Below are 115,343 nucleotides of genomic sequence, written 5' to 3'. Positions count from 1 at the left end.
GTTGGACGGGTTCGGCTACTAATGTTTACATTCAACAAGCTGCTAACGTAGGCGATAACGCTATTGAAGCGGATAACTCTGAGTTTGATTCAAGCGCCACGCCATTAACACTGCCTACTATATCTAACGTAACAATCGTCGGTGCAGAAGGTAATAATGGTATTCGTCTACGCGCTGGTACTGCGGGCGCTCTTAAAAATGTATTTGTAACGGGTCCTGCTACTTACGAAAACTGTTTACGTGTAGGGTCTGATTCAGTTCCTCGCGCTGAAGATGGCACACTAACGATTGTAAACTCTATTGTGGCGTGTCAAACAACGGCAAATAATTTTGGTAGTGAAGTAATTAACGGTGGCGATGTACAATCTTGGTTTGAAGGACAAGATGGTAACCAAGTACTTACGCCGGCAGAGCTTATGCTTGCTGATGACGGTTACACGCCACTTGCTGGTTCACCGCTTATCGCAAATGGTCAAATTGGTGCTTTTGATGGATCAACTAACTGGATGGAAGGTTGGACTGTCGGTATTAATGGCGGCTTCCCTACTGATATTGATAACGCGCTCGCACAAGGCTTAGCATTAGATGTTTCTAGTGAATTTCCAGCAATTACAGATAAACCAGTATACCGTTTAACTGAAGATACAACGTTCACAGCAGATGTAACGCTTACTAACGATGCACATTGGATTTTAAATGGTCGTACTGCAGTTGGTAATGACCGTGCAGATGCAACTATATTATATGTTCAAGCGGGTACAACGCTAATTGGTGAAACAGGTGATGACTTTTTAGTTGTACGTCGTGGTTCACAAATTAATGCCAATGGTAATGCAACTGCGCCAATCACTATGACATCTATTCAAGATGTAACAGGTGCTGAAACAACGATTGGTCAATGGGGCGGCTTAGTATTATTAGGTAATGCACCTGCTAACTCGTGTGGCGATCAAACCGGTGAAACGACAGCTGAAGAATTAGCTAACTGTGGTGTATCAGCTGAAGGTGACGCTGGTCAGTTTGGTGGTGATATTAGCGATGATAACTCAGGTGTTCTTCGTTATATTGTTGTTAAACATGCAGGTAAAACGCTGGGTAATGGCGATGAACTTAACGGTATCTCATTTGCAGGTGTTGGCTCACAAACGAAAGTTGAATACATTCAAATTCACCAAAACCTAGATGATGGTGTTGAGTTTTTTGGTGGCACAGTTAATGTTCGTAACATTGTACTAACTGATATTGGCGACGATGCATTCGATTGGTCATTTGGTTGGTCGGGTCGTGCACAAAATATCTATATTCAACAAAGTTCAGTTGTGGGTGATAACGCAATAGAAGCTGATAACTCAGAATTCGATTCAAATGCGACACCATTGACTAAACCGCTTATTTCTAACGTAACAATTGTTGGTGCTGATGGTACTAACGGTGTTCGTTTACGTGCAGGTACAGCGGGCGTTCTACGAAATGTTGTTATAACGGGCCCTGAAGGTTACTCAAACTGTTTACGTGTAGGCTCAGACTCTGCTGCTAATGCAGAATCGGGTGAGTTGTCTATCGAAAACTCAGCTGTTGCATGTAGTGAAGATAATAACTTTGGTTCACAAGCAATTGGTAGTGGCAATGTGCAGTCTTGGTTTGAAGGTCAAACGGGTAACTTAACGCTTACGGCTTCAGCACTTAATTTAGCGACAGACGGCTTTACACCAAAATCGGGTTCACCTTTATTAGGTGCTGGTGGGGATTCATCTGAGCTTGACTCGTTCTTTACCAAAACAGATTACATCGGCGCATTCGATGGCGATAATAATTGGATGGATGGTTGGACAGTTGCTATTACACCAAGCTTTCCTGACGATATAGCTAATGCATTAGCACAAGGACTTGCAACAGATGTTTCTGCTAGCTTCCCTACAATTACAGACAAACCTGTATATCAATTAACCTCTGATGTTGTATTTACATCTGATGTAACACTGACTAACGATGCGCATTGGATTTTAAAAGGACGTACAGCCGTTGGTAATGACCGGGCTGACAACACAACACTTTATGTTCAGTTTGGTACAACGTTAATTGGTGAGTCGGGTGATGACTTCTTAGTTGTTCGCCGTGGTTCTAAAATTGAAGCGGTAGGCAGTGTAAATCAACCAATTACTATGACGTCAATCCAGGATATGACGGGCGGCGAAACTACGATTGGTCAATGGGGCGGTTTAGTATTATTGGGTAATGCACCTGCTAACTCATGTGGCGACCAACAAGGTGAAGCTACCGCAGATGAACTTGCAAACTGTGGTGTGTCTGCTGAAGGTGACGCAGGCCAGTTCGGTGGTAATGACCCTGAAGATAATTCAGGTACGCTAAAGTATGTTGCAGTTAAGCAAGCGGGTAAAACGCTGGGTAATGGCGATGAACTTAACGGTATTACACTTGCGGGTGTTGGTCGTCAGACTGAACTAGATTACATTCACGTTCATGAAAATCTAGACGATGGTGTTGAATTTTTTGGTGGTACTGCAAATATTAGTCACCTTGTTTTAACAAGCATAGGCGATGATTCACTTGATTGGTCATTCGGTTGGACGGGTAAAGCGCAATATGTACTGATTAAACAATCAGACTCTGAGGGCGACAATGCAATTGAAGCTGATAACTCTGAGTTTGATTCAAGTGCAACGCCACTAACAATGCCAACTATCTCTAATGTAACAATTATTGGTAATGTGGGTGTAAATGGTATCCGCTTACGTGCAGGTACTGCGGGTATGCTTAAAAACGTAGTGGTGACAGGCGGGGCAGACTATTCAAACTGTTTACGAGTAGGCTCTGATTCAGCGCCGCGAGCAGAGGACGGTACATTAACTGTTACTCACTCAATCGTTGCGTGTGAAACCGCTAACAACTTTGGTACGCAAGCAATTGGTACAGGTAATGTTGAATCTTGGTTCTTAGGACAAACAGGCAATTCAGTTCAAGTAGCCGCTGACCTTGGGCTAGCAGATAATGGCTATATGCCAACTGCTGAGTCGTTATTACTCGGTAATGGCTTTGATTCATCAAGCTTAGATAGTTACTTTGATTCTGTAGATTACATTGGTGCGATGGATGCACAAACAGACTGGACAGCAGGTTGGGTAAAAGTAGGCCTTTAACCCAAACCACATTATAGCCGAGCGAAAGCTCGGCTAATGTCTTGTTTTGTTTCGGAGTATAAAAATGAAATCTTTTAAACCCTCTACACTTGCTTTATCAAAGTTAAACTACGCTGTAATGGCTGCGTTACTTGGTTTATCAGTAAATACAGCCACGGCTGCTGAGCAGCAAGTAGAAGAGCAAGAAATAGAAGAAGTTGTTGCTGTAGGGCAACGATTAAAGGGCAGTGCGGGTGCTGTACTGCAAGAACGTCAAAACCAAGCGTTTGTTGCTGATATTATGGGTGCAGACCAAATATCACGTACTGGTGATGGCGATGCCGCCTCTGCACTTCGTCGTGTTACTGGTTTAACGTTAGTCGATGGCAAATTTATTTATGTGCGTGGTTTAGGTGAACGCTATTCTAGTACTCAGCTAAATAGCATGTATGTACCAAGTCCTGATCCTACTCGCTCAGTGGTTCCTTTGGATTTATTTCCATCTGAAATTATTGAAAGCTTGAGTGTACAAAAGTCATTTTCACCGGATATGCCAGCGCATTTTGGTGGAGGTAATGTAAATATTCGCACTAAATCAATTCCTTCTGACTTTTTATTAAAAGTACAAGTGGGTACATCGTACAATACTTCTAATAGCGATACCGGTTACTTTTACAGTGGCGGTGATGATGACTGGATGGGTCGAGATGATGGTTCGCGAGCATTATCGGATGTGTTTACTACTGCGCTTACCAGTGATGCTGGTCTTGAGGGCAATATAAACACTACGTTAGCTGAGCGTAAAAACCTGATTCAATCGCTTGATTGGGATGTAGGTATTTCAGAAAAGGATGTTGACCCTGCCATGAACTTCTCTATTGCCTTAGGTGATAGATTTGAAAGTGAGGTCGGTACTTTTGGTGTGCTTGCAGCCGTATCTTACGATAACGAGTGGGAAGTAGTTCAAGAGCAAAGCGGCTCAAGCCTTGGTAGCTTAGGCTGTGAAGACAAATGTTTTGCCCAGTATTACGATGGTACATCGACTGAGCAAAATGTACGTTGGAGCGGCACATTAAATTTAGGATATGAGTTAAATTCAAACCATAAGTTTGAGCTTACTAATATTGCACTTCATGACATGAGTGACCGCGTACGTAACCGCGATTACTTTGATGCAAATGAAACCGAAGAAGGTGTCACCGAATTACGCCGAGTAGATATTACGTACGAAGAGCGCGAAATGTTTTCGACTCAGCTTAAGGGGACGCACAACTTTGCAGAGCTAAATAATTTATTTTTTGATTGGTATGGCGGTTTAAGTCGAGCAAACCGTAATGCACCAGGTGGTTTAGATGTTGTTTATCAGCAAAACTTAGTTGATGGCGTGCTTGAATCTGAACAACTGCAAGATGTAGCTGCAACAAATATCACCCGTGAGTATCAAGTATTACACGACGATGTTGAAACATTTGGTTGGAATATGGGTATGCCTTTTTATGGTGACGGCTATGAGCTTGAGTTAAAAATAGGCGGCGATTTTTCAGAGAAAAAACGTGATGCAAGTAATGTGAAGTTTGGCATTACGCACCGTGGTATAAGCGATGAGTACTCGTTCGGTTCTAACGTAAGCGATATTTTTGCTGATGAAAACACGGCGAATGACGCTTTTTATGCAAGTGTAACTGGCTCAGGTATTTTTGATGACGGCACCACTGATGGTGATAAGTACAGTGCAGCGCATAAATTAGATGCTTATTATTTTATGGCGGATTACTTCTATCAAAACACTTGGCGTTTTACTGGTGGCGTTCGATGGGAAGATTTTTCGCAAGTATCAGTCGGTTATGAAGCGCATACTAATTTCTTTGAAAATACGCTACAAGAAATCCAAGATGTAGCTATTAATGAAGATAACTTTTTTCCTTCTTTAGCTATTACGTACATCATGGATGAAGAAATGCAATTTCGCTTAAATTTAAGTGAAACAACCATTCGCCCTGATCTACGTGATGTAAGCTCTTCTTTCTTTGTTGACCCGTTAACTGAGTTTTTGGTGAGAGGATCTCCTAGTTTACAAAGTTCTAATTTAAAAAATGTTGATTTTAGGTTTGAATGGTATATGCCATCAGGTAATAATCTTTCTGTTGCATTGTTTTATAAAGACATTGAAAACCCAATTGAAATGGTTGAGCTTGCGGGCGTAGGGGGAGCATCTCCACAGTTATTAACAGCAAATGCTCAGTCGGGTAAATTGTCGGGTATTGAAGTTGATTTTTTAACTGACTTTGGCTTTATAAATAAAGATTGGTCTTCAGCATTTTTGTCAGGCAACGTTACGCTATCTGACTCAAGTGTTAATTTGGGAATTAATGATTCAGACGGTGTTGACTCACTGTTTGAAACACAGCTTAAAGAAGCCCTTGAGGCCGATACAGTATCGAATATTGTAACTAACAATGAGCGTCGTTTAGTTGGTCATTCTGAGTGGGTTGCAAACTTACAAATGGGCTATGACTCGGATGATGGATTTCATTCTACTTCATTAATTTATAATGTGTTTGGTCCTCGTATAATTGTACCTGGTACACGTGGTAATGAAGATGCAGAAGAAAAGTCGTTCCACTCAGTTGATTTAGTTTATTCTTACTTCCCTAACTTTAACTCTAAAGTTAATTTTAAGGTTAAGAATATGCTTGGCCAAGAAAAAGAAATTGAACAAGAAGGTCTTACCCTTTGGGGACAAGACACCGGCACTGAGTTTAGTTTAAGTTATAGCTATGAGTTTTAAGCTTTATTTAAAATAAAACTCAAGGAATGAAATAATAAACTTCACTATCTATTAGCTCTGTATTTTAATACAGAGCTTTTTTGTGTTTATGCTCAGTATGAAAAATATTTAAGTTCTGTTTTATTCGCTAGTTTTAGCCGTCTACGAGTGTTAGTTTAGCGTTAATGAAAATTAAATCTCACGCAATGAATTTAATTTTTAATGTATTAAGGCATCTTTTATGAATCAAACAGTGGAACAAACAATGAAAAAAGTAGGATTAGTCGGTTGGCGTGGCATGGTTGGCTCTGTGTTATTAGAACGTATGCAGCAGCAAAGTGATTTTGCACTGATCGACACCACCTTTTTCACCACCTCACAAACGGGTCAACTAGGCCCAGATATAGCAGGCGACGCAAAACCATTACTAGATGCAAGTGACATTAGCGAACTTGCTAAAATGGATATTATTGTTACTTGCCAAGGCGGCAATTACACCAATGCGGTATATCCAAAACTTCGAGAGTCGGGTTGGGATGGTTACTGGATTGATGCAGCTTCAGCTCTGCGTATGAGTGAGGACAGCATAATAGTGCTAGATCCTGTAAACAAAGACGTTATTGAACAAGGTTTAGCGCAAGGCGTAAAAACCTTTGTAGGCGGTAACTGTACTGTATCACTAATGCTACTTGCTTTAGGCGGCTTGTTTGAGCAAGACCTAATTGAATGGGTTAGCCCAATGACTTACCAAGCGGCGTCGGGCGCTGGTGCACGAAATATGAAAGAGCTTATTGCACAAATGGGCGCTATTCATGCAAGTGTTGCCGACAAAATTGATAACCCAAGCTCTGCTATTTTAGAAATTGATAAAATAGTAAGTGAAACAATGGCGTCAAAAGACTTACCACAAGACCAATTTGGTGTGCCATTAGCGGGCAGTTTAATCCCGTGGATTGACGTACCTATGCCAAGCGGTCAGTCTAAAGAAGAATGGAAAGCGCAAGTTGAAGCGAACAAAATTTTAGGTTCTTCAAAGCAACCAGTGCCTATTGACGGTTTATGTGTACGTATTGGCGCTATGCGTTGTCATTCACAAGCGATGACCATTAAATTACGTGAAGATATTAGCGTAGAAAAAATTGAAGAAATTTTAGCGTCTCATAACGAGTGGGTTAAGGTTATTCCTAACGAGCGTGAAATTAGCGCAACAGACTTAACACCCGTTAAAGTAACAGGCACTTTAACAATTCCTGTTGGCCGTATTCGTAAATTAGCGATGGGGCCAAAATACATCAGCGCATTTACAGTAGGCGATCAGCTTTTGTGGGGAGCGGCAGAGCCACTTCGTCGTATGCTACGCATAATTGTTGATGGTGAGTAATACCAATTCGCAATAATACTTAATCAATTTGAGGGGTTAAATCTGACGCTAACTACGTTAAATATTTCTGATATAGAACAACTAAATAACGAAATCTTTGCCTTGTTATCGACACGATTTTTCTTCCCTCAAAATAGATCACTTAATTAAGCGAATTGGTATAATATATAATCAGTATTAACAAAAGGGGTTGGCAATTTGCCAGCCCTTTTTAGTTTAATGGCTTATAAAACCGCTTAAGAGGCTTAAACAATACTTTTTTATGAATGTTCACTGTTGTTTATTATTGAACTTAAGTAAACTGTTTACATTGTGCAACAGCCTATTCAAGTAACATTAATGACCTCTCATATAAATAACTTTGCCAATAAGCGATTAGCATTTGTTAGCTCCTATTTTAGTTCTGCAATTGCTATAAACACGGTTGTTTCTTGTTTTCTTATTTTTAGCAGTATTAACCACAGCGCTTCGCAAGAAAAACTTTACTGGCTTTTTACGTTATCATTTATTTCATTACTTCGAATAGCCAGCCATGTATTTGTTAACAACACCCATGCTTTTAAATATCATCTGTATTTTATAGGTTTATTATTAACAGCCGTAACTTGGGCTGCTTTCCCCATTTTGTTTTATGAAAATATGCCAATGCAGGAGAAGTTTGTATCACTCGTTGTTTTTAGCTCCCTTGCTGGTGGCGGTGTAAATGTTTTAGCTTCTGATATTCGTTCCTCCTTGTCGTATATAACCTGTTTACTGGTTCCTTTTAGTATTTTATTACTTTTACAGCCTATTGAAGATGAGAATGTACTAGGTATTTTAGGGCTCGTTTTATGGTTTATTTTGTGTTTTGTTACCGCTGTACGTTCTGCTAAAGATGTAAAGTCATCAATTAATAATGAACTTAAGTTAGATCAATTTATTGAAAACTTAGAAAACGAAGTGCAACTTCGTACCGAACAAATAATCCTTTTAGAGCAAAAAGATAATTTAACTAAATTGTTTAACAGGGGGAGCTTTGTTTCTAATGTTGAACTTGATTTAGCCAATCAAAATGATGATATTAAAGCCGTTTTATTTTTAGATATGGATGACTTTAAAATCATCAACGATAAATACGGTCACGATTTTGGTGACTTTGTTCTGGCCCAAACAGGTAAACGATTAGTTGAAACACAAACTCAGGGCGATTTTATTGCTTGTCGTTGGGGAGGGGATGAGTTTATTTTTTATTCTCGTAGTAACACCGAAGACGAACTTTTTGACTGTGTTTTTAGATTAGTTAAAACTTTAACGAAAACAGTAAGCATGGATAGCTATCAAGTAAACCCTTCTTTTAAGGTTGGGCTGTATTTTACGCGTGAAAATTTTAACCTTGAAGACGCGATTAAATACGCTGATGTTGCTATGTATGAAGGTAAGAAAAGCCGTAATGAAATATCAGTATTTGACGAGCGAATGCATGAATCGCTTAAAAGAGAAGAAGTACTTCGTAGCTCAATTAAAGAGTGCGTAGAAAAAGGTGACTTTCATCTGTGTTATCAACCTATTGTTGATATAAGTACAAATGAAATAACCACGTTTGAAGTACTACTTCGTTGGCAGTTTAATGATGAATTTATCCCCCCTTCAGAATTTATAGATATTGCAGAGCGATATGGAAAAATTAATATATTAGGTGAATTTGTACTAGAACAAGCCATCGCGAGTTTAAGTAAGTTAAACGCTGTGAATAGTAAGATTGGATTGTCGATTAATGTGTCGGTGCTGCAACTAGAAAACCATAACTTTTTAGATTTTATAGTTGCGCTTTTAAGTAGGTACGCAGTCAAACCATACAATGTGCATTTAGAGATAACAGAAACAGTCATGATCAAAAATTTACCGTATTTGTCAAAAGTGATTACGGCCATAAAAAATACCGGTGTGCGTATCTCTATTGATGACTTTGGTACTGGGTTTTCTTCTATATCGGTTTTAAAAGAGCTATCAGTTGATTACATTAAAATAGACAAATCTTATATTGATAACATTTGTGAATGCTCAAAAGATAAAAGTATTGTATCTGCGGTAACTAACATGTCGCATATGATTGGATGCCAAGTAATAGCTGAGGGCGTAGAAAGTCCAGCTCAGTTAACGTTATTACAAAGCTTACAAATTGATAAGTATCAAGGTTTTATATTCAGTAAACCAGTTAGATTTGATCAAGCATTTTCACTTATAAGTTAAAGGGATACACTCGCTTTATATTCAATTAAGCATTGCTGTATAAATTACATTTTGCAGCAATGTCTTATTTTAAATACTGGATTTACATCATTTTTTCAGAAAAACTTAAAATCTATATTGCATTTTACTACCTTAGAATATTTCCCTACTCGTACTTTTGAATCTTCATATTCATCGTTCACTCTTAAAGTGGTATAACCTTTGCTCTTAATACGTAGATTAGCCTGTTTAGCTACAATGAGGCTACCAACGATGTATTTTAAATGCGATCTACGTAGTGTTATTACAATTTTGCGTAATTCTTACATGTTTAAAATGCTCATTTGAAAGTATTAAGTAAAGGAAATTACAATGAGCTCGGTTTCTAATTTATTTCATAGCAAATGGTTTAACTCATTAGCGGTTACTTTATTAGTCCTTATTATTGCCAGAATAGCCGCGCCTTATGTCGTTCAGTATTACGTAAATTATCAGTTAAAGCATACGCAAGGTGTTACGGGACATATTGGTGATGTAGATTTGTTTTTATATCGCGGTGCCTACGCAATTGACGACGTTGAAATTTACGCTGTTGATGCAACTTCAGCCCCTAAGCCTTTACTGAGTATTCAAACTCTCGATTTTTCACTTGCGTGGTCAGCCCTTTTAAAGGGCAATTTAGTAACAAACATGGCCTTTACGCGTCCTGAAATAGTTATTTACGATAAAGACCCCAATGCTTCTGAGCAAAATAAACAAGTAAAAGACGAAACTACCTGGGTAGGGCTCGCCAATAATTTAGTACTGTTCTCTATTGATACCTTAACAATTGAGCAAGGCAAATTAACTTTAGTTAACTCAACTAATAGTGGTGAAAAACCCACTTTTATATCAAATATTAACGCTCGAATTGAAAATATAACCAACGCGCAAAACCTATCAAAAACACTAGTGACTACTCTAAGCGTAGAAGGTGCATTAATGGGGGAGGCCGGATTAAAGCTTGATGGCAAATTAGATCCCTTTAGCAAACAAGCCAATTTTGATTTTAACGCAGAGGTACAGCGTTTCTCTGTTAAAAACCTCGATACTGTATTTAAGGTATACACGCCTTTTGATATTGAAGCGGGTGGCATTGATGGCGCTATGGAACTTGTAGCTAAAGACAATAACTTAAATGGTTATGTAAAAGCGGGCGTTCAAAACTTGAGTGTGTTCTCGTGGCGCGAAGATATAGAAAAAGATGACGACGGCATATTTACGGCCATATTTGAAGGCAGTGTTGATTTACTGGGCTCTATACTCGAAAACGATGAGTCAAAACTTGTTGCTGCACGTATTCCTATAGAGGGACAACTAGATAATACGGATGTTTCGACTTTTCAAGCTGTGATTTCGGTATTAGAAAACGCATTTTTTGATGCGTTTAAAATGAAAGTAGATAACGTTATTTCTTTTGAAGATACGGATGAAAAACCTGATAACGAGGAAAATTAAAGCTCTTTGGTAATTCTATTTCAATTAGATCTTTAAATTGCACCCACTTTTTAAACTTTAAGTGGGTGCTTTAGTACTCTTATCAGATTAGTTTTTGCGGTTACTCAATAGCTCTTTAAGCTCAGCAATTTGGGATTGTAGTTCGTTTACTTGCCCTTGCGTTGCAGGTAATGAGCTGTCGTCTGCGAGCTCTTCTCGCGCTTTGCGGTGCTCCTCACTCATAACTTCTAAAATGGCACCTACCATCATATTTAAAAATACAAATGCGGTTAAAAATATAAACGTAAGGTAATAAATCCAGCTTAATTCGTACACCGCCATTGTTTCGTACATTATGTCGGTCCAATCTTCAAACGTCGCCACCCTAAACAAGGTAAGCATTGAGATTGATACGTCTTGCCAAAGTACGGGGTTTATTTCCGCAAACATCATGCTGCCCATTGCAGCGTATATATAAAAAATAACAAACATTAATAGGGCTATATAACCCATTTGCGGAATGGCTTTAAGCAATGAGTTAACCAATAAGCGCAGCTCTGGGATCATCGATACCAATCGCAGTACTCTAAATATGCGCAGTAAACGAGCAATTAACATAGTAGAACCAGCAGCAGGATATAAACTGCCCAATACTATGATGGTGTCGAATATATTCCATCCTTTAGAAAAAAAGTGTTTTATGCCTTTACTTGCAATAAAGCGGATTACTAGCTCAATTAAAAAGAATGCGGTAATGCCAACGTCCATCCAATTTAGAGCAAGCTCTACGGTAGGATGTAGTGAGTAAGTGTGCGCACCGACTGTCAGGGCAGAAACAATAATTACAGCTATAACAAATGATTGAAATATCTTGCTTTTGTCTATACGCTGAAACAACTTTTGTAACTGCGACATCATAGAAATAGATCCTTTGGAGATTAAGATTTTATGGCGCTAATATACAATAATATTGTAATAATTTAACGCTTTTTCGATATAGAAAGTGTAAGGAAATTTAATGTTTATCAATAAACTAAAAAGTAGCGCATTACTTATTGTTGGATTATGTGTTTTAGCTGGTTGTAGCTCTGACGCGCGTTTTCATGAAGTTCAATCGGCGCGCCTTGATGAGTGTAACTATAAAGCCGACAAAGAATATTACGAATGCCTAGATAAACAAGACTCTAACTACGAAGAGTTTAAAAAACAGCAACAAGCCCAGACTAAATAAGTAACCTTTATATTTATGACTAAAACTCAAAAGCAGCGCGATAAGCACATTCGACTAGCACTTACTAATGCATGCGAGGCAATAAAAGAAAGCGTAATTGGTTTTGATTATCTAACGCATACCATTGATTTAAATAACGAGGCCAATACGTTAAAAGTACAGTGCTATTTTAATGATGATATAGCCCTTGAAAGTGCAAAACCGCAACTTAACGAATTAACAAATATAATACTCAAAGAGCTTACGAGTATTAAGTTGAACGCAAAACCAGCACATATTTCATTTTCCGCCAATTAACAGAGCTTTTGTTGGTTTGATAGCACATGGACGTTATAATTAGATAAATTATTTTTAGGGTTTAAATTATGGCTGTTCCTACGCGTTCGCAAATATCACCAGGTACCACAGTAAATATTGTATTAAAAGAAGATCAACGCAGCGGCACATTAACTGAGGGTGTTGTTGAGCGCCTTTTAACAAAATCACCAAATCACCCACACGGCATTAAAGTACGTTTAGAAGATGGTCAAGTTGGCCGAGTAAAAGAGATTTTATAATGGCAGCGTTAACAGAACAGGCTTTTTGGGAATTAGTAACAACGCCTGATTTAGGGCTCGATCCGCAAAGTGTGAGCGATAACCTAAAAACTAAACTTAATGATTTAAGCGATCAGCACCTTATTGATTTTGATAAGCATTTTGGCATACATATGCGCAAGTGTTTTACCTGGGATTTGTTTGGTGCCGCCTTTGTGATGGCCGGATGTAACGACGATTACGGCTTTAGCGAATTTAGATGTTGGTTAATTTCGCGCGGTAAAACAGTATTCGAAAACGCCTTAGAAAATGCTGATTCTATAGCGCAGTGTACACCTGTTTATTACTTAAACGAGCAGCCTTATCCGTACATTGATGAGTACGACTTAATAGCCGGTTTATTATTTGAAGAACGTAACGAAGACGAATTGCCGTTTATCCCATCTGGCAGTGATGAACCCAAAGGTAAACGTTTTAAAGACAAACCTAAGTTTTTAAAGCAAAGCTACCCTTTATTATTTGCAAAGTACTGGCAATAAAATAAATACCAATTCGTATAACTAGTTAAACAATCTAATGAGTTCAATTTACCCTTACAATTAAGCGCATTGGTATAAATCGTTTTGTTGTTTAAGTACGTATTAAATAAAGTGCTTAACAACAAAATGGTTCGTAATGAGTATCTAGGGCATGTTTACCTTTGGTGGTTGAATTTGTTCAATCCAAGAAGGATTTAATCGCGGCGCGAAATTTGTAAACTAGTGGGCTCGACAACTGCTCCTGGGTTATTCTAATGGCTTACATCCATGTAAGAATAAGTAAAAACCGAGCAAAGCTTCCGCGTCCTACTCACGCGCTCGCTCCTGTAATACGACTTCTCTCCTTTTATAGTAAATCTCTGTTATAGTTGTTAAAAGTTATAAAAGCTAAGTGATTAGGCATTTTGCTATTATTTAACACGCTGACTCACGAGGATACACCCACGAAATGAAATATTTAACACTCGCTTTATTAACTGTCGCTTTTACAAGTGCAAATGCTTTTTCTGAGCCGAGTAATAAAACACGATTTATACCGTTTTTAAAGTCAAAACTGGGGGCATACGAAGTTGTGTCGACCAATTCAGGGTTATGCGTTAATAGCGATTTGAGTTTGACAGACGAAAGTGATTTAAGTGCAGGTTTTAAACTTGGAGAACAAATTGTATTTGGATCGCTCCACAATGGTACTCGCACTATTAAAAAACCAAACTTTTGTTTTATAACCAGTACGCTTAAATATAAAAGTGATGGCCTTGAAAACGGTTTAAGAATGAGCCGTTGTGAAAACCCTGCAAACGAAAAAACAATCAGTCAAAGTATCAAGTTTTTAGCTGATAACACACTAAAATATACATTAAGCGAACCTAGTGTAGAGTGCACATTTAAAAAAGCAGACGAGAGCAAATAAAGCATCTAGTAAGTAGTAAATCATTCGCAGTATATTTTAGGGATATCGCGCCAACGCGTAGTGTACTGCGGCGATAAAAAATCACGGTTCATGTGCCATCGGTCATTTAATTTACTGCTTGCAAGGCTGAGCATCCCTTTTCCGTATCGATTGTTAATTGTATCTAGGCATTGCATAAGCTTTGGATTATCAGGGCTTTTATTAAATAAGTCATTTTGCTGAAACTGTTCTGATATTAGCTCTACCGCGCCCACACCACACTTATAAAATCGGATCCCCGGTTGGTAAATATTATTAAATACCTCAGATACAGCATTAGCCATCACACAGGTGTCGTTAGTGGGTGAGGGGAACTTATATACAAACGACTTTTTATAATATCTGTTTTCGTGCGCGCCACTGGCTGCAAAAATATAAAGCTGGTGAGTGAGCGAACGTTGCGCCCTTAGTTTATTAGCTACTGTGGTTACATGGTTAATTAGCGCTGTTTTAAGGGCTGTTGGCTCGCATATGCGCTCTCCAAAACTGCGGGTCGAATAAATCTCCCGCTTGTCTTGTCGTACATCATCCCAGTTTAAACATGTTATCCCGTTAAGTTCGCTTACTGTACGTTCAACAACCACACTAAATGCACGGCGCATTGCTTTAGGGTTTTGCTGAGCAAGGTCCCAAGCGGTGTGTATATTCATTATTTTAAGCTTTTTAGCTAGTCGCCGGCCTATTCCCCAGACATCTTCGCAGCTCATTCTTTGTAAAATAGCTTGGCGAGTTTGCTCGCTATTTATTACTGCAACACCATTAAAGCCACTGAGCTTTTTAGCGGCATGGTTAGCGGCTTTTGCTAAAGTAGGGGTCGGGCCAAAACCAACACCTACAGGAAGTTTTGTTTCGCGCCATACTGTGCGCCTTATTGTATGGCCGTATTCATGCCAGTCTTTAATTAATGATGTGTAGCCATCAAAGTGCAAAAACGATTCATCAATACTGTATATGTGCTGTGTATCGCAAAAGCGGCCAATAATATTCATCATCTTGTCGCTTAAATCAGCATAAAGCTCGTAATTGCTAGAGCGAATAACAACGTTGTTTTGCTCAAGTAAATGCTTAACTTTAAAGTACGGGCCAAATTTAGGAATATTTAAGCGCCGAGCAATAGGACAAATAGCGCATACACAGCCATCGTTATTGGTAAGTACAACCACGGGTTTGGAGCGAATAGCAGGGTCGAATACTTTTTCGGCACTGGCATAAAATGACACTGCATCAACTAAGGCATACATTTTAGTAACTCTGGGCTTTGCCTGTGCATTCTTATTGATAGCGTTACTACGCCTTCTAGCTGAAACTCGTCTGCAGAGGTTAGTTGTACAGGCTTATGTAAAGAAGAAGCAGAAAGCAGCCGTGCATTGGTTTTATCAAGTAGTTTGCATACAAAAAGACCATTTAAGTTAGCAACAATAACGTCACCATTTTCTGCAGGCTCTGCACGGTCGATTACTAATAAGTCCCCTTCAAAAATTCCGACTTCTTGCATAGAGTTACCCGATGCAATACCAATAAACGTGGCATCTGGATGCTTTATTAAAAGCTCATCAAGGGTTACACCTAGCTCGGTGTACTGCGCTGCGGGTGATTCGAAACCACACACGCCTGCTTCTATATAAATGGGAATGACAAACATAACACAACCTAAAACGCATATACTGTATAAGTGTACAGTATATGCGTTTTGTGTAAGTTATGCCAAGAAATGTATGGCTGATCAATCCATGTTTTTGATCATTTGTTGTGCGGTATCTAAAAAGTCTTTGATTTGTTGAGGATTTAAGTTTTTACACATTTGATTATTTATTTTCTGCTCTGATGCTAATAACTTATCAAAAAGAACTTTACCTTGCTCTGTGAGCGACAAAATAAAGCAGCGTTTATCGTGCTCACTCGCCTGTTTATTAATTAAATTTAAGCCAATAAGATCTTTAATTAAACGTGCTATTTGCGCTTTATCGCGCTGCGTTTTAGTAACAATATCGTTAGCCGTACAGTTATTTACGTTCGCGATAATATGTATGCAGCGTACGTGCATAGCATTAATACCCAGTTCGCCTGCGTTAATTGCTTCACGAATTGTGACACGGTAATTTTGCATTAGTTCAAACAGCGTATTTGATAAAGGTGTATTCATAGAACTCTCAATATAGTTGACAAAGTCAATTAATTTGCTGTAGTTGATTTTATCAACCAATGGGGCGTTGTGCAATACCTGCTTTTTATAGCAGCCAATTATTATACCAATCTGCTTATATATGGGGTCTATTTAACGTTAAGAAAATTACGCTAGAACTAGGCTAAAATTTTTGTATCTAGTTGTTCTAAATAAAAAATTTTTAACAACGTTATAGTGCAATTTAATTCGTTAAATTGATCAAAGATTTATGCAGGTTGGTATTAAAGTCTAAGTTTTGTAAAACGAGGTAATACATGAGTAAACAAGTTCGTAAAGCCAGCGTATTAAGTACAGAGCAAATCACACCCCACCTACAGCGGATTGTTGTAGGCTCTGAAGATTTTAAAGACTTAACCTCACAGTACATTGGTAACTATGTAAAAGTACTGTTCCCAAAAAATGGTGAAGTAGATTTTAACTTAAAAACAGCCTGTATACGGTCATATACAATAAGGCATGTAGATGCACAAACAGGCGCGCTAACGCTTGATTTTGTTATAAATATGCACCAAGGCCCTGCAACTGACTGGGCTAAAATTGCAAAAGTAGGCGACGAGCTAGGTATTGCAGGACCAGGCCCTAAAAAGCTAGATAATTATGAGCATTCGCATTATGTATTACTAGGCGATTTAACATCGGTAAATGCAATAAAAGGGTATGCGCAGCAATTACCTTTAACTTCAAAAATTGATGCTTTTGTACATGCGCCCACCGAAAAAGACATTATTGATTTAGAAACAAGCCGCAATGTTAATTGGCTTGTTACCGACAACGCTGACGAAGCGCTACTTAGCGCGCTTCAAAATTTGCACATTACATCAGAGCCTCCCATTGTATTTATGGCATTGGAGGCTGGGCTTGTACGTAGGGTAAAAACACTGCTAACAGAGCAATTTAATATACCGCGCAGTAATATTGTTTCCTCAGGTTATTGGAAAAAAGGCGTAGATTCAGAAGGCTATAAAAAGCAGCGCCAACGTGATGCACAGCTTGCCTGAATACCTTAGAGCAAAATAACATATACCTATTTTGCTTTAATACCTCTGCGTAACTTGAATTGACCTAATAGCAGACCCATTTAAGTGTTTTATGCTAATGATGTAATCCATTATTAGCATGCATTTTTAGGAGCTGCTATTTTGTTAAATTCCATTCCTTTTTCGTTATTAGAACTTGCCCCCATGATCAAAGGGGACAGCGTTACTAACACTCTTCATAAAAGTACTAAATACGCCCAACGTGCAGATGAACTTGGCTTTAACCGTTTTTGGCTTGCTGAGCATCATAATATGCCAGGAATAATTTGTGCTGCCACTTCTATTTTGGTTGGACACATTGCAGGTAATACCAAAAAGATACGCGTTGGATCGGGCGGTATTATGCTGCCAAACCACTCCCCATTAGTTGTTGCTGAACAATTTGGTACGTTAGAGAGCTTATATCCAGGGCGAATAGATTTAGGGCTAGGGCGTGCCCCCGGCAGCGACCCTGTAACGAGTCGTGCATTAAACAACGATATGAGCCGTGCAGAAAACTTCCCGGGTGAAGTAACTGAGCTGCAAACATTGTTAGGTCCTTACAACGGTACGCACCCTATACGTGCTATACCGGGTGAGGACACAAACGTTCCTATTTGGTTATTAGGCTCGAGTTTATTTAGCGCGCAACTAGCGGCGCAAAAAGGGTTACCGTATGTATTTGCAGGACATTTTGCACCGCGCTTCGTGCACGACGCAATAGCGTTGTATAAGCGCGAATTTAAAGCATCAAGCGTACTTGATAAGCCATACGTCATGCTTGCACTGCCTTTAGTGGCAGCAGACACCGACGATGAAGCGCAATACTTGTCGACTACTTCTAAGCAACGTGTGCTCGAACTGATACGCGGTAACGAGCTGTGGCTAAAACCACCTGTTGAAAGCATGGATGGGTTGTGGAGCGAACAAGAACGCGCTCATGTAGAGAACTTTTTAAGTCTAAGCGTAGTAGGCGGACATGTAAGTATTAAACACAAGTTAGAGATGATAGCGAAACAGCTAGAAGTTGATGAGTTTATATTTACCAATGATGTATTCGATAGTGAAAAACGCCACCGTGCACTCGAAATTTTAATGGAAATAAAACACTAAAATATAGTTAGTTAAGCAAGCGTACACTCTGGGCTTGTTAACATACAGACATCATCAAAAGTTAAACTTTTTTAACTCATTTTATTAACTTTAAGTGATGTCTGTATTTGTTATTTAAATATTCAAAGTAAATTTGATTGCTATTTTTAGTATATATTTTGCTTTACATACCGTTCTGTTTTTTTCAATCGAACTGATTTAAACAATCAATTTTAAGATATCATTTTTATTTTTTATAATGTGTGTATTAAACCAAACATCATTAAATAAAGGTAGGTTCACCGTGAAGTCTCTAAATAGCGCAACAGCTAATTCAGTTAACAAAACAGCGCAACCAAAAGTTGCACTGATTGCTGAAGGTGGCGGGCAGCGAGGGATCTTTACAGCTGGCGTACTTGATGCGTGGTTAGAGCAAGAATATGACCCATTCGATTTATTCATTGGCACCTCTGCAGGTTCGCAAAACTTAACTAGTTACTTAGCGCGTCAAAAAGGCTATGCAAAACGCCTAATTAGAGGGCTTTCGCGTAACAAACGTTTTTTTCAGCTTGGTCGCGGATTAGTGGGTAAACACATAGTTGATTTAGATTGGTACTTTGACAAAACCACTGAGGTAAAAAGAGCCATAGATTTTAAAACAGCTAAAACGAGTTTAGGCGCGCGTGAGCTACTTATAACAGCCACTAATGCACGAGACAGAAAAGCATATTACCTATCACCTACGGGTGAGAGTGGCCAATGGCGTGATTTGTTAAAGGCTTCTAGCGCACTCCCGTTTTTATACAAACAAGGTGTAAAATTAACACCTTGGTTAAACGCAAAAGCAGCTAACGAAATACACCTTGCTGAAGAGCAAGTACAGAGCGATTTTTATCTAGACGGCGGTTTAGCCGCTCCATTACCAGTGCGTGAAGCTTACAACCGAGGCGCTCGTAAAATTGTTGTAATAAGAACGGTTGACGCTAATTTTCAAGCGCAATCTGCATGGGTACAAAAGCTAAGATCATTTGCTATAGCATCAGGCTATTGTCCAAAAACATTGGACTACTTAATACAGCATGAGAAAGCGTATTTAGATGAGCTTGAGTTTATTGCAAACCCACCAAGTGATGTGGAAATAATACAAATTTTTGCAGACGAAAAACTGCATAGCAAATTATTAGGTAGTTCAAATAACGATTTACGTTTTGATCATAAATTAGGTTTAGATGCCGGTCGCTCATACTTAGCAATGCAAAATTTACAGATTAACAGCAACAACCATTACAGTGCACCTACACAATACAGCTATAACTAAGTAATACAGCGATAGCCAATTAAATATAATTTAAAAAAAAGCGCATAATTTTATGCGCTATTTTTTTGCCATTCTTAATCCTCATTACGCCTAATATAAACCTTACTGCATCAAAATAAAAAATATTGCATCCCGCACCTATGCGCAAAATAAAATACTGAATCTTAAAAAGATATTATTGATTTTTTAACTAATCAATACAAAGTGTAGGTGTGATTTATTATTCACATTTATAGAAATAAAATTCAGTGTTGAATGTGCTTACTTACAGATTATTAAACATCAATACACACTTCACTATGGGGTAAAGCCAAACTTAAACACTATTATGTTTAATGCATAATGAGCTGCCGGAGTTTTTAAGTTAAGTAGCGCCACATGCAGAGTTTAAAGTCGGTGCTAACATAAAGTAAAAGTATAAAATAAAAAGGGATTAGTAATGTTCGATACCGTCGTCAAAAGTGTAAACAACCTTTTATGGGGAGAAGGTCAGGTACTTATTTATATACTTTTGTTTACAGGTATATGGTTTTCAGTACGGCTAAAAGCAATTCAAATACTTAAATTTAAACATATGTTTAGCCTTTTAAAAGGCAGTAGCAAATGTAAAAAAGACGACATTTCCTCATTCCAAGCATTGTGTACAGGGCTTTGCGCACGAGTAGGTACCGGTAATTTAGCCGGTGTGGCAGTGGCAATTTCACTTGGCGGCAGCGGAGCTATATTTTGGATGTGGGTAATAGCCATATTGGGTATGGCTACAGGCTTTGCTGAAAGCGTACTTGGGCAGGTATATAAAGTGCGCGATAGTGGCGGCGAGTTTAGAGGCGGCCCTGCGTATTATATTCAACAAGGTTTGGGTAGCCGGGCGTTTGCAATTGTGTTTGCCGCGTGTTTATTTTTAGGTTACGGCTTTACGTTTAGCGCAATGCAAACGAACACAATTACCGACGCACTTAACTACGCGTTTGAAGTTCCTACATTTTATTCAGGTCTGGTTATTACCGTACTAGCAGGCTCAATTATACTCGGTGGCTTTAAAGCAATTGCCCGATTTGCAGAGCGTGTTGTGCCAATAATGGGCATTGTGTTTGTACTTGCTGCGGTAATTATTACGATTATAAATTTCACGCAAGTACCCGCCATGCTTAAAGATATATTTTTATCAGCATTTGGTTTACAAGAAGCCGGAGCGGGTGCAATGGGCGCTGCAATTAAAAACGGTATTCAACGTGGTTTATATTCTAATGAGGCCGGTGCAGGTAGTGTTCCGCATGCATCAGCAAGTGCCAGCCCAATTCCTAATCACCCAGTAACGCAAGGTTACATACAAATGCTAGGCGTATTTTTCGATACAATAGTACTGTGTAGCTGTACCGCTGTGATCATTTTATTGGCCGATATAGACATAAGCGGCGAAATGGAAGGCATTCGTTTAACACAAAGCGCGATGACCGCTCATTTAGCACAAGGTGGTGTTTACTTTGTAGCAGCCGCTATAACCTTATTTGCTTTTACATCGGTGGTGGCAAACTACGCCTATGCAGAGAGTAACTTGCATTTATTTAAGCTCGACAACAAAGTAGGGCGCGGCATTTACACTTTGCTTTATTTATCAATGATGTTGTGGGGCGCGTCGGCCACCTTAAAAGAAGTCTGGGATTTAGCCGATATTGCCTTAGGGTTAATGACAGTGGTTAACGTTATCGCTATTATACTGTTAACGCCGACTATTTTGTCTGTCACGAGCGATTACCACGCACAAAGAGACAAAGGTCTAGAGCCCGAATTTAAAGTAAAAGATGTAAAAGTACAGGGCAAATGCGAAGACGGTATTTGGGACTAATTCAGCACACTTAACTATAAAAAGCGGTTTTATGGCAACATAAAGCCGATTTTTATTTTGCATAAATATTCACTTTCAGTGTTGTAAAATAACTACAGCAATCAAAATTAAAGGCATAATTTTTTAAATGATCGAGATTCACGCAGGGAAAACAGCGGCTAAAATTATTAACGAGCAGGGCTTTAAACCTGAACTTTTCACCTCATTTTTAGGCGCAAGTGGTGGGCCTAAATGGTTCACTTTATTTGGCTTAGATAAATATATTTTTGGTGATTTTTTTAAAAATCGTACCCAACCACTTAATTTAATTGGCTCATCTGCTGGCGCTTTTCGCTCTGCGTGTTTTGCACAAAACGATCCCGTTGCTGCCATTGAGCGCTTAGCAAAATCGTATTCGCAAACTAGGTACTCAAGTAATAAACCAACACCAAATGAAATAACAATAAAAGCGCGCGCATTACTTGAAGATGTTTTTGGCGATAACGGTGTGGCCGAAATTATAAATAACCCCGTATTTAAAGCGCACTTTATTGTAGCGAAATCGAATGGTTTTATTGCCAGCGAAAATAAATTAATACAGTTAATGGGTTTATCAAAAAGTTACATGCTTAACCGCGTTAACCGAAAATTATTAGGCTCACAGTATGAGCGCTTTATATTTGGCCCAGCAACAAGTGACTTATCAATTACCGACAGCTACAATTTTAAAACGCAAAACATAGCGCTTACTCAAAATAATTTAAAAGATGCATTACTTGCATCGGGTTCAATACCACTTGTTATGCAAGGCATAAAAAATATTGCAGGCTCGCCGCAAGGAATATATCGCGATGGCGGAATAATTGATTACCACTTTGATTTAAAAATTAATAATCCAGGACTTATTTTATATCCGCATTTTAATAGCGAGCCAAAAGCAGGGTGGTTCGATAAAAATTTAAAACGTAAAGTATCACCACTTAATTACGATAACGTAGTGATGATCACCCCATCAAAAGAATTTGTAGCAAGCTTACCGTACGGAAAAATCCCAGACAGAAACGACTTTACCGATCTTGATGCAGATACACGTATTAAATATTGGAATACTGTTTTTAGTGAGACGGAAAAGTTAGCCGAAGCGTTTGAAGAGATATTAATTCAAGCGAAGAAAATGACAATAATGGTATAAGAATAATATTATAGGGAAGTTAAAATATGAATTTATATTCGAAAAGACAAAAGCAATTTAGAGAAGAAATAAACGACGTTTATAGTTACGAAAATATACCAAATAAATTGTTAGTTCAAATTATTCATATTTGGAATCGAGTCTTAGGTAATCAAAATAATTATGAACAATATGGATCCCAAGTTCCTGGATGCTATAAATATATTTATGATATCTTATGTGAAGAATATGGAGTATTTGATTTATTTCCTAATATACAGCGAAGCAGTGGAATTCATTATTATCATGAATTATGTAAATATTTACTGGCATTAGATGATGAAGAAAAAATAATAGATATCATTGAATTAACTTTTACACTTATAGACACGATAACAAGAGAAAATACTTACTTAGGAAAAACTGATCCAAGTAAAGAAGCTGATGAAGCTATAGTACTTTTAAATTCAAGATTTAAGGAAAATGGAATTGGCTTCCAGTTTATTGATGGGCATATAATAAAAGTAGATTCTGAATTTTTACATACAAATACAATAAAGCCAGTTTTAAAGTTATTGAATGATAAAAACTACGGCGGTGCTCAAGATGAATTTTTAAAAGCATATGAACACTATAGACATAATGAAAATAAAGAAGCTCTAAACAACTGTTTAAAATCTTTAGAGAGTACAATGAAAACAATATGTGATAAACATAGTTGGGACTATGGGAAATCGCCGAATGCTAGTCACTTGATTAATATATGCTTCAAAAATAATTTAATACCTGAGTTTTGGCAGCAACAATTTACCTCATTAAGAAGTACACTAGAAAGTGGTGTACCAACAGGTAGGAACAAATTAAGTGGGCATGGTCAAGGAGAAGAAATAATAAAAGTTCCAGAATATATAGTTTCGTACATGCTAAATCTGACTGGAGCTGCCATTATACTCTTAATAAACTCAGAAAAAGAACTAGCTAATAGATAAATATGGTTTCATCAAACAAAATGAGTGACAACCCATAAATTACGTTATGTTAAATTACATGGCTTTTAATAAAGCGAGCGTGATTATACAAACCAGCTCGCTTTTAGGAGAGTAATTTGGTGGTTAATTAAGCTCTGAATCAACCCAAAACTTAGTTCCTTTTAATACAGCTTGTAGTGCAAGGCCGTTTTCGGTTACAGAATATACAGTAACTTGATCTGCAATCGCTTCGGCAACCAGTGCACCGCCTTTATCTTCATATTTTGCTGCTGCATCAGCGTTTCCGCCAAATGCCCAACCATGTTCAATAAATCTGTTTAATGCAGCTTGGTTATGAAAAACCATTACAACGTTAAAATCTTTAACGCCTAAGCCAAGTCCTAAACCGGCTTCGCCCATATTCATGTAAGTCGATTTACCTGTGAGATTATTTCTAACAACACCGTAACCACCGCCAAAGCTAGCAAGCACTACATTTACATTTGCGTTATCGAATACAGCATAACCAGCAGAGTTAGCAATTTGTTTTTTAACATCAGGTTTTTCAGCGTATAATTTATCTAATGTGTTTGCTTTCATACTTTGTACAAGTGAACGTTTTTCGCTTGGTGATGCACTACCTGTAGTAGCACACCCAGTTAACGCAACTGTTAAAGCAAGTACGCTTAGTATAATTAGTTTTTTCATAATGTTTTCCTTAATAAGATATAGCAACCAACAACCATAGAATAATCACGGTATTAAAATAATTAGAGCTTTACTATGTCCAATACTAGACAGTATCGGACTTTAACGTTATTCTGTAAGTCTATTATTTAATTGAATATTTATACATTATGCTTGTTGCTTTGGTTGATACGTTAAAACAATTAAGATATCAAATTGCCCATCTAGATGACGGTACTCTCAATTCAGAATACCCAGAACTTGCATCCTTTATACAGGAAATTGGCTTGACTGTAACTGAATCAAAAGCTGATCTGACATTCTTGTATCAGTTTTTATATGTTTATGGCCGAAAGTCAGAAGCCACTTATAGTCGTTTTCGAAATGAGCTTGAACGCTTTTATTTATGGTCGTGGTTAATAGCAGAAAAATCAGTATTTGATTTAAAACGTGAAGATATTGAAGCTTACGTTGATTTTATGGTTGAACCCGATAAAGCATGGGCTGCAACTTCAGTGCAATGGCGTTATAAAGATGAACAAGGAATTCGTCGATTAAACCAAAATTGGCGCCCTTTTATGCTTAAAGAATCCATTGCTAGTCAGCAAACTTTATCGTCTATGTTTACTGCTCTAAATGTATTTTATAAGTTTGCCTTACTAGAAGAAAAAACATTTGCTAACTTTGTCCCTGTTGTTAAAAAAAATAGTCCGTACTTAGTTGTTCAATCACAAATTCAAATTCCAGACACATTAAGCGATATTCAATGGGAATACGTTTTTGGTGTAACGCGTGATTTATGCGAACATAACCCTGATTTAGAGCGAAACTTATTTACGCTTGCCTGCTTAAAAGGTCTTTATTTACGAATTTCAGAATTATCTGAGCGCCCACAATGGTCGCCGGTGATGTCTCATTTTTGGCAAGATAATGATGGCTTTTGGTTTTTACGTATAATGGGAAAAGGTAATAAATTACGAGATGTAACCTTAAGCGATGATTTTGTTGAATATTTAAAACGTTATAGACTATACAGAGGTTTACCTGCCCTTCCCCGTGTTGATGAATCAGATCCTTTGGTTCATAAAATTCGCGGGCAAGGTGGTATGACCGTAAGGCAAATTAGGCGTTTAGTTCAACAAAGTTTTGATTATGCACAGCAATCATTACTCGATGATGGTTTTAAAGATGATGCTGAACAACTTGGCGCTGCAACTGCGCATTGGCTTCGCCATACTGGTGCAACTCATGATGCGCAAACCAGACCGCTCAAACATTTATCAGAAGATTTAGGTCATTCAAAAATTGCGACTACCGATCAAATTTATATTCAAACAAATATTAAAGAGCGAGCAAAGTCAGGACTTAAAAGGAAAATTTAATGGAGTATTTAGTAATAGCATTCATAGGCGGATTATTTTTAATTTATTCTTTAACACTTCGTCAGTTAGAAAAAACAGAAGTAACAGGCCCAATGTTTTTTGTTGTTGGCGGAATATGTTTAGCTTCAATGCTACCCAACGAAGGGGATAAAATAAAAGAAGGCGTTGATCTTTTATTACCATTTATAGAGCTTACGCTAAGTATTTTTTTATTTTCTGATGCAGCTAAATCAAAGTTGAGTGTATTAAGGCATAGTTTTCAGTATCCTAGTTTACTGTTGTTTGTTGCCCTACCCTTAACTTTGTTACTTGGTATTGCTGTTGCTTTATTTTTCTTTGCTGAGCTTTCACTTATTCAAGCAGCGTTGCTCGCTATTATTTTAACACCTACCGATGCAGCTTTAAGTAAAGGGTTACTAGCAAGTACACAAGTGCCTGAAAAAATACGCGAAGGAATAAATACTGAAAGTGGTTTGAACGATGGATTATGCGTACCTATATTTTTAATATTTATATTACTCGCTAAAAATCCTGATTCAGCTATTACTGCAACACAAACATTAAGTGTGTTTGGCCGAGAGCTTGGCTTGGCTTTATTAATAGCTATTACAAGTATTGTTGTTTTTATACCGAGTTTAAACTTTGCAATGAAACGTCATTACTTTGCACAAAATACCAGTCCGTTTTTATTACTCGGTTTTGCTATGGCTGTGTTTTCTGTGACTCAATATTTTCATGGCAGTGGATTTATTGCGGTGTTTATTGCAGGCTTATTATTTGATAAATTTTCGACCGAAGAAGTTAGAACAGAATTAATTGAAGACTCAGAGCATATCGCAGATTTCACATCGTTAATGATTTGGTGCTTGTTCGGGTTTGTTTGTGCTTACTTAGTTATTCCTAAATTAAATACTGAAATTATAATTTACGCTTTGTTAAGTACAACATTGATTAGAATAATTCCAGTTATGCTGTCTCTGCAGTTTACGGCATTGAGTATTAAAGAGCGTTTTACATTTGCGTGGTTTGGACCAAGAGGATTAGCATCAATTGTTTTTACATTGATGGTGATAGATACGCAAATAGAAAACAAATATCAAATAGCGACGATAGCAATGACGACTATTTTGTTTAGTGTATTTATACATGGTATTAGCACTAAACCTATTGCCGATAGTTTTGTTAAAAAGTAGTTTTTAAAACAGTTATTTAAACTAGGTAAATTAAGAATACGTATTAAAAAAGGCGTAACGGTTATTTTCATCACTGATGAAGTTAATCGTTGCGCCTTTTTGTATTTAATGAATAATTCACTAAATTGGTATTTAGATAAAACTATTTAAGTACTCTTATTTAAGTGAGCTTATTTTATAAAGTTATTTAAGAACCTGTGCTAGTAATTCAATTGGGTGTTTTGGTTTAAATTGTTCAAAACGTTTAACTTGGCTACGACAAGAAAATCCCGTAGATAAAAGTTGCTCAGGTTTATTTTTATCTACAATTGGTTTCCAGCTCATTTCGTAAAGCGCACGTGAGTTATCTTGATTTTGTGCTTCGTGGCCATAAGTTCCCGCCATTCCACAACAACCTGTATTTGTTGTTTTTAATGTTAAACCAATATCATTGAAAATTGTTTGCCATACATTTGCTGCTTTTGGCAGCGCAGTTGTTTCAGTACAATGACTCAGTAATGTAAATTCGGTATCTGTATTTTGCTTTGCGCTTAGTGATTTAAACGATTGTGTTTCTAGCCATTCATGAGCAAGCTGCACATTAAATTCGCCACGGTTATTTTCTAAAATTGTATTATATTCATCGCGATAACACATAACGAGTGACGCATCTAAACCGACTAACGGTGCATTAATATCATTTAATTTATTTAAAAACTCGGCTGCATTTTTAGCTGTAACTTTAAATTCATGCAAAAAACCTTTTACGTGTTGCGGTTTACCATTTGGTTTAAAAGGTAATAGCATTGGTTTTTTGCCAAGTTGGGTTATTAAAGTAATAAAACTTTCTACTAATTCGGCTTCGTAAAAGCTCGTAAATGGGTCTTGTACTATTAATACATATTCACTTTGTTGCTCTGCATTTAATTTATTTAGTAAATCAAAATCGAATTTTTGTATTTTAGTAACACGCTTTGAAAGTGCAGGAATACTTAACTGTGGTGTATCAACATAGCCAACCGTTTTTTTAATAACATTACTAACTAATGATGTTTTAACAATTGGATTTATAACTTTAGCGAACTTTGCCATTAATGGCGCGCTATTTTCTATGTTACCAACAAGGTAATCTTTTAGCGGGCGTGCATAATAACTATGATAATAATTTAAAAAGCGCGAACGAAAAGTGGGTACATCTACTTTAATTGGGCATGCTGTTGTACATGCCTTACATGCTAAACATTCATCCATTGACGCTTTTACTTCGTGAGAAAAGTCGTAAATACCTTTTCGTTTTTCGCGGCTATGAACAAAACGTTCCCACCAGGTAATGACTTCACCTTTGTTAAGCTGTTTTTCTACTTCGAGCAAATCTACATTTTTTGACTCTTGTAGACGAAGCCATTCGCGCATTAAACTTGCGCGTCCTTTTGGTGAATTACGGCGATCGCCAGTTACTTTATACGATGGACACATAGGTGAATTTTCATCGTAATTAAAGCATATGCCATTACCATTACAGGTCATTGCATTGTTAAAACTGGTTTTAACTTCTATTGATATTTGCTTATCGAAGTGCGATCTCTTTTGTCCATCTACACTAACTAGTGAGTCTTCACTATCGATAGGAGTGCATATTTTACCGGGGTTAATACGGTTGTTAGGATCGAAAGCTGTTTTTATTTTACGAAGTTGCGTATATAAATGCTCACCAAAAAACTCAGGGCTATATTCACTACGGTAACCTTTACCGTGCTCGCCCCACATTAAACCGCCGTACTTAGCGGTTAGTTTTACGACCTGATCTGAAATAGTTCTAAGTAGTTTTTCTTGTTCTGGGTCACACATATCAAGTGCTGGGCGTACGTGTAAAACGCCCGCATCAACATGGCCAAACATACCATACTGTAAATTATGACTGTCGAGTAATGCTCTAAATTCGACAATATAATCTGCTAAATTTTCAGGCGGTACAGCGGTGTCTTCTGCAAAGGCGAGAGGTTTTTGGCTGCCTTTTACATTACCTAATAAACCCACTGACTTTTTACGCATTGCGTAAATTTTTAGTATATCGCTTTTATCACTGGTTAACTGATAACCAATAACGCCATTAGTTTGATTTATTACACATTCATCTAGAAGCTTACAAAGCGTGTCTACTTTGTCTTTTATATCATCGTTTGATACTGCATTAAACTCGACCATGTTAAGGCCTTGCATATCTTTATTTGGTACGTCGGTTATTAAGTCCGATACTAAATTCCAAATGATATCTTCACGCGCCAAGTTTAAAACTTTACTATCAACGGTTTCTACCGATGTTGCACGTGCATCGACTAAAAATGGTGAATGACGAAGTGCTGAGTCAAAACTATCATACTTAATATTAATAAGCGTTTTAAATTCAGCAATAGGCGTTAGGTTTAATTTTGCTTCAGTTACTATACCTAATGAGCCTTCTGAACCCGTTATTAGTCGGCTCATGTCAAAGGTAAGTAAGTCATCACTTAGCACATGCTCTAGGTCATAGCCGGTTAAAAAACGATTTAACCGTGGAAACTTAGCTAAAATAGCAGCGCGTTCATTAATTGAAATATCTAAAACTGTTTTATATAAACTGCCAATTAATGAGTCTTGATTAGCTATAATTTGTGCTTTGTCGATGTCTATTGGGGAGGTACACATAGGTGTGCCATCAACTAAATAAGTTGTTAGCCCTAAAACATGATCGCTCGTTTTACCGTAAACTAACGAGCCTTGCCCCGAAGCGTCAGTACTTATCATGCCACCAATAGTTGCCCTGTTACTGGTAGATAAATCAGGTGAGAAGAAAAAACCATAAGGTTTTAAAAAGTCATTAAGTTGATCTTTTATTACGCCGGTTTGAACGCGTACCCAGCCTTCTTCTACATTTATTTCGAGGATTTCGCGCATATAGCGAGACAAATCTACAACAATACCAGGTGTTAACGATTGTCCGTTAGTGCCTGTTCCACCGCCACGAGGACCAAAAGTTAATGATAAAAACGGGTCGCGAGATGCTGTTTGCAATGCGAGCTGAATATCTTTTTCACTTTTTGGAAAAATAACACCTTGCGGTATTTGCTGATACACACTGTTATCGGTTGAAGCGGTAATACGCGTTGCATAACTTGCGTCGGTATCTCCGGTAAAACCTTGGTTTGCTATGGTATTTAGGTAGTTTGCGACAAGTTCTGTCGCGGCATCTTGCTGTGTAATTGTTGCTATCATGACGGCGATATTTTAGGGCATTTGACTAATTATATCATGGTGATGGCGAATAGAAATTGAAGATTTTACAGTTTGTAACACTCTTTTAGTCGATTTTAATGCAGCTTAAATTATACTCATACTAACAAGTAATGAGGTGTGTTATATGAAAAAATTACTATTACAGATCAGTGGCGTGTTATTTATTTTGCTAGGATTATTTTTTGCGATTGTACCTGGTCCATCACTCATATTTTTTATGGCGGGTTTATTATGTTTTTCGCCTTACTATCCTAAAGCACGACATTACTTATCACTGTGCCAAAAGGCATTAACTAAGTCGTGTGCCTATTTGGATAAAAAATTAGCCCGCTAATTTACTTTTAATTTAACAAATAAAAATGCCAGCAATAAATTGCTGGCATTTTTATAGCTTACATACTTGTTACTTTGCTAATTTTTTAGCTAGGTATAACCATGTTTCTATTACTGTATCTGGGTTTAATGAAACAGAGTCAATGCCCTGCTCTACTAACCATGCTGCAAAGTCTTCGTGATCTGAAGGACCTTGTCCACAAATACCAACGTACTTTCCTTTTTCTTTAGCTGTTTTAATAGCCATAGAAAGTAGCTTTTTAATTGCTGGATTACGTTCATCAAATAAATGTGCAATTAAACCAGAGTCACGATCAAGACCAAGCGTTAGCTGTGTTAAATCGTTAGAGCCGATAGAAAAGCCATCAAACATTTCTAAAAATTCATCAGCAAGTAATGCATTTGAAGGTAGCTCACACATCATGATTACTTTAAGACCATTATCGCCGCGTTTAAGGCCATGTTCTTCTAGTAATTCAATTACGCGTTTGCCTTCTTCAAGGGTACGTACGAATGGGATCATGATTTCTATGTTAGCCATATCCATGTCGTTTCTTACGCGTTTTATAGCTTCACATTCTAGTGCAAAACAATCGCGGAAGTCTTCAGAGATATAACGGGCTGCACCACGAAAACCAATCATTGGGTTTTCTTCTTCTGGCTCGTATTGCTGACCGCCAACTAGGTTTGCGTATTCGTTTGATTTAAAATCAGACATACGAACAATTACACGCTCTGGTGCAAATGCACACCCTAGAGTAGAAATACCTTCAACCAGTTTTGTTATGTAAAACTCTACTGGTGATTCGTAACCGGCAATCATGTCAGTAATTTCTGCTTTTAATGCATCTGTTTGAGCATCAAAATTTAATAACGCTTTAGGATGAACGCCAATCATACGGTTGATAATAAATTCAACTCGCGCAAGGCCAACACCTGCATGCGGTAAGCGTGCAAAGTCAAATGCACGATCGGGGTTACCTACGTTCATCATAACTTTCATTGGTAGTTCTGGCATTTTATCAACGCGTGACGTTAGTATTTCAAAATCTAAAATACCTTCGTAAATAAAGCCGGTATCGCCTTCGGCGCACGATACTGTTACTTCTTGGCCCGCTTTAATTAAATCAGTTGCGTTGCCACAGCCTACCACTGCCGGAATACCAAGTTCGCGTGCAATGATTGCCGCGTGACACGTACGTCCACCACGATTTGTAACAATCGCTGCTGCACGTTTCATGATTGGTTCCCAATCAGGGTCGGTCATATCGGTAACTAAAATATCGCCTACTTGTACCTGATCCATTTCTTTGATTGAATCAAGAACACGAACAACACCGCTACCAATTTTATGACCAATTGCACGGCCTTCAACAACAACGTTGCTTGTACCATTTAATTGAAAGCGTTCCATTACGTTAGAGTCTTCGTTTGAGCGTACAGTTTCTGGACGTGCTTGAACTATATATAGTTTGCCGTCGTTACCGTCTTTTGCCCATTCGATGTCCATAGGACGACCGTAATGTTTTTCGATGATTACAGCTTGCTTGGCAAGTTCTTGCACTTCTTCATCTGTAATCGAAAATTTATTTGAAAGCTCAGGGGCAACATCAACGATGTCTACTTGCTTACCGTGTGCTTTATCTTCTGAGTAAATCATTTGAATGGCTTTAGAACCAATGTTACGACGTACTACTGAAGGTTTATTTTTAAGGAGTGTTGGTTTATGAACATAAAACTCATCAGGGTTAACTGCGCCCTGTACAACCATTTCACCTAAGCCGTAGCTTGATGTAATAAATACAACGTCTTCAAAACCAGACTCTGTATCAATGCTAAACATTACGCCAGATGCTGATTTATCTGAACGTACCATGCGCTGAATACCAGCCGATAACGCCACACCACGGTGATCGTAACCTTGGTGAACTCGATATGAGATTGCACGGTCGTTAAATAATGAAGCAAATACGTGTTTAATAGCGACCATGACTGAATCGATACCAACAACGTTAAGGAAAGTTTCTTGCTGGCCTGCGAATGATGCATCTGGCATATCTTCAGCGGTAGCTGATGAACGTACTGCGAATGATACATCTGCTGCAGTATCGCCATGGAGTTGGCTATATGCGTCGCGAATGGCTTGATCTAGGTTTGGTTGGAATGGTGTGTCGATTATCCATTGGCGGATGTCGGCACCGACTTTAGCGAGTGTATTTACATCATCAACATCAAGTGTATCTAGGATGTTGTGAATCTTTGCTGTGAGTCCTGATTGATCTAAAAACTCATTAAAAGCATCTGCGGTAGTTGCGAAACCACCCGGTACTTGTACACCAGCGTTTGCTAGGTTTGAAATCATTTCGCCAAGTGAAGCGTTTTTACCGCCAACTCGAGGAACATCTTGCATACCAAGCTCTTGATACCAGAGAACGTATTCTTGCACGGATCTTTCTCCAAAAAAAACAAATTGTAGGTCTAACTGTGAGAGTTAAGAAAGAAAACCTTTTATAAAGGTCATCATCATTCTACACTGGCAATAGTCCTCACGTAAACCGTGAGAAACCCATTTTAGGGATTTAAACGCAATAAAAAGGTTAATTATGAGAACTGCTTTTTATATATCAGATGGAACCGCTATTACTTCAGAGGTGTTTGGGCATGCGACTTTGTCGTTGTTTCCTATCGATTTTAATCATAAAACAATTCCATTTGTAGAAACTGAAGAAAAAGCGCACGAAATTAAAGCATTAATTAATGCAACCGCTGCAAAAACAGGCGAAAAGCCATTTGTTTTTTTTACTTTTGTTAATCACAATTTAACTGAAATTATAAAATCGGCTGATGCAGTCACGTATGACTTTTTAACTACATATAGCGAAAAAATAGAAAAAGAACTGAATGTAGCCCCAGTTCCTAAAATGCATCGTACGCATTCTATCCACGAAAAAAGTTATGACTTTAGAATTGATGCCGTTAATTATGCTCTTATGAATGATGATGGCGGAAATATTAAAAACTTTTCTGAAGCAGACATCATTTTAATTGGCGTTAGTAGAAGTGGTAAAACACCCACAAGCTTATACTTAGCACTGCAGTACGGCATTAAAGCGGCTAACTACCCTATTACAGAAGAAGATTTAGACAATGAAGGTTTGCCTAAGTGTTTAGTCCCTTATAAACATAAGTTATTTGGACTTACGATTGACCCTGAGAGACTTGCGGCTATTAGGCATCGACGTATGGCGAACTCTAAGTATGCTTCAATTAAACAGTGTCGTATTGAGGTTCGCGAAGTGGAAATGTTGTATAAGCGTCATAAAATTGCTTACTTTAATTCTACGCATCATTCTGTTGAAGAAATATCTGCAAAAATATTGATAGAAACAGACTTGGAGCGACGTAAGTACTAACTTACTCATCAAAGAAATAAAAAAACCGCAACTAAGCGGTTTTTTTGTATCAATAAATATTATTTACGTGCGTCTTTTAGTAAATCAGCTACTAAAAAGCCTAACTCTAATACTTGGTCGGCGTTAAGGCGTGGGTCACACTGCGTTTTGTAACGCTGTGCTAGGTCATCGTCAGATAAACCGTAAGCCCCGCCTGTACACTCTGTAACGTGCTGGCCTGTCATCTCTAGGTGAACACCACCTGCGTATGAACCTTCAGCTTTGTGTACAGCGAAGAACTGACTGATCTCGCGCATAATATTGTCGAAGTTACGTGTTTTGTAACCTGATGTCGCTTTTTCAGTGTTACCGTGCATTGGATCTGAGCTCCAAATTACTTTACGGCCTTCTTGTTGAACTCTTCTTACTAGCGCTGGAAGTTTTTCAGGAAGTATATCTGCACCCATACGCGTAATTAGCGTTAAACGACCAGGAATGTTATCTGGGTTTAATGCATCAATTAAACGAATTAGGTCATCTGGGTCCATACCTGGGCCAACTTTAACACCAATTGGGTTTTTGATGCCTTTGAAAAACTCAATATGTGCATGGTCTAGTTGACGAGTACGTTCACCAATCCAAACAAAGTGAGCAGAACAATCGTACCAATCACCAGATAAGTGGTCGCGACGAGTAAGCGCCTCTTCGTAACCAAGTAATAACGCTTCGTGAGAAGTGTATAAATCGGTTTCTTTTAAGCTTGGCGCAATTGTAGAGTTAATTCCGCACACTTCCATAAACTCTAGTGCGTCTTGAATTTTATCAGCAAGTTGTTGGTATTTTTCTTTAAGTGGATTTGCAGCAACAAAGCCCATGTTCCAACGGTTTACCTGGTGAAGATCGGCAAGGCCACCTTGTGCAAAAGCACGTAATAAGTTTAACGTAGCGGCACTATGATGGTATGCAGTCATTAAGCGTTGTGGATCGGGTATACGTGCTTCTTCTGTAAACTCGATATTATTAATAATGTCGCCACGGTAAGATGGTAAAGACACGCCATTAATTGTTTCTAAGTCTGCTGAACGAGGTTTAGCGTATTGACCAGCCATGCGCGCTATTTTAACTACAGGGCATTTACCGCCGTAAGTTAATACAACAGCCATCTGTAAGATTGTTTTGAATGTATCGCGAATGTTAGCGGCATTAAAATCGCTAAATGATTCTGCACAGTCACCACCTTGAAGTAAAAAAGCACGACCTTCGCACACATCTTCAAGTTGTTTGAATAGGCTTCTTGTTTCTTCAGCAAAAACTAAAGGCGGTGCCGTTTTTAATTGGCTTTCTACTGATTTAAGTATTTCTTGATCCGGGTACTGTGGCTGCTGCAGTATTGGCAGCTCTCTCCAGCTATTTGGGTTCCACGATTGCATAATTTTTCCTCATTCCTACATTACCTGATAAGAAGAAATTAACGTATGCAGGCCCCTATGTTCAAGGACTAAATTCACTATTTTCCAATTATTTAGTTATGAGTTAAGTATAATAGTAATCTTACTTAACCTAGGTGGTTATATAACATACACTTTAGTTTTATTTCGAAGAAACTAAAGTGTTTAAATACATGAGTTTAGAGCTAACTATTTACAATTTTAACGTATTGAGAATAAATAGTACATAAGGGTATGTTATACGTAATTTAGATAGGAACACATCATACTTAAATAGCTGCTTCTGTAATCTTAACTTTACGCGGGCAATTAATTAAAAGCTATCAAGTGCTATGTGCAGAGCTTAATGTATGATATGAGCGTTTGTGGTAATCATTTATCTGCGCTTTAAATCCTAGACGCATAGTCTTGTATAGCACTCGTATGCAGAACTATATTCACAAGTGCCACAACTTAAAGGCGTGGTAGGCCATTAAGTTTTCTCTTCAAAGTGATAGTGCTAATTTACAATTCATCATGATTAAAGCCCCTACTGCTTGAAGTATCCTTAAAGAGGAACTGATATCAAAAAGCATTTGTAGTCATTGTAACCTTTAGCCTGTCACCATACTGCCAACACGGTGTAATATGAGTCAGTAATTATAAATAATAATGAATGCTAAGACGGTTAGATAAATATATGAAATTATATAACTCCGCTTAACTCATTTTTCTAAACTTAGTTTTACCACCTACTACTTAGATAATCTAGCACTTGGCGTATTAGTCTTTTTATATACGACAAAGTAAATACTCCAATGTCATATGAATTAGTAAGGAGTTTCAATCTTTCTTCATTTATATATTCTCATCTTAAAGAACACATCATACTTATTTTAGTTATTATGTTACTATAAGCTCCGAGTACTATTTGTTATTTATTTAGACAAAGCAAAGTGCATGTAATAATATAAGGCTAGTAAGATGTGTTCTTTGAGGTGTGTAATGGTAACTAAGGTACAAATTAGAAGTCAGTTTGATTTAATGAACGAATTAACTTTGAGGTTGATTGAAGAACTAAAAGAGTGTGAATTCTCCAAAGCGGAATATTATCAATTACCAGATGTAAGTAGTCTCGATGAGAGTAAAGTTCCAAAATCTATACTTGTTTCTAAAATCACTGGAGTACCTGCTCAAAAAGCAATCCTAAACTCTTTTTCAGACATGTATAAAAAATCAGGATTAAGCAGTCGTGTTTTAAAAAGGCACCCTGGTTTGCTCGTTATTAAAAATGCAGATAAACACGCTTTAAATAATCGTATAGCTCAAGTAAATAAAGCTAAAGCTACGTTTAAAGAATGTATTTTAGCTATTGATAGCAACGATGCTCGATTTGAAGCAGTTCACAATGCTATACCAAATTTAATAACGCTTGCTGCATATCGTAAAATTCATAGTGAAAGCGAATCGCCATTTTCGGTTAGGTTTACTTGGATGCACAAACACGCAACTAAAACGCTGACTAAAAAAATGGCTCTCGAAATGCTCGACAAATCGGCCAGTTATCGAAATCCAAGAATGATAGATCAACAAAAATGGCAATCACTTGTAGCTCAAGAACAATTACGGGTTGCTAGTTTAGGCGAAAAGGAAAAACTTAGAATTCGCCGCCCTACTCGAGTGAGTCCACAGGTAAATGTGAGATATACGGCGCAAAATCGCTATCATGTGAGTGCTGCATTACCCTTTATTCTGATTAATCCAGAACCAGACGTAAAATTAGGTATATTACCTGATTATCAAAAACCCGAAACTCACCCTCGTAAGCGCGAGTATGATTTTTTGGTTGATAGGTTATATTTAGAACAGGTTGAGCGGTAGTCATTATGTTAAAAAGGCCACATAGTGTGGCCTTTTTAGTTATCCGTACAGTATTTAAAATAACGGTTATTATTTTTCTACTATTTCTTCAATTTTATCTTCATCAATCAGTACGGCATTTTCAACAATGCGTTTACCGCCTTGGATTTCAATGCGTTTATTGTGTTTGTTCAATGTAAGTATTTCATCGCAAAACTGATCAGACGGGTGCATTTCGTATGTGTAATCGATAATGTTACCGGTTTTGTCATCTTTAACATTTGTAATGCTGTATTCTGATATTGCACCTTTTTCAATCAAATCTTTCATTGTGGTGGTCATATCACGACGAAGTGCTTTTAATTTATTTTCGGTAATATCATCAGTTGAATAAATAGATCCGTATTTTTCCATAATTGAAAGTAATCTAAAATGGTACGTTTTACCTGGTGCTGCATAACGCCAAAGGTGATACAAACGAAGCATCATCCAACGCGATAATCCACGTTTTAATTCTTGAGCGCTATTAAAGTAATACCCTTTGTATTCAAGGTTATCAATCATGTTATGAACAAATGCATTTAAACAGGCAACACATTTTACATTGCCACCCTGACCTTTTTTGCCACTAAAATGCAGTGACGATAAAAAGTTCATGTTTGACTCGTAAAACGAATCATCTATATCAGAATTTTTAGTATCTGTTGCCGAATATTTAAATGAAAGTTTAGAACCTTGCAATGCTTCAAGTGACTCTTTTATTGCAGGATATGGCATTGACTGCCCTACCGCTTTGAGTTCTTGTGCTAATTCGTTCATAGAAAAAACAACCGCGTATTGAATACCGGATTTAAAATTAATTTTAACTATTTTGCCTTTAGAAGCTAAACGAATAAGTGCTCGCTCTACTTTTTCTTCTCTATCTGATGGCCAAACAAGGTATTCAACATCTTCGCCATCTTTGCGTGTACTTACAACAGCTGGCGTTATTTTTATTTCGCCATCGTACAAAATACCATCTACTTTTTCAGATATTTTACGCGTAATAATTGTTTTTTTAGGCGCTTCTTCAAGTGGCAATTTTTTATAGCCCGAGCGAACAAAGCGTCCCCACAAATCATAGTGATTAAACGTGTTTGAATATGCACGTAATCCATGTGCTGCATTTTCAATAGAAATTCGCACGTCTTTGTTGTCTGTAAATAGTGCTAAACTTTCGTTATCTATTGCACTTTCCACCCCGTGGATTTGGCCCCTAAGTGTATCGGGCAAGTTATCTACCGAGATGTTGACCTTTCGGCTCATTGTTCTTATTTCCATTTTTATTGCGACAGCTAATAACAACACATTAAGCAACAAAAGTTAAATGTTTAAGTTAGTATAAAAGTGATCTGACTTTAAATAAAACGTTTGGATCACTATTATACTAAGTGATGTACATTACTTACGATTTCAGATCATATTTATACTAACTGGACTATCACAAATCTAATTTTTACTAACTCAGCTGTTATTTTGTCCATTACAATGGCTTAATTTTAAAATTAAGCACGACAAATACACCAAAAAATATATTCCCCTGTGGATAAAGCCTTACCGAGTTAGAATAGATCTGATCTGTACCAAGTACAGATCAGATCTATACTAATTAAAAGCGTATTTTTATGTTACGACTAGTGCATAACTTTATAATTTACTTAGTAAAAAACTGATCTGCAGGGCTTTTTTTGTTCATAACTTCATGCGTAACCTGTGCATAACTCTATATTTAAAATAGACCTTAGTAAAAAGCTGATCCGCAGGTAGATAAAGATCTGATCTTAACCAAGTATAAACCTGATCTGCTTTTTTAAACATTATTCATATAAATCATAATGTTATGTGCTTTTTTTACACCCTTAACCTTTATTACCTATATATTTAACCACCTTTAAACTTCTTTATTTATACTAAGCAATATTAAAGGTGTAAAAATATTTTTAGATGTCTTGTTTTTAAAATGCATGTCGTCTTAAATAGTTGTTTACAGCTATTTGAATGGACATTATACTAACTGCCTAACTTTGAGGAAGAAAGTATGTCTATCAACAATAACGCATTAAGTACCTATCGGCTTTTGAAAGCCACAGCTGAAGTTGCTGAAAAATCATTAGAAGGACGTATTCAGCACTACCGTGCTCATCTTAAATCAGAAGAAAAAGAATTAAGAACGTATACACAAAAAGCAGCTGCTGATTTATTAGGTTGTAATAATCGTACTTTAAAAAGACGTCATGATAATGGCGACTTCGATGATTTAAACATAAAACGCGGTGCTAACGGTCACTATGCTTACACATTAGTAAATATTTTTGCTATGGCCGATATTATGGACATTAAACCAGATCATCGTACTGGTGATGACAAACTGCAAGTTATTGTAATTAATTCTCTCAAAGGCGGCTGCGGTAAAACTACCAGTATGGTTAATATAGCGGCAGCGCTTGCAACTACAAATATTAAACGTTATCGCATTGGTATTATAGATTTAGACCCACAAGGCTCTTCTTCAAGCTTTTTTCCTTCAAGTGAGCACGATCCGATTACTGTTGGTGATTTAATGCGTGATTGCATAGATTTAGACGAGGGTGAAACATGGCCTGAATTTGTGTCTAACTCATTTTTACCAACGCATATCCCAAATATTCGTGTATTACCATCGGGTATGGATGACTTTTACTTTGAGCACGAAACGGCAACATTGCTCAAAGATACCTCAAATTATGAGCAAACTCGCCATTACCACAAGTTACTTGAGAAAGTAATTGATCCCGTTAAAGACGAGTTTGATATTATTTTAATTGACACAGCACCTACCCTTAACTTTATGTTTTATAATGCATTAATGGCCTCTACTGCGATGCTTATTCCTGTTCATCCAGAAGCTGTAGATTTTGATGCTAATAACAAATATTTAAAACGACTAGGTGAGATTTACCATACAGTTGCAGCACTTGGCCATGAGGGCTGGGACTTTATGCAATTTTTAGTGACCAACTATGTGAAAGGTAATCACTCACAGCGCGATATCGTTAAAGATGTTCGTAGTGCATTTGGTCGCCAAGTAATGAGCTACCCAATCAATCACAGCTCCGCGATTACCGCTAGTTCATCGTCTTTCAACACTATTTTTGATCAAAAAGCATCAGACAGCTTAGCAAGTCGTGAGTCATTAATGCGCGCTCAAGAAAATATTAAAGATGTGGTCGATGAGCTAGAAATGCTTATTCGTTCAAATTGGCAGTCAACTCAATCAACACTCAATACCCCTAAGTAAGGATGTTAAATAAAAATGGCTAAAAAACGTAAAAATGACACCCGCTTAGATCCATTTGCAACTGCTGTAGGCAGCAGTAGTCTTGATGCATTACTAGAACAAGCGAATGCTGGCGATGTAATTAGAATGCCTGCACCGAGTGACCCTGCTCGTCAAATTACGCTTGTTTGTAAAGTGATCGCACATGCTGATATTGAATCTACCACTGGTGTATATGGCAAAAATCGTCGTGTACAAGCACTTCTAAACGAAAAGTCAGTATCAGACATTCTTCCTGCAATTCGTGAAGATGGCCGAAATCAACATCCTGCCCTACTTTGGGATCAAGGTGACAAAAGTTTAGTTCTGGCAGGTTCACGTCGTCGTATGGCCTGTATTTTAGGTAACGCAGATTATTTAGTACTTAGTTCAAGCGATTTTACTGATCAAGATGCAAAAATTTTAGCGGTATCTTCAGATCAATACATTGCTCCTAGTTTATGGGAGCTTGGCCAAGCATACCAACAAACTAAAAATGAACTTATTGAGCAAGGTAAAAAAGGATCTTACAGAGAGATTGCCGCGGTAGAAGGTGTATCGCATACTGCAATTGCAGATGCAATTAAAGCTTATGAGCAAATTCCTGCTGATGTCATTGCGCTTTACCCTACTGCTAATCACGTAGGTCGCGAAGTCGCTAAAAAGCTTGTTAACGCAAAGGAGCGAGACGAAGAGGCGTTTAATCAACTTGTTAGTGCCCTTGCTAGTGATGAAGAGTTAAATGCGATTACAAGCGACGACAAGCGTGCAATGGCGATCACTAAATGCCTAACTTCAGAGCCACAAGTAGCTGTTAAGCGCGAAGCTGTACTAGAAAATAACTTTATATCGGTTCAACGCAATTTAAAAAGCGGTGATGTCTCTATCAAAATTGATAATAAAGTAATGACAGACAAGCGCTTAGAGCAATTAACTAAGTTATTAAGTGCCTTTAATTAGTTAGTTAAATAATGATCTGTCAGGCATATTTACTTAGTTAAATAGTGATCTGGCAGATTGTTTTGTTAGTAAAAATCTGATCTTTACTGGCCTATTTCCTCTTTAAATAATCATATTCCTTCTTCAAGATCACTTTTTTACTAACTAATCTCCTCTTTTTAGCTACATTCCTTCATTTATTATTATTGTTAGTAAAATCGTGATCTGTAATGCCTACTTTTATGTTTCTAACTATATGTAACTTCTACCATTGCAGTTGTTTTAAATATTATTTTGTAAAATTGGATGCTTATTTTTACTTACAAACCGATTTTTTACTAAGTTATCAGCTCCAACCAGTTTATATCTTGTTAATAGTGCTTTAGCTCAGAGCACATAAGGCATATACTGGCAGGATTATTTTTAAAATTTAATGCTTAGAGTGACATGTCTGCTAACTTATCAAAAAATGATTTAATGGCTATTTTTGAAGAAATTAAAAATGAGCAGGCTACCCAGTTTCCTCTGTCTGAACGCTTTATTAAAAAACTTTTCCGTGAAAATGTTTTAGATAAAGGAAAAGAATATTACAAGAAAGGTCAAATTACTTGGCTAGAACACACCCCTAATTTTTCTGTAGTCGACTCTACTGTACAAGTGGATAATGGATCATCGTTTAACCAACGTATTGAGATCAGTAAAGTACCAACTGGTTATTCTGTTGATACGCATTGTACGTGTAATGCAAAAACTAAATGCCGACATTTAGCTGCTATTTTATTTAAGCTCAAAATAGAGCACTCTGGTGAGTATGGCGAAGATTACTTTATTAATGACTGGTTTAGCGAATTAAGCGCACTTAAAAGTGGTGATCAAAACACGCCATCGCAAGTATTATTATTTGTATTAGATATTGAAAATAACAAAGTATTCTTAACACCTAAAATAGCGAATGTTGAGACTAAAAAGAATTACACGCTAGGTCGAAACCTGACCGAGCAGCAGTTAAATAGTTTTGTAACGCCGAGTGACTTACTCGAAAGTGATTTTAGATTATTTAGTTGGATACGCTCACAAAATGCAGTGGGAAGTATTGAGCTAAAAGGCCAGTGGGGTTTTAGTGCCTTACAACAGTTGATAGCTACAGAACGCCTGTTTTTCCAGCGTTCTCGAGTGCCAATTAAGGCGCAATCGGGCCAAGCATTAAGTTTTAGTTGGGAGCAAGATAAAGATCTCTCACAATTAGTTATTAAGCTTGAGCAAACACAAAACTGGGCTTTATTAAAAACAACACCACCTACTTACCTCGATTTAGATCATTTAAAAGCGGGCCGTCTTCGCACCCCATTGAGTGCAGACGAAATAGCACATTTACAAACTATGCCTGCTTTGCATGACGCTAACTTTGATAGAATATACAAGCAGCTTGCCGATAACTTTGGTGCAGGTGTAATACCCCACCCTACTAATTTACAGCCAACATTGCCTAAAATCTCTAGTAATGCTGTTTTAAAAGTAACTATGGGCGATCAAGGTTTATCTCTTTCGTTGTTATTTAAGTATAAAAATAAAAACTATTTAGCAGGTGCTGCACCTGCAAGTACGATTAATAGTGCATTTGAAAATACTGTAACTAACGAGCTAATTAACTTAGGATTTGAATTTTGTAAAGGGGGTTTACAAAGTGAACTGGTATTTACAAAGCAGTCTTCAATCCATTTGCATTGGCTAATATACGAAGTATTCCCTGGCTTTAAGCAACGCGGTTGGCAAGTAAGTGTAAGTAAAGTAACAAGTCCTAATCCGCAGTGTGAAGTTAGTTTACATGTACACCGCGCAGCAGGGCATCAAATGCACTGCAAAGTATTGCTATGTGATGCTAAGGCATCGCTGTTGTTTACCAATACTGACCCGCTATATCAGTCATTAAATCGCCAAAGTGAACTATTTTACTACTATCCGCTTGGTCGTGAATTTGGGGTTATTAATAAGTCAGCAATTAACTTATTAAATGAATTTAAAGAGCGTTTTGAATTTGTAAAAACACGAGACGAATTTAATATTCCGCTTTCGTATTTACCTGAATTAGTAAAGCACACTGCTATAAACGTAGAGCTTCACGACGACTCATTAGAGCTATACTTACAAGAGCTAAATAGTCCCGATAAAGCAATTACTAAGGTTTCATTACATGGCTTAAATGACTCAGTAACACTTCGTGAGTACCAACAGCAAGGTGTTGACTGGCTTAGCTTTTTAAAACGTCACCAATTAGGTGGTATTTTAGCTGATGACATGGGCCTGGGTAAAACCTTGCAAGTTATTGCATTTTTAGCCAGTACATTTAACCGCCCGCAAGCGGGCCCTACACTTATAGTGTGTCCAACTAGTTTGGTGAGTAACTGGAAAAACGAAATTATTAAGTTTGCTAAAAGCTTAAAAGTCACCACTATTTTTGGTTCAAACCGTAACGATCCTTTACAGCACCTAGCGCAAGCGCAGTGTATACTTACTACATATCCACTTTTAAAGCGTGATATTGCATATTATTCGCCATTATATTTTGAAAATATAATCCTCGACGAAGCACAATACATTAAAAACGATACCGCACAGGTTTCGCGATTAGTTAAACGCTTAAATGCCGACTTTAAACTTTGTTTAAGTGGTACTCCAATCGAGAATAATTTACTTGAGCTTAAATCGTTACTCGATTTTGCTATGCCATCGTTACTTGGGTCTCAAGCCCACTTTAAGCAGCACTTTCAAACGCCTATTGAGCGTGAAGCTGATATGGAGAGAGCTGAGCAGTTAAAAGCGTTAATTATGCCTTTTATAATGCGCCGCACTAAAGCACAAGTAGCGCAAGAGCTGCCTGAAAAAACAGAGCTAACTAAAGAGTTTGAGTTTGAGCCTAAGCAAAAAGAAATGTATCAAGGTATTACACGTTCATTAGAAGAGAAGCTAATAGACTTATTTGCCGAACAAGGCGCACAAAAAAGTAAACTTGCATTTTTAGAGGCACTTTTAAAGTTAAGGCAAATTTGTTGCCACCCTAAATTAATAGATCCAGACACTCAAGCAGGCTCAGCTAAGCTTGAATGGTTAACAACACACTTACCGCTTATGTTAAGTCTCGGTCGTAAAATTATTATATTTAGTCAGTTCACATCGGCACTTGATTTAATAGCCCAACGCCTTGAAGAAATAAACATTAACTTTAGTATGCTTACGGGCCAAACGCGCCACCGAGATAAAGTAATCGACGAGTTTACCAGTGGTAAAACATCTGTGTTTTTAATTAGCTTAAAAGCCGGCGGTACAGGCCTTAACCTTACACAAGCCGATACAGTTATTCACTTTGATCCATGGTGGAACCCTGCTGTAGAAAAGCAAGCGACTGATAGAGCTTACCGTATTGGCCAAACTAACCCTGTATTTGTGTATAAGCTCATAATGAGTAATTCAATAGAGCAAAAAGTATTTAAAATGCAACAAGATAAACAAGCCCTTGTAGATGCGTTATTTACTGATAAATCAATGAGCTTTACAAAGTTTGATGAACAACAAATGTTATCGCTAATTAAAAACTAAATTGATTTAAAAAGTTTTGATCTTTTTATGAACTTAATTAAAAAGCGGACGTCTACTATTATGCTTGTTGGTTAATTGCAGTTAGCACAAGCATCATGTTGATTCCCCATTTAGTTACTAATTTTAGTAATGATTAAGCCAGCCCATTTTGAGTTGGCTTTTTTTATGCCTAAAATTTAGCGTTCGGCACTTATTTTAAAAGTTTTTACTTTTTTATGAACTTAATTAAAAAACGGACGTCTACTATTATGCTTGTTGATTAATTGCAGTTAATACAAGTTTTCATGTTGATTCCCCCCATTTAGTTACTAATTTTAGTAATGATTAAGCCAGCCCATTTTGAGTTGGCTTTTTTTATGCCCAAAATTTAGCGTGCAGCACTTATTTTAAAAGTTTTTATTTTTTTATGAACTTAATTAAAAAAGTGGCGTCTATTATTATGCTTGTTGATTAATTGCAGTTAATACAAGTTTTCATGTTGATTCCCCCATTTAGTTACTAATTTTAGTAATGATTGAGCCAGCCCATTTTGAGTTGGCTTTTTTTATGCCTAAATTTAGCATTCAATTTTTATTTTAAAAGTTTTGATCTTTTTATGAACTTAATTCAAAGAGCGGCGTCTACTATTATGCTTGTTGATTAATTGCAGTTAATACAGGTTTTATGTTGATTTCCCCCTATTTGATTACTAATTTTAGTAATGATTAAGCCAGTTCATTTTGAACTGGCTTTTTTTATGCCCATAATTTGATTTGTTTAAATCAACCCGAATAAAAATAAATGATCTTTCGTAAATTAATTTGAATTAATTATTTTGTTTTCCGGTCTACTCTAATGCCTGTTGTTATATAGCCTCACCCAGTAATATTAGTTATTTTGGTGATTATGTATTTAAGTTGCAGCTTACTCGGGCACATGTTGATTTTCCCTTTGATTACTTAATTTAGTAATATTTGACCAGCTTATTTTGAGCTGGTTTTTTTATGTCTGTAATTTCTTTGCTCCCCTACTTCTATTGCTTGTTATTGGTTATGATGGCATGTCTCTAAATTTTATAAGTTTATTTTATGCTCACTCAAGTACTCACTAATATTGATTGGCTAAGCGCCGGTGCTGGTGTTGCGTTAGGCGTTGTATTTTACGGCGTTGTATCAACACAGCTTCGCAAAAAGCTACATCTACAAATAAGCGAACAGCAGCAACAGCTTTCCCTATTACAAAATCAATTTGATAATAAAGAGCTGCAATATAGCGCCTTGCAAGAAGATCACGAACTGCTAGAACATACTCACCAAGAACAGCGCGATGAAGCCCAGCATTTTAAAACGCGTTTTAGCGAACAAGAAAAACAAAGCATTCAATACAATCACTTTTGGCGTAAAGCCGAAGGCGAGCTTGCAGCGCTTCGTGAGCAATATAATCAACGCGATGTTGAATATAATAATATGCGCACCACCCTTGAGCAAAAACAACAAAGCTTTACCGAGCAACTCGCGCAAATTGAGCAAAGTAAAAATATGCTCAAAAAAGAATTTGAAAACCTAGCCAATAAGATTCTAGAAGAAAAATCACAAAGCTTTAAAACCTTAAATCAAGAAAGCATTGAACAATTATTAAAACCGGTTCAAGGAGAGCTAAAAGGCTTTAGAGAAAAAATGGAATCAATACATGTTGAAGACATAAAACAACGAACCGCGCTTAAAACCGAGCTATTGCATTTGCAAGCTAAAAGCCAAGCTATAACAGATCAAGCCGACAAGCTCAGCAACGCGCTACAAGGGCAAAAGAAAACCCAAGGTAATTGGGGCGAACTCATGCTCGAAAACGTCTTAGATAGCGCTGGCTTACGTGCTGGCGTTGATTATAAGCGCGAAGTGTCGTTTAACACTGAAGATGGCCGCTTACGCCCTGATGTAGTTGTTTACTTACCACAAGGCCGCCACTTAGTCATTGATGCTAAAACATCATTAAATGCTTATACACGCTATGTGAACGCTGAAAATGAGTTAGATGCTAATCAAGCAATTAAAGAGCATGTAAACGCCGTTACAGCACGTATTAATGAGCTTGCGAGTAAATCGTACGACCGTTTACCAGGGCTTAATTCGCCTGAAGTTGTGGTTATGTTTGTACCAATAGAATCAGCTTTTGTAGAAGCACTTAAATATCAAAGTGATATTTACCAACAAGCAATCGAAAAAAATATACTGGTAGCTACACCTACTACCCTGCTTACTAGTTTAAATATTGTTAAACAGCTTTGGCGTTTTGAAGAGCAAACCAAATACTCAAAAGAGCTGGCAAATCGGGCTGAGCGTTTTTATAACAAGCTCAATGGTTTTTTATTAAGTATGGAAGGCGTAGGTAAGCAGCTTGATAAAGCGAAAGAAAGTTACGACAAAGCGTTCTCGCAATTATACCGTGGTAAAGGTAATTTAATTAAACAAGCATCAGAGTTTAAAGAGCTTGGTGTATCGGTACAAAAAGAGTTACCTAGTGAGAGCGTTGAACGTGCGCAGCTAGAGCTTGATTAGATTTATTAAGTGTTTTCAATTAAGTATGTTAAATAATGTACGTTAGAAACCAGAGGTGTTTATGAATAATAAGATTATAGGTATTGTTTTAATCGTTATAGGTATCGCTTTAATTATGTGGGGATATGACGTGTATGATGCGGCGGCTTCGCAGCTAAGCCGTGCATTTAGTGGTGATACACCAATAGAAGCATGGGCGGGTATTATTGGCGGTGCCATCTGTGTGTTAATTGGCATTAAAAAGCTTAAGTAACATAAATAAAATACAGCTTACTGGGGCTTGTTGACCTTTCAGGATAAAATTTGTTCAATCTAGGGGCTATTTAATCGCGGCGCGAGGTTTGTAATTTAGTGGGCTCGATAACTGCTCCTGCGTTACTCTAATGGCTTACATCCATGTAATAATAAGTAAAAATCGAGCAAAGCTTCCGCGTCCTGCTCTCGCCCCTTACCTACATCCATGTAGGCAACAAAGAGTAAATTGCCCCTAGGGAGAACCCTTCGGGCAGCGCATGTTTGGCATTTATACTACGTTATCGTCTGTTTATGGGGAATAACCACACTACATAGACTCTGCCTTGCCTAAATACCAAACATACTGCTGCAAATTTAACCTCAAAAGATAAACAGGCCCTGAATAAGCTGTATTAGTTTATTTGTAATCAATTACTTCTAGTAATTCATTTAATTTACTTTCTGGCAGGCATTCGCCTTTATCCCAATAAGAGTTTAGTAACGCAGTTAAACTGCCAATACGCTGTGACTTTTTCTGCATTTGCTCAATCAAAATGTCAGCTTCTTTTTGTTTTTTTTCTAAACGCTCGATTATTATTGTGTGGTTTAGCTCGCCGTTTTCGTTACGTAATAAAGGTATTTCGTTGAGTGAAAAACCCAAGCTTTGTGAAAATTTAATTAATTGCAGTTTTTCTAAGTTTTGTTGGGTGTACAGCCTATAACCATTAGCACTGCGAGTGGTTGGTGTTAATAACCCTTTGCTTTCGTAAAAACGAATAGTGCTGGCAGGTATGTTGGTAAGTTTTGCAAGTTCGCCTATTTTCATAACTAATAATAACTCCACTTTACATAAACTTAGTAGGTTGACCTTCAAGCTAACTTTAAGGTTATAGTTGTTTTAATGTCAATTTAATTAGCCAATAATTATGCGCAACCCTGTGTTTACCTCCTTTACCTTGCCAAGTGGTTTAGTATTAAAAAATCGTATTGCCAAAGCCGCTATGGAAGAAAACCTAGCACAAGAGGACCAAACGCCCTCCCAAGCACTTAAAAACGTTTATAGCGCATGGGCTAAAGGCGGTACAGGGCTAATTATTACTGGCAATGTAATGGTTGATCATTTAGCGATGACAGGCCCTGGTGGCCTTGTGCTTGAGCAAAGTACCGATATTACTGCCTTTGCAGAGCTTGCTCGTTTATCAAAGCAAAATAATTGCAAAGTGGTGATGCAAATTAATCACCCTGGTAGGCAAGTATTTAAAAAAATGGGTGGAAAGGCTCTATCAGCGTCAAGTGTTGCACTTAATATGGGTAAGCACTCGCACTTATTTGGCGTACCAAAGGCAATGACGCAAACCGACATTGACGATGTTATTACCCGCTTTACACAAACTGCACTACAAGCCGAAAAAGCCGGTTTTAATGGCGTACAAATACATGCAGCGCATGGCTATTTACTTGCCCAGTTTTTATCGCCACTTACCAATAAGCGCAACGATAAATGGGGGGGAAGTTTACAAAATAGAGCCCGTTTACTTCTCGAAATAACCCGCAGTATTAAAGCGGTTTGTTCCCCCACCCTTTCGGTTTCGGTAAAGTTAAACTCTGCTGATTTTCAGCGAGGTGGGTTTGAACCCAGTGACGCGCAAGTTGTAGTGGATTTATTGAATGAACTCAATGTTGATTTTGTGGAGTTATCGGGTGGTAGCTACGAAGCACCTGCAATGCAAGGTAAAACAGGTGACGAACGCACACTTGCCCGCGAAGCATACTTTTTAGAGTTTGCAAAAGCGATTAGCCACCGCTCATCAATCCCAATAATGACCACCGGCGGCATTAGTCGCTTATCTATAGCCAACAACGTGATTGAAAGTGGAGTGGCCCTCGTGGGTATTGCCACTGCGCTTGCATACCAACCAAATTTAGTAAACAAATGGCAAAACGAGCCACTGCAACTAGCCGTATTACCCAGTGTTACTTGGCAAGATAAAACCTTAGCAGGGCTTGCCACTATGGCACTGGTAAAAAGGCAAATACGCCGTGTAGGCCAAGGCAAACCTGTAAAAACAAATGCTTCACCAATATTTACTTTAATCAGCGACCAACTACGTTCGGTTAAATTAACTAAGCGTTACCGCAATCGCTTTGCTAGTGAGATTAACTAAGCTTTGGTATTCACTCTTTTTATGTATTCCGGTTTTGTTTACTAATTTTTACACTTGAATAAATGTAACCATTTTTATGTTGTGTAAATGAGTATTAAGGCGTGCACCAATTTGGAAGTTTGCTTTTTTATCAAGCTATTAAAGTGCACTATTTTGTGCATATTAAAGTACTGTACGAGTAAAGAAAATAATCATTCTAAAATGTTAATTAAAGTGCGCGTTCAGCGTTTGTTAATTTAACCATCTTATTGATAGTATTGGTATTTATTGTTTTCCTCCCGCTTGAGTTTGGTTGGTATTTATACTAGTTTATAGCGTAGATATTTAACCTTACTCAAGGAGAATAGTTACATGGTATCTCGCAGAAATTTTATTAAAGCAGGCGCTGCTTTAAGTTTAGGCTCTATTTTTAGTGCTTCAGCTTTGGCTGAACAATTAAAAGTAAAAATGTCTAACGGCAGTGTTATGCAAACTAAAGGATCAATAGATAAAAGCGCTGCTCTGCCCACAAACGATGTTACTAACGCTAAGCATTACCGGCCTGAATCAAGAATGGGCTTAGGCGGTCTTGCCGCAGGGAATGGCTTTAATACTATATCAAGCGATGCAGAAATTTTAACAATGCTAAATGCAGCATGGGATTCTGGTATTCGTCATTTTGATACGTCACCTTTTTACGGTTTGAGTTTAAGTGAAAGGCGCTTCGGTGATTTACTTCGAAACAAAAAGCGTGAAGATTATGTTTTATCCTCAAAAGTAGGTCGCCTTCTTACCCCTTCAGCAGAGCCTCTAGAAAATAGCTGGCATTGGGCTGATCACTCACCTTTTCATTATAAATATGATTACTCTGCATCAGGTACGCGTCGTTCAATAGAAGACACGTTGCATCGTATTGGAGTAGCTTCACTCGATATTGTTTATATTCACGATTTATCACCGCAAAATAGTGATATGGGAGATGATTGGCTTAAGTATTTTGATCAGGCAGCAAAAGGGGCTATTCCTGAGTTAACTAAAATGCGTGATGAAGGAATAATTAAAGGCTGGGGTTTTGGAATAAATACACCTCATGCTGTTTATAAAGCGCTTGATATGTCAGACCCAGATATTTGCTTACTAGCGCTGCAGTATTCAATTTTAGATCACAAGCAGGCACTTGATAAAACCTTTCCTATGCTTGATAAACGAGGTATTTCAGCAGTCATTGGTGCGCCGCTTAATGGTGGTTTTTTAGCCGGTCGTAACCGCTTTAATTACTCGCCTAAAATTCCTGGGCCTATGCAGCAAAAGTTTAATGCAATAAGCGACATTGCATCTAAACATGGGATTGATATTAAAACAGCTGCACTGCAATTCGCAGAGGCGCCTTCAACGGTATCCTCAATTATTCCTGGCGCACGCACGGCAGATCAAATTAAAGCTAATGTAGCCTCAATGAAAGTTACCATACCAAGCGAATTTTGGAGTGAGTTGAAATCTAAACAGCTTATTGCAGAAAACGCCCCCATACCTGCATAACAAAATAGGTGTGCCATTTGCTTGGTACACCTCGTTATAGCTAGTGAGGTTGATTTTTAAGCAGCGCTTAGTAGTAAGTGCATTGATTGTTGGGCATTTGTATAAGCGCAGCTTGTTGGCGTTTAAAAACGTAGTTTTTAAAATTAGTGATTAGGCAGTCAAAAGCTCGGTTTCTCGCGTGAGCAAGCTCTACATGCTGTGTCTCGATAAATTATAGACACAAGGCGCAGAGCTAATAGGTAGGAAAAATCTACCGATTACACTACCTCAAGCAGTAAAATATTTTATATAACAGCTCGTAACCTTATAAACCAAATGAACATCTCAGTGAGTATGTTAAAAGAGGATTGTTTAGTTGTGGTTGGCCAAAAGCATTATTACGTGCCTATTACATATTACGCATATCGGTATCATGCTGCGTTTCACCCTGGCGGCCAGAGCGTCTGGAATAAATTAAAAGAGCTAAATGTATAACGCAAAAAGTTACTGTAAACCCCCATTACAGTTAGCCGGTAAATAGTACAAATAGTAAATTAGCACTACTTAGTCAATTGAGCAGTGCTAATTGGTTTAATTAAAAGCCACATTTACCGTTATTTATTGCCATTGCGCTTTTGCCAAAACGATCTCAATACCCCACAACGTTGCTTTTATAAACTTAAAAATATCAAGCACATTGCGATTTATTAACCCATCTTTTGTAAGGTTGGTACTTATCGTACAACACATTAAAAATATACGTGTATATGAGTATAAAAACTAAAAAGCCAGCTTCTAATGCTGTAGCGGCTAGCCATGTAATATTTAAATACCAAGCAAGTATTGGCAGCGTTATTACTAACATACCCAGCTCAAAGCCACATGCATGCGTAATGCGAGTTACTAAACCTCGCTCGATTCGGTTATGCCCAACTATTTTATCAAACACTATGTTGTAAATGTAATTCCAAAGCATGGCGAAGATTGATAAACCAACACCTACTATTGCCATTTTTCCTGTTGTAAACCCACCAAAATAAGATGATGCAGGTACAACAAAAGATAATGCTATCATCTCAAATATTAGTGCCTGAAAAATACGTTCTGCTGTGTTCATATATAAATAACTTCTTAAGTTGATGACGATGGCTGTATTTTCATTCATTATAAAGATATGTGTTAGTTACTTAGTATCGGGAAAAGCGATATGTTTAGTATTGAACAGCTTCAAGCATTTGTGGCTACCGTTGAAGCTGGATCGTTTTCAGCTGCTGCGCGCGGTTTAAGTAAAGCGCAGTCGGTAATAAGCCAGCATATTATTAATTTAGAAATAGACTGTAATGCGACATTATTTGAGCGCACAGGGCGCTATCCACAATTAACCGAAGCCGGTAAACAGTTACTACCCCAGGCTAAGGCCGTGCTTAATCAACACCAGCGATTAACAAACTCTGCATTAGCACTAAACGAAAAAACACCAACCGAAATCACTATCGCACTTGACGAAGGGATCCCGTTTAAAACTATCGCGAGTATTATTAGCAAGCTGCAAAGTAAGTATCCTTACGTATCGCTTGAGTTTTTAAGTGCATCCAGCCATGACATAATTGACATGCTAAACAGCGAAAAGCCTATAACGGGTATTATTTTTAGTGAATTAAATATACCGAGTTACTTAGACTATGAATGTATTGGATCAGTAAAATTTGATTTATATGTTGCTAAATCGCACCCTTTAGCGGGGATCAGATGTGAAAATATGGATGGCCTTCGGCTACATCGACAACTTCTTCTTCGTTCTCGCAATACGCAAACAAGTAGCTTTCAGCTAAAAATTAGCCCAGAGATTTGGTATGCCGATAATTACTTTGTATTACTCGAGCTAGCAATACAAGGTAACGGGTGGTGCTTATTACCAAACCATGTAGCTGTAGATGCAGTACAAAGTGGGGAGCTGGTTAAACTTCCTCTTGAGTTTGAAGAAATGGGTTGGTTGGCTAATGTTGATGTATTACAGCATCAGCAACACAGTAATCAAGAGGTGTTTAAAGTACTAAGAAATTTACTACGGAATTTTTTAAAAATTTAGCTTTTATATAATGCCTGTTAGGCGGTTTACTTTTTATTACGCTAAATCCCAGTAAGGTGTATCGCCATAATATCCACTAGTAAAATCAACAAATGCACGTACTTTACTGGGTAAAAACTGTCTGTTAGCGTACACCATATACAGTCCCATTGGGTCGGGTTCGTAGTCATTTAAAATGCGCACTACTTTACCTTGAGCCAGCGCTTCGCCAGCAATAAATGTGGGCTGCATAGCAATACCACCTCCCGCAATGGCTGTATTTAGTAGTAAGTCACCATTGTTAGCCACAAAGTTACTTTCAAGCTTTAGCTCGCTTTTTAACTCATTAACCCCAAATAATCGCTTTGTGGGCTCACTGTGGGAATAGCGTAAATAATTATGTGATTGTAAATCTAGCAGTGTTTGTGGCGTGCCATGGCGTTTTAAATAGTCGGGTGACGCAAATACAGCTAAACGTATAGGGGCAATTTTTTTAGCTATGAGCGTTGAGTTTTTTAATACGCCAATGCGCAGAGCAATATCAATACCCTGCTCTACTATATCTACATATTGGTCTGTGAGCCGTAAATCTAACTTTAAATTTGGATACTGCTTTTGAAAATCAACCAACAAACCTGCTAAATGCTTAGTACCAAACGACATAGGCGCACTAATACTAAGCACACCCGATACATTTTCGCTTAAGTTGTTTAGTGAGTTTTCCATGTCTTCAATATCAATAACCACCTGCTGACAACGCTGATAATACTGATTTCCAGCCTCTGTAACACTTACTTTTCGCGTTGTACGATGTAATAAACGCGTGCGTAGATTATCTTCCAATGCAGAAATATATTTGCTGACTAACTGCGGCGAAATATCGAGTTTATCGGCCGCTTTTGAAAACGATCCTTCTTGCACAACGGCTAAAAAGGTCTTCATGGTGGTGAGCTTATCCATTTTTTAACAATGCTTTGTTGATAATGTATAAATAAGTATCATATTTATCGTCAAAGTAGAAACTTATATAGTGTTTATAACGCATCTACTTGTTTAAGGTTTTAGTATGACTCAGCCTGCTTTATTTATATCTCACGGCTCGCCAATGATGGCTGTTCAGCAATCGGCTACGTCAGATTTTCTTGCATCATTAGGTCAAACGCTTAGTAAGCCTCGTGCTATTGTGGTGTTTTCTGCCCACTTTGATTAAGCGCACGATATAGTTATTACATCCGGAGATGCGCCGCATACTATTCACGACTTTTATAACTTCCCCAAGCCCCTGTATGAAATTCAATACCCAGCACCAGGAGACCCTAAGCTTGCTAATACTATTAGTGAGTACTTTTACAAAGCGGGTATTAAAACGGTGAAAAGTGCAGATCAAGGGTGGGATCATGGTGTGTGGATCCCGCTGCGCTTAATGTACCCAGCAGCTAATATTCCCATTGTTCAGGTGTCTATTAACACGCGTTTAGGCGCTCAGGCGATGTATAAATACGGGCAGTTACTTGCACCACTGCGCAGCGATAACGTATTAATTATTGGCTCCGGCGGTATTAGTCACAATCTACGTGAAATATTTAAAAGCCCTGCTACACCTAATCGTGTTCAAATGGTTAATGAGTTTACTCATTGGGTTGAGCAAAAATTAATAGCGCAAAACACCCAAGCGTTACTTAACTATTTAAATGAAGCACCCCATGCTTTATTTAATCACCCTACCCAGGAGCACTTTTTACCTCTTTTTGCAGCGCTTGGAAGTAGTGACGGTAAAGCCAAAAAAATACATGAAGATATAGAAATGGATATTTTAGCACTCGATGCTTATAAGTTTTATTAATTTGAGCGTTCGTTCAAATTAAGTTAAGCTGTAAGCAAGTACTCTAAAACCAACTTAATTTATTTTATTGCGGAGCAAACATGGCAACTACACTTGCATTTGACGTATACGGTACGCTAATAAACACTCACGGCGTACTGTCCTTACTCGACGACATGATTGGCGATAACGCCCAAGCATTTTCAAATACATGGCGCGAAAAGCAATTAGAGTATTCATTTAGACGTGGATTAATGCAAAATTATATTCCTTTCTCGCTATGTACAAAACACGCACTCGATTACGCCTGCTTAGCGCACAAAACCGAGCTAAGTGAAGATCAAAAGGGGCAACTGCTAGAGCTTTATAAAACGCTTCCTGCGTTCGATGATGTAAAAGCAGGCCTTGAGCAATTAAAAGCGAAGGATTACCGTTTGTTTGCATTTTCAAACGGAGCTGCCGACGCAGTTCATACCTTATTAGAAACCGCTGGCATTAGTGAGCTTTTTGAAGGGGTAGTAAGTGCCGACGACGTTAAAACCTTTAAACCAAACCCTGGGGTTTATAGCCACTTTTTACGCGAAACCAATTCAACAGGCGCAAACACATGGCTTGTATCAAGTAACCCGTTTGATGTAACCGGTGCTATATCGCACGGCATGCGCGCAGCGTGGATTCAACGATCTAAAGAATCAATTTTCGATCCGTGGGAAATACAGCCAAATACTATTGCAACCGATTTACTCGATTTAAAAGCAAAATTAGAAAGCGTTAACTAATTTTCTGTTCCCCCTTTTGCCTATGGTATTAAGTGCCGTGGGTGTAAAGGGGGTTTACGTTTTAACTATTTACCCCCGCCTTTATTAGCTCAATTACTGTATTCATACGTTTTGCCAACGGCCTATTTCGGTGATGGCACACATAAATAGATTCACTAACCGGACATTCTAAATGATGTGTTTTTATAAGTTGTGGTTTATTGAATGCGCCAACAGCATGAGCAGGTAATACCGTAAAACCCAGCCCTAAGCTTACAGGTTCTAGTATCAAACTAATTTGGTTAGAAAATCCCGTACGTGTTATTTGGTCAATATGCTCAAACTCACTGTAGTTTTCGCTTAGTAGTAGCTGCGCATGATGGCTTGCATCAGGATGAGCAATAAACCCTAGCTCACACAGGGTTTGCCAATTAGGCATGTTTATACCTGCAGGCGTTACAAGTAGTAGTGGCTCTTGGCTTATTTTATGGCTGGTTAGTTCGCTAAATGTTGGAGCTTGAGTTAAAAACCCGATGTCGGCACTATGGTTTGCTACAGCTTGTTCAACACTTACATTGGGCGCAAAGCGGTAATCAATAATCAGCTCTTTATGCTCAGATTGCAGTGCTAATAATTGATTATAAAACTTTAAACCACAACTGCCCGGAGATTGAATCTTTACCGCTCCGCTGTACGGCGAATCATCTTTTAATTGTTGTTCTAAAAACTGCCAATCTTTAAGAAGTAGGCTGCCCTGCTGATATAAGTTTTGGCCCTGAGGAGTAAGCGAAAACTGCTTACCATAGCGCTCAAGCAAAGCGCAGTTAACTTGTTGCTCTAGCTTTTTAATGTGCTGACTTACACCAGATTGGGTCATATAAAGGCGCTCAGCTGTTTGGGTAAAATGATTTACCTCAACCAAAGTACAAAACGTATTTAACCATGTTGGATTTATCATTACAAAACGTACTCAAAATGATGATTAATGATAATTTTACTTAATGTTGGTCGATTCGTAAACTAACTCCATCAACTAGTCACAAGATAAGTCACAAGTTAAAGAGGAAGCATTATGAGTCATACATATCCACGTAGTTTTTCGCACATTGGTATTTCGGTTCCCGACGTTGAAAAAGCAGTCGAGTTTTACACTAAGGTTATGGGTTGGTACACAATAATGGAACCCACTTTAATTACCGAAGACAAAAGCCCGATTGGTGAAATGTGTACAGAAGTATTTGGCGAAAAGTGGGAAAAATTCAAAATAGCGCACCTATCTACAGGGGATCGTATTGGTGTCGAAATTTTCGAATTTAAAAACCAAGAAAACCCAAAAGACAATTTTGAATACTGGAAAACAGGCATCTTTCATTTTTGTGTTCAAGACCCTGATGTAGAAGGTTTAGCTGAACGTATTGTAGAAGCTGGCGGTAAAAAACGTATGCAAGCCCCTCGTTATTACTACCCGGGTGAAAAGCCGTACCGCATGATCTACATGGAAGACCCGTTTGGTAATATCCTTGAAATTTACAGCCACAGCTACGAGCTTATTTACAGCGCAGGCGCTTACTAAATAGCACTTAGCTAAAAACAAAGACCGCAGTATTTATTACTGCGGCCTTTTTGTTTCAGTTGTAGAGTTTTAAATACACTTCACCGTCTTCTTATTCTCTATAACTTGTTTTTGCTTAGCTTGTGCAGCATGTTTTGCCCTGAGTTGAAAATATTATCAACCTCCAGAAAAGCACTACCAATCGAACTGTGTCCTGAATTGGTTTTCTTTTTAAACCAATCTAAATCGAGGGTTTTTAAACAATTACTGCGCCAATAGCAGGTATAAACTACACACAAAAAAAATAAAACGCTTTATAAGCAACATACATATCGCGCTATTTTTGATAGTTTACCTGGGGCGGGGCCACAATTAGCACCTCGATTATTAGCCGCTATGGGGTCAAGTCGTGACCGTTATAAATGCGCTGCTGACATACAAAAATACGCAGGCATTGCCCCTGTTACCGAACGCAGTGGGAAGAAGGAATGGATATACTGGCGATACTCGTGCACTAAATTTTTAAGGCAAACATTTGTGGAATGGGCTGGATTATCTGTGCGTTATTCATTTTGGGCTAAAGAATATTATCGGCAGCAAGAAGCCAAAGGAAAACCTCATAATACCATCATCAGATCATTGGCATTTAAGTGGATACGAATCCTATTTAGGTGCTGGAAAACACATACGCCCTACGATGAATCAACTTACTTAACCGCATTGAAAAGTAAGGGATCACCGCTGTTAAAATTTGCGGTGGAAAGTGAGCTTTAGCGCTTGCTGTCCACCTCAGGGCGTGTTGTTAAGTTTTAGTATTCATCAATATTAATTAATTTATTACAGTAATCAGACGCACCTGTTAAATCAGGAAATAAAGTTGAGTCATTGATATTCATTCTATTTAGGTATTTTAGGCAATCTTCTAGCCCTTTAGTGGGTATAGTAATCTTTATCAGGGTCATTTCATTACCTTTATAGATATTAAATTTTTGAACCCATTTCTCCATATCTAAATTATTAGGCCCTCGCGTAAATAAACCTCTCTGACTAACAAGTCTGCTATTTTCATCGCTCAAAGGTCTAATTATTTTTAAAGTTGGCTTGTGACCGTTTACTAAATCTATTTTGTTGTTCTGTTTTATTTTTTCACTGAAACGAACAGCTGAACTTTGGAAAAAGGCATAAACCGCAAAAGACTTTGTTTTTTCTTTAAATGCCTGCGATGCTGCAAAATATAAAGCAACAAAAGGCGACTCTGTCCAATCTAGTAAAGGTGTATATAAACCATGGTGTTGACCTAGAGCCCACCAATCATTTTCACTTTTCATTTCAGATGGGTTTGAGCCTCTGCGCCCTCTCGTTTCATATTTAAAGGCATTTAAAACTTGCTCTCTTTTAGGTGACTTGGGGTCTTTTACCAACCTATCAAGAGTAGGTTCAAGTTTCCAATTACTATCGGCCTGTCCTCGAAAAACATAATTTGAGTAGTTTAATAATTGTTGGCTTATGAAATCAGAAAAATATTTCCATGAACTTAATTCAAACACGGTAACGCCTTTTATTACCGCATTACTTTTCCATCTAGGAGTCCTAGCCATAATCAATCCTTAAAAAAGCTTAACGCCCCAATAAGGAGCTAAAATGTGTAGTAAAGCGAAACCCAATAAACTGCTTTTAGTCCCGCTTAATTGACTTGTAGATTTACCCTAGCAAGTTATCAAGAATGCCACCTATATTTGATGCATTGTCACGAGCAGCATCAAATAAGTTTATTAGGGCTGATGACTTTTCAGTGAAATTCCAAAGGACACTTTCACCATCAATGACACACATGCCAATACTTTCTCCCCAATGAAATTTAAACTCATCATAGAAGTGTTTATATCTTCGCTGATACAAACCTATTTTTGAGCCTTTAAATTCTGCTTGGAGAAATAAAGGATAAAAGTCATCAGTACCTTTTGATAGACCAAGAGGGGGAGCTTCATTATTCCAACTCACATGACCTGAATATGTCTCTCTTGTAAGAAGGATTATCAGCTGTTCTGTTTTGTCATCATTATTCATAAAATTAATCCCACTTTGAATCTTTTTGCAGTTGCTGTAATGCTGTAATTATACCCGATAAACCATTATATAACTCCCAAGCTTTGTTTGTTTCGGCTGTAGTTAAGACAGAAGAAAAAAATATTAGCTTTTTAACTTTTAATTTAGATAAGTAAGTTAAAGCTTTTTGTTTTTCATTATTTGGTAGTTTAGAAATTAAATTATCAAGTAGCTCATAAGCTATTGTAAACTGATGGATTCCTTCTTTCTCTTCTTTTCCCCAATCTTTTAATGATTTAGATATTTTATTGTTAGCTGTAGCAAGCTCCTTTATAACTTCAGGTAATCTCGCCCGACGAAGAAAGGACTGCCTAATTTTTCTGGCTTCATATAAAAGAATACCAGATACAATTAAGCTAATAATGGAACTTAATACTCCAATATCAGCTAACCAAATGGGTAAATAGCTACTCATTGTTTAATGAACTCTCCGGTAAATCTAGCAATTTTATAGGCCGCGAATCGCGCATACTTCTGCCGATGTCACGCTCATTTTTTCTTTATACAGTTTTAACAAATTACCTAAGGCATTGCTATCAAAAGCTATTTAATATTTACAAGCAAAGTTAAGGCATATAAATGCGCGTTTCGCTCATTTCCTTGATTATGTAAGTAAGCAGCAGTTTGGCTGGCTTAATAGGTATTACAAGTATATGATATTGATAATTATTTGCATTAAAGTGTTTTAAAGGTGTGTATGAAAAAGTCTATGTTAACTCTGGCGTTAGTTACGGGTTTGAGTGGTTGTAGCACAACAGTCACGGTGCCTAATAAAAGCCCATCGCTTTATTACACTGCGCTTTATAATGCACAGGCAAAGCCTGTTAGCTCTGTATTATTAGAGCCCAAGTTATTAAATGCCGATGTGATTTTAGTGGGTGAATTGCATACACATCCGGGCGTGCATTTATTTCAGGCTGAGTTATTTGAGCAATTAAGCAAAAGTAATAAACGCTCAGCCCTGTCGCTTGAGCAATTTAGCCGCGCGGATCAGCATACTTTAAACCAGTACGTTAAGAGTGAAATTGGTGAGCAATACTTAATTGATAACACCCAAGCGTGGCCTAACTACAAAAGTGATTACCGTGCGCTGGTAGAGCTGGCAAAAACGAACAATAGCGATGTAATAGCTGCAAATGCCCCTAAAAATATAGTCACCTGTATTGGCAGGCAAGGCATAAGTTATGTAAATAAACTTGATGAAACACAGCAGAGCTATATTGCAGCCACTATTGATACGTCTCCCAGTGATTATAAACAACGTTTTATGACCTCAATGCACCATGGCACGCCAAGTCAAAACGAAAATTATTATGCTGCGCAAGTTACCTGGGATGAAACCATGGGGGAGTCTATCGTTAACTATTTAAATAATCATAAAGATGCGCAGGTAATGCATATAGCGGGCGATTTTCATGTGAAAAATGGCGAAGGTATAGCGCGCGTTATTAAGCGTTTAGCGCCAGAGCTAAATGTTGTGTGGGTATCGCCGGTTACAAGTGTGCAAGCTAATCAAAATGGGTATCAGTTGCAGGTTAACCCTTTGCCACCTCGTTATGTGCAAACACAGCATCAACAAGCGGCTTTTAAAGCGTTAGCCAAACGCGGCGAGCAAACAGTTTGCTTATAAAATGACGACATAGTTGGTGAATTTCTTAACCAGAGCTCAGGTTAACTATGTCGTCATGTATTTAGTTTAGTTATTTCGGGCTTGATTGGTTAGCGCAACCAGCGCTTTACGTACCTCTAACGGGCTGTTGCACTGGGTTTTAAAGTTAATAAAGTAGTTACGCTTTTGGCTTTGTATATAAAAGCCAGTGGGTAATAGGCCGCTCATTATTGGGGTGTTATCAGCAACGTTATAGTGCTGCATTAATATGAGCGACATAGCATCTTGATGATCGTCGTTCATGTGGTTAATCATGCTTTGCTGCTGGCCTTCGTCCCAGTTTTTTGCCTCGCCTTGCCATTCGTTTTGTTCAAGCCAAAATATTTTGCCAAACCCGCCAATGTAACGTACTCGTACTACGTCTAATTGCCATAATTGAAAGTCGTGCGCATTGCGATAGCTAGCAGCTTCGGGGTATAGGGCAATATAGTTATCTAGTAAAGTGTGTGCTTGCTCACTTGGCACAACAGAGCCATCACCTACGAGCGTTACGCGGCCGTGCTCGTTTTGATCGCCACTGTCGGTGGCATCAAACACAGTTAGGCTCATACGAGAGTCGTGCTTTAGATTTTTAGTGTGCTGGGCTATATCGCTAATAAAAAAGTAAACACGGCCTTGTTCGTCGCACATATAGGGGGTTACTGAGCCAAACGGGTAGCCGCGTAAATTATTAGAAATAGTCGACATGACACCGGCATTGGTTTTGTAAACCAAGGTGCGTGCATCGTTTAATGCTTGCTCTCTCATAAAAACTCCTGACGTTGAGAAAAAACCATGGGTGCATCGTTATAAGGATGAGGATTTACGTGCAGTTTCATGGCGTACATTTGTTGTAAGTTTTGTTCTGTTAATACGGTGTTTATAGGCCCACTTTGCAACACTTTTTTGTTGTGCAGTAAAATAGCATCGGTTGCATAAAGGCTGGCTAAATTTAGATCGTGTATTGCAATAATGGCGCTGTTGCCCTGCTCTACAAAGGTTTTAACGCAGCTGAGCAAAGCATGTTGGTGGCGCATATCAAGTGCTGATGTAGGCTCGTCGAGCAGCATTAGTTTTGGCTCGGCCGATTGTGTAAAGGCATCGAGCTGCGCTAAAGTACGCGCCATATGAACACGTTGTTGCTCTCCGCCCGAAAGCGCACTTACGCGGCGAGTTAAATACTGGTTTAAATCCATAATAGCGGCGTATTTATGTACTTTTTCGCTTTGCATTTTTAATGACTCTACATACGGATAGCGACCCATTGCAATAAGCTCAAATACATTAAAATCAAACCCTACGTGGTTAGCTTGCATCATGACTGCGCGCTGTGTTGCAAGGCGTTTTTTAGCGTGAGAGGCCAGCGGCTTAGCATTAAAAAGTACACTGCCTGTAAAGGAGTGCATACCTGCTAAGGTATGCAACAAGGTAGATTTACCTGCGCCATTTTCACCAAGTAGTGCTACAAGTTGCCCTTGTTTAGCGCTGCCATTAATAGCGTTTAAAATGCTATGATTATCAAAGCCAACGCTTAGATTGTTAAACGTGATCATGACCAACCTCGCTTATTTTTCACTATTAAATAAATAAACAATGGCGCACCCAATAACGCAGTAATAATGCCAATGGGTAGCTCTGATGGCATGATCACAATGCGTGCTAGCCAGTCAGAAAGTAGCAATACCACTACGCCAATTAGCATACAAAGCGGCAGCATATTACGTAAATGCGGCCCCACCATTAAGCGGGCAATATGCGGGACTACCAAGCCAACAAACCCTATTAAACCGGTAAGCGCTACAACCGCACCTACCCCTAATGCAACGAGTATAATGACATACAATTTAAGCTTATTGGTGTCTACTCCTAGGTACTGAGCTTGTGACTCGCCAATAAGGAGTAAGTTCATGGGATTTTTTAACCGCCACAGGCCAATTAGGCTGATAAACAGTAACGGCGCAGCTTGAATAATCGTGCTCCAGCTTGCTCCGCCTAATGAGCCCATGGTCCAATAATTTATTAATCGTAGCGCGCTATCGTCGGCAAAAAAACTCAGTAGCCCAATAACAGCGAATGCTAACGCGTTAATAGCGACTCCTACCAATATAAGTGTGGTGATATTAATTTGCCCCTGCTGCTTGGCAATAAAATATACCAGCGAGGTAACACCAAGCGCCCCTAAAAACGACGCATAAGGTAAATACAACTGAGCGTTAAAATTAAACTGCGCGCTAAGTGCAATAAACGCCACTGCAACCATTGCCGCACCTGCACTAATGCCAATAATAGATGGGTCTGCCAGCGGGTTACGGCAAAGCGCTTGGGTTGCCGCCCCTGTTTGGGCAAGTACCAACCCTACTAATACAGCAAGCACAAAACGCGGCAAACGTATTTGCATTACGACATTTATTTGCAGTGCATCAAACTGATTAAAGTACTCGGGCGCAAGCCAAGCAATAGCTAAACGCCAATCCCATCCTGCAGGGCCGTATCCTATGCTTAGTAGCGCCAAAGCAAAAATACAAACAGAGGCTAATAGCATCCATTTATGAGTTTGGCTAAGTATTATGGGCACAAAGCGGCTCAATGCTAGGGTATTCATAAGCGGGTTTTATACTCGTTAAGCTCATTAATTGCTGTGGCAATACGTGGCGACATACCAAGCGAAAGCAGGCTATCCATAACAAGTAAGTTACAGCTTTGCGCAGCTTTTAATAAGCGTAGGTTCGGTTGCTTACAAAAAGCCTGCTTGCCGCCAATGCTTTGTACAACATGCTTTGGCGCAACTAAAAAGTCAGGCTGATTTACAGCAAGTACTTCGGTATTAATTACTTTAAAGCCTGAATGTGTAGCGCCTATATTAGTAATGCCCGCATAGCTAAATAATAAATTAGGGACGGTTTCTTGCCCTGCGGCAACAAGCCCGCGCTCATTAGCTGAGAGTAAAAATAGCGCGCTGTGTGTCTGCGCTTTTGCTTTTTCAGGTAATGAGTTTGTAATGTGCGTAATAAGCGATTGCGCTTTTTGCTTGGCGTTTAAATCGGTACCAAGGCGTTTAATTAGCTCAAGTAGCTCATTAACTGAGGTGGGCTTTTTATAATGAATTAGCTTAACCCCTGTTGCCTTAATTTGTTTAAGTGCTTGGCTTCGCCCTGCGCCTTCAAGCGCTAATAAGGTGGTTGGGCGCATAGAAAGCACGCCTTCTGCCGCTAAATCGCGGTAATAACCCACTTGTGGTAATTGCGTAGCTTGCTGCGGGTACATACTAGATTGATCAACTGCTACAAGGGTACTTTGTTTGCCCAGTGCATAAATTATTTCTGTAAGGGTGCCGCCTGCACTAATAACGCGCTCCTGTGCAAGTACAGGTTGAGCGACTAAAGCAAACAATATAAATAGGTATTTCATTACAAACTCCGGCTTTTATTTTTCGGCTATTATAACCGGTTAAATCTAAATGAAAATGATTATCATAATTAATTGATCTTAATTTGACTTAGTTGTAACATCCTCGCCATAAATAATAACTATTATCATTTGGAGTTAAAGTGAACCCCTCTACATTTAAATTTACTGCTATAGCAACCTTATTACTCGGATCGGGCACTGCATTTGCCGAAAACATAATTGACGATCATATTGTTGTGAGTGGCTCGCGGTTTGAGCAAAAGCTTAAAGATGTAACAGGCTCAGTTACTGTTATTACCGAGCAAGATATAGAGCGCCAGCTAGCTGTAGATTTACAAACCATGTTTAAATACGATTCAAGCATTGCAACCACAGGCAGTGGTGCAGGCGCGCAAACACTTACTGTACGTGGTGTTGGTGGTAACCGTGTTGTATTTATAAAAGATGGCCGACGCACCAACGATGGTTATGCAGGCGGAGGGGGCTATTTAGTTGGCCGCAATTACTTTGATGTAGCAGGCGTAAAACAAGTAGAAGTAGCCAAAGGTGCTGCATCGTCTTTATATGGCTCTGACGCACTCGGTGGCATTGTGGTTATAACCACTAAAGATCCAAGCGATTATCTAAAAGATAACAGCAGCTATGTAAAAATGGCACTGGGGTATCAAGGTCAAAGTAACCAAATTGCTGCTGATATTACCGGTGCAAAAGACTTAGGCGACTTTGCAGTAAGCGCAGTTTATAGCCATCGCGACAGCGAAGAAGTACAAAATTACGACGAAAACTTACCCGGTTATGATGCAAAGTCGGACGCTTTATTAGTTAAATTTGAACAACAGCTTGATGAAAAACGCACACTTAAATACACCCTTGATTATTTTAATCAAACAATTGAGCAAGTAATAACCCCCACGGTTCAAGAAACCGAGGAAGACGACACTAGTTGGTCACTGGCGCTAGATTATCATTCAGAAGTAGCTACAGCTGCGTTTGATAAATGGTACGGGCAAGTGTCTTATAGTAGTTACGAGCAACAAAGCGATGCAATTAGTGGCGCAAGCACCTACACCGATTATAACGACTATCGTTTTGAGCAAAATATTTTAGGTTTAAAAGCAGTATTTAATAAAGGGCTTAAAGGAGAAACCACCGATCACGAAGTGGTATACGGAGTTGATATCGATTTATACGATACCACCCGCCCACGTTTAAAAACACGTGTTTTAGCCGATGGCATGGTTGATTTTACAGACCAAAAACAAAAAGCGTTTCCGGGGGCTGACACCTCTTTAATTGGCGCTTATGTGCAAGACAGTATTTCGTTTAAAAACAGCGCATGGTCGGTTATTGCAGGCGTGCGATATGATTACTACACCCTAGAAGCTAAAAGTGATGAGCTATATGCCGATGCGCAGCTTGATGATATTACCGAATCTGCTTTTTCGCCTAAGCTAGGTGTTATATATCAAGTGGATGATAACTTATCGTGGTATGGGCAATACGTACGAGGCTTTAAAATACCACCACACGACCAAGCCTATCAAAGCCACGGCGTTGAACCGTTTTATCAAATACTACCAAATGCCGATTTAGACCCAGAAAGCAGCGACTCATTTGAGCTTGGGCTTAGGTACGCAAGCAGCGATATTAGCGTAAATTTAAGTGCTTTTTATGCAGCATTCGATGATTTTATTGAAACCGCCGTAGTAGGTGTTGAGCCAACGTACATTCCTGGCGTAAACAAAACTCTGTATCAGTATCAAAATATTAGCGAAACACAAATAAGCGGTGTAGAAGCCGGAATTGCCGTGTATGTTGCTGAAAATATTCTGCTTGAGGCAAATGTGGCCTACGTTGATGGTGAAAATAAAGAAACCGATCAGCCACTTACCAGCATTAGCCCGTTAAATGGCTCAATATTGTTAAGTACAGAGCTGGGTAATATTAACTGGACCGCTGCGTTGCGTTTAGCTAAATCGCAATCGGATGTAGTACTTGATGCAAACGATGATAAAACTACGCAAGGGCATGGTTACGGCGTTGTTGATTTATACGCAAATTACGAATGGCAAGCGTGGCAGTTAAATGTAGGGATACTTAACTTGCTCGATAAAGAATATGTACCTTTTGAGTTGATTGCAGGTCAATCGCAAAGTGCTGATTTTAGCCAATACACCCAACCTGGGCGTAACTTTTCAGCAAGGGTAAGCTATCAGTTTTAATTAGGGCTAAACAAATGGCAATAAACGCTGCATGGGTATGCAGCGTTTGCCTGCCACATATTTACTCAAGTCAAATTACATAATGGTGAGTATATTCAGGTAAAGGGTTTTTAAATAGCTGGGGGCGTTTTTAAAACATGCCGTTAGTTTACTTGCAAGCGTTGTATTTATTGCGCTGTCGCACTCTAATTCCCCGTTATACTTCCCCCTAGTAAGCGGTACTAAGCTTAACGATTACTTTGTATTTTATGAATTACCAAGCCTTATTGCTGCGTTATTTTAACTAATGAAAATGCATTTTTTGTGTTTTATTTGTCGTTAGCTTTTCAACATATAACGGGTTTTAAAAAGTTAGTTTGGTAGTGAAACTGCTTTGGCATTAGCGTATTTACCAAATTTTGTGATTGATGACTTAGCGCTTACAAAAATAACTGTAAAGGGGGTTAACAGTCACTATAGCAAAGGCATAGTAATGATTTACAAGCCATCAAAAGCAGATGGCTGGCTTAATAAACTCATGCACTCTGTGTAAAGTATTTATCAATTTAAGGTAATACAGAGTATTACTTAACAAAGCTGTGGTTAGCTAATATCGGCCACTACGCATCGGTTACGACCATGCTCTTTAGCATGGTATAGCGCCTTATCGGCACATTTATATACTTGGGCAATATCAGTACTATGCTCAGGCCAGGTTGCAATACCTATAGAAATAGTGATTGTTCCAATGGTGTTTATTTCTGTCGATTCTACTGTTTTACGTAAACGCTCTGCTATTTTATAGGCACTTTGGCTGTTTTCATTTGGTAGCACAAGAACAAATTCTTCACCGCCGATTCTTGATACTATGTCGTCTCTTCTTGATAGTTTTTTAATTATATTTGTTAGCGAAACTAAAGTTTCGTCGCCTTTATCATGTCCAAAAGTATCGTTAACACGTTTAAAAAAGTCGATATCAATTTCTAATATAGCGAATGGGGTTTGCTTTAGCATAAGCTGGTTAAGTAGGCCGTTTAAGCTTCTTCTGTTGTGCGTATCTGTTAAGGGATCTGTTTGTGAGTCATGGCGTAGCACACCTATTTGTGCTTGTAATAAAGTAACCTCTCTTAACATCGCTAACTTCAGTTTTTGACTTTCAAAATACCACGACTTCACGCTTTTAAGTTTTTCTAAGCTTTTTGGATCATCGAGTGTATTTGCGTTATCGGCTAATCGCTTTAGCGGCCTTGCTATAAAATGTGCAAATAAACCAATAAAAATAAATGTGACTAATGCCATAGGTATTGTTTGTTCAATGACTTCAATAGTTAATGTATCTAGCGAAGAGAGCGTTGATTCTAATGGTCTTTGCGCCACTATTCCCCATTTAGATAAAGTAATGGGTGCGTAGCCTGCGAGCATCGGCTTATTTAAGCTATTAATAACCGTTGAGGTGCCTATTTCGCCATCTATAACAGCGTCAATCACAGCATTGTTAGCAATAACGTTGCCGATTCTGGCAGGTTCTGGGTGATATAAAATGCGCTTATTTGAGCTAACAACATAAAGGTACGAACCACCTTTGTAGTAATGTTGTTCTAAAAGCTCATTTAAAATATTTTTCTCTTTTAAATAAAGAGAGCCACCAATATAACCTAAATACTTACCTTCAAAATCAAACAAAGGGTGCGATATAAAAACAATTAAATTATCAGCTGCTGACAAATAAGGCTCACTAATTAATGGGCGTTTTTCTTTTAGTGCTTCTATTGCTCCTGGAGACTGTATTTGTTGGCCTATTAAACTTTCAAAGTGAGGCGACGTCGCTGCAACTACGCCATGTAAATTAATCACAACAGAGTTAAAGCTATCCGTTTGATGATTTAAACGAATGGCTTCATCGTTTAATAATTTGGAGTTATTTGGTGATTGCTCAATAATTTTAGCTGAGTATTCAAGCTGCTGAAGCGCAGACTTTAAAAAGTTATCAGTTGCGGAGGCTAATTTTTGTGCATAGGCTAAATTACTTTTTAGCGTATATGATGTTAACTGCTCTTTTTGAACCTGATAGGTAGAATAAAAACTCCCTATCAATGTGCTCAATGCTGCAGAGAATGCGAGTAGCAATATAAGAAATCTTAAATTTAAAGCGGGTAGTAATTTATATAGCAAAGCTGCATTCCAAAGCACTCAAATTCAGCGCGTATTATACGAAGTTAGGTATTATACCCGTTTAAGTGTTTTTAATTAAGTTGGTTTGTTCAATTTAGCGACTATGCGTTAGGGTATGGCGTGATAAATAATATATTCCAGCATTGCCATTTTTTATCCTTTAATCAGTAAAACTCTAGCCAACTAAGTGAACGCCCCGAGGTTATTTATTAAGCTTTAAGATATAAGTTGTTGATGTCGTATAAAAAGGCAATATGACTAATATATAAGTCAAAGTGTATGGCCATGAAAAAGTTAATATGAGGTCAGGACTAAAAACATCACACTAAGTTTATAAAAAAGGCCAGAAGCAAAAGCTACTGGCCTTTCATTAAAGCCGTCATGTGTTTAGAGACGACGGGATGTTATTTAAACTTATTTACTAACGTTTTTACGACGTCTATTAAACCATACTAATGGAGTAAGTAATAAAGCTATAAAGCTAAAACTACCACCACCGCTAGATTTTGCTTCTGTTACAGGCACTGTTGCTACCGCTTCATTTTTTACCATTACAGTACTTTGTTGAGTCACAGTTGTTACACCATCACTTACGGCAACTTCAAAAACAAGCTCTTCATCTGCAGTAATAGCTGCAGGTGTGAAGCTCAAAGTTGCTGTATCAGTACCAGTGAGCGTAGCATCACTACCGCTAACCTGAGTCCAAGCATAAGTTAGTGTTTGACCATTGCGATCTGACGCTGTTGCTGTAATTGTTCCTGTAGCAGATTCAGTAATTTCCGCTGATGCGCTTTCGACTAAAACAAGTGGAGCTGCGTTATCACATGCTAGTGAATCACCCGCTACAAGTTCTGAAAATACAGGAGATAAAACGTTAGACATAGTTAGGTTATCAATCCACCAACCTAAATCACTTACTGCGCCATCTGATGAAATTCTAAAGCGTACTTTTACTAAGTTGCCGTTTAGAGCATCACCAAAGTTGATAGTTTCATAATTACCATACGCGCCACTATCTTGTACGTTATTACCTGTGTATGTTTCACGTTCTTGAAGCTCTTGAGAATCGTTTTCGATTAGAACAGCGTCATAGCCAACATCAAATGTGCCGCCAATTTCAGTAGCATCAACCCAGTCACCACCATTAACACTAACTTCTACAACACCACCATCCCAGTTTTCCTCGATACTATAGAAATGCCAGAATGAAATTTCAAAGTCGCCAGAGTAACCGACTTCGAATGACTTACTCTCTACTGCTACATCCGATTGGAAGCCATTATTTACAAGGCGCATTGCTTGTGTGCCTAGCCCAAAGCCACCTTGTTCAAAGAATGCAATATTACTACTATTATCCATTACTTGAGTGCCAGCAGCTAAATCACCACCAAACATTACGTTTTCTTTTAAATCTAATAGTGATGAACTTGCTACTTCCATATCATCTGAAACTACAGCTCCAACAGGCGTTTCTGATTTAAAGCCCATATTTACTTCAAACGTAAGTGTTTGATCAAGCGCTTCAACGATATCATCATCCGTTTCAATTTCAGGGAATGTGACTTCAATTTCTAGTGTTTCAGCTGTACCCGCTTCGTTCAAAGTAACTTTAATATCGTTACTTGTTATTGCTTCGTACGGTTGAACTTCACCAAAAGTAAGTAGGCCATCATTTTCAAATGTTACATCATGATCGCTTATAACTGTCAGTTGTGCTGTTGTACCACTAAGTACTTCACTACCACGGTTAGTAATTGTTACGCTAACCGTACTCGTTTCGCCTTTATCTAAAATATTGTCGTTAGTACAAAAACCAAGCTCTGTACCATTGTACATGTTGTTTAAGTCAGCACTTGCAAATGCATAGCTAGAAAGCTGTGTTTTATCTGATTCAACTACACCAGTAAGGTCTTCACTGAAACGATCTGGCGATACTGCGCCAAGACCCATACCACGTTTAGCAAATGCGCCTACCATTAATTTGTAATCAGCAGGGTCTACTGCATAGGCAGCAGCTAAAATAGCATCACGTGCTTCAGTGTAGGTTGGTGCTATAGGTGTTAATTTGTAACCTGCAACTAAGTAATCTGCCATTCGAGTTTGTGCTTCATTAAAGCCATGCTCGTTAATAAGCGTTACGTAGTTTTCCCATAATACAGTTGCCCAAATTTCGCCGGCAGCATGAGGAGAAGCCACGCTTGTTGGTGAAATACCAATATCAGCACCAGCATTTTCAGTAATATGTCGGAACGACAATGCATTTACATCTGTATCAGTTGAATAAGGAAGACGACGAATACCGAAGTAGAAGTCTTCTACAAATGTGCCGCTACCATATGCTTTTTGGAACTTATCGTTACCTGTAATATTTATATCGCTTTCTTTAGCGATAAACATTAATGAGTGGAAATCGCCCCAGCCTTCGCCCATTGCGCGGCCTTGGAAGTTAATAAGGCCTGATGAATTACCGACTAAGCGGTTACTAATGTAGTGACCCCATTCATGAGCAATAATACCATTATCAAACGTACCATCTTTTAATGTTGCTTTGGTAAACATGTTTACAGTAACAACTTCACGAGCATCAATTAGGTCATACATTGCATGACCATCAGCGTAATTTAAACCCATATTTGGAATGGTTACAGTATCGTCTTCACCGCCCATTGGTGCCGGTTCTGCCGTATCTGGGTCATTATTAACAACGATAGTTGCTATTGCACCTGCATCTTGTGCATTTTTTACTTTAATCGTAAAAGCACATGAGCCACGATCTACAATTGCAATTTTCCCTGCTAGTTCAGCAGCATTTATAGCAGGCTCACAACCATCATTAATACTTGTTGAATCTACTGTATTTCCATCATCTAAACGAACAACTTCTGCAGCCACATCACTGAATTGGTATTTACCAAAGCCAGATTCTTTTGTTGAAGCTAAAAGGCCTAAAGAGTCATGTGAAGTTACTGTAATACCAAAATCTACACCAACAACGGCATCTTTACTGTTGTACAAGTACATTTGCATACGTGGGCTAGCACCATCAGCTGGCGTAGACATATTTGCGTTATTACGACCTGAGTTATCTTGAGCCTGTGCTTCAATCGGGTCACCTTCTACGCCGCCACGACCAAAGTTAGATACTTGAGCTACATTTGACGTTTCATCAAAACCATGATCATAGAAAAAATCATGTAAAAAGTTATTCATATAAAACAAGTTAACAATAGCCGCTTTACGGTTTGCGTAGCTATTTGCAACTTCATCTACTTGATAAGGGTAGTCAAATGTGAAGTCTGCTGTTGTTTCAGCGGTAAAGTCACCTTCACTAAAGTCTTGAGGTGCAACCACATCTGCGTAAGCAAATACGTTATTACCTGATGTTGTCGTTGCATCATCAGCTAACCATGGGTCCATTGTGCTTAGTTTACTGTAGTAAGATAGAGATACCATTGGCGCGTCTAAAATCTCAGTCTCGTCTACTTGCCCTGGGCCATCTGCAGGAATTACGTCACCGTGCGGGCTTTCCATTGGGTAGCCATCTTGGTTAGCGTAAACACGGTAATTAAAGTCAGCTGCATGAGATTTCAAATCTTTCGCAAAATATACTTTGCTGTTATTTGAATCTACTACATAACTAAAGTAGTCACTTTCTAAAGAGCCAACTTCTGCTACTTCTACTTCAATGTAGTAAGCAGATTTAAGCTCGCCTGCAACTTCAAAAAACACTTCTTTTGCACGTGGCGTACCTAAAACAATCTTAGAGTCATCTAATGATTTAGCCTCATATTTTGCATATCCACCTTCGTTACCAATTTTACGAAGTGAGACATCAATATTAGCTAATTCACTAAATGCTTTTTTTATACTTTGCTCAGAGCTTACAAAACCCGTTAATGCAGCAAGTTTATTTTTAGATGATGACGTATCAGCAAAATAACCCGAGCTTGCTACTAGGTTGTACTCTTTATCCATTAACAAGTTGTATTCGCGGTTAAAAACTTCTACACCGTTTACTTGTTGTTTATATTTAGCACTAATAGAACCACGTTTTTGCTCTGATAAATCAACCATAACAGCAGAAGATGCTGTTGCTTTACGATTACTAATGCCTGTTAAAGTTTCAATATAAAAGTCAGCAGCATATTGATTACGGTTATCAGCTGCGATTAAAGCCATGTCAGGCTTACGCTGACCTATTGCTTGCCATAAAAATGTTGCTTTACCCATTTGTGCATCGTAAATAGATTTTTGACCCGATACAGTGGCGCGTTCGGCTAAGGTTCTCTGCTGAACAGCAGCTAAAGAAGTACCCTGAGTAACTGCATTTGTAGCACTTACATCATAAAATCGAGTTTGTTCAGCGGCCGTTAGCTCACCTGCTGCTAATGTTGATGCTACAACTATGGCAATAGTTGTTAATTTAAATTGAGACATGTATCCACCTGTTCGTATTTATTATATTAAAACACTTAATGTTTTTTAATTGATTATTTTATGTAAACGCATAGTTAAGTTGTTAATATACATACTTGAATGAAGCTGAATAGCTTTAAATTTAGAGAAAAGTAAACAAAGGTAAACGAATGCAAAAAATAATTTTTACAAGTTCAGTGCCAATAATTGCAGCTTTATTACTATCTGCATGTAATAACAGTGAAAAAACAGAGGTTAACAACTCTCAGGCGCTACCTAAAACAGCAGAAATCATTATAAAAGAACCATCTAAGAACCAGAAAACTGACACTATTTTCCCTAAAAAAGAAAGCAGTCAAGGTATTATGAAAAAAGCATCTAAAAGCATAAATTCATCTGGTGATAAGCTTATTTTTAACTCTGAGCAGTTATTTAAAGGCGACGTTATTTATAATCAGAACTTAAAGCAAAAAGGTGTAGTAACAGGTACTCTTACCATTACATTAAATACCGATTCTTTGCCTGATGAGTTAAAAAATAATTATGAGTTAGTTAAGTCGACAGCTCACAATTACACATTACTTGTTGAAAAGGATGTTGATATTGCAGGATTATCTAAAGATCTAAACAATTATAGCTCAGTGAGCAATGTAGAAGTTGCAATTGATTACTCACCTATCGAAACACATTTTTAATCAGCAACAATGCACTTATCACTACCATATTATTAACATGGTAAAGTACTTTGTCAGCACATTTGTAAACTTGGTCTATTTCGTTACTATGCTCAGACCAAGTTGCAATGCCAATAGGAATTATTATAAATCCAATAGTTTACGTATTTATAGACTCAACGGTTTGACGCAATCGCTCTGCTATGTTTGCGCGCACTTTGCTGTTATTAGGTAAAAAATACAAACTCTTCTCTACCTAAACGCGCCACAATATTGTCTTTTCAAGATGATTTTTAGTTGAATAGGCAGGTTATTGCATTGCTGATTCTAAAGAGTATAAGTTGTTGATGCTAGTTTATTAGCGCAGGCATAGTTATTTTTAGTGTACGTTTTTAACTGCTCCTTTTGTGCTTGGTAGGTAGAATAAAAGCTACTTACTAAAGTACTAATAAAGGCTGTAATCGTTAAATGAAAAATAAGAAATCGAAGATTAAGGCTATTAATAATTCTTTCGAAAATGAATGCCATCCTAAGAATGAGGCATTCAATACTTGCACCTATAATTGAGCATAAAGCCTGCAATTACACCCTATTAAAAATTTATTATCTAATATCAATAAAGCCAGAAAAAATATAACTTTTCACTAAGTTCAAAACTATAATTTATCTTCAATTTTTACAATACGTTAATGGTTTTTGTAAAGAAAACCTTCTTTTGCAGTTACTTTAAAAAGTAGTTAAGCTGCATACATTTATCTACTTTTTAGCCTTGGAGTGTGTTTTGCTAAATAAGTGTATTGTACCGTCTATCGTTTTTTTATCTGGGTGTTTAATGCCATTACAATCCTCGTTTGCTAAACCCGTGCTTTCTCTTGAACAACAACTTGGGCAAAAGTTAATACTCGACTTTCGCTACTTTTGCCAGCAAGGAGCAAGTAATAAATGCCGAACTCCAATGACCGAGTTACCTAATGAGCTTGCTACCGCTATTGCTAAATACGATATTGGTGGAGTTATTTTATTTTCTGAAAATACCCAATCAATAGAACAAACCATTACGCTTAATAGCCAATTGCAAACAGCTGCAAGTAGGTCCAGTAGTAAGCTGCCGCTATTTATATCAATAGATCAAGAAGGCGGACGTGTAGCACGGTTACCACGCGATGTTGCTACATCATTTACCGGTAATATGTCGATTGGCGCAACCTACAAAAAACACGGTACGAGCTTTGCGACAAAAACAGCAACTGTTATAGCTAAAGAACTAAACTCGCTGGGTATCAATGTAAACTACGCGCCCACGGTTGATGTAAACATGAACCCCGATAACCCTGTTATTAACGTACGCTCGTTTGGTGAAAACCCAGCATTAGTGAGTAAATTGGGCGCCGCACAGGTTGCAGGATTTGAGAACAACGGTGTTATTACCTCGTTAAAGCACTTCCCGGGCCACGGCGATACAAACGTAGATAGCCATACAGGTTTGCCTAAAGTAAACCATGCAAAAGAAGTTATTTACGAGCAAGACCTAGCACCGTTTAAACACATTATCGCCAAGCAAAACCCAGGCATGATAATGACGGCGCATATTCAATACCCTGCCCTCGATAGTACGACGTTTGTAAGCGTTAATGGCAAAACTATGATAAAACCGGCAACAATGTCGCGTGCAATCATTACTGATATTTTACGTGGTGAGCTTAATTACCAAGGTGTTGTAGTAACTGATGCGCTTGATATGGCTGGTATTAGTAACTTCTTCACACCAACTCAAGCGGTAATAAATACATTTGCCGCTGGAGCTGACATTGCCCTAATGCCCGTTGAAATTAGAACACCGGATGATTTAAACAAGCTCGATGACCTTATTAAAGAGCTTGTTGCAGCGGTTAAATCAAACCAACTTGATGAGCAAGAAATAGCACAATCAGCGATGCGTATAATTACGCTTAAAAATAAATTTAGGTTAAGCACTAATTTTGACCCTATTACCGCGCTCATAAATGCAAAGCAAACAATCGGCAGTGCAGCACATCGCGAAATAGAAGCGCAGCTTGCTGTAGAGGCAATAACGCAGGTTAAAAATAATAACAGTACTTTGCCGCTTAATTTAAAAGCAGGAAGTAATGTTCATATTATTATGCCCGACACGCGTAAATGTATGGCAATGCAGCAAGCGATTAAAGCTATCAGCCAGCAAAAATTCACTTATAGCTGTAGTAGCTTACAAGGGTTCGACCCTGCACTCGCAAAAGCACAAATACACGCTGCTGATGTAGTTATAGCCGGCAATGCAACACCTAATCAAAGTGCGGTAGAAATTGGCGGTATGGATGATTTAAAAGACGATCCTAATTTTGCACTTAATAATGCAGAGCAACCAAAAGCATTTGAGTCATTATTAAATATGGCAAAAGAAGAAAACAAAAGCACTGTTTTTATAAGCCTAAGAGCGCCTTACGACATTGCTAAATTTGGCAATTATGCAAATGCTGTACTTGCATCTTACGCATATAATATTGATGTAGATAAAAACGATATTGTGTCTGGTCCCGCTTTTACCGCACTTGCAAAAGTGTTACTAGGAGAAGCACCGGCTAACGGCGTATTACCTGTCACAATAAAACCGCAAAAGGCGCACTAATATGAAACTCAATTGTGATTTAGGCGAAAGCTTTGGCGTGTGGAAAATGGGGCTAGACGATGACGTTATGCCACATATTGATATGGCTAATATTGCGTGTGGGTTCCATGCAGGTGATGCCGACGTAATGACAAACACTCTTGTACTTGCCAAGCAACATAACGTACAAATTGGTGCTCACCCAAGCTACCCAGATAAGCAAGGCTTTGGTAGGCGCTCAATGGTACTTAGCGAAAAAGAGCTTACAAATTGCCTGCATTATCAAATAGCCGCTATTGAGGGCATGGCAAAAGTACAAGGTTTAACACTTAGCTATGTTAAACCGCATGGCGCACTTTATAACGACATGATGGCTGATGAGCAAATATTACAAACCGTTATAAATGCAATTGCCAGCTACCCAATAGATTTGAAACTAATGGTCTTAGCGACTAAAAATGCCAATAAGCACATTCAAATAGCTAAAGGCTCAGGAGTTGATCTAGTACTCGAGGCATTTGCCGATAGACAGTACACCGACGACGGGCATTTAGTATCACGAACACTTGAGGGTAGTGTTCACAATAAAGCTGCATTACTAAAACAAGTAACTCAGCTTTTATCCGATGGCAGCGTGACAACACGAACTGGAAAAAAACTAACGCTCAACGCCCATAGCTTATGCGTACATGGCGACAACGCTGATGGCATAGCGCTTATAAAAGATATAAAAGCCCTTTGTAACTCAGCTAACTAAACTTTTACACAACCTCAAATAGAAGCTGTAAACCCCCTTTACAGCTTTAACTCATAGAGTTAAATAAGAGCTTCATCGCATCCTACTGTTAATTTAATAATCCCTAACATATAACTACTTAGCAAATTAAAAAAAGTAACAACAGGGATTAAAATGAAAAAGCTTTTAACACTTAGTCTCATTTTAGGCTGTAGCAATTTAGCCTACGCTGAAAAAAATACACTACAACTGCAAGACGTGTTTAATTTAGAATATGCCAATCAAATAGATATAACCGAAGACGGTAAAACTGTTTATTTTGTGCGTAACCGCATGGATATAAAAACAGATCGCAAAGTTGGTAATATTTGGTCTGTTGATTACAAAACCAAACAAATGCAGCCGCTTACCTCTGGCGTGCATATGGATTATTCGCCAGTACTTTCTCCTGATGGTCAACGCCTTGCGTTTATATCAACTCGCGATGGCAGCAGCCAAATATATATAAAATGGCTTAAAACAGGTGCTATGGCAAAATTAGTAACTTAACGAGTAGTCCACGTTCGATTACATGGAGCCCTGATTCTAACCAATTAATATTTAGCATGTTTGTTCCAAGCGCTACTTCAGCGCCAGTGAGCTTACCAGGCAAACCAAAAGGTGCAACGTGGGCAGAACCCGCAAAATTTATTGATGATGTGTATTACCGTTCAGATGGTGGCGGTTACACGCAAAAAGGTTTTAGCCAATTATTTTCCATAGATGCTAACGGTGGTAATGCCAAACAACTCACTCATGATGAGTTTGATAACGCGGGCGATGTAAGTTTTAGCAACGATGGCAAATCGCTTTATTTTTCTGCGAACAGGCACACAAACAACCAGCTAAAACCCACAAACAGTGAAATCTATCAACTCGAGTTAGCCACACAAAATATAACTAAAATTACTGACCGAAACGGACCTGACGAGCAGCCTAAAGTATCGCCCGATGGTCGTTATTTAGCGTACACAGGTTACGATGATAAACGCACTAACTACGAAAACGCTCAGCTTTATATTCGTGATTTAAAAACAGGTAACACAACAAGCTTAACGCCAGATTTTGATCGTAGCGTAGGTCAAATAAAATGGAGTGCAAACTCCAAAGGCATATACTTTAGCTATGCAGATAAAGGTCAAACCGCCCTCGCCTATCAACCACGCAGCGGCAAGCGTAAAATAATAACAACTCAAATTGGCAGTGTTGCCTTTGGTCGCCCATATTCTGGTGGTGACTTTGATGTAAGCGAAGATGGCGAAGTAGCCTTTACCCTTGCCGATACTCAGCGCCCTGCTGATATAGCAACAATTAAACGCGGTAAAGCGCAGCGTTTAACTACCCTTAATGCAGATGCACTGGGCGACAAAGCTTTGGCTAAAGTGGAAGAAATTTGGATTAAATCAAGTCACGATGAGTTACCTATTCAAGGATGGATTGCTTACCCACCAGAATTTGACAGCAGCAAAAAATATCCGCTAATACTAGAAATACATGGCGGTCCAGTAGCTAATTACGGTCCACACTTTAGCGCTGAAATTCAGCTGTTTGCAGCCAAAGGAAATGTGGTTTTATACATGAACCCACGTGGCAGTGATTCATACGGTAAAGAGTTTGCACAAACTATTCATCATAATTATCCAAGTAACGATTTTGATGACTTAATGACTGGCGTTGATGCGCTAATAGCGAAAGGCTTTATTGACGAGTCTAAATTGTTTGTAACCGGTGGTTCTGGCGGTGGTGTATTAACAGCTTGGATTGTAGGTCATACCGATCGCTTTGCTGCGGCTGTAGTTGCTAAGCCTGTTATTAATTGGATCAGCTTTGTACTAACTGCCGATTTTTACCCGTTTTTTGCTGATTACTGGTTTCCGGGTAAACCGTGGGATCACATCGAGCATTACATGAAGCGCTCGCCTATTAGTTATGTTGGAAACGTTAAAACTCCTACTATGTTGCTCACTGGCGAATCTGACTACCGTACACCAATATCAGAAACTGAGCAGTTTTATCAGGCATTAAAACTACAAGGCGTTGATACTGCAATGGTGCGCATTCCTAATGCATCGCATGGTATTACAGCTCGCCCATCAAACTTAATGACTAAAGTAGCTTATATTCAATGGTGGTTTGATAAACACACTAAATAAACTCTGGGTAATAAATTTATAGCTCAAATAAAAGCCACTTCAAATAAGTGGCTTTTGTATTTACCGCCTTAGTATTCAAACTGTAAACCCCCTTTACACTTCTGTGACAGTTAAATATCGGACTTAGCTAAAACTTCAGTTAGTAAAATTTCGGTTTATAGCATTTTTTGTAACTTGAGTTGGTAAAAAATCGGTTTGAGTCACTGTTTATAGCCTATCAGTTAGTAAAATTTTGTTTTATAGCACAGAGAAGTTAGTAAAAAATCGGTTTATAAATTCGCTAAGTTTGCCTATTAAAGCAAAAATCAGTCACTTACCTGCCTTTTAAAGTTGTTGTAAACGCTTTTTACAGCAAAATCACCCCAAATATGCCGTTTTATGAAAGGTTAGTTAAACTCTGATCTGTAAATCCACTCAGGTAGTTAAATAGTGATCCAACATGATTTGGCAAGGGCGTGTTGAACTTTGGTGGGTTAATTTGCAGCAGTATGTTTGGTTTTTAGGCAAGGCGGAGCTTATGTAGTGTGGTTATTCCCCATGAATAGGCGATAACGTAGCATAAATACCAAACATGCGCTGCCCTTTGGGTTCTTTCTAGGGGCGATAAACTCTTTGTTGCTCGGTTTTTACTTAGCCCACTAGGTTACAAACCTCGCGCCGCGATTTAATCGCCCCTAGATTGAATAAATTTCAATCCACAAAGATCAACACGCCCTAGTTAAAGTCTGATCTGTAATTATGCTTCAATGTTCTAACTTTACTTAAAGCAATAAAAAAGGGCCTATTGGCCCTTGAGTAACACTATCTAGTTAGGAATTAAAACTGGTTCATGGTGTTATCTTCACCACCGGCTTTTAGCGCGTTATCACCAGAGAAGTATTCTTTGTGTGTATCGCCCATGTTAGACCCTGCTAGGTCTTGGTGCTTAACAGAAGCTTGCTCACGGCGAATTTCTTGGCGTTGTACATCACGTACATAAGCCAGCATACCCATATCGCCAAAATAACCTTCAGACAAAATATCAGTGCTCAACGCAGCTGTATGGTACGTAGGCAGAGTAATTAAGTGATGGAAAATACCTGCTTCACGTGCGCCATCGCGCTGGAAGTTTTGCACTAGTAAATCGGCTGCTTGCGCAAGTTCTGTTGCATCCATTTCTGGTGCCATAAGGCCTTTATTGTCGCCAAGGCTTGGGTAAGCACTAAGGTCACGGCCTGCTTCTTCCCACTCTTGATATACTTGCTCACGAAACTTAAGCGTCCAGTTAAACGAAGGCGAGTTGTTGTATACCAGTTTTGCATTTGGCACGTGTTCTTTAACACGATTTACCAGTTCTGCAATTTGCTTAACATGAGGTTTTTCTGTTTCAATCCACAGTAAATCAGCGCCCGACTGCAAGCTCGTAATACAATCTAGTACTACGCGGTCTTTTTCAGTGCCTTCGCGGAATTGAAATAAACCGTTATCTAGGCGAGTTGGTTTACATAACTGGCCATTAATTTTCATTGCTGTGTCGCCTTCATTTAAGTCATCAACACCGTTAATTGGCGTCGTTTCTAAAAATGCATTGTATTGGCTTGCTAAGTCACCTGGTGTTTGCGACACAGGTACTTTTTGAGTAAGGCTTGCACCTAATGAATCTGTACGTGCCACAATAATACCGTTATCAATACCAAGTTCTAAAAAGGCGTAACGTACTGCGTTAATCTTTGCTAAAAAGTCTTCGTGTGGAACGGTCACTTTACCCGCTTGGTGACCACATTGTTTGGCGTCAGATACTTGGTTTTCTATTTGAATGGCACACGCACCGGCTTCAATCATTTTTTTAGCCAGTAAGTAAGTTGCTTCTTCGTTACCAAAACCTGCGTCAATATCAGCAATAATTGGCACAACATGAGTTTCAAAGTTGTCTATTTTATCAATAACAGCTTGAACATCGCCGCCATTCGCTTTTGCTGCATCTAGGTCGTTAAACAAGTGGTCTAGTTCACGTGCATCAGCTTGCTTTAAAAATGTGTAAATTTCTTCAATTAATGCAGGTACCGATGTTTTTTCGTGCATGCTTTGATCTGGCAGCGGACCAAATGCAGAGCGAAGTGCTGCAACCATCCAGCCACTTAAGTATACATAGCTGCGTTTAGTTGTTTTTTGATGGCGCTTAATAGCCATCATCATTTGTTGGGCAGTAAAGCCATGCCAACACCCTAAAGATTGGGTGTACAGGCTTGTGTCGGCGTCATATGCAGCCATATCTTCACGCATAACGTCTGCTGTGTATTGCGCAATTTCAATCCCTGTACGAAAACGGTTTTGTAAACGCATACGGCTTGCGTATTCAGGGTTAATAGCTTTCCATGCGCTGCCTTGTGATTGGCAAAGAGTAGAGAGTGTGTCTGTTTCGCGTTGATATGTTGTCATAATAAAATCCTTCGAACGAGTGTGTAATACCAACCTGCATAAATCTTTGATCAATTTAACGAATTAAATTGCACTATAACGTCGTTAAAAATTTTTTATTTAGAATAACTAGATACAAAAATTTTTGCCTAGCTCTAGCGTAATTTTCTTAACGTTAAATAGACCCCATATATAAGCAGATTGGTATAAATTATTTTAATGTTGTGAGAGTGGCTAGGAGTGTGTGCTCCGTTTCGCTTGATTCAACATTAGGCTCCTTTTCTAGATTTAGTAAATTTATAGTTGTTATTGTGGCTATATATTTTGTGAATGGCTAAAAAGCACTCAACATTGCCTTTTTGAGTTATTGTTGCCTTAACGCACAAGCACACAACAACATCGCGACCGTTTAAGGAAGGCAATTATGTCCCACACTCTCACACATTCAGGACTCAGCGTAGACACACAACTCGCTGATTTTGTTAAAAATCAATTACTACCAGGCACTCACTTAAGTGAGCATCAATTTTGGCAAAGCTTTGCACATATAGTTCAAACACTTACCCCTACAAATAAGGCACTGCTTGAAAAGCGAGAATTGCTTCAACAGCAAATAGATGACTACCATCTTGCTAATAAAACGTGGGATAGCGTTAAGTACCATGCCTTTTTGCAAGATATTGGCTATTTAGTTAAAGAGCCTACCAACTTTGAAATTGAAACCCAAAATGTAGAACCCGAAGTAGCCCTTACAGCAGGTCCTCAGTTGGTTGTGCCCGTCAGTAACGCACGCTTTGCACTTAATGCCGCTAACGCACGTTGGGGTTCGTTATACGACGCTTTATACGGTACAGATGTGTTAAGCGAAGACGATGGAGCCGAAAAAGGCAATACCTACAATCCTGTTCGTGGTTTTAAGGTAATGGCCTACGCTCGCCAGTTTTTAGATAAAGCATTGCCGCTCACTAATGGCTCGCATATAGAAAGTACTAATTATTCAGTAGTAGATGGCGCACTTTTAATTACGTTACGTGATAGCTCTCAAACCACATTAGCTAACCCATCTCAGCTTATTGGCTATCAAGGTGAAGCACAAAACCCAACCGTAGTGTTATTAAAAAACAATGATTTACACATAGAGCTACATATCGATCACCACCACATTATTGGCCAAGCAGATAAAGCAGGCTTAAAAGATGTCGTGTTAGAGGCCGCGCTTACAACCATTATGGATTGTGAAGATTCTGTAGCTGCGGTAGATGCAGAAGATAAAGTACAAGTTTATAAAAATTGGCTTGGTTTGATGCAAGGTAACCTAGTTGAATCGTTTAAAAAAGGCGATAAAACTGTAGAGCGCACTCTGCAAAGTGATAAAACATACACAGCACTCGATGGCGGCACCGTTACTTTAAAAGGCCGTAGCATGATGTTTGTTAGAAACGTTGGTCATTTAATGACGAACCCTGCTATTACCGATGTGTACAATCAACCGGTATTTGAAGGCATTATGGATGCGATGTTTACTGCCACCGCTGCCCTGCACGACCTAAATAAAAAAACAGGTATTAAAAATACCAGCGCGCAAAGTATTAATATAGTAAAACCAAAAATGCATGGCCCTGAAGAGGTAGCGTTTACTAACACTTTATTTAGCTTAGTAGAGGAAGCGCTAAGCTTACCTAAAAACACGCTTAAAATGGGTATTATGGATGAAGAACGCCGTACTTCTGTAAACCTAAAAGCCTGTATTTATGCAGCTAAAGAGCGTGTTGTATTTATAAATACTGGATTTTTAGACCGCACAGGCGATGAAATTCATACCTCTATGCAAGCGGGTGTTGTGCTTCCAAAAGCACAGATTAAGCAGCAACCATGGATAAGCGCATATGAAGATCGCAACGTTAATATAGGTCTTGCTTGTGGCTTAAGTCATAAAGCACAAATAGGTAAAGGCATGTGGCCAATGCCAGATAAAATGGCATTAATGATGGAGCAAAAACAAGCTCACCCTAAATCAGGCGCTAATACAGCATGGGTGCCCTCCCCTACTGCGGCTACGCTTCATGCAATGCATTATCACGATGTAAACGTATTTACTGAGCAGCAAAGTATTGCTAAACGTACTATTGCTAGCCTTAATGACCTGCTTACACCGCCGCTAATGGCAGACCCTAAAAGGCTTTCAAAAGAAGATATTCAAAGCGAGCTTGAAAACAACGCACAAGGCATTTTAGGTTACGTTGTACGTTGGATTGATCAAGGCGTTGGCTGCTCAAAAGTACCCGACATTAACCATATCGGGCTAATGGAAGACAGAGCAACACTGCGTATTTCAAGCCAGCATATGGCTAATTGGTTGCTAAATGGCGTGTGTTCACAGGCGCAAATAAAATCAACAATGGCTAAAATGGCCAAAGTAGTTGATGGTCAAAACGAGCACGACACTGCGTATACACCCATGGCAATAAACGAAGAAACCCTTAATAACAGCATTGCGTTTCAAGCTGCACTTGCACTGGTTTTGGAGGGGGTAACACAACCTAGTGGTTACACTGAACCACTGCTACATAGCTACCGTATAAAATATAAAGCACAAAAAACGAATACGCTTTAACCGCTTAAGCAAAGTTCAGATTAAGTGCTAAACCAGCTTTTAAGCTGGTTTTTTATCGCCTAAAATTAGAATAACATCACTTTTAAGGCATTTTAAAGGTATATAGATAATACACATGAATATCTAACATTTATTCAAACGTAAAAAAACGTGTTTTGCATACACAAAACACGCTTTTTAAAGCTTTAGCTAATTAAATCTAATTTTTTACAATGGCATTGTGATAAATATTTTGTACATCGTCACAATCTTCAAGCATATTTATAAACTTATCAAAGTTAGCAATAACTTCTTCGTCTTCAATTTCAATATTAACTTGAGGAATAAACGTAATTTCGTCTACTTCAAAGTTAATGCCTTCAAATGCGTCTTCAAGGGCAGTTTTAGCTTTAAAATATTCTGTTGGTGGTGCAAATACCGATATTTTACCGTCCTCGGCTTCAACATCGCTAACATCAACATCAGCCATCATTAATGCTTCTAATACTATTTCGTCGTCATCACCCGCAAAGCCAAGTACCGCATAATGATCAAACATATGTGCTACGCAGCCAGGAGTACCAATTTTTGAGTCTGTTTTAGTAAACGGTAAGCGTACATCTTTAATTGTACGGTTCGGATTGTCAGTTAAACAGTCAACTATAACCATGCAATTACCAGGACCATAGCCTTCGTAACGGGCAACAGAGTAATCTTCCCCTGCGCCACCGGCTGCTTTTTCAATTGCTTTTTCAATAACGTGTGCGGGTACTTGGTCTTTTTTAGCTTTTTCGATTAGACGGCGTAGTGTTTGATTTACTTCGGGATCGGGATCGCCACTTTTTGCTGCAACGTAAATCTCTTTACCATACTTTGAGTTTACTTTTGTTTTTGCATTGGCTGTTTTGATCATAGAACTTTGACGAACTACAAATGCTCTGCCCATTTTGTGCCCCTAATGAATACGTTACGTTTTGCGGTATTTTACCAATTCAAAACGTATTGGGCTAGGAACAAACGTTATTTTGTAATTTAAATAACGTAGCACTTATTCTTAAATAAATTTAATAGTACGCTATTTAACATAACTCTATTTTTTCAGAATAACTCTCAACTAATGTCACTAATTCAACAAAGTCATGTAAAACGTAATCTGCCTGATCGGCATAAGCAGGCGTTGACTCTGGAGCGTATAAACACGCGCGCATATTTGCATTGTGCGCAGCTTGAATGTCGTAAAGGTAATCGCCTACATAAAGTAAATTTCTGGCGTTAATGTTCCAAAGTGTAGCAATGGCATTTAAAGCGCTGGGATCTGGCTTTGCTGGGGCATCGCTTCGCGTTAAAACTGTGCTGATAGGGAGTGGATTATTTTGTAATTTAATTGCCGCTGCTTTATCAAAATTGCGAGTAACAATCGCCATCGGAATATTTTTAGACTTTAAAGCATGAATAGCTTCACTCACACCAGGTAATATACTGGCATGTTGTGCATCTATTAATTCGTGTTGGTGAACTATATTCATTGCCTCTTCACGCATATACGGTGAGGGCAACTGAGCAATGTAATCAAGTAAGTCTTGCTCGCAAGGGCAACCTATTTGGGCCTTTATTAATGCAAAATCTAATTCTGATGAAACCAATGTTCCATCTAAATCAAAAATCACTCCAAAAATAGCCTCAACCTGAGTAGTCATATCATTCCCTGAATTTAGTTATTACTAAATGAAATTTAAACATAAAATTCTCTACTGCTTATGCCCTAGGCCGGTAAATACAAAGGGATAAATGAAACTAACTATATTTAAATATTAATACGCACCATTATCAATCTATTGATAACAAAGTAATTTAAGTGCTTGATATATCATGCGCAAAAAAAGGTAAATATACAAATTGAACTCACAAATTTTACGTAAATTTACAAATAACAGATCAAACATGAACGCAGTTTAAACGTATGAAGAAAACGCGCACATAAACTGCTGTGCGCGTCGGTTGGGGAAGTTTTAAATATTAATTTTGCTCAAAGCGGGCTTCGAGCCAAGTATCATCTTGAGCAAAGTTTAAAGTTTTAATCTTACCTTTGCCCTCAACGTTTACCATATTTACCTGAGATGGCCATAAATCACGAAGTGCGCCATTACTCATTTTAATTCCTTCAATATTTTCAGGAATTGGTGCTTCTTGGTAAACCCAAAAAAACTTACCATCAACTTGTGCCCCTACAAAGCTAAGTGGTAAAGGTTCGCCACTTAACGTTTGTAGAGCAACATGCGATTCAACATACTTAGCAAAACGTTGTTGGTCGGCTTTATTACTAATAATATCAATTTTGCCTTTAAACAATGTTCCTACGGCGTGTTCGGTATCATGTAAATAAAAGCGATGCATTAATTCAACATTATGCGTTCGTTTATTAAAAAGCACGGTTGTAACTGACGACTTTAGTTGATGCGCCATACTTGGCGCAGCAACTAAAAGGCAAACAATAATAAGCAAAAAGCGCATTATTGCTGCTCCTCACCGTCATCCTTTTCGTCTTTCTTCTCATCAGTTTTAAGCTCAGTTTTAATATCTTGCATGATATCGCGACTAACTTTAGCTTTACTCTTTTCCTTTTTAAACACTTCAATACGTGAAGGAATAATACGACGAGGGTAGTTATTGTTTTCAACATCTACGTCAGCTGTTTCCCAGCCTGGGTCAACAGTAACTGATACAAGCGGTTTGTTTTTATCGGTAACAATCAGCTTTTGAACGTTTTTATAATTACGACGCCAAATTTCAGCAGGAATATAGCGCTCTTCTTTAGTGCCATCTTCATATGTTAGCTCTAATAAAATAGGCATTACCAAACCACCAAGGTTTGAAAATTCCATAACGTAATAGTTTTTATCTTCTTCTAAAGCACGCTCAAGCGTTTTACGCTCCCACGGCTCTAAGCCTTTTAAAAACTTATTGTACGAGTTACGTTCTTTATTGGTTACAGTAAAACGGTCGTTTTCGTCATAAAAATCGGTAACATCAGAGTTTTTCTCAACCCATGTTTTTTTACCTTGTGCGCGGTTACGCTCAACAAATAATGAAGTAGGTTTGTCTGCTTCAATATCACGTAAACGGCTGTAATCAATATCAGGGTTTTTAGTGTCTAAACGTAGTTGATATACTTTATCTAAAGAGATATCTACATGGTCTGTGGTGTAAAACCAGCCACGCCAAAACCAATCTAAATCAACACCAGAGGCTTCTTCCATTGTACGGAAAAAATCAGCTGGAGTAGGGCGCTTGTATTTCCAGCGCTGAGCATACTCTTTAAATGCGAAGTCGAATAAGTCACGGCCTAAAATTACTTCACGTAAAATATTAAGGGCTGCTGCAGGTTTAGTATAAGCATTAGGACCTAAGCGTAATACACTGTCTGACTGAGTCATAACAGGTACTTGGTTTTCAGACTTCATGTAGCTCACTATATCGCGAGGCTCAACACCCCAAGGAATAGTAGGATCCCATTCACGACCAGCAACGCCATCTAAAAAGCTATTTAAGCCTTCATCCATCCACGTCCATTGGCGCTCATCTGAGTTAACAATCATTGGAAAGTAAATATGACCCACTTCATGAATAACTACGCCAAGTAAAAAGCGCTTTTCAGCTTGAGAATAAGTACGTGTACCATCATCTTGTAACTTAGTACGCGGGCCGTTAAAGGTAATCATTGGGTATTCCATGCCGCCAACAGGGCCATTTACCGATTGCGCAGTTGGGTATGGGTAGTCAAAAGAATACTTAGAGTACACTTCCATTGTGTGTACTACAGCTTCAGTTGAGTACTTCTCCCATAAGTCACCACCTTCTTTAGGGAAGAACGACATTGCCATAACTAAAGGCTGAACGTCACCACTTTGTTGATAACCCTTTGCATCCCACATAAACTTACGAGACGACGCCCAAGCAAAGTCACGTACGTTTTGCGCTTTAAAGTGCCACGTTTTAGTTTTGTCAGTGCCTTCTTTTTCGTTTTCTAGCGCTTCTTCTGCGTTAACAATAAACACAGGACGCTTAGATGTTTCAGCTTGCTTTAAACGTTTGCGCTGAGTACTTGTAAGTACTTTGCTCGCGTTATCAAGTTTACCTGTTGCCGATACAATGTGATCTGCCGGAACAGTAATCTCAACATCGTAATCACCAAACTCAAGCGTAAACTCACCAGAGCCTAAAAACGGCTTGTTTGTCCATGCTTCGTAATCGGTATAAGCGGCTAAACGAGGAAACCACTGAGCAATTAAGAATATGTCGTTGCCGTCTTCTTCAAAGTGCTCGTAACCAGAACGTGCACCCACTGCATCTTCTTCAACAATGTTGAAGGCAAAGTTCATGCTAAATTCGACTTCTTTACCTGGTTTTAATGGCTCGTTTAAATCGATGCGCATTAAGGTATCAACTACAGTTACGCGTAGCTCTTTACCATCGTCATCTTTTACGCCACTGATTGTATAACCCAGTTCGTTGTCGCTCATAAATTGCTGACGACGTAATTCACCTAAACTTAATTTAGCGGGCTTTTGAGCTGGTAAGCTTTCTAAAGTGCTTTTAAATGTTTTTGTTGTTTCGGCAATAGAGTCACTCTTAAAAATATTTTGATCTAACTGTAACCATAAATATTTAAGCGTATGTGGTGAGTTATTTTTATATTCAATGCTTTGACTACCAGTGATGCGGTGCTTTTTTTCATCTAGCTTCACATCAATATCGTAGTTTACACGTTGCTGCCAGTATTTTTCACCTGGTTCGCCAGCGGCACTACGATAAACATTGGGTGTAGGAAGTGCTTCGTCTAATTGACGAAATTTATCAACAAAAGAACCTTTTGTTTGCTCAACCGAAGACGCCATAGCTGCACTCGATATTGCGAATGGCAATACAAAAGCACTTAGCGTAAGACCTATTTTTTTCATTGTTAGTCCTAATATAATTTTGTGAGCGTACTTTGACAAATATACCAGTTAGCTTCAATAAATTAGCGACCAAGTACCGTATTTTTAGGGTGATGTTCACTTAGTTTTTTAGATTGAAAAATACAATTATTTTGTAACAAAATACGAATAGATAAAAACTGTAAAGGGGGTTTACAAAATTGGGTTTTAATAATGGTTTTGATCGGTTAAATACTAAGTCCCAGAACTTAAAAAAATATCATTCATTTTATATATATTGCTAAAAAAGTATTGCTTTGGCATTACCAGGTAGACCATTAATCCTACGTATAAGTATTACTAATTCGCAACAAGTAAAATGGCCTAAAAGCCCTTTCTACTGAACAAAAACACAGTGAAACGAGTAAATAATTGGCTCAAATATTGCCGAACTTCATTAATATTCGCTATTTGTACGATAAATGACAAATAGTGTAATTTTAGGTTGATCTTTAGTGCTGTTTATATTTAAAATCGCCAACCTTTTTATTTGAGGCAAATAAATTCGTCACATTTATCCTCAAATTAATATCGATTACTAGCAAGAAATGCGGTGGGCTTATGGATTTTTACATCCTAAAAAAACAACAAGAACTAATTGCGATTCCAGCAAGTGAGAATAACTGTAAGCAGTATCTCGATTCGGGTTATTTTTATATCGATAAAGTAGCAGCGTGCAACGAAACTAATGCACTAAAGGCGCTACACGCAAAACAAACTAAAACGTTAAAAATTCCATTATTAATGGCACTTTTAGCATTACCGGTTGTTTTTTCAGCTTGGTACAGTTTAACCTAACGTAATGCATGCCTTAGGCTTGCATCTTTAACAGCCTTGGGTATATTGGCGCTCTTACGGTTTTATTAAGAGCGCGACATGAAAGTCCTCCACACCTCAGATTGGCACCTTGGCCAACAATTTTACGAACACGATCGCCGTGTTGAACATCAAGCTTTTTTTACATGGTTATTAGCCACTCTTGTTGAACAACAAATAGACTTACTTTTAGTTGCGGGCGATATTTATCATACAGCAACACCAAGTGCTAGCGCCGAAAATCAGCTTTATCAATTTATTAAAGACGCCAAAAAAGCATGCCCACTATTACACGTAGTGATTATTGCGGGTAACCACGACTCTGCAAATCGTATTTTGGCAGCTCAGCCATTACTTGCACAGTTTGATACTCACGTAGTAGGGCGCTTTGATGTCGCCACACCCGACGAAACTGTTATCACCGTAAATACCAATGGTAAACGCGCTGTAATCGTCGCTATGCCATTTTTGCGTGCAAGCGATGTAAGTTTGCTTAGCCAAACCGAAAGCGGCCCTAGTTATGCTCAAGGCGTTTCAAAAGCTTACGAACTTGCCCTAGAGCAAGCTACTAATATAAACGAGCAAAACTCACCATTAATTGTAATGGGGCATTTGCACGCAAAGGGCGGTGACATTTCAAGTGATTCTGAGCGTAACTTAGTAATAGGTGGTGAAGAGTCTATTTCAGCCAATGTATTTGGTAAACAAGCCAACTACGTCGCTCTTGGGCACTTACACAAAGCGCAACAAGTCGCTAAAAGTGATGTTATTCGCTACAGCGGCACACCTATCCCTATGTCGTTTTCAGAACGTAACTACACGCACCAAGTAAATGTTGTTGAGTTTATTACTGATGAAAAACAACATATTAGTACAACTGTAAACCCCCTTTACATTCCGCGCTCTGCCGATGTAATTATTTTACCAAAAGGGGAGTGTGTACCATTAAGCGAACTATGCGAGCAAATTAAAGCGCTCGACACCGCACAAAATACAATAGCGCCTTATTTACGTGTAAAGCTTAAATCAAGCGATACCGACACCACCTTCAGAGAACAAATAGAGCAAGCAATTGAAGGCAAGCATATTAAATTTTGTGGTATTGAACGTGTACGTGAGCAATCGACTCAAAATGACGACAACACCGTATTTGAAGATTTAAGCGAAGTTGAAATGCTCAATCCACTAAACCTATTAGAACAAGCGTTCGCAAACGATAAAGATATGGCAGGGCAAAGCGTACCCGATGAGCTAAAAGCACTTTTAAGTGACGTGATAAACGAGCTTACGGAGCAAGAACAACTATGAAAATAACCGCAGTTCGTATTCATAATTTAGCCTCGATAGTTGACGCTGAAATAGATTTTACTAAAGCCCCATTAAAAGACGCAGGCTTATTTGCGATAACAGGCGATACCGGTGCTGGTAAAAGTACCTTTTTAGATGCCATTTGTTTAGCCCTTTATACAAAAACAGCGAGGCTACGCGGTGATAAAGGTAACTTAATTGAGTTTAACGGCGACAGCATTAAGCTTAATGATGCGCGAAATTTACTACGCAGAGGTACATGGGAAGGCTACGCCGAGGTCGACTTTTTAGGGCAAGATAAACAGCTTTATCGTGCGCGCTATACAATTGCACGGACCCATAAAAAAGTAACAGGCAAACTTAAAGTAGCAGAGCACACTTTAGTAACCCTGCCAGACGAAACCCTTATAGCTGACAAAAGCCACACAATAAAAGAAGTCGAGAGTAAAATAGGGCTTAACTTTGAGCAGTTCTCCCGTGCTGTACTTTTAGCGCAACATGAGTTTGCTGCGTTTTTAAAAGCCACTGGCGATGAGCGAGCGCAACTTTTGGAGTGCTTAACGGGCACCGATAAATTTAGCCGTATTGGCGTGCGTATTTTTGAGCGCCATAAAGAGCAAGTAGCAAAGCTTGAAGCGCTCAAAGCAGGTCTTCAAAGCTATACCTTATTAACGAGCGATGAACTTGAGCTACAACAAACCAAATTAGACGATTTAAAAGCGCAAACCGAACACACTAAAAAAGAGCTAACCAAAACCGAAAAAGCACTTAACTGGTATCAGCAAGCTACAGTGCTTGAGCAAAACTTACTGCAAGCACAGCAAACCCAGCAACAAGCAAGCTCAGCGCTTGAAAGTATTACCTCACAAAGCGAGCAGGCAAAACAAGCTAAACAAGCGCTTGAAATAAAAGATAACCGCAGCCGTTTTACTTTGTTAACCGATCAAAATACGGCGTTGGATCAGCAAATAACATCGCTTAAAAGTGTTGATCATTTAGCGGTAATTAACGAGCGTAATACCGCGCTTACTAAGCATACCGAGCTGCTTAATAACGCCAATGAGCAAAAACAAAATGCAGCGCCCGTTATAGCTAAAGCGAGAGAGCTCGACAGCAACATTGCCTTGCAAACTCAAGCTGTAAAAGGTACTGAGTCGCAAATAACCAAAGAGCAATCTCAGTTTGATGAGCTCACACAGCAGCTCAAACAAAGCAATAACGAGTTAGAAACTGCTAATACCGACTCAACTAAAAGCCAGCAATGGCTTAATGAGCATGCACAGTTGCACGTTTTAGCAAAAGACTGGAGCTACTATCAGCAAAGCTTTAATACCTACTTAAATGCACAGCAGCAATTAACTGCAAACGCTGCGCAAAGCCAAACTCTTAATAGCGAGCTTGCAAGTCAGAGCGAATTTTTAAATGCGCAAAATAATAAAGTGCAGCAGTGCGAGGCGGCACTTAGTGGTGAGCAATCAACTTTACAGGCATTAAATACTCAGCTTAATGAATTTAATGCAGAGCACTGCGACGCACAGCTAAAAAGTATTGATTACTTAAAAGAGCAGCGAGAGCGCTACGGGCAATTTAACGCAGAACTAAAACAAAGTACTCAACGCCAACAAGTACTTAATCAGCAGTTAAATGAAAGCCAGCAAGCCCATGCTTTACTTAATCAGCATTTAATAACCAGCGAGCAAGCTCTTAAAGGTAGCGAGTACGCACTTAACCAAGCGCGCTTCAGAGCCAGCGAAAACGTAGAACATTTACGCACAGAGCTTCGCCCTAATGAGCCTTGTTTAGTGTGCGGCGCAACTGAGCACCCGTATGCGGTAAATCAAAATCAGCAATTAAATAACTTAATTACTGATTTTGAAAATGCTTTTAATGCCGCTAAAAAGCAATTTGACCATGCACAAAGCGAGCTGCATAAGCACCAAACTCAACATGCCGTATTAACTGCTGAACACGGGCAACTTGAGCAAGTAATACAAACGACACTCACCAAGCGGCTTGAAATTTTTAACACTATGCAAGCAGCCCGCACAGAATTTTTTAGTTTGCCCCCTGATCAGCTTGAAGTCACTTATAAGCAGTTAACGGATCAAAAGGCGCAGTATTTTGAACAACAAAAACGCCAACGTACACTGCAAACTAAAGTAAATGACCTACAAGCAGTACTAAAAGCGGATCAGCAAGTACAGCAGCAACTTAGTAATAAACACCTTGAGCTTACACATCAGCAAAACCAGTTAACGAGTAAGCATAGCGAACTAAGTGCGCAAATTAACGAGCTCGGTACAACGCTCAATAGCCAATTTGAAAACAGTGATTTTTGGCAGCAACTACAAGCCAATACGCTTGAGCTTACCCAGCTGCACGAGCAGGTTACGCAGTACCAGCAAACTCAAACGCAACTTGAGCAAAGCCAAAAACGTCAAGACACAGCTAATGAGCAAATAAAGCAGCTCACACCGCTTATAAGTAACAACGAGCAATCGTTAAAAGCACTCAAAGAAGAGTTTGTAAAAGCTAAAGATCTATTAAACGCTACGCAAAGTGAGCGCTTAGCTTTATTTAATAACGAGCAAATAAGTGCAGACGACTACCAAGCAAAACTCACAAGTGCGCAAGAGCAACTGCAATCGCAGGTTCAAGCGAGTCAAAAAGCCTATGACGACGCGATAAAACAACGAGATGAGCACGCTATAACGCTTAAAAATATTGAGCAACGCTTGCTTGAAAACAGCCAAGAGCTAGCAACGCTTGAGGCACGTTATAACCAGTGGTTTAGGGACTTTAAAGCGCAATTTAGCAATGCGACGCACGAACAGGTCAATATTTTACTAACACTTAGTAGCGAGACGATTAAAGCGCATTTAAATCAGCACGAGCAGTTAACTCAAGCGCTAACCGATGCAAACGCCGCATTAAAACAGCAGCAACTTACGCTTGAAAAACACAACAGTAGCGATAAACCAACGCAAAGTGCAGAGGCTTTAAGTACGCAACTAAGTAGCTTAAACGAGCAACAAACGCAGCTGCAAAGTTCATTATTGGCAACCAATACAGCCATTGAGCAACATAACCAAAATGCAAAAGCGCTTGAAGGCAAACAAGCTGAACTTACAACGCTTAAAATGCAGGTTGAGCAGTGGCACTTACTTAATAAGGTAATTGGAGATAAAGAAGGTAAAAAAATGCGTAACTTAGCGCAAACACAAACGCTAAGAATATTACTGCACTATGCCAACAGCCATTTAAAAACGCTCAACAAACGCTACGAATTAACGGCAATAGCGCAAACGCTCGACATTGCGATTATTGACCGCGACATGGCCGACGAGCAACGCTCTGTTAATACACTCTCAGGCGGGGAGTCATTTTTAGTATCGCTCGCACTTGCACTTGGTTTAGCATCGCTTTCGTCAAACAAAGTACAAATCAATTCTTTGTTTATTGACGAAGGGTTTGGTACGTTAGACAGCGAAACCCTAAGCATTGCAATGGACGCTTTGGATTCTTTGCAAGCACAAGGTAGAAAAGTAGGCGTTATATCGCACGTAACACAAATGAGCGAGCGTGTAGCCACTCAAGTGCATGTAGCCAAAAAGCCAGGTGGATATTCCACAGTTGAAGTTTTATAAGCAACATTACTGAAAACAAGGAGATACAATGCCAACGTTTACAGGCGAGCAAGCAACACAATACGATAGCCGTATAACCCGTTTAGTTCCTGGTTATGAATTATTACATCAGCTCACTAACGCACAGCTAAAAGCAACGCTAAGCGATAATGCGCATATTTTAGTAGTAGGGGCAGGCACAGGCAAAGAAGTACTTGCACTGGCTGCATTAAACCCTACATGGCAATTTACCGCGCAAGATACATCAGCCGATATGCTTGCTATCGCGAAGCAGCAATTTGATGAGCAAGGCATAGCAAGCCGCGTCAATATTCACAACGGACCTGTTAATAAATTATCGGTTAAAGCCGATGCCGTTTTATGTTTATTGGTAATGCATTTTGTACAAGATAATGGCGATAAAAAAGAGTTATTAAAAGCGATTAAAGGAAGCCTTAAAAAAGACGCCAACCTTTATATTGCAGATTTAATGCGCCCTGAAACTTCATTTGAGCGCGAAGCTCAGCTTACAACGTGCGCGCAATTGGGTTTAACCGAAACAGGTAAAACACAAACAGGGCACGACTTAGAAAATGAGTTTTACCCGCTAGATAGAATGCGCTTTAGCGAACTGCTAAATGAGTGCAAATTTGGCATTCCGAAGCTGTATTTTAAAGCGCTAGGTTTTAGTGGGTATGTAGTTTAAGTTTTACAAGCTGAACAAGCACCCGCGATTCAGCACCAATAAAAACACCGAGTGAACAAACTCGGTGTTTTTATGTAAACCTCTCTACACCACGCTTTTATTTTATACGTAGGTCGGTTAAGCGAAGCGCCACCCGACGCTCTAATATTAACATCACTCAGATCATTGCTGTGCCAGCAATCCTAACCAATCTCTCCAAGCGCTTTCATTGCAGCTTGTGCTTTATCTGTTTGTACAAAAATATGGTCGTGATAAAACGCAGCAACCACATTAGCGCTAATGCCATGCTCAGTTAGCTTTGCAGATACCGCAGCAGTTAGCCCAACGGCCTCTAAACTTGAATGTACGTTAAGAGTGATTAAATTATATTTACCCTCGTAAGTAATACCTGCTTTATCGGCGGTTTCAGCTTTTAAAATAAGGGTTAGCCCTTCTTCTTCAACATAAGTGGCAAGTGGCTCTAAATGAACATAATCAGCCAATTTTCCTGCTAAGCAACAAAAAATATACTCGCCTTGCTTAAGCGCAGGCTGCATTGATTTTAATAATTCGTTTAACTCTAAAATTCCGGCCATGGTCGTTCCTTACAATGTGTTATTTTTTTAGCTGCGCGACTAGCTCGCTTAATCTCGCAATTTTTATATTACTTAACTGTCTATAATCAAAATATGGGCACACAATAATGTTGTTACTGGTGTCTATTGCAAACTCGTCGTCGAGCCAATCAAATTGTGCATGTAACTTACCTTGTTGTAATAAGTTTTTAGCGTGCGTACGACCGGCAATTATGTGCAACTGGTTTTTATTGCTAGTAGCTTTATTTGCACACGTAATAGTAGTGTTAGGCGCGCTAAATAGCAGGGCAGTTTTACTGTTTTTTTGCAGTAAATACTCATCGCGATATTGTTGCCAAGTAGAGGCTTGTTTAGCAAATGAATAATGCTCACTTGGCAGGGCAAATAGCACTTTTGCGTACACGTTAAACACTTTGCGCCAACCATTACCACAGTGCTGGTTTATGGTATTTATTTGCTCATTTATAACCGGCTCAAGGCATTCAAGTGTTTCAAAAAACGGCATTGGCGGCGCTTTTGCTACGTATACCGCCACGCTAAATTGCGTATCACCTAAGCCAACTAATTGGGTATTCAAGTTAGTTAGCCTTGTTTTGCGCTAAAATACGGTCGAGGTTATTTGCAAAGTTTTGGCGATCGGTTTGGCTAAGTGGCGGCGGCCCACCACTCATTTCTACGCCACTTGAGCGCATGGTATCCATAAAGTCTCGCACGTTAAGTATTGAGCGGATATTCTCGGTGGTATAAAGCTCGCCACGCGGGTTGAGTGCTTGCCCGCCGTTATCAATTACTTCACTTGCTAGCGGAATATCGCCCGTAATAACTAAATCGCCTTTTTCAATACGTTTTACTATTTCGTCGTCGGCTACATCAAACCCCGACGATACTTGAACGCGGCTTATGTATTTTGACGGCGGAATACGCATTGCGTGATTAGCCACTAAAATAGTCTCGATTTTCATACGCTCTGCAGCTCTAAAAAGTATTTCTTTTATAACAACAGGACACGCGTCTGCATCTACCCAAATTTTCATGCTATGGTCATTTTTATTGCTTTAGAATTAATATGATCCTATAGCAAAATTTTTTAATCGGCTAGCAAACTTTATATCCATCTATATTTAGATAATACGTACTATTTATGTAATTTAAAAAGGAGCTTACATGAAGGCTATTAAATACGGTTTACTTATTACAGGGCTATTTTTTCTTAGTGCTTGCACCAGCCCTCCTGAGGGAATAACACCCGTTAAAAACTTTGATATACAAAAATATAAAGGCAAATGGTTTGAAATAGCGCGGCTCAACCACTCATTTGAAGAAGGTATGGAGCAAGTTACCGCGACTTATTCAATTAACGACGACGGCACAGTAAAGGTCCTTAACAAAGGGTATTTAACGGATGATAAAAAATGGGATGACGCCGAAGGTTTGGCCAAGTTTGTTGAGGGCACTGACACCGGACATTTTAAAGTCTCGTTTTTTGGTCCATTTTATGGCGCTTACGTGATTTTTGAACTTGACCAACCCGATTATCAATATGCATTTATAACCAGTTACAACAAAGATTACTTGTGGTTTTTATCGCGTACACCAACGGTTAGCAAAGAGCTTAAAGAACACTTTTTAACTAAAGCTAAAGAGTTGGGCTTTGCTACTGATGAAATAATTTGGGTTGAGCAATAAACAATGTAAAGCCCCTTTACAGTAGTAATAAAAGAGTCACCTAACTGTAAAGTAACTTAAATATATTATGGTTATATTGTGTGTACTTGCCGTGAGACAGTAAGTATTGGAAACACTGAATATCCCCTATTGTTGGCAAGCTATATAGCTTGCCATTTTTTTTGCCTAATATATGAGAAAATAACGGATCACGTTTTTACTAACTAAGGCTAGTTTAACGCTAAAAACAACCCACTTAGTACAACTAACACGCTATTTAAAACACTAAACCACTTTACGTAGCCTACTAAAAAATTATAAAAAACCATTATAATTAAGACACTTAGGCTCATAAACCCGCAAAATAGTAATGTTCCATATCCACCTTGAGTAACTATACAAAGCACCAAGCTTAGTAAAATACTGATCCAAGCAGCTAATAGCAGCTTTTTACGTTGGGATTCTGTAGGGCGTTTTTTAAATACATCTTTAAAATGATTATACTTAGCCAGCGCAAAACAGTTAAAACTGAGCAGGCATAGGCTAAACCCAAGTAAATCAATCATGGTTTTTGCCTTTTAAGGTTATTAGATTGACTAGGGCTGATTATTTTTGAGTTGTTTTTAGCAGTACGTAATTTTTCGGTTTGTATAAAAAATAATATACTAAATAACAAAAACAGTGCATCAAAAGTAAATAAAGCCCACTGTTTGTGCATCAAATAGCTAACTATATTACCGTTAGTTGTAAGTGCATTAATAACCGGTACGCTTAAACATGCAACAGCATTTATAGCTGCCAGAACTCGCCATTGCAGTGTGTCGCGCTTTATAAGTGCTAAAAGAGCAACTGCTAGCCATGTTAAAAAGAACGCGAGTATTTCTTTATCGGCGCGCTCTGCGGTAGTTGGGCTAAGTAGTCTGTTAGCAATAAAAAATGCACACGTTGCCAGTGGAAGTCCCATAATAGTGGCTAGGTTTAACCCTTCAACTAGTTTTAAACCAAACGAAGGTTTAACGTTATTTTTAGTTCGCTCGCGAATTCGCTTAGCCCACATAATACAGCCAGAGCCAATCATTACACAGCCTGCAATACCGCCTAATACGTATAACCAACGCAGTAACCACGTAGCTAAACGCCCCGTATGCATTGAATTAAGCGACTCGTAAAGCGCTTTGCTGCTAGTTAGCTCGTCATCAGTTTTAGCAACCATTTGCCCTGTAGCACCACTAAATATTAAGCGTGGTGCTTGGTCACGCAGTGTTTTACCTGCGCTTACCAATACGGTAATTGTTGAAGCTGCCATATTTGGTTGGTTAACTTGTACGCGAGTAATATCTGCATGAGGCCACTTAGTATAAACCTGATCCAAAATACGCTGAATCGGCACCATTGGCGATTCGCCTTGGGCTTTATCGGTCATGGTGTTGCGAGGGGTTACATCGTTAAAAAAACCACGCATGCCGTTATCGTAAGACGTTTGCGCAGGGTAGGGAAACAACATAAATATGAGCGTAATCATGCCCGTGTAAGTAATCATTAAATGAAAAGGCAGGGCAAGCACAGAGCTTAAATTGTGGGCATCTAACCACGTACGGCTGCCTTTATTACGTCTAAAACTAAACATATCTTTAAAAATACGCTTATGAATAACTACCCCCGATATAATGGCAATCAGCATAAAAAAGCTAGCAAAGCACACAATCCAGCGTGCGGTTATTGCATCCATGTAATGTAAATCATAGTGCAGCCGATAAAAAAAGTTACCACCTTTAGTATCTACAAAGGGCTCAAGCTCTTTCATGGTATTAGGGTTTAACTGTGTGTTTTTAAACTGGCTGCGGCGCTGGCCTGGCTCTTTTGGCTTTGCATAACCATAAATTAAATAAGGAATGCGTGGCTCAGGTAATGTAATACGCCAGCTTGATGAGTTAGCTCCATGGTTAGCTAAGTAATCGAACCCTGTAATTATTTGTTGTTTTTGCGCTTCTATACGCTGTGTTTGGGCTTGTACATTATGTATGGCAGGTTGATTCCACAGCGTTATTTCGTCTCTAAAAAAGCTAAGTGTTCCTGCAAAAAATATTAAATATAATAACCAACAAACGAGTAACCCTACCCAAGTGTGTAACCAAGTCATCGATCTGAAAAAGCTGTCTTTCATACCCAACCCTTTAGTAATACAAGCAATCCGATAAACGCACCTGTGCTTAGTAAAATACTGATCCAAACTTTTCTTAATGATTTAACGCTAAAGGCATAAATAAATACTACGGCATAAATTAAAATGCTGATTGAAACACTAAACAGTACAGCGTCTTGCTTAGCTATTGGCAATACAAAACTTAATAACGCAGTACTTGCAGAGGTAAAGGCATAGCCACCAATTATGGCAATAAAAAAACGTAAAAATACCAAAACTCGATAACTGCTTACGCTTTTTACTATAAGCGCAATTACGTTAACCTTATCGAATGGCGCACTGTGCAAAGGTGCCTGCATAGTTAATTAATCCCTTTATTTAAAGCTGAGGATAAAACAAAGGCGCTATTATATATGTTACAAATACAAAAGATAGCTATTCTCATTTACGGCGACTAACTTTTAGTAAATTATCCTTCTTACTTAACCTGAACCTTGGTTAACAGGTTTTATACGTATTGAATTATGGTGATATTTAAATTTATTTTCTCTAGCGCTGAAAATAGCTGCTCGAGATAGATTTATTATCCAGAGTTCAGATTACTTAGTAAAATACTGATCTGTTATTGTTTAATGATATTGCACAGGCTGCATGTAAAGCTTAAGGTTAATAAACTGAGTAAAAATAAAGAGTGAAATAACGATGAGCGATCACGAAAAACTAAATTACGTAGAGTTTCCTGCATGCGACTTACCCGCAACTAAGGCCTTTTTTAGTCATGTATTTAATTGGCAGTTTACTGACTACGGCCCAGAATACACGGCGTTTAGTGGGCAGGGGTTAGATGGTGGGATTTTTCAGGCTCCATTAAAATCACTAACTCAGCATGGGGCAGCATTACTTATTTTTTATAGCGACGACATACACGCAACCTTTAAAAAAGTAGAGACATTTGGCGGAGTAATATTAAAACCTATTTTTGAGTTTCCTGGCGGTTGTCGGTTTCACTTTACAGAACCAAGTGGTAACGAATTTGCGGTATGGGCGAAAGAACACTAGGTACTATAAGGGCTGTAGGGCATTTAAGCTTAAAGATCAGGATTTTACTAACTAATCGCCATTTTAGATAAAATAAACCGATTTTTTACCAACTCATTTATCCTAAATGGCCATTTAGTATAAAAATTAAGCATTTAAGGCCAAATAAACATGAATAATCACCAATTAATAGACCAAGTTAGTAAATGCGTGATCTGTGATCCTCATTTACCTTTAGGGGCTCGACCTGTAATACAATTTAACCCAAACGCACGTATTTTAATCGCGGGCCAAGCACCGGGTATAAAAGTTCACGAAACAGGCGTGCCGTTTAACGATGCAAGCGGAAACCGCCTACGAGAATGGCTTGGGCTAACAAGGGACGAATTTTACGATGCTAATAATATAGCCATTTTACCTATGGGCTTTTGCTACCCGGGTAGGGGGAAGTCGGGTGATTTACCACCGAGAAAAGAATGTGCCCCAGCATGGCGCGAGCAATTATTAGCTGCACTACCAAATATTGAGCTGACAATAGTATTAGGTAAATACGCGCAGGCGTATCATTTACCGGAGACTAAAAAAATGCCACTTACGGAGTTAGTAAAATCGTGGCGTGAGTATTGGCCAAATTATTTAGTGCTCCCACACCCCAGTCCGCGTAATAATATATGGCTTAAAAAGAATCCATGGTTTGAACAAGATGTACTTCCGGAACTGGGTAAACGCATTGCTACTATTTTAAATAAGTAATACTTCTAGCATTAGGATTTATTGTAAAGGGGCGTTATACCAATCCGCAATAATACTTAATCATTTTGCGGGGCTAAACGTGTCGCTACCTGTGTTAAAAAATTCTCATTTAGAACAACTAAATAGCGAATTTTTTGCCTAGCTATCAACACGTTTTTCCATCCTCAAAATAGATCACTTAATTAAGCGAATTGGTATACAGTTAACTTAAAAATTAACACTCCAATTAAAAACAATAACAAACGAGGCTGTCTGATTTGAATGCATCTATATTAACTGAAGTAATACTTCCGCTCGCTCTTGCACTTATTATGTTTGGTATGGGTCTTGGGCTCACAACAAACGATTTTACTCGTCTATTTAAAAGCCCGCTTGCCATTGTTATGGGTTTAATAGGCCAACTTGTAGCAATGCCTTTATTAGCATTAGGGCTGTGTTATTTACTTAACCTACCAACGCCTATCGCTATTGGTTTAATGATATTAGCTGCCTGCCCAGGCGGTACTATGTCAAATGTAGTAAGCCAGCTTGCTAAAGCTAATTTAGCGCTTTCGGTAAGTTTAACCGCTGCCTCTACCGCAATTAGTATAATAACCACACCGTTTATTATTGGCTTTGCTATGAGTCAGTTTGCCCCAGCAGACGATGCTACTTTTTCTATTTTAACTACTTCATTAGGGCTATTTTTTATTACCTTAGCGCCAGTTGCTATAGGCATTTGGTTACGTCACTTTAAAAGTGATTTTGCCATTAAAGCAGAGTCGTTTTTTAGACGCTTCTCGTTGTTTTTTATGCTTATGATGATTGCCGCACTAGTAATAAAAGAGCGCGATTTATTAGTTAGCTCATTTAACGATGTATTTTGGGCGTGCATAGCACTTAATATTGGTTCAATGGTTGTTGGTTGGTTAATTGCTAAGTGTTCAAAATTAAATTTAACTGATTCGCTGACGCTTTCAATTGAGGTTGGAATTCAAAATGCATCGTTAGCTATTTTAATTGCTATTAGCTTTTTGAATAAACCAGAATACGCGGTTACCGGTGGCGTGTATGGCCTTGCTATGTTTATAGGGCCACTGCTATTAATTGGCGGGTTAAAGCTTAAAAATAAACGTACCGCTAGGGCTGTTAACTAGGACTTTTAATTAGGGCATGTTGACCAAGTTACTTTAATTTAAGGCTACGTATAACGTAGCCGTAAACTCCAGTCTAAAAATACTACCTGTTAAATGTATGCTCTGCACCCATCGGGTCAACAAGTTGTAGGCTTACAAAAGACTCTCAAGCTTGAATATTGCACTAGGCGCTGAGCTTGTTTGCGCGAGAGTGAAGCTTCTAATTACTAGGGCGCATTTTAGGATGGGATAAGAGTGTAAGTAATATGGGGTAAAAAAGCAGTTAATTATTTGGTTACTAAAACTGCGCCTCAAATATGAGGCGCTACTTTAAAACTTACTACTTGGTTTGCATGTTTTTAGCGCGTTCTTCTGCATCTATTAATGCTTGCGATTTTGGCGCGCGTTTTTTCTCTTCTATTTTGGGCTTTTCAGCCGAGTCAGGATCCCAGCTTGAGTCTAACGATAAGTTTGCAAATGGATTGTTACTGTCTGCTTTTTTAGGCTCAATTACTGGCTCATCAACTAGCGGTGTTGTTTGTGCTTGCTCAGGTATCGCGTCTTCTTTTTTAGGCATCGGCTTTTCACCAGGTAATGGTGCATCTGGGTTAAATGTACGCACCTCTGGTTCTTTAAAGTCTTGCTCGGTTGTATACGTAGTCGATTGAGCGTCAGATATTTGCTCTGGAGCGTGTAAATCTATAACCGGCTCACTCGCTGTTACTGGCTCAGGAATAGTAATAACCGGCTCTACAGTGTTATGTTCGGCTTCTATTGGCGCAGATTCCGTTACTTGCGCTGTATAGTGCTTACGTTGTTTTTTTACTGGCTTTGCATCTGGGTCAAAGTCGCGTACCTCTGGCTCATTAAAGCTGCTGGCATTTTTAATGCGCTCTAAGGTTGTTTTAGCGGCGGCTTCAAACTCGGCGGTATTAGGTTCAGGTTTTTGTTTTACTTCGTTAAACGTAGCGGTACTTGTTTGCTCTAAAGTATCTGCTGGCTCCATTTGTGCAGACTCAATTTCACTTGTTTTCACTTGTGTAGCTACGTTGTTTTGCTCATCTGAGATCTGCGTTGTTGTATGTTCAATATCAGTATTTTGCGCTGTGTTAGTAGGTTCCACTGACTCTTCATTTGTCGCTACGCTGCTCTCAACTGCTTTATTATTTTGAGTTGCTTCGTTAATGACGACAGGCTCAATCTCTGGCTCTTTTGTTGTTTGTACTGGCTTTGTTGTTTTAGTTTCAGGCTTAGCTGGTGTAGCAATTTTTTCTGATTTAACTTCAGGTGGAGCCGCTATAGTCGGTTCTGCCATCGCTTTACTTTGTTTTGCACGGCGCAGGCGCACGACTACCATAGCGCCAATAAGTACCACTATAACAAGTATTAAAGTGGGTAAAAGTAACGAGCTTGGGCTTTGTGCTACAGGTTGCGGCGCAATTACTGGCGCTGGTTTAGTTAACACCGGTGCTGGTTTTACAAGTACAGACTTTTCAGGCGTAGGTTGAACGTTTTGCTCTGGCGTCGCCGGTTTTACTTGCTCTATCACAGCTTCGTTTTTTTGCTCTGTAACTACTTGCTCGGGTGCTGCTTTTGTTGGCTCTGCATCAATTACTATTTCGTTACTGTTGGTATTTAGCTGATCGTTTATTTGTTGTTTTTGATCATTAGTTAAATTAAGGGTTTGCTCGTTGATGCTTTCTTTAACAGCTTCTTCAGTGGGTTTAATTACAGGGGCAGGTTCAACAATTTTAGGTTGTGGCTGAGTAATAATAGTCGGCTTAGGCTCTATTATTTGGGGCTTGGGTTGTGCTTGAATTTCTTTTGGCTTATTACAGTTATTTTTGTAATCACGCGCAGCTTTACGATATTTTTGACTCGCTTTATTATTACTATTTTGCTGCATTTCTTGTTTAATTAAAATGCACATAGCTTCGTTGTATGCAGCACTTTGCGCACTATAAAATAAGGCAAAGCAAAGGGTAAATCTAATTAGTTTTGATATCATGAAGTTATGCGCGCTTAAATATTAATAGTTTGATTTTAAGCGCAAAATTAAAAATTATCCAGAGTAATACAACTAATCAATAACCATAAGGCTACGATATTCATCGTAAGCAAATTGGTCGGTCATACCGCTTATATAATCTTGGATTAATCTACAACGATAATAAAACTCGTATGCCGCAAAGTGATCGGGCTCTTCTTGCATCGCATCTATTGCGTGTTGGTAACTATTTAAGTGCTTTTTAGAGAGCTTTTTAACAAGTCGCGACTCTATTAATAAACGTGAATCGCCATTTAGTGCACGCTTAAAGTCATCCTTGTTTAGTAGCAGTAATGGTTTATAGCAATCGAGCAAACCATTAATTATGCGATACCCTTGTAGCTCTAATTTTTCGACTTCTTTGTTTGAAAATACATGCTCAAGCGCTACCTGCTTTAGTGTTTTAGTTACTGCATGTAGATGGCTTCTATCTTCTAAAAGCGCTTGGTTAAAATCGCCATGATAAATAGGTTCTATATTTTCGATAAAGCGTTTTGCGGCGTGATTTACTAGCGGATGTAGCAATGCAACCCGCAAGTATATAAAAAATTCACTATTAAAATTATAGGGTTGTGCTTGTGCACGCTCTAGTGCGTAGTCTACGGCTTTGTCTACAAAATTTTGATGTTGAGCGTCGTCGATTAACAGATTTATTAATACTTTTTTGTAACTACTTTTAAGTTTTTCGCACAGCAACTCAGTGCTTATTATGTCTTTTTCTACGGCGTCTTCTATGTCGGCTAGGCAATACGAAATGTCGTCGGCGGCTTCCATTATGTAACTTGCAGGATGGCGGCAGTAAGGCTCAATAGTGAGCTCTTTTTGTAGCGCTTCAACAAAGTTTTTTTCGCTGTAGTAGTAACCTACTTTTTTCATTAAATAGTTTTTATTTTGCGGAATGTCTTTTACATCAAGCCCAGCAGGGCGAGTGTATTTTAAAATACCAGCACTTTGGCTGTAGGTTAAATTAAGCGTTTGCAAAGAATGAATTATACGTATGCCTTGGGCGTTGCCCTCAAAGTTACAAATATCAAGCGCAAGGTGTTTAAAAACAACACCTATACCGGTGTTTGGTTCTTTACAGCGCTCGGGTGTTACGCTTGCTAGGTTGTTATTAAACCAGTGGTTAATAGCAGCTTCGCCAAAATGCCCAAACGGTGGGTTGCCTATGTCGTGCATTAGGCAGGCCATTTCTACTAGGCTTTCTAGCGGGCGCTCTAGCTCGGTTAAGCCATAATCTTTTTGTTGTTGATAGCTTAAATTAGCAAAAATACGTTGCACTATAAAACGACCAACCTGTTGTACCTCAAGCGAGTGGGTAAGGCGAGATCGTACAGCTGCGTTGCGCTCAAGCGGAAACACTTGGGTTTTTTGCTGCAGCCTGCGAATAGCGGCACTGTTAATAATACGGCCACGGTCGCTTTCTAGCGCCATCTGTAAGTTAGAGGTTGTGCGGTACATTCGTGCTGGCGTTATTTTTTTACTAAAATCTATGGTCATCTTTATACTTGTCCTTTTTTACAATTGATGACTGGCATAGTTTTTAGCACATAGTCATTTGTCTTTAATATACAGGGTTTAATCTATCAGTTTGTATCATAAAGTAACAACTTGCTTTAAAATAATTTTTTGAGTAATTGTTGTGCATTTATAGGTGTTTATAATGAAACAGTGGATTTTAAAGGCAGTATCAATTTGCCTAATGTTAGGAATGAACAGCGCATTTGCTGCAAAAGAGCAAACTGTGGTGCTTGTATCAATTGATGGCCTGCGTTGGGATTATATTGAAAAACACGGCGCGCCAAATTTAAAAGCAATGGCCGAGCGCGGTGTTCGCGCACAAAAGCTAATACCTGTTTATCCAACTAAAACGTTTCCTAATCATATTTCTATTATTACGGGCTTACTGCCGGTAAACCATGGCATTGTTGATAATAGCTTTTGTGATAAAGCGCGTAAAAACGACTGTTACAGCATGGGCAAAGCATTAGGCGATAGCACATGGGTAAAGGGTATTCCGCTTTGGAATTTAGCAAAAATGCAGGGGCTTAAATCGGCTACTTATTTTTGGCCTGAGTCAGATGCATTATTTAACGGCATGACACCAGATTACTTTTATCACTATTCTAAATACAGCGATTACCAAAGCCGTGTTGATCAAATTATTCAGTGGTTAAGCTTACCAAAAGCACAGCGCCCACGCTTTATTGCGAGTTACTTTTCGCTAGTTGATAGCATGGGCCATGAATTTGGGCCAGACGCACCACAAACGCGTGATGCAGTTAAACAGCTTGATGAATTAATGGGGCAATTACAAACTCGCTTAAGTAAATTAGAGCAAGAGGTAAACTTAGTTATTGTGTCGGATCACGGTATGACGAGTATAGATCCAGATAAAAGCATTGATGTAACCACACTACCTCAAGATGAAAACTTTTTAGTTAAAAATACTGGCCCACGTTTACTTATTTATACTCAGCCTGATGCTAAAAACGCTGATATTGAAGGTTACAAAGCACGTTTACGAGATGCGTCAAACGGTCGTTATACAGTATTAACTGACGAACAATTAGCAGCGTATCATTACAATAAAGGCACTCGCGTAGGCGATATTGTGGTGCAAACTACAGCGCCAGCGGTATTTACCAATGGTAAAAAACCAACCTATTTAGGGACTCACGGTTATGCATATACCGAGGATATGGCAGCATCATTTATTGCTGTAGGCCCTGCATTTAAACAAGGTGTAAGCCTTAAAGAAGTAAATAACCTTGATATTTACCCAGTACTTGCAAAAGTGATGGGACTTAAATTGTTAAACAAAGTAGACGGCAATGGTAAAACATTAATGCCAGCAATTAAGCAAAAAATCGTTGTGCATTAGCTTAATCTAAAAGAGCGCGTAAGCGCTCTGCAGGGAAGAACATGTTAAAACTTTAAAGTGGGCTATTTAGCCCACTTTTTTATTGGGCAGCTTATTTAAAGTTAGCAATACTTGTTTTTGTAGCAGTAACTGTGCGAATTGCATGCGCTTGGTTTGTAATACCAAATGCAATACCGTTTACGCTCCAGCCAGGGTTAGAGAAGTAATCGTACTGAGTAGCGCTACCGTAAACGTGCGGGTAAGCCATTATACTTGCAAACTCGTTTTGTACGCCGTGACCCATGCCATCTACATATACACCGCCAGACGTATCACCTTGTTTGCGTGAATGCGCTAAACCTTGGTTATGACCAAGTTCGTGTACAAATGTAGTTGCACCACAATCAATTGCAGTGATTGAGTACATACGGCTGCTCATTGAGCTGTATAGATTGCCATTAGTGCCTTGGCCAACCCATGCTAAACCGCATGAAATAAGCCCATTGCCAGCACTTTGACCAGTACCTAATACGGCAATCATGTCGGCTTTCCAATCGCTGCGTAAACCATCTACGTAGCTGCTATTTGTAACCGAATCTAACCAATCCTCAGACGGCGTTACTGCATAGTCACCTAAGTTTTGTTTGCCAGCTAAGCGTAGTGTTATATCAACGCCATTTTGGCTATATACCTGATTACTAAAAGCAATTAGTTGATTTATTTTAGTGTCAATATTGCTAGTTGCAGCAGCTGATTGGTCGGTATATAAAATACCGATATCGATTGTTTCTGCTTGTGCAACACTTGCTGCACATAATGCCGCAGCCAGTGCGGTTGTTGTGATTACTTTTTTCATTATTGTATTTCCTTACTCTTGTTGTGGTTGGAACTTGTTTTTAACTTGGTTGAGCTCATAAAAAGCAGACACACTAAAGCTGCCTTATAGTGCGGCTTTAGTTGTTTTTTTATATTTTGATTATTGGTTAGCCATCAATTTTTGGTGCAAATATATCGATGCTTTTATCTGATTTGGGTTTTGGTGCGGTTACATCATGCTCTATGTGGCTTTTATATAAATCGCGTTTTGCTGCAATCCATCCGTACTTACCTTTACTTTCGAATACATAATTGCCAGAAGGCGCAGTAAATTGACCATATACGGCATCTTTACCTACCGTTAAAACGGTATTATGCATGCGGCCATCAACACCCACTATTTTGCCAAATATGCTCTTATCGCCATTTTCAGACTCAACCACATTAGTCACTTCTGCGGTGAATGTTTCGGCTGTTTGCGGAATAGCTAAATCAAAATTTTCGCCAGTTTCTAAAGCCTGTAAAGAATTTAAATCAAACTCAATGTAGGCTTCGTTATGTAAGTCGGTAGGTAAAACTTTTGCGTTTATAAGCACTTGCTTTGCTTTGTCGGATAGGCGATTTACGGCATCAAATTCTTCAAACGGTAAGCTGTTGTCAGGGGCAACAATAGGTTTAACGGTAATTGGATCTTTACTCATATCAATAGGTGCAGGGGGATGTGTATTGCGCGTTTTTTGTAAATCAATAGGAACAAAATCAATAGCAACAGGCGCGATAGGTTCGCCCGTTTCATCTGCATTAAAAAATAGCCCATAAACTGCAAATGCCGATAATGGTATAGCAATTAGTAAGACGACAGATCTCTTCATTTGTTTCTCTTTTAGTGTTTTTGGTTAACTGTTTGTTACGTTTTATATTATTAAATGGATTAGATCAAGATAATAAATGTAACCGAAAAGAATTAATTCTAAATTTCATAATTCCTTATAAAATATAAGGATATTTATTTTTGGTATGTTTTTCACTCTTTTTAGTATTGGTTTTTTGTAGGGTTTATGCGGCCTTTGGCGCGTTTGTGGGTACTTGTTTGTTTAGTTAAATACAATGGTTAAAAGTGACTTTTTGACGTTAATTACAATGAAAAATAAAAAGTGAATTTTTTTCACTCTTTGTAAACTAATCGCTAATTGCAATGCATTTATCGGGCACGTATGTTGTGTGCTGCATAAATGGCATTACGAGGGATTTATGAAGGTGTCTGATCAGTTGCTTAACCGAATTACAGCAGGGCTTGTGGCTGTAATTATTGGTTTTTCGAGTTCTATTGCATTGATTTATCAGGTGGTGATAACCCTTGGAGGCACACCCGATTTAGTAGCTAGTTGGATTTTAATGCTTGGTTTAGTGATGGGCACAACGTCAATAGGTTTGTCGTACTATTACAAAGTGCCTGTTTTAATTGCGTGGTCTACCACGGGGGCTGCATTACTGATTTCAAGTGCACAAGGGTATAACTTAAACGAGGCTATTGGCGCGTTTATGCTCAGTGCATTGCTCGTTTTTTTGTCGGGGGTGACGGGCTGGTTTGAAAAAATAATGAACCGTATTCCAAGTGAGCTTGCGTGCGCCATGTTGGCCGGCGTACTTGTTACCTTTGGTATTGATGTTTTTAATTTTATGAACGACATGCCTTTAGTGATTGGCTTAATGGTTGTTATGTACTTTATTGGTAAACGCTTTTTTGCCCGCTTTGCTATGTTAAGTGTGCTTATTATAGGTGTACTACTCGCTTGGCAAATGGGCCATATTGATACCAGCGCACTGCACTGGAAAATGAGCGAATTTGCTTATATTGAACCCGTTTTTCACTTGCAAGCATGCATTAGCATAGGTTTACCACTTTATATAGTTACCATGACCTCGCAAAATTTACCGGGTATTGCTGTTTTAAAAGCGCATAAATATAAAGCGCCTATATCTGCGTCTCTTAATGTGACTGGTTTTGTAAATATGCTTAGTGCCCCGTTTGGAGCTTATTCTATTAATTTAGCCGCTATTACTGCTGCTATTTGTATGAGTGATGAAGCGGATGAAAATCCTGACAAACGTTATTGGGCAAGTATTGCCGGTGGTGTGTTTTATATTTTAATGGCGCTGTGCGCAGCTACATTAGTTGGCTTGGTAGCAAGTTTACCGCAGGCACTTATTTTAGCTTTGGCGGGCATTGCGCTATTTGGCACCATTGCTAATAGTTTGCAGCAAGCCCTTAGTAGTACTAAATATACGGAGGCCGCAATTGTTACTTTTTTAGTAACAGCATCTAACTTAACATTACTCTCAGTGGGGTCTGCTTTTTGGGGAATTATAGCGGGTGTGCTTACGCTCCTTATCACCCAAAAAGACTAAAAACTTTATTGTGTACAAAGAGCTGCTGGTGAGTATTTAAAACAAAATTATAGTTTATTTATATTATAAAAATAGCTTAACTAAGCTTATAAAAAAGGCTGCAATTGCAGCCTTTAGTTTTATAAAACAAGATTTACCTAATCAAAAGTATGATGGCGAGTTACACTAAACCGATTAAGTATATGGTGCATAATATACACAACGCACAGACTTAATATTATAGCCACCGATACCGAGCTAAACCGGTACATTGCGCTATAAACAAGATCTTGGCCTGGCCCGAGTGAGTTCCCAAATAAAATACCAAACGTAGTCAACACACCAAAACCAATACCAGGTATGCCTCCGCCTAAAATATGAAAACGCGCAAAAAGAAACGAAAGTATCCATAAAATAGCCATCGGAAAAAGTAAAAAATCAGAGTGACTATACAAAAATAGTTGCGATAGTAACGCTGCATTACACCCTATAAGCGTTCCAATTGCTCGCTGCCAACCAGCCATACCTGCGGCTTTCCAGCACAATGAAAACAAAATAAGCACAGAAGCTGCCTGCGCAGATATTGAGTCTTGTAAATCAAGAACCTGAAAAACCACAAAAGAGAGCGTAGCCACGGTTGAGCATAACAATACCTCATGGCGAATACTTTCTTTTGCTTTAGCTGGCATTACTCGCCCGGGCCTTGCGGTTACATCAGGAAATAGGCCATGCATTAATGCTCCAATAACAACGGTTAAAAATATAGCCAAACCATTAGTTAAAATTAACGGATAAATACTACTTCCTTCATCAACATAGCTCGAAAAATGTAGCTGAATAGAAAGGCTTATCACGCCTAAAGCGCCAAATAAAAAGGCACTACCGCTACTCATTTGGTAAAATAAAAAGCAAAAAACACCAAACACTAATAATGTCATAACGACTGGTAAGTGAGAAAACAATCCCTGCATTATCAGCACTATAAGCGCGCTAAATGCAGCAGATGCTATAAATTGATTTATAAGCCCACGACTTAACGTAGGTACCATGCCCAATATCAACATAGGATAAACGGTAAAAAATATACCATTAGGCCAGTTCATTAATTTACTAATAGTAAAGCCAAGGGTGCATCCACCTGCAATGCGTAGTGCTTGGCGAAGGCCATTAGAGTCTAATTGTGGGCCTTGGCTAACAATTTGAGTCATAAAGCCTCCATTAATAAATGTAGTGTAACCAGCTAATAAATCTAATTTGTGCAGAGCCAAACCATTGCCCAATTGTCGATTCGGGTAATAATTGTACTGTTGCACGTGACCCGCTTGGCATGTTCGCTATTAAGTTTTGATGATTTACGAGCTTTAAATGAATACGTTGACGCTGTGCATCGCGTACCCAACGATTGCTGGTTTCTGTTGTACTTAGTAAACCATTTGCACTAAGTTGACCGTTGCTAACACCTGCTTCAAATGTTTCTAGTATTGCGTCGTAAACTTCACCTGGGCGGCTATCAAATACGACGCGCGCTTGAGTGCCTTGCTTCATATTTGAGAGTGACTTTTCTCTAAAGTCGGCAACTAAATCGGCTTTTTTAGCGACAATAGCTAATAACGGGCTACCTGCAACTGCGTATGCGCCGTCTAATAATTGTAAGTTAGCAACTACGCCGTCACTTAGTGCACGTACTTGCGTGTAGGATAAATTTAACTCAGCCTGCGCTAACTGGTTAGCAGCATGACGCATAGCTAAGTTTTTATTACCTGAGTCACCTCTAGCTAAAACTGCTTCAGCTAACTGCGCTTCTAGGGCCGCAACATTTGCTTTACTGGCTTCAAAATTAGCACGAATGCTTTCAAGCTCTTGCTCCGATATAGACTTTTGAGTATAGAGTTTTTCGCCTCTGCTTTTTAATAGCTTTTGCTCATGCTGCTTAGCATTTGCGGCACTAATTTGTGCTTCAAGGGCTTTAACATTGGTATCAAGACGCTTGTTTTGTAATTTGGCATCATCAAGCGCGAGTTGAGCTTGCTCTTTGGCTAAATTATATGGGCCTTCATCGATACTAAATAATATATCGCCCGCTTTAACTGATTGGTTATTATTAACTTGCACACTAGTGACTCGGCCACTAATTTGCGGTGATATTTGCACAACAGGGTGGTATACACGTGCCTGTGGTGTTACAGGCAAAACCATATCGGCCACTAAATAGTAAATAAATACTAAGATAAACCCTATGAGAGAAAACCTTACATAGCGTGCAAACTTTTGATCCGGTGTCATTTTTAGCCTTACTTATTAACTTGAATACATTTAAGGGCGTTTTGCTCTATTTTGATCAAACCAAATGCAATGGCATCTAGCTGCTCAACAGATAAACCGCTGTATAACTGATTTTTTATATCGGAAATAGTCTCTTGCAATAAATGTAAAATGGCATCACTTTGCTCAGTAAAATAGAGTCTTTTACTGCGCTTATCATGTTTGTCTACACGGCGAACGATTAACGATTGCTCCTCTAATTGCTTAAGCGTGCGAGTCAGTGAAGGCATTTCTATCCCTAAGCTATTAGCAAGTTCAAGTTGTGTTAGTCCCTCACCACGCATATTTATATGCATTAGTGCAGTCCAGCGCGACTGAGTAAGTCCCAAAGGCTCAACAGCAATGGTTACTGCTTCGCGGCATAAGCGATGAACTCGGCCCATATTACCGATAACTGTTAAATCGAGCGTCTCGTGAAAAGGTTTTTGTGTAGGCATAGCCATCCCAACATAGTTAGCAAGCTAACTATTTTATCATTACTTAGCTTGCTAAGTAAATATGCGTAGGTGCGGGAATTGGCAAAATATTTGCTAAACCTCACCTGTAAAAAATGGTGAGGTTTAGGGGATTTTAAAAGTTAAGTAAATTAGCTGGGGAGTATTGATCGGTAAGTACTTTTGTATCTGCAGGCCAATCTTGGCCGTCTTTAGTAAAGTGCATAAGCTGGCTAATCGCTTTTATATCTACACCGTATTTTACTAATTTAGGGGCGAGAGCATTAACACGCGTGTTAATTTGCGCTTCGCTCGGTATTGATTTAAGCCCCGCTAAAATAATACGGTTGCTGCGATTTTCGCGGCTTACATTTATAAAGTCGCCAAATACAGCGTGGTAAGTTGCCGACTCATGCTCATAAAGTTTACTACTTGAAAACGTATTTGCGGCAATAACGCCACCATCGGCTAATACGCTTTGTACTTCTTCAAAAAACTCTTTAGTGAGCAAATGCTCCGGAATATAGTCGCCGTTAAACGCATCCAAAATAATCCAATCGTACTTTTGCTTTTTAATAGCGGCGCGCTTTATAAAAATACGGCCATCTTGCACGCTTGATGTCACTAAGTCGTTTTCTATAAAGTTAAAGTAATCGCGTGCAACTTTAGTTACTGCAGGATCTATTTCAACATTATGAATATTTGCAGTGGGGTATAGCTCATGAATAACGTTAGAAAGTGTACCGCCACCCAATCCTATAATA

General features: G+C 38.7%; 90 protein-coding genes and 2 pseudogenes (2 of these 92 running past the window's edge). 51 read left to right on the top strand and 41 right to left on the bottom strand.

Going from position 1 to position 115,343, the window contains the following annotated elements:
* The 5 genes from I6F47_RS14790 to I6F47_RS14770 form a co-directional block, all read left to right on the top strand.
* Positions 1-3,158: the 3' portion of a hypothetical protein gene (locus tag I6F47_RS14790; protein WP_197184115.1), read on the top strand. The gene continues 931 nt to the left of window position 1, outside the view; only the last 3,158 of its 4,089 coding nucleotides appear in the window; its start codon lies off the left edge, out of view; its stop codon occupies positions 3,156-3,158.
* 64 nt (positions 3,159-3,222) lie between these two features.
* Positions 3,223-5,925 carry a TonB-dependent receptor domain-containing protein gene (locus I6F47_RS14785; protein ID WP_197111897.1) on the top strand — a complete coding sequence of 901 codons (2,703 nt, stop codon included), beginning with the start codon at positions 3,223-3,225 and terminating at the stop codon, positions 5,923-5,925.
* 220 nt (positions 5,926-6,145) lie between these two features.
* Positions 6,146-7,285, top strand: coding sequence for an aspartate-semialdehyde dehydrogenase (gene asd / locus I6F47_RS14780; RefSeq protein WP_197184114.1), 1,140 nt, complete (start codon positions 6,146-6,148; stop codon positions 7,283-7,285).
* A gap of 339 nt (positions 7,286-7,624) precedes the next feature.
* On the top strand, positions 7,625-9,514 hold the full coding sequence (locus tag I6F47_RS14775) for a putative bifunctional diguanylate cyclase/phosphodiesterase (protein WP_231609232.1): 1,890 nt from the start codon (positions 7,625-7,627) through the stop codon (positions 9,512-9,514).
* 351 nt (positions 9,515-9,865) lie between these two features.
* A complete protein-coding gene (locus I6F47_RS14770; protein ID WP_197100443.1) occupies positions 9,866-10,990 on the top strand; it encodes a DUF748 domain-containing protein in 1,125 nt (374 codons plus the stop codon).
* An 87-nt stretch (positions 10,991-11,077) separates the two neighbouring features.
* On the opposite strand, the gene I6F47_RS14765 is transcribed toward I6F47_RS14770, so the two are convergent.
* Positions 11,078-11,887, bottom strand: coding sequence for an ion transporter (locus I6F47_RS14765; RefSeq protein WP_007583228.1), 810 nt, complete (start codon positions 11,885-11,887; stop codon positions 11,078-11,080).
* Between the two features lie 100 nt (positions 11,888-11,987).
* Here I6F47_RS14765 and I6F47_RS14760 point away from each other — a divergent pair, with 100 nt between their 5' ends.
* The 5 genes from I6F47_RS14760 to I6F47_RS14740 all read left to right on the top strand — a co-directional run bounded on the left by I6F47_RS14760 (position 11,988) and on the right by I6F47_RS14740 (position 14,185).
* Positions 11,988-12,200: a hypothetical protein gene (locus tag I6F47_RS14760; RefSeq protein ID WP_121954678.1), complete on the top strand. Its 213-nt coding sequence runs from the start codon at positions 11,988-11,990 to the stop codon at positions 12,198-12,200.
* A 15-nt stretch (positions 12,201-12,215) separates the two neighbouring features.
* A complete protein-coding gene (locus I6F47_RS14755; RefSeq protein ID WP_007583225.1) occupies positions 12,216-12,497 on the top strand; it encodes a hypothetical protein in 282 nt (93 codons plus the stop codon).
* Between the two features lie 68 nt (positions 12,498-12,565).
* A complete protein-coding gene (locus I6F47_RS14750) occupies positions 12,566-12,757 on the top strand; it encodes a YwbE family protein (RefSeq protein ID WP_007583223.1) in 192 nt (63 codons plus the stop codon).
* Positions 12,757-13,275 (top strand): DUF4240 domain-containing protein, encoded by a 519-nt coding sequence (locus tag I6F47_RS14745; RefSeq protein ID WP_007583221.1) that lies wholly within the window; start codon positions 12,757-12,759, stop codon positions 13,273-13,275. The genes I6F47_RS14750 and I6F47_RS14745 overlap by 1 nt, the downstream gene beginning before the upstream one ends.
* Before the next feature lie 448 nt (positions 13,276-13,723).
* The gene (locus I6F47_RS14740) at positions 13,724-14,185 is read left to right on the top strand and encodes a hypothetical protein (RefSeq protein WP_010552920.1); all 462 of its coding nucleotides are present in this window, start codon (positions 13,724-13,726) and stop codon (positions 14,183-14,185) included.
* Positions 14,186-14,205: 20 nt separating this feature from the next.
* Here I6F47_RS14740 and I6F47_RS14735 read toward each other — a convergent pair whose 3' ends face one another.
* The 3 genes from I6F47_RS14735 to I6F47_RS14725 form a co-directional block, all read right to left on the bottom strand.
* A complete protein-coding gene (locus I6F47_RS14735; RefSeq protein ID WP_197184112.1) occupies positions 14,206-15,465 on the bottom strand; it encodes a Y-family DNA polymerase in 1,260 nt (419 codons plus the stop codon).
* Entirely contained in the window at positions 15,453-15,866 is a 414-nt protein-coding gene (locus I6F47_RS14730) for a S24 family peptidase (RefSeq protein ID WP_010552918.1), read from the bottom strand. Before I6F47_RS14730 ends, I6F47_RS14735 begins: the two co-directional genes overlap by 13 nt.
* Positions 15,867-15,947: 81 nt before the next feature.
* Positions 15,948-16,367 (bottom strand): MarR family winged helix-turn-helix transcriptional regulator, encoded by a 420-nt coding sequence (locus I6F47_RS14725; RefSeq protein WP_007583213.1) that lies wholly within the window; start codon positions 16,365-16,367, stop codon positions 15,948-15,950.
* A 296-nt stretch (positions 16,368-16,663) separates the two neighbouring features.
* Between I6F47_RS14725 and I6F47_RS14720 the strand changes: the two genes are divergently transcribed.
* The 6 genes from I6F47_RS14720 (at position 16,664) to I6F47_RS14695 (ending at position 23,820) form a co-directional block, all read left to right on the top strand.
* A complete protein-coding gene (locus I6F47_RS14720; RefSeq protein ID WP_197184111.1) occupies positions 16,664-17,407 on the top strand; it encodes a siderophore-interacting protein in 744 nt (247 codons plus the stop codon).
* A 141-nt stretch (positions 17,408-17,548) separates the two neighbouring features.
* Complete coding sequence (locus I6F47_RS14715; protein ID WP_007583209.1) at positions 17,549-18,538, top strand: LLM class flavin-dependent oxidoreductase; 990 nt, start codon at positions 17,549-17,551, stop codon at positions 18,536-18,538.
* 283 nt (positions 18,539-18,821) lie between these two features.
* On the top strand, positions 18,822-19,835 hold the full coding sequence (locus I6F47_RS14710) for a patatin-like phospholipase family protein (RefSeq protein WP_165725541.1): 1,014 nt from the start codon (positions 18,822-18,824) through the stop codon (positions 19,833-19,835).
* Between the two features lie 439 nt (positions 19,836-20,274).
* On the top strand, positions 20,275-21,681 hold the full coding sequence (locus I6F47_RS14705) for an alanine/glycine:cation symporter family protein (protein WP_076924661.1): 1,407 nt from the start codon (positions 20,275-20,277) through the stop codon (positions 21,679-21,681).
* Between the two features lie 127 nt (positions 21,682-21,808).
* Positions 21,809-22,852, top strand: a complete 1,044-nt coding sequence (locus I6F47_RS14700) for a patatin-like phospholipase family protein (RefSeq protein WP_197184110.1) — start codon at positions 21,809-21,811, stop codon at positions 22,850-22,852.
* A 26-nt stretch (positions 22,853-22,878) separates the two neighbouring features.
* On the top strand, positions 22,879-23,820 hold the full coding sequence (locus I6F47_RS14695) for an STM4504/CBY_0614 family protein (RefSeq protein ID WP_182736501.1): 942 nt from the start codon (positions 22,879-22,881) through the stop codon (positions 23,818-23,820).
* A gap of 123 nt (positions 23,821-23,943) precedes the next feature.
* Here the strand turns inward: I6F47_RS14695 and I6F47_RS14690 are convergent, their stop codons facing one another.
* Complete coding sequence (locus tag I6F47_RS14690; protein WP_007583197.1) at positions 23,944-24,507, bottom strand: YSC84-related protein; 564 nt, start codon at positions 24,505-24,507, stop codon at positions 23,944-23,946.
* A gap of 149 nt (positions 24,508-24,656) precedes the next feature.
* On the opposite strand from I6F47_RS14690, the gene I6F47_RS14685 reads away from it, so the two are divergent.
* Positions 24,657-25,868, top strand: a complete 1,212-nt coding sequence (locus I6F47_RS14685) for a tyrosine-type recombinase/integrase (protein ID WP_007583195.1) — start codon at positions 24,657-24,659, stop codon at positions 25,866-25,868.
* Complete coding sequence (locus tag I6F47_RS14680) at positions 25,868-27,061, top strand: cation:proton antiporter (protein WP_165736076.1); 1,194 nt, start codon at positions 25,868-25,870, stop codon at positions 27,059-27,061. Before I6F47_RS14685 ends, I6F47_RS14680 begins: the two co-directional genes overlap by 1 nt.
* A gap of 183 nt (positions 27,062-27,244) precedes the next feature.
* On the opposite strand, the gene ydiJ is transcribed toward I6F47_RS14680, so the two are convergent.
* Positions 27,245-30,292 carry a D-2-hydroxyglutarate dehydrogenase YdiJ gene (gene ydiJ, locus I6F47_RS14675; RefSeq protein WP_197111877.1) on the bottom strand — a complete coding sequence of 1,016 codons (3,048 nt, stop codon included), beginning with the start codon at positions 30,290-30,292 and terminating at the stop codon, positions 27,245-27,247.
* 145 nt (positions 30,293-30,437) lie between these two features.
* Here ydiJ and I6F47_RS14670 point away from each other — a divergent pair, with 145 nt between their 5' ends.
* Positions 30,438-30,647 (top strand): hypothetical protein, encoded by a 210-nt coding sequence (locus I6F47_RS14670; protein WP_197184109.1) that lies wholly within the window; start codon positions 30,438-30,440, stop codon positions 30,645-30,647.
* A 69-nt stretch (positions 30,648-30,716) separates the two neighbouring features.
* Here the strand turns inward: I6F47_RS14670 and ppsA are convergent, their stop codons facing one another.
* Positions 30,717-33,092, bottom strand: a complete 2,376-nt coding sequence (ppsA, locus tag I6F47_RS14665) for a phosphoenolpyruvate synthase (protein ID WP_197184108.1) — start codon at positions 33,090-33,092, stop codon at positions 30,717-30,719.
* Positions 33,093-33,249: 157 nt separating this feature from the next.
* Between ppsA and ppsR the strand changes: the two genes are divergently transcribed.
* Complete coding sequence (gene ppsR / locus I6F47_RS14660; RefSeq protein WP_197184107.1) at positions 33,250-34,059, top strand: posphoenolpyruvate synthetase regulatory kinase/phosphorylase PpsR; 810 nt, start codon at positions 33,250-33,252, stop codon at positions 34,057-34,059.
* 59 nt (positions 34,060-34,118) lie between these two features.
* Here ppsR and I6F47_RS14655 read toward each other — a convergent pair whose 3' ends face one another.
* Positions 34,119-35,468, bottom strand: a complete 1,350-nt coding sequence (locus I6F47_RS14655; protein WP_008167282.1) for a class II 3-deoxy-7-phosphoheptulonate synthase — start codon at positions 35,466-35,468, stop codon at positions 34,119-34,121.
* A 1,002-nt stretch (positions 35,469-36,470) separates the two neighbouring features.
* On the opposite strand from I6F47_RS14655, the gene I6F47_RS14650 reads away from it, so the two are divergent.
* A complete protein-coding gene (locus I6F47_RS14650; protein WP_197184106.1) occupies positions 36,471-37,346 on the top strand; it encodes a DNA replication terminus site-binding protein in 876 nt (291 codons plus the stop codon).
* A gap of 69 nt (positions 37,347-37,415) precedes the next feature.
* Here I6F47_RS14650 and I6F47_RS14645 read toward each other — a convergent pair whose 3' ends face one another.
* Positions 37,416-38,630: a hypothetical protein gene (locus I6F47_RS14645; RefSeq protein ID WP_024591590.1), complete on the bottom strand. Its 1,215-nt coding sequence runs from the start codon at positions 38,628-38,630 to the stop codon at positions 37,416-37,418.
* Between the two features lie 772 nt (positions 38,631-39,402).
* On the opposite strand from I6F47_RS14645, the gene I6F47_RS14640 reads away from it, so the two are divergent.
* The 5 genes from I6F47_RS14640 to I6F47_RS14620 all read left to right on the top strand — a co-directional run bounded on the left by I6F47_RS14640 (position 39,403) and on the right by I6F47_RS14620 (position 47,979).
* Positions 39,403-40,641 carry an AAA family ATPase gene (locus I6F47_RS14640; protein WP_007583176.1) on the top strand — a complete coding sequence of 413 codons (1,239 nt, stop codon included), beginning with the start codon at positions 39,403-39,405 and terminating at the stop codon, positions 40,639-40,641.
* Between the two features lie 15 nt (positions 40,642-40,656).
* Positions 40,657-41,619 carry a transcriptional regulator gene (locus I6F47_RS14635; protein WP_165722004.1) on the top strand — a complete coding sequence of 321 codons (963 nt, stop codon included), beginning with the start codon at positions 40,657-40,659 and terminating at the stop codon, positions 41,617-41,619.
* Between the two features lie 426 nt (positions 41,620-42,045).
* A complete protein-coding gene (locus I6F47_RS14630; RefSeq protein ID WP_010552907.1) occupies positions 42,046-45,192 on the top strand; it encodes a DEAD/DEAH box helicase in 3,147 nt (1,048 codons plus the stop codon).
* A gap of 1,067 nt (positions 45,193-46,259) precedes the next feature.
* On the top strand, positions 46,260-47,726 hold the full coding sequence (rmuC, locus tag I6F47_RS14625; protein ID WP_007583680.1) for a DNA recombination protein RmuC: 1,467 nt from the start codon (positions 46,260-46,262) through the stop codon (positions 47,724-47,726).
* A gap of 61 nt (positions 47,727-47,787) precedes the next feature.
* Complete coding sequence (locus tag I6F47_RS14620; RefSeq protein WP_007583678.1) at positions 47,788-47,979, top strand: DUF3185 family protein; 192 nt, start codon at positions 47,788-47,790, stop codon at positions 47,977-47,979.
* 399 nt (positions 47,980-48,378) lie between these two features.
* On the opposite strand, the gene I6F47_RS14615 is transcribed toward I6F47_RS14620, so the two are convergent.
* Positions 48,379-48,786 (bottom strand): MerR family transcriptional regulator, encoded by a 408-nt coding sequence (locus I6F47_RS14615; protein ID WP_165722002.1) that lies wholly within the window; start codon positions 48,784-48,786, stop codon positions 48,379-48,381.
* Between the two features lie 100 nt (positions 48,787-48,886).
* Between I6F47_RS14615 and I6F47_RS14610 the strand changes: the two genes are divergently transcribed.
* On the top strand, positions 48,887-50,125 hold the full coding sequence (locus I6F47_RS14610) for an NADH:flavin oxidoreductase/NADH oxidase family protein (RefSeq protein WP_165722001.1): 1,239 nt from the start codon (positions 48,887-48,889) through the stop codon (positions 50,123-50,125).
* 351 nt (positions 50,126-50,476) lie between these two features.
* Positions 50,477-51,643, top strand: coding sequence for an aldo/keto reductase (locus tag I6F47_RS14605; RefSeq protein WP_197184105.1), 1,167 nt, complete (start codon positions 50,477-50,479; stop codon positions 51,641-51,643).
* Positions 51,644-52,310: 667 nt separating this feature from the next.
* Here I6F47_RS14605 and I6F47_RS14600 read toward each other — a convergent pair.
* Positions 52,311-52,739, bottom strand: coding sequence for a PACE efflux transporter (locus I6F47_RS14600; RefSeq protein ID WP_197184104.1), 429 nt, complete (start codon positions 52,737-52,739; stop codon positions 52,311-52,313).
* Between the two features lie 90 nt (positions 52,740-52,829).
* On the opposite strand from I6F47_RS14600, the gene I6F47_RS14595 reads away from it, so the two are divergent.
* Positions 52,830-53,711 carry a LysR family transcriptional regulator gene (locus I6F47_RS14595; RefSeq protein ID WP_007583664.1) on the top strand — a complete coding sequence of 294 codons (882 nt, stop codon included), beginning with the start codon at positions 52,830-52,832 and terminating at the stop codon, positions 53,709-53,711.
* 36 nt (positions 53,712-53,747) lie between these two features.
* On the opposite strand, the gene I6F47_RS14590 is transcribed toward I6F47_RS14595, so the two are convergent.
* Positions 53,748-54,650, bottom strand: a complete 903-nt coding sequence (locus tag I6F47_RS14590) for a LysR family transcriptional regulator (RefSeq protein WP_024592724.1) — start codon at positions 54,648-54,650, stop codon at positions 53,748-53,750.
* 106 nt (positions 54,651-54,756) lie between these two features.
* Between I6F47_RS14590 and I6F47_RS20615 the strand changes: the two genes are divergently transcribed.
* The 3 genes from I6F47_RS20615 (at position 54,757) to I6F47_RS14580 (ending at position 56,291) form a co-directional block, all read left to right on the top strand.
* Positions 54,757-54,900 (top strand): hypothetical protein, encoded by a 144-nt coding sequence (locus tag I6F47_RS20615; RefSeq protein WP_231609231.1) that lies wholly within the window; start codon positions 54,757-54,759, stop codon positions 54,898-54,900.
* A 9-nt stretch (positions 54,901-54,909) separates the two neighbouring features.
* Positions 54,910-55,533 carry a DODA-type extradiol aromatic ring-opening family dioxygenase gene (locus I6F47_RS14585; RefSeq protein WP_331458560.1) on the top strand — a complete coding sequence of 208 codons (624 nt, stop codon included), beginning with the start codon at positions 54,910-54,912 and terminating at the stop codon, positions 55,531-55,533.
* An 80-nt stretch (positions 55,534-55,613) separates the two neighbouring features.
* Positions 55,614-56,291, top strand: a complete 678-nt coding sequence (locus I6F47_RS14580) for a haloacid dehalogenase type II (protein ID WP_002959247.1) — start codon at positions 55,614-55,616, stop codon at positions 56,289-56,291.
* Between the two features lie 61 nt (positions 56,292-56,352).
* Here I6F47_RS14580 and I6F47_RS14575 read toward each other — a convergent pair whose 3' ends face one another.
* Positions 56,353-57,228 carry a LysR family transcriptional regulator gene (locus I6F47_RS14575; RefSeq protein WP_197184103.1) on the bottom strand — a complete coding sequence of 292 codons (876 nt, stop codon included), beginning with the start codon at positions 57,226-57,228 and terminating at the stop codon, positions 56,353-56,355.
* 114 nt (positions 57,229-57,342) lie between these two features.
* On the opposite strand from I6F47_RS14575, the gene I6F47_RS14570 reads away from it, so the two are divergent.
* Together I6F47_RS14570 and I6F47_RS14565 are read left to right on the top strand one after the other, a co-directional pair.
* A complete protein-coding gene (locus I6F47_RS14570) occupies positions 57,343-57,843 on the top strand; it encodes a lactoylglutathione lyase family protein (RefSeq protein ID WP_007583656.1) in 501 nt (166 codons plus the stop codon).
* A 318-nt stretch (positions 57,844-58,161) separates the two neighbouring features.
* Positions 58,162-58,596 (top strand): annotated as a pseudogene (locus I6F47_RS14565) (transposase); the annotation flags it as partial.
* Positions 58,597-58,631: 35 nt separating this feature from the next.
* Here the strand turns inward: I6F47_RS14565 and I6F47_RS14560 are convergent.
* From I6F47_RS14560 to I6F47_RS14550, 3 genes are all read right to left on the bottom strand, one after another.
* Positions 58,632-59,420, bottom strand: a complete 789-nt coding sequence (locus I6F47_RS14560) for an FRG domain-containing protein (protein WP_197184102.1) — start codon at positions 59,418-59,420, stop codon at positions 58,632-58,634.
* A gap of 103 nt (positions 59,421-59,523) precedes the next feature.
* Entirely contained in the window at positions 59,524-59,889 is a 366-nt protein-coding gene (locus tag I6F47_RS14555) for a hypothetical protein (protein ID WP_197184101.1), read from the bottom strand.
* Positions 59,890-59,893: 4 nt separating this feature from the next.
* Positions 59,894-60,343, bottom strand: a complete 450-nt coding sequence (locus tag I6F47_RS14550) for a hypothetical protein (protein ID WP_197184100.1) — start codon at positions 60,341-60,343, stop codon at positions 59,894-59,896.
* Between the two features lie 282 nt (positions 60,344-60,625).
* On the opposite strand from I6F47_RS14550, the gene I6F47_RS14545 reads away from it, so the two are divergent.
* A complete protein-coding gene (locus I6F47_RS14545; protein ID WP_197184099.1) occupies positions 60,626-61,558 on the top strand; it encodes a ChaN family lipoprotein in 933 nt (310 codons plus the stop codon).
* A gap of 66 nt (positions 61,559-61,624) precedes the next feature.
* On the opposite strand, the gene I6F47_RS14540 is transcribed toward I6F47_RS14545, so the two are convergent.
* The 4 genes from I6F47_RS14540 to I6F47_RS14525 are packed head-to-tail and all read right to left on the bottom strand — an operon-like array spanning position 61,625 to position 64,984.
* Positions 61,625-62,344 (bottom strand): HugZ family pyridoxamine 5'-phosphate oxidase, encoded by a 720-nt coding sequence (locus I6F47_RS14540; RefSeq protein ID WP_197184098.1) that lies wholly within the window; start codon positions 62,342-62,344, stop codon positions 61,625-61,627.
* The gene (locus I6F47_RS14535) at positions 62,341-63,129 is read right to left on the bottom strand and encodes a heme ABC transporter ATP-binding protein (RefSeq protein ID WP_197184097.1); all 789 of its coding nucleotides are present in this window, start codon (positions 63,127-63,129) and stop codon (positions 62,341-62,343) included. The genes I6F47_RS14540 and I6F47_RS14535 overlap by 4 nt, the downstream gene beginning before the upstream one ends.
* Positions 63,126-64,178, bottom strand: coding sequence for a FecCD family ABC transporter permease (locus tag I6F47_RS14530; RefSeq protein WP_197184096.1), 1,053 nt, complete (start codon positions 64,176-64,178; stop codon positions 63,126-63,128). Before I6F47_RS14530 ends, I6F47_RS14535 begins: the two co-directional genes overlap by 4 nt.
* Positions 64,175-64,984, bottom strand: a complete 810-nt coding sequence (locus tag I6F47_RS14525) for a heme/hemin ABC transporter substrate-binding protein (RefSeq protein WP_197184095.1) — start codon at positions 64,982-64,984, stop codon at positions 64,175-64,177. The genes I6F47_RS14530 and I6F47_RS14525 overlap by 4 nt, the downstream gene beginning before the upstream one ends.
* A gap of 140 nt (positions 64,985-65,124) precedes the next feature.
* On the opposite strand from I6F47_RS14525, the gene I6F47_RS14520 reads away from it, so the two are divergent.
* The gene (locus tag I6F47_RS14520; RefSeq protein ID WP_197184094.1) at positions 65,125-67,206 is read left to right on the top strand and encodes a TonB-dependent hemoglobin/transferrin/lactoferrin family receptor; all 2,082 of its coding nucleotides are present in this window, start codon (positions 65,125-65,127) and stop codon (positions 67,204-67,206) included.
* Between the two features lie 582 nt (positions 67,207-67,788).
* Here I6F47_RS14520 and I6F47_RS14515 read toward each other — a convergent pair.
* Both I6F47_RS14515 and I6F47_RS14510 read right to left on the bottom strand, forming a co-directional pair.
* Positions 67,789-69,312, bottom strand: coding sequence for a sensor domain-containing diguanylate cyclase (locus I6F47_RS14515; RefSeq protein ID WP_197184093.1), 1,524 nt, complete (start codon positions 69,310-69,312; stop codon positions 67,789-67,791).
* A gap of 459 nt (positions 69,313-69,771) precedes the next feature.
* On the bottom strand, positions 69,772-73,794 hold the full coding sequence (locus tag I6F47_RS14510; protein WP_197116914.1) for a rhombosortase-dependent M36 family metallopeptidase: 4,023 nt from the start codon (positions 73,792-73,794) through the stop codon (positions 69,772-69,774).
* 149 nt (positions 73,795-73,943) lie between these two features.
* Between I6F47_RS14510 and I6F47_RS14505 the strand changes: the two genes are divergently transcribed.
* From I6F47_RS14505 to I6F47_RS14490, 4 genes and pseudogenes are all read left to right on the top strand, one after another.
* Positions 73,944-74,468: a hypothetical protein gene (locus I6F47_RS14505; protein ID WP_007583632.1), complete on the top strand. Its 525-nt coding sequence runs from the start codon at positions 73,944-73,946 to the stop codon at positions 74,466-74,468.
* A gap of 811 nt (positions 74,469-75,279) precedes the next feature.
* The gene (locus I6F47_RS14500) at positions 75,280-77,091 is read left to right on the top strand and encodes a glycoside hydrolase family 3 protein (RefSeq protein ID WP_197116912.1); all 1,812 of its coding nucleotides are present in this window, start codon (positions 75,280-75,282) and stop codon (positions 77,089-77,091) included.
* A 1-nt stretch (position 77,092) separates the two neighbouring features.
* A complete protein-coding gene (locus tag I6F47_RS14495) occupies positions 77,093-77,827 on the top strand; it encodes a 5-oxoprolinase subunit PxpA (protein WP_197111837.1) in 735 nt (244 codons plus the stop codon).
* 153 nt (positions 77,828-77,980) lie between these two features.
* Positions 77,981-79,998: pseudogene (locus I6F47_RS14490) on the top strand (prolyl oligopeptidase family serine peptidase).
* 816 nt (positions 79,999-80,814) lie between these two features.
* On the opposite strand, the gene I6F47_RS14485 reads toward I6F47_RS14490, so the two are convergent.
* Complete coding sequence (locus I6F47_RS14485) at positions 80,815-82,416, bottom strand: isocitrate lyase (RefSeq protein ID WP_007583624.1); 1,602 nt, start codon at positions 82,414-82,416, stop codon at positions 80,815-80,817.
* A gap of 403 nt (positions 82,417-82,819) precedes the next feature.
* On the opposite strand from I6F47_RS14485, the gene I6F47_RS14480 reads away from it, so the two are divergent.
* Complete coding sequence (locus I6F47_RS14480) at positions 82,820-85,009, top strand: malate synthase G (RefSeq protein ID WP_197184092.1); 2,190 nt, start codon at positions 82,820-82,822, stop codon at positions 85,007-85,009.
* A 199-nt stretch (positions 85,010-85,208) separates the two neighbouring features.
* Here the strand turns inward: I6F47_RS14480 and I6F47_RS14475 are convergent, their stop codons facing one another.
* From I6F47_RS14475 to I6F47_RS14460, 4 genes are all read right to left on the bottom strand, one after another.
* Entirely contained in the window at positions 85,209-85,934 is a 726-nt protein-coding gene (locus tag I6F47_RS14475; RefSeq protein ID WP_007583619.1) for a YebC/PmpR family DNA-binding transcriptional regulator, read from the bottom strand.
* A gap of 133 nt (positions 85,935-86,067) precedes the next feature.
* Entirely contained in the window at positions 86,068-86,685 is a 618-nt protein-coding gene (locus tag I6F47_RS14470; protein ID WP_007583617.1) for an HAD family hydrolase, read from the bottom strand.
* A 319-nt stretch (positions 86,686-87,004) separates the two neighbouring features.
* Positions 87,005-87,499 carry a DUF6702 family protein gene (locus I6F47_RS14465; protein WP_024609288.1) on the bottom strand — a complete coding sequence of 165 codons (495 nt, stop codon included), beginning with the start codon at positions 87,497-87,499 and terminating at the stop codon, positions 87,005-87,007.
* Entirely contained in the window at positions 87,499-89,946 is a 2,448-nt protein-coding gene (locus I6F47_RS14460; protein WP_197184091.1) for a M1 family metallopeptidase, read from the bottom strand. Before I6F47_RS14460 ends, I6F47_RS14465 begins: the two co-directional genes overlap by 1 nt.
* Before the next feature lie 579 nt (positions 89,947-90,525).
* On the opposite strand from I6F47_RS14460, the gene I6F47_RS14455 reads away from it, so the two are divergent.
* The 4 genes from I6F47_RS14455 (at position 90,526) to I6F47_RS14440 (ending at position 96,420) form a co-directional block, all read left to right on the top strand.
* Complete coding sequence (locus I6F47_RS14455; RefSeq protein ID WP_002959190.1) at positions 90,526-90,762, top strand: hypothetical protein; 237 nt, start codon at positions 90,526-90,528, stop codon at positions 90,760-90,762.
* A 78-nt stretch (positions 90,763-90,840) separates the two neighbouring features.
* Positions 90,841-92,088 carry an exonuclease SbcCD subunit D C-terminal domain-containing protein gene (locus tag I6F47_RS14450; RefSeq protein WP_197184090.1) on the top strand — a complete coding sequence of 416 codons (1,248 nt, stop codon included), beginning with the start codon at positions 90,841-90,843 and terminating at the stop codon, positions 92,086-92,088.
* The gene (locus tag I6F47_RS14445) at positions 92,085-95,735 is read left to right on the top strand and encodes an AAA family ATPase (RefSeq protein WP_197184089.1); all 3,651 of its coding nucleotides are present in this window, start codon (positions 92,085-92,087) and stop codon (positions 95,733-95,735) included. Before I6F47_RS14450 ends, I6F47_RS14445 begins: the two co-directional genes overlap by 4 nt.
* Positions 95,736-95,763: 28 nt before the next feature.
* Complete coding sequence (locus I6F47_RS14440; RefSeq protein WP_010552879.1) at positions 95,764-96,420, top strand: class I SAM-dependent methyltransferase; 657 nt, start codon at positions 95,764-95,766, stop codon at positions 96,418-96,420.
* Between the two features lie 182 nt (positions 96,421-96,602).
* Here I6F47_RS14440 and I6F47_RS14435 read toward each other — a convergent pair whose 3' ends face one another.
* The 3 genes from I6F47_RS14435 to I6F47_RS14425 are packed head-to-tail and all read right to left on the bottom strand — an operon-like array spanning position 96,603 to position 98,029.
* A complete protein-coding gene (locus tag I6F47_RS14435) occupies positions 96,603-96,995 on the bottom strand; it encodes an ACT domain-containing protein (RefSeq protein WP_002959178.1) in 393 nt (130 codons plus the stop codon).
* 19 nt (positions 96,996-97,014) lie between these two features.
* Positions 97,015-97,572, bottom strand: a complete 558-nt coding sequence (locus I6F47_RS14430; RefSeq protein ID WP_197184088.1) for a DUF6942 family protein — start codon at positions 97,570-97,572, stop codon at positions 97,015-97,017.
* A gap of 1 nt (position 97,573) precedes the next feature.
* A complete protein-coding gene (locus I6F47_RS14425; RefSeq protein ID WP_007376692.1) occupies positions 97,574-98,029 on the bottom strand; it encodes a YaiI/YqxD family protein in 456 nt (151 codons plus the stop codon).
* A gap of 130 nt (positions 98,030-98,159) precedes the next feature.
* Between I6F47_RS14425 and I6F47_RS14420 the strand changes: the two genes are divergently transcribed.
* Entirely contained in the window at positions 98,160-98,681 is a 522-nt protein-coding gene (locus I6F47_RS14420) for a lipocalin family protein (protein WP_007376693.1), read from the top strand.
* Between the two features lie 209 nt (positions 98,682-98,890).
* Here I6F47_RS14420 and I6F47_RS14415 read toward each other — a convergent pair whose 3' ends face one another.
* The 3 genes from I6F47_RS14415 to I6F47_RS14405 are packed head-to-tail and all read right to left on the bottom strand — an operon-like array spanning position 98,891 to position 101,162.
* Complete coding sequence (locus I6F47_RS14415; protein WP_007583595.1) at positions 98,891-99,226, bottom strand: DUF3325 domain-containing protein; 336 nt, start codon at positions 99,224-99,226, stop codon at positions 98,891-98,893.
* A complete protein-coding gene (locus I6F47_RS14410; RefSeq protein WP_197184087.1) occupies positions 99,223-100,824 on the bottom strand; it encodes a PepSY-associated TM helix domain-containing protein in 1,602 nt (533 codons plus the stop codon). Before I6F47_RS14410 ends, I6F47_RS14415 begins: the two co-directional genes overlap by 4 nt.
* Entirely contained in the window at positions 100,821-101,162 is a 342-nt protein-coding gene (locus I6F47_RS14405) for a hypothetical protein (RefSeq protein WP_007583591.1), read from the bottom strand. Before I6F47_RS14405 ends, I6F47_RS14410 begins: the two co-directional genes overlap by 4 nt.
* A 343-nt stretch (positions 101,163-101,505) precedes the next feature.
* On the opposite strand from I6F47_RS14405, the gene I6F47_RS14400 reads away from it, so the two are divergent.
* The 3 genes from I6F47_RS14400 (at position 101,506) to I6F47_RS14390 (ending at position 103,730) form a co-directional block, all read left to right on the top strand.
* On the top strand, positions 101,506-101,862 hold the full coding sequence (locus I6F47_RS14400) for a VOC family protein (RefSeq protein WP_007583589.1): 357 nt from the start codon (positions 101,506-101,508) through the stop codon (positions 101,860-101,862).
* A gap of 150 nt (positions 101,863-102,012) precedes the next feature.
* Positions 102,013-102,594, top strand: a complete 582-nt coding sequence (locus I6F47_RS14395; protein WP_197184086.1) for a uracil-DNA glycosylase family protein — start codon at positions 102,013-102,015, stop codon at positions 102,592-102,594.
* 257 nt (positions 102,595-102,851) lie between these two features.
* Entirely contained in the window at positions 102,852-103,730 is an 879-nt protein-coding gene (locus I6F47_RS14390) for a bile acid:sodium symporter family protein (RefSeq protein WP_197184085.1), read from the top strand.
* Positions 103,731-104,049: 319 nt separating this feature from the next.
* Here the strand turns inward: I6F47_RS14390 and I6F47_RS14385 are convergent, their stop codons facing one another.
* Both I6F47_RS14385 and dgt read right to left on the bottom strand, forming a co-directional pair.
* Entirely contained in the window at positions 104,050-105,717 is a 1,668-nt protein-coding gene (locus tag I6F47_RS14385) for a cell surface protein (protein WP_197184084.1), read from the bottom strand.
* 72 nt (positions 105,718-105,789) lie between these two features.
* Complete coding sequence (dgt, locus tag I6F47_RS14380; RefSeq protein WP_101216034.1) at positions 105,790-107,256, bottom strand: dGTPase; 1,467 nt, start codon at positions 107,254-107,256, stop codon at positions 105,790-105,792.
* Between the two features lie 163 nt (positions 107,257-107,419).
* Between dgt and I6F47_RS14375 the strand changes: the two genes are divergently transcribed.
* Positions 107,420-108,640 carry an alkaline phosphatase family protein gene (locus I6F47_RS14375; RefSeq protein WP_024591549.1) on the top strand — a complete coding sequence of 407 codons (1,221 nt, stop codon included), beginning with the start codon at positions 107,420-107,422 and terminating at the stop codon, positions 108,638-108,640.
* Between the two features lie 91 nt (positions 108,641-108,731).
* Here the strand turns inward: I6F47_RS14375 and I6F47_RS14370 are convergent, their stop codons facing one another.
* Positions 108,732-109,475: a zinc-dependent metalloprotease family protein gene (locus I6F47_RS14370; protein WP_007583576.1), complete on the bottom strand. Its 744-nt coding sequence runs from the start codon at positions 109,473-109,475 to the stop codon at positions 108,732-108,734.
* Positions 109,476-109,602: 127 nt separating this feature from the next.
* Positions 109,603-110,307, bottom strand: coding sequence for a hypothetical protein (locus tag I6F47_RS14365; protein WP_010555212.1), 705 nt, complete (start codon positions 110,305-110,307; stop codon positions 109,603-109,605).
* A 379-nt stretch (positions 110,308-110,686) separates the two neighbouring features.
* On the opposite strand from I6F47_RS14365, the gene I6F47_RS14360 reads away from it, so the two are divergent.
* Positions 110,687-111,844 carry a benzoate/H(+) symporter BenE family transporter gene (locus I6F47_RS14360; RefSeq protein ID WP_197184083.1) on the top strand — a complete coding sequence of 386 codons (1,158 nt, stop codon included), beginning with the start codon at positions 110,687-110,689 and terminating at the stop codon, positions 111,842-111,844.
* A 137-nt stretch (positions 111,845-111,981) separates the two neighbouring features.
* Here I6F47_RS14360 and I6F47_RS14355 read toward each other — a convergent pair whose 3' ends face one another.
* From I6F47_RS14355 to I6F47_RS14340, 4 genes are all read right to left on the bottom strand, one after another.
* Complete coding sequence (locus I6F47_RS14355; protein WP_007583570.1) at positions 111,982-113,031, bottom strand: DUF2955 domain-containing protein; 1,050 nt, start codon at positions 113,029-113,031, stop codon at positions 111,982-111,984.
* A gap of 10 nt (positions 113,032-113,041) precedes the next feature.
* Entirely contained in the window at positions 113,042-114,106 is a 1,065-nt protein-coding gene (locus I6F47_RS14350; protein ID WP_197184082.1) for an HlyD family secretion protein, read from the bottom strand.
* Between the two features lie 8 nt (positions 114,107-114,114).
* Positions 114,115-114,582: a MarR family transcriptional regulator gene (locus I6F47_RS14345; RefSeq protein ID WP_197184081.1), complete on the bottom strand. Its 468-nt coding sequence runs from the start codon at positions 114,580-114,582 to the stop codon at positions 114,115-114,117.
* A 133-nt stretch (positions 114,583-114,715) separates the two neighbouring features.
* Positions 114,716-115,343, bottom strand: partial view of a spermidine synthase gene (locus I6F47_RS14340; RefSeq protein WP_007583565.1) — the 3' portion only. It continues 257 nt past the right edge of the window; only the last 628 of its 885 coding nucleotides appear in the window; the start codon falls outside the window, past its right edge — the gene reads right to left on this strand; the stop codon is at positions 114,716-114,718.

The sequence above is a fragment of the Pseudoalteromonas sp. NZS37 genome (genome assembly GCF_015864265.1).
Taxonomy (GTDB): Bacteria; Pseudomonadota; Gammaproteobacteria; order Enterobacterales; family Alteromonadaceae; genus Pseudoalteromonas; species Pseudoalteromonas arctica.
This window is presented reverse-complemented; position numbering and strand designations above follow the sequence as displayed.

Bases quoted from the DNA above. Each gene is read 5' to 3' on its own strand.
- I6F47_RS14690 (WP_007583197.1), bottom strand. From the start codon at position 24,507: ATGAAAAAACTAATTATACTAAGCGTACTTGCTTTAACAGTTGCGTTA.
- I6F47_RS14775 (WP_231609232.1), top strand. From the start codon at position 7,625: ATGACCTCTCATATAAATAACTTTGCCAATAAGCGATTAGCATTTGTT.
- I6F47_RS14630 (WP_010552907.1), top strand. From the start codon at position 42,046: ATGTCTGCTAACTTATCAAAAAATGATTTAATGGCTATTTTTGAAGAA.
- I6F47_RS14750 (WP_007583223.1), top strand. From the start codon at position 12,566: ATGGCTGTTCCTACGCGTTCGCAAATATCACCAGGTACCACAGTAAAT.
- I6F47_RS14615 (WP_165722002.1), bottom strand. From the start codon at position 48,786: ATGAAAATAGGCGAACTTGCAAAACTTACCAACATACCTGCCAGCACT.
- I6F47_RS14480 (WP_197184092.1), top strand. From the start codon at position 82,820: ATGTCCCACACTCTCACACATTCAGGACTCAGCGTAGACACACAACTC.
- I6F47_RS14575 (WP_197184103.1), bottom strand. From the start codon at position 57,228: ATGATAAATCCAACATGGTTAAATACGTTTTGTACTTTGGTTGAGGTA.
- I6F47_RS14735 (WP_197184112.1), bottom strand. From the start codon at position 15,465: ATGTATGCCTTAGTTGATGCAGTGTCATTTTATGCCAGTGCCGAAAAA.
- I6F47_RS14475 (WP_007583619.1), bottom strand. From the start codon at position 85,934: ATGGGCAGAGCATTTGTAGTTCGTCAAAGTTCTATGATCAAAACAGCC.
- I6F47_RS14600 (WP_197184104.1), bottom strand. From the start codon at position 52,739: ATGAACACAGCAGAACGTATTTTTCAGGCACTAATATTTGAGATGATA.
- I6F47_RS14530 (WP_197184096.1), bottom strand. From the start codon at position 64,178: ATGAATACCCTAGCATTGAGCCGCTTTGTGCCCATAATACTTAGCCAA.
- I6F47_RS14465 (WP_024609288.1), bottom strand. From the start codon at position 87,499: ATGCGCTTTTTGCTTATTATTGTTTGCCTTTTAGTTGCTGCGCCAAGT.
- I6F47_RS14605 (WP_197184105.1), top strand. From the start codon at position 50,477: ATGGTATCTCGCAGAAATTTTATTAAAGCAGGCGCTGCTTTAAGTTTA.
- I6F47_RS14500 (WP_197116912.1), top strand. From the start codon at position 75,280: ATGCCATTACAATCCTCGTTTGCTAAACCCGTGCTTTCTCTTGAACAA.
- I6F47_RS14720 (WP_197184111.1), top strand. From the start codon at position 16,664: ATGAGTAAACAAGTTCGTAAAGCCAGCGTATTAAGTACAGAGCAAATC.
- I6F47_RS14590 (WP_024592724.1), bottom strand. From the start codon at position 54,650: ATGGATAAGCTCACCACCATGAAGACCTTTTTAGCCGTTGTGCAAGAA.
- I6F47_RS14405 (WP_007583591.1), bottom strand. From the start codon at position 101,162: ATGCAGGCACCTTTGCACAGTGCGCCATTCGATAAGGTTAACGTAATT.
- I6F47_RS14535 (WP_197184097.1), bottom strand. From the start codon at position 63,129: ATGATCACGTTTAACAATCTAAGCGTTGGCTTTGATAATCATAGCATT.
- rmuC (WP_007583680.1), top strand. From the start codon at position 46,260: ATGCTCACTCAAGTACTCACTAATATTGATTGGCTAAGCGCCGGTGCT.
- I6F47_RS14440 (WP_010552879.1), top strand. From the start codon at position 95,764: ATGCCAACGTTTACAGGCGAGCAAGCAACACAATACGATAGCCGTATA.
- I6F47_RS14350 (WP_197184082.1), bottom strand. From the start codon at position 114,106: ATGACACCGGATCAAAAGTTTGCACGCTATGTAAGGTTTTCTCTCATA.
- I6F47_RS14410 (WP_197184087.1), bottom strand. From the start codon at position 100,824: ATGAAAGACAGCTTTTTCAGATCGATGACTTGGTTACACACTTGGGTA.
- I6F47_RS14455 (WP_002959190.1), top strand. From the start codon at position 90,526: ATGGATTTTTACATCCTAAAAAAACAACAAGAACTAATTGCGATTCCA.
- ppsR (WP_197184107.1), top strand. From the start codon at position 33,250: ATGAGAACTGCTTTTTATATATCAGATGGAACCGCTATTACTTCAGAG.
- I6F47_RS14680 (WP_165736076.1), top strand. From the start codon at position 25,868: ATGGAGTATTTAGTAATAGCATTCATAGGCGGATTATTTTTAATTTAT.
- I6F47_RS14545 (WP_197184099.1), top strand. From the start codon at position 60,626: ATGAAAAAGTCTATGTTAACTCTGGCGTTAGTTACGGGTTTGAGTGGT.
- I6F47_RS14435 (WP_002959178.1), bottom strand. From the start codon at position 96,995: ATGGCCGGAATTTTAGAGTTAAACGAATTATTAAAATCAATGCAGCCT.
- I6F47_RS14510 (WP_197116914.1), bottom strand. From the start codon at position 73,794: ATGTCTCAATTTAAATTAACAACTATTGCCATAGTTGTAGCATCAACA.
- I6F47_RS14400 (WP_007583589.1), top strand. From the start codon at position 101,506: ATGAGCGATCACGAAAAACTAAATTACGTAGAGTTTCCTGCATGCGAC.
- I6F47_RS14505 (WP_007583632.1), top strand. From the start codon at position 73,944: ATGCAAAAAATAATTTTTACAAGTTCAGTGCCAATAATTGCAGCTTTA.
- I6F47_RS14525 (WP_197184095.1), bottom strand. From the start codon at position 64,984: ATGAAATACCTATTTATATTGTTTGCTTTAGTCGCTCAACCTGTACTT.
- I6F47_RS14705 (WP_076924661.1), top strand. From the start codon at position 20,275: ATGTTCGATACCGTCGTCAAAAGTGTAAACAACCTTTTATGGGGAGAA.
- I6F47_RS14420 (WP_007376693.1), top strand. From the start codon at position 98,160: ATGAAGGCTATTAAATACGGTTTACTTATTACAGGGCTATTTTTTCTT.
- I6F47_RS14555 (WP_197184101.1), bottom strand. From the start codon at position 59,889: ATGAATAATGATGACAAAACAGAACAGCTGATAATCCTTCTTACAAGA.
- I6F47_RS14570 (WP_007583656.1), top strand. From the start codon at position 57,343: ATGAGTCATACATATCCACGTAGTTTTTCGCACATTGGTATTTCGGTT.
- I6F47_RS14770 (WP_197100443.1), top strand. From the start codon at position 9,866: ATGAGCTCGGTTTCTAATTTATTTCATAGCAAATGGTTTAACTCATTA.
- I6F47_RS14650 (WP_197184106.1), top strand. From the start codon at position 36,471: ATGGTAACTAAGGTACAAATTAGAAGTCAGTTTGATTTAATGAACGAA.
- I6F47_RS14485 (WP_007583624.1), bottom strand. From the start codon at position 82,416: ATGACAACATATCAACGCGAAACAGACACACTCTCTACTCTTTGCCAA.
- I6F47_RS14460 (WP_197184091.1), bottom strand. From the start codon at position 89,946: ATGAAAAAAATAGGTCTTACGCTAAGTGCTTTTGTATTGCCATTCGCA.
- I6F47_RS14610 (WP_165722001.1), top strand. From the start codon at position 48,887: ATGCGCAACCCTGTGTTTACCTCCTTTACCTTGCCAAGTGGTTTAGTA.
- I6F47_RS14425 (WP_007376692.1), bottom strand. From the start codon at position 98,029: ATGAAAATTTGGGTAGATGCAGACGCGTGTCCTGTTGTTATAAAAGAA.
- I6F47_RS14365 (WP_010555212.1), bottom strand. From the start codon at position 110,307: ATGAAGAGATCTGTCGTCTTACTAATTGCTATACCATTATCGGCATTT.
- I6F47_RS14695 (WP_182736501.1), top strand. From the start codon at position 22,879: ATGAATTTATATTCGAAAAGACAAAAGCAATTTAGAGAAGAAATAAAC.
- I6F47_RS14450 (WP_197184090.1), top strand. From the start codon at position 90,841: ATGAAAGTCCTCCACACCTCAGATTGGCACCTTGGCCAACAATTTTAC.
- I6F47_RS14370 (WP_007583576.1), bottom strand. From the start codon at position 109,475: ATGAAAAAAGTAATCACAACAACCGCACTGGCTGCGGCATTATGTGCA.
- I6F47_RS14745 (WP_007583221.1), top strand. From the start codon at position 12,757: ATGGCAGCGTTAACAGAACAGGCTTTTTGGGAATTAGTAACAACGCCT.
- I6F47_RS14360 (WP_197184083.1), top strand. From the start codon at position 110,687: ATGAAGGTGTCTGATCAGTTGCTTAACCGAATTACAGCAGGGCTTGTG.
- I6F47_RS14470 (WP_007583617.1), bottom strand. From the start codon at position 86,685: ATGACTACTCAGGTTGAGGCTATTTTTGGAGTGATTTTTGATTTAGAT.
- I6F47_RS14445 (WP_197184089.1), top strand. From the start codon at position 92,085: ATGAAAATAACCGCAGTTCGTATTCATAATTTAGCCTCGATAGTTGAC.
- I6F47_RS14785 (WP_197111897.1), top strand. From the start codon at position 3,223: ATGAAATCTTTTAAACCCTCTACACTTGCTTTATCAAAGTTAAACTAC.
- I6F47_RS14740 (WP_010552920.1), top strand. From the start codon at position 13,724: ATGAAATATTTAACACTCGCTTTATTAACTGTCGCTTTTACAAGTGCA.
- I6F47_RS14415 (WP_007583595.1), bottom strand. From the start codon at position 99,226: ATGATTGATTTACTTGGGTTTAGCCTATGCCTGCTCAGTTTTAACTGT.
- I6F47_RS14655 (WP_008167282.1), bottom strand. From the start codon at position 35,468: ATGCAATCGTGGAACCCAAATAGCTGGAGAGAGCTGCCAATACTGCAG.
- I6F47_RS14495 (WP_197111837.1), top strand. From the start codon at position 77,093: ATGAAACTCAATTGTGATTTAGGCGAAAGCTTTGGCGTGTGGAAAATG.
- I6F47_RS14760 (WP_121954678.1), top strand. From the start codon at position 11,988: ATGTTTATCAATAAACTAAAAAGTAGCGCATTACTTATTGTTGGATTA.
- I6F47_RS14540 (WP_197184098.1), bottom strand. From the start codon at position 62,344: ATGAGAGAGCAAGCATTAAACGATGCACGCACCTTGGTTTACAAAACC.
- I6F47_RS14395 (WP_197184086.1), top strand. From the start codon at position 102,013: ATGAATAATCACCAATTAATAGACCAAGTTAGTAAATGCGTGATCTGT.
- I6F47_RS14725 (WP_007583213.1), bottom strand. From the start codon at position 16,367: ATGAATACACCTTTATCAAATACGCTGTTTGAACTAATGCAAAATTAC.
- I6F47_RS20615 (WP_231609231.1), top strand. From the start codon at position 54,757: ATGACTCAGCCTGCTTTATTTATATCTCACGGCTCGCCAATGATGGCT.
- I6F47_RS14755 (WP_007583225.1), top strand. From the start codon at position 12,216: ATGACTAAAACTCAAAAGCAGCGCGATAAGCACATTCGACTAGCACTT.
- I6F47_RS14620 (WP_007583678.1), top strand. From the start codon at position 47,788: ATGAATAATAAGATTATAGGTATTGTTTTAATCGTTATAGGTATCGCT.
- I6F47_RS14645 (WP_024591590.1), bottom strand. From the start codon at position 38,630: ATGAGCCGAAAGGTCAACATCTCGGTAGATAACTTGCCCGATACACTT.
- I6F47_RS14640 (WP_007583176.1), top strand. From the start codon at position 39,403: ATGTCTATCAACAATAACGCATTAAGTACCTATCGGCTTTTGAAAGCC.
- I6F47_RS14595 (WP_007583664.1), top strand. From the start codon at position 52,830: ATGTTTAGTATTGAACAGCTTCAAGCATTTGTGGCTACCGTTGAAGCT.
- I6F47_RS14355 (WP_007583570.1), bottom strand. From the start codon at position 113,031: ATGACTCAAATTGTTAGCCAAGGCCCACAATTAGACTCTAATGGCCTT.
- I6F47_RS14550 (WP_197184100.1), bottom strand. From the start codon at position 60,343: ATGAGTAGCTATTTACCCATTTGGTTAGCTGATATTGGAGTATTAAGT.
- I6F47_RS14730 (WP_010552918.1), bottom strand. From the start codon at position 15,866: ATGTTTGTCATTCCCATTTATATAGAAGCAGGCGTGTGTGGTTTCGAA.
- asd (WP_197184114.1), top strand. From the start codon at position 6,146: ATGAATCAAACAGTGGAACAAACAATGAAAAAAGTAGGATTAGTCGGT.
- I6F47_RS14635 (WP_165722004.1), top strand. From the start codon at position 40,657: ATGGCTAAAAAACGTAAAAATGACACCCGCTTAGATCCATTTGCAACT.
- ydiJ (WP_197111877.1), bottom strand. From the start codon at position 30,292: ATGATAGCAACAATTACACAGCAAGATGCCGCGACAGAACTTGTCGCA.
- I6F47_RS14385 (WP_197184084.1), bottom strand. From the start codon at position 105,717: ATGATATCAAAACTAATTAGATTTACCCTTTGCTTTGCCTTATTTTAT.
- I6F47_RS14345 (WP_197184081.1), bottom strand. From the start codon at position 114,582: ATGCCTACACAAAAACCTTTTCACGAGACGCTCGATTTAACAGTTATC.
- I6F47_RS14685 (WP_007583195.1), top strand. From the start codon at position 24,657: ATGCTTGTTGCTTTGGTTGATACGTTAAAACAATTAAGATATCAAATT.
- I6F47_RS14700 (WP_197184110.1), top strand. From the start codon at position 21,809: ATGATCGAGATTCACGCAGGGAAAACAGCGGCTAAAATTATTAACGAG.
- dgt (WP_101216034.1), bottom strand. From the start codon at position 107,256: ATGACCATAGATTTTAGTAAAAAAATAACGCCAGCACGAATGTACCGC.
- I6F47_RS14670 (WP_197184109.1), top strand. From the start codon at position 30,438: ATGAAAAAATTACTATTACAGATCAGTGGCGTGTTATTTATTTTGCTA.
- I6F47_RS14560 (WP_197184102.1), bottom strand. From the start codon at position 59,420: ATGGCTAGGACTCCTAGATGGAAAAGTAATGCGGTAATAAAAGGCGTT.
- I6F47_RS14375 (WP_024591549.1), top strand. From the start codon at position 107,420: ATGAAACAGTGGATTTTAAAGGCAGTATCAATTTGCCTAATGTTAGGA.
- I6F47_RS14580 (WP_002959247.1), top strand. From the start codon at position 55,614: ATGGCAACTACACTTGCATTTGACGTATACGGTACGCTAATAAACACT.
- I6F47_RS14765 (WP_007583228.1), bottom strand. From the start codon at position 11,887: ATGATGTCGCAGTTACAAAAGTTGTTTCAGCGTATAGACAAAAGCAAG.